Annotated in this window: 104 protein-coding genes (2 of these 104 cut by a window edge); 38 read left to right on the top strand and 66 right to left on the bottom strand. The window is 62.2% G+C overall.

All coding sequences use genetic code 11. From position 1 onward, the window contains the following. Window positions 1-214, top strand: the 3' end of a protein-coding gene (locus Q1A91_RS06555; RefSeq protein WP_299874639.1) for a DNA alkylation repair protein. It extends 482 nt beyond the left edge of the window; 214 of the gene's 696 nt are visible here — the last part of the coding sequence; its start codon lies beyond the left edge, outside the window; the stop codon is at window positions 212-214. Window positions 215-409: 195 nt separating this feature from the next. Here Q1A91_RS06555 and Q1A91_RS06550 read toward each other — a convergent pair whose 3' ends face one another. Then, window positions 410-940, bottom strand: a complete 531-nt coding sequence (locus Q1A91_RS06550; protein WP_299874636.1) for a hypothetical protein — start codon at window positions 938-940, stop codon at window positions 410-412. 86 nt (window positions 941-1026) lie between these two features. Here Q1A91_RS06550 and moaA point away from each other — a divergent pair, with 86 nt between their 5' ends. From moaA to Q1A91_RS06535, 3 genes are read left to right on the top strand one after another with little or no spacing between them, the layout of a single operon-like run. Then, the gene (moaA, locus tag Q1A91_RS06545; protein ID WP_299874633.1) at window positions 1027-2034 is read left to right on the top strand and encodes a GTP 3',8-cyclase MoaA; all 1008 of its coding nucleotides are present in this window, start codon (window positions 1027-1029) and stop codon (window positions 2032-2034) included. 3 nt (window positions 2035-2037) lie between these two features. After that, window positions 2038-3318, top strand: a complete 1281-nt coding sequence (locus Q1A91_RS06540) for a 3-deoxy-D-manno-octulosonic acid transferase (protein ID WP_299874631.1) — start codon at window positions 2038-2040, stop codon at window positions 3316-3318. Next, the gene (locus tag Q1A91_RS06535; protein ID WP_299874628.1) at window positions 3311-4348 is read left to right on the top strand and encodes a glycosyltransferase family 4 protein; all 1038 of its coding nucleotides are present in this window, start codon (window positions 3311-3313) and stop codon (window positions 4346-4348) included. Before Q1A91_RS06540 ends, Q1A91_RS06535 begins: the two co-directional genes overlap by 8 nt. Window positions 4349-4458: 110 nt before the next feature. Here the strand turns inward: Q1A91_RS06535 and Q1A91_RS06530 are convergent, their stop codons facing one another. The 6 genes from Q1A91_RS06530 to Q1A91_RS06505 are packed head-to-tail and all read right to left on the bottom strand — an operon-like array spanning window position 4459 to window position 11596. Continuing rightward, window positions 4459-5625, bottom strand: a complete 1167-nt coding sequence (locus tag Q1A91_RS06530; protein WP_299874625.1) for a M20 aminoacylase family protein — start codon at window positions 5623-5625, stop codon at window positions 4459-4461. A gap of 52 nt (window positions 5626-5677) precedes the next feature. Continuing rightward, window positions 5678-6844 (bottom strand): M20 aminoacylase family protein, encoded by a 1167-nt coding sequence (locus Q1A91_RS06525; protein ID WP_299874622.1) that lies wholly within the window; start codon window positions 6842-6844, stop codon window positions 5678-5680. A gap of 25 nt (window positions 6845-6869) precedes the next feature. After that, the gene (locus tag Q1A91_RS06520) at window positions 6870-8213 is read right to left on the bottom strand and encodes an FAD-binding oxidoreductase (protein ID WP_299874619.1); all 1344 of its coding nucleotides are present in this window, start codon (window positions 8211-8213) and stop codon (window positions 6870-6872) included. Between the two features lie 7 nt (window positions 8214-8220). Beyond that, complete coding sequence (argE, locus tag Q1A91_RS06515) at window positions 8221-9384, bottom strand: acetylornithine deacetylase (protein WP_299874616.1); 1164 nt, start codon at window positions 9382-9384, stop codon at window positions 8221-8223. Continuing rightward, on the bottom strand, window positions 9381-9755 hold the full coding sequence (locus tag Q1A91_RS06510) for a VOC family protein (protein WP_299874614.1): 375 nt from the start codon (window positions 9753-9755) through the stop codon (window positions 9381-9383). The genes argE and Q1A91_RS06510 overlap by 4 nt, the downstream gene beginning before the upstream one ends. A gap of 8 nt (window positions 9756-9763) precedes the next feature. Continuing rightward, a complete protein-coding gene (locus Q1A91_RS06505; protein ID WP_299874611.1) occupies window positions 9764-11596 on the bottom strand; it encodes an ABC transporter ATP-binding protein in 1833 nt (610 codons plus the stop codon). Window positions 11597-11904: 308 nt separating this feature from the next. On the opposite strand from Q1A91_RS06505, the gene Q1A91_RS06500 reads away from it, so the two are divergent. The 3 genes from Q1A91_RS06500 to Q1A91_RS06490 all read left to right on the top strand — a co-directional run bounded on the left by Q1A91_RS06500 (window position 11905) and on the right by Q1A91_RS06490 (window position 15733). Continuing rightward, entirely contained in the window at window positions 11905-13611 is a 1707-nt protein-coding gene (locus Q1A91_RS06500; RefSeq protein WP_299874609.1) for a peptide ABC transporter substrate-binding protein, read from the top strand. 114 nt (window positions 13612-13725) lie between these two features. After that, a complete protein-coding gene (locus tag Q1A91_RS06495; protein WP_299874606.1) occupies window positions 13726-14763 on the top strand; it encodes an ABC transporter permease in 1038 nt (345 codons plus the stop codon). Continuing rightward, on the top strand, window positions 14756-15733 hold the full coding sequence (locus Q1A91_RS06490; protein ID WP_299874604.1) for an ABC transporter permease: 978 nt from the start codon (window positions 14756-14758) through the stop codon (window positions 15731-15733). Before Q1A91_RS06495 ends, Q1A91_RS06490 begins: the two co-directional genes overlap by 8 nt. Window positions 15734-15858: 125 nt before the next feature. Here Q1A91_RS06490 and Q1A91_RS06485 read toward each other — a convergent pair whose 3' ends face one another. The 7 genes from Q1A91_RS06485 to Q1A91_RS06455 form a co-directional block, all read right to left on the bottom strand. Then, complete coding sequence (locus Q1A91_RS06485) at window positions 15859-17142, bottom strand: DUF3422 family protein (RefSeq protein ID WP_299874601.1); 1284 nt, start codon at window positions 17140-17142, stop codon at window positions 15859-15861. Between the two features lie 321 nt (window positions 17143-17463). Continuing rightward, complete coding sequence (locus Q1A91_RS06480; RefSeq protein ID WP_299874598.1) at window positions 17464-17865, bottom strand: carboxymuconolactone decarboxylase family protein; 402 nt, start codon at window positions 17863-17865, stop codon at window positions 17464-17466. Between the two features lies 1 nt (window position 17866). Next, entirely contained in the window at window positions 17867-18235 is a 369-nt protein-coding gene (locus tag Q1A91_RS06475; protein ID WP_299874595.1) for a MerR family transcriptional regulator, read from the bottom strand. A gap of 221 nt (window positions 18236-18456) precedes the next feature. Further along, window positions 18457-19974, bottom strand: a complete 1518-nt coding sequence (locus tag Q1A91_RS06470; RefSeq protein WP_299874592.1) for an NAD(P)(+) transhydrogenase (Re/Si-specific) subunit beta — start codon at window positions 19972-19974, stop codon at window positions 18457-18459. Between the two features lie 13 nt (window positions 19975-19987). After that, window positions 19988-21568 (bottom strand): Re/Si-specific NAD(P)(+) transhydrogenase subunit alpha, encoded by a 1581-nt coding sequence (locus Q1A91_RS06465; protein WP_299874589.1) that lies wholly within the window; start codon window positions 21566-21568, stop codon window positions 19988-19990. Between the two features lie 128 nt (window positions 21569-21696). Beyond that, window positions 21697-22179, bottom strand: a complete 483-nt coding sequence (locus tag Q1A91_RS06460) for an isoprenylcysteine carboxylmethyltransferase family protein (protein ID WP_299874587.1) — start codon at window positions 22177-22179, stop codon at window positions 21697-21699. A gap of 81 nt (window positions 22180-22260) precedes the next feature. Next, on the bottom strand, window positions 22261-22974 hold the full coding sequence (locus Q1A91_RS06455) for a porin (RefSeq protein ID WP_299874584.1): 714 nt from the start codon (window positions 22972-22974) through the stop codon (window positions 22261-22263). A 240-nt stretch (window positions 22975-23214) separates the two neighbouring features. Here Q1A91_RS06455 and Q1A91_RS06450 point away from each other — a divergent pair, with 240 nt between their 5' ends. After that, complete coding sequence (locus tag Q1A91_RS06450) at window positions 23215-23967, top strand: SDR family NAD(P)-dependent oxidoreductase (protein ID WP_299874581.1); 753 nt, start codon at window positions 23215-23217, stop codon at window positions 23965-23967. Window positions 23968-24013: 46 nt separating this feature from the next. Further along, the gene (locus Q1A91_RS06445; RefSeq protein ID WP_299874578.1) at window positions 24014-24553 is read left to right on the top strand and encodes a hypothetical protein; all 540 of its coding nucleotides are present in this window, start codon (window positions 24014-24016) and stop codon (window positions 24551-24553) included. A gap of 15 nt (window positions 24554-24568) precedes the next feature. On the opposite strand, the gene Q1A91_RS06440 is transcribed toward Q1A91_RS06445, so the two are convergent. From Q1A91_RS06440 to Q1A91_RS06430, 3 genes are all read right to left on the bottom strand, one after another. After that, a complete protein-coding gene (locus tag Q1A91_RS06440) occupies window positions 24569-25345 on the bottom strand; it encodes a gamma-glutamyl-gamma-aminobutyrate hydrolase family protein (RefSeq protein ID WP_299874576.1) in 777 nt (258 codons plus the stop codon). Between the two features lie 91 nt (window positions 25346-25436). Beyond that, on the bottom strand, window positions 25437-25862 hold the full coding sequence (locus Q1A91_RS06435) for a heme-binding protein (RefSeq protein WP_299874574.1): 426 nt from the start codon (window positions 25860-25862) through the stop codon (window positions 25437-25439). A gap of 68 nt (window positions 25863-25930) precedes the next feature. Continuing rightward, on the bottom strand, window positions 25931-26080 hold the full coding sequence (locus Q1A91_RS06430; protein ID WP_299876135.1) for a DUF2256 domain-containing protein: 150 nt from the start codon (window positions 26078-26080) through the stop codon (window positions 25931-25933). A gap of 228 nt (window positions 26081-26308) precedes the next feature. Between Q1A91_RS06430 and pepN the strand changes: the two genes are divergently transcribed. From pepN to Q1A91_RS06415, 3 genes are read left to right on the top strand one after another with little or no spacing between them, the layout of a single operon-like run. After that, window positions 26309-28861: an aminopeptidase N gene (gene pepN / locus Q1A91_RS06425; protein ID WP_299874571.1), complete on the top strand. Its 2553-nt coding sequence runs from the start codon at window positions 26309-26311 to the stop codon at window positions 28859-28861. Next, complete coding sequence (locus Q1A91_RS06420; RefSeq protein ID WP_299874568.1) at window positions 28858-29598, top strand: SDR family oxidoreductase; 741 nt, start codon at window positions 28858-28860, stop codon at window positions 29596-29598. The genes pepN and Q1A91_RS06420 overlap by 4 nt, the downstream gene beginning before the upstream one ends. A 9-nt stretch (window positions 29599-29607) precedes the next feature. Further along, complete coding sequence (locus Q1A91_RS06415; protein WP_299874566.1) at window positions 29608-30042, top strand: hypothetical protein; 435 nt, start codon at window positions 29608-29610, stop codon at window positions 30040-30042. A gap of 3 nt (window positions 30043-30045) precedes the next feature. Here Q1A91_RS06415 and Q1A91_RS06410 read toward each other — a convergent pair whose 3' ends face one another. Beyond that, a complete protein-coding gene (locus tag Q1A91_RS06410) occupies window positions 30046-30792 on the bottom strand; it encodes a transglycosylase SLT domain-containing protein (protein WP_299874563.1) in 747 nt (248 codons plus the stop codon). 263 nt (window positions 30793-31055) lie between these two features. Between Q1A91_RS06410 and Q1A91_RS06405 the strand changes: the two genes are divergently transcribed. The 4 genes from Q1A91_RS06405 (at window position 31056) to Q1A91_RS06390 (ending at window position 34944) form a co-directional block, all read left to right on the top strand. Then, a complete protein-coding gene (locus tag Q1A91_RS06405) occupies window positions 31056-32306 on the top strand; it encodes a hypothetical protein (RefSeq protein ID WP_299874560.1) in 1251 nt (416 codons plus the stop codon). 70 nt (window positions 32307-32376) lie between these two features. Beyond that, window positions 32377-33888 (top strand): Asp-tRNA(Asn)/Glu-tRNA(Gln) amidotransferase subunit GatB, encoded by a 1512-nt coding sequence (gene gatB, locus Q1A91_RS06400; RefSeq protein ID WP_299874557.1) that lies wholly within the window; start codon window positions 32377-32379, stop codon window positions 33886-33888. 4 nt (window positions 33889-33892) lie between these two features. After that, complete coding sequence (locus tag Q1A91_RS06395; RefSeq protein WP_299874554.1) at window positions 33893-34354, top strand: thioesterase family protein; 462 nt, start codon at window positions 33893-33895, stop codon at window positions 34352-34354. 62 nt (window positions 34355-34416) lie between these two features. Beyond that, a complete protein-coding gene (locus tag Q1A91_RS06390) occupies window positions 34417-34944 on the top strand; it encodes a DUF4177 domain-containing protein (protein ID WP_299874551.1) in 528 nt (175 codons plus the stop codon). A gap of 22 nt (window positions 34945-34966) precedes the next feature. Here the strand turns inward: Q1A91_RS06390 and Q1A91_RS06385 are convergent, their stop codons facing one another. After that, window positions 34967-35224, bottom strand: a complete 258-nt coding sequence (locus Q1A91_RS06385) for a BolA family transcriptional regulator (RefSeq protein WP_299874548.1) — start codon at window positions 35222-35224, stop codon at window positions 34967-34969. Window positions 35225-35300: 76 nt separating this feature from the next. On the opposite strand from Q1A91_RS06385, the gene Q1A91_RS06380 reads away from it, so the two are divergent. Further along, window positions 35301-35930: a J domain-containing protein gene (locus Q1A91_RS06380; RefSeq protein WP_299874546.1), complete on the top strand. Its 630-nt coding sequence runs from the start codon at window positions 35301-35303 to the stop codon at window positions 35928-35930. On the opposite strand, the gene Q1A91_RS06375 is transcribed toward Q1A91_RS06380, so the two are convergent. Further along, a complete protein-coding gene (locus Q1A91_RS06375; RefSeq protein WP_299874543.1) occupies window positions 35927-36370 on the bottom strand; it encodes a hypothetical protein in 444 nt (147 codons plus the stop codon). The two genes, Q1A91_RS06380 and Q1A91_RS06375, sit on opposite strands and share 4 nt — an antisense overlap. A gap of 172 nt (window positions 36371-36542) precedes the next feature. Between Q1A91_RS06375 and Q1A91_RS06370 the strand changes: the two genes are divergently transcribed. The 6 genes from Q1A91_RS06370 (at window position 36543) to Q1A91_RS06345 (ending at window position 44039) form a co-directional block, all read left to right on the top strand. Next, the gene (locus Q1A91_RS06370) at window positions 36543-38201 is read left to right on the top strand and encodes a hypothetical protein (protein WP_299874541.1); all 1659 of its coding nucleotides are present in this window, start codon (window positions 36543-36545) and stop codon (window positions 38199-38201) included. Between the two features lie 115 nt (window positions 38202-38316). After that, window positions 38317-39303, top strand: coding sequence for a cobaltochelatase subunit CobS (gene cobS / locus Q1A91_RS06365; protein WP_299874538.1), 987 nt, complete (start codon window positions 38317-38319; stop codon window positions 39301-39303). A 148-nt stretch (window positions 39304-39451) separates the two neighbouring features. Further along, window positions 39452-39847: a hypothetical protein gene (locus tag Q1A91_RS06360; RefSeq protein WP_299874535.1), complete on the top strand. Its 396-nt coding sequence runs from the start codon at window positions 39452-39454 to the stop codon at window positions 39845-39847. A gap of 75 nt (window positions 39848-39922) precedes the next feature. Beyond that, window positions 39923-41800 carry a cobaltochelatase subunit CobT gene (gene cobT, locus Q1A91_RS06355; RefSeq protein WP_299874532.1) on the top strand — a complete coding sequence of 626 codons (1878 nt, stop codon included), beginning with the start codon at window positions 39923-39925 and terminating at the stop codon, window positions 41798-41800. Between the two features lie 66 nt (window positions 41801-41866). Continuing rightward, a complete protein-coding gene (locus Q1A91_RS06350) occupies window positions 41867-43660 on the top strand; it encodes an aminopeptidase P family protein (protein WP_299874528.1) in 1794 nt (597 codons plus the stop codon). A gap of 34 nt (window positions 43661-43694) precedes the next feature. Beyond that, on the top strand, window positions 43695-44039 hold the full coding sequence (locus Q1A91_RS06345; protein ID WP_299874525.1) for a DUF427 domain-containing protein: 345 nt from the start codon (window positions 43695-43697) through the stop codon (window positions 44037-44039). Here the strand turns inward: Q1A91_RS06345 and Q1A91_RS06340 are convergent, their stop codons facing one another. The 16 genes from Q1A91_RS06340 to Q1A91_RS06265 form a co-directional block, all read right to left on the bottom strand. Beyond that, entirely contained in the window at window positions 44040-45725 is a 1686-nt protein-coding gene (locus Q1A91_RS06340; RefSeq protein WP_299874522.1) for a chloride channel protein, read from the bottom strand. Between the two features lie 84 nt (window positions 45726-45809). Then, on the bottom strand, window positions 45810-47459 hold the full coding sequence (gene recN / locus Q1A91_RS06335) for a DNA repair protein RecN (RefSeq protein WP_299874519.1): 1650 nt from the start codon (window positions 47457-47459) through the stop codon (window positions 45810-45812). Window positions 47460-47486: 27 nt separating this feature from the next. Continuing rightward, the gene (locus Q1A91_RS06330; protein ID WP_299876133.1) at window positions 47487-48359 is read right to left on the bottom strand and encodes an outer membrane protein assembly factor BamD; all 873 of its coding nucleotides are present in this window, start codon (window positions 48357-48359) and stop codon (window positions 47487-47489) included. Window positions 48360-48589: 230 nt separating this feature from the next. Continuing rightward, window positions 48590-49513 carry a UDP-3-O-acyl-N-acetylglucosamine deacetylase gene (gene lpxC / locus Q1A91_RS06325; protein WP_299874517.1) on the bottom strand — a complete coding sequence of 308 codons (924 nt, stop codon included), beginning with the start codon at window positions 49511-49513 and terminating at the stop codon, window positions 48590-48592. Window positions 49514-49719: 206 nt separating this feature from the next. Beyond that, window positions 49720-51399 carry a cell division protein FtsZ gene (gene ftsZ, locus Q1A91_RS06320; protein WP_299874514.1) on the bottom strand — a complete coding sequence of 560 codons (1680 nt, stop codon included), beginning with the start codon at window positions 51397-51399 and terminating at the stop codon, window positions 49720-49722. Window positions 51400-51575: 176 nt separating this feature from the next. Further along, a complete protein-coding gene (gene ftsA, locus Q1A91_RS06315) occupies window positions 51576-52910 on the bottom strand; it encodes a cell division protein FtsA (RefSeq protein WP_299874512.1) in 1335 nt (444 codons plus the stop codon). A gap of 31 nt (window positions 52911-52941) precedes the next feature. Then, the gene (locus Q1A91_RS06310) at window positions 52942-53826 is read right to left on the bottom strand and encodes a cell division protein FtsQ/DivIB (protein WP_299874509.1); all 885 of its coding nucleotides are present in this window, start codon (window positions 53824-53826) and stop codon (window positions 52942-52944) included. Then, on the bottom strand, window positions 53814-54692 hold the full coding sequence (locus Q1A91_RS06305) for a D-alanine--D-alanine ligase (protein ID WP_299874506.1): 879 nt from the start codon (window positions 54690-54692) through the stop codon (window positions 53814-53816). Before Q1A91_RS06305 ends, Q1A91_RS06310 begins: the two co-directional genes overlap by 13 nt. Window positions 54693-54821: 129 nt before the next feature. After that, window positions 54822-55754, bottom strand: a complete 933-nt coding sequence (gene murB, locus Q1A91_RS06300; RefSeq protein ID WP_299874503.1) for a UDP-N-acetylmuramate dehydrogenase — start codon at window positions 55752-55754, stop codon at window positions 54822-54824. A gap of 41 nt (window positions 55755-55795) precedes the next feature. Then, complete coding sequence (locus Q1A91_RS06295; protein ID WP_299874500.1) at window positions 55796-56077, bottom strand: hypothetical protein; 282 nt, start codon at window positions 56075-56077, stop codon at window positions 55796-55798. Next, complete coding sequence (locus Q1A91_RS06290; RefSeq protein ID WP_299874498.1) at window positions 56074-56340, bottom strand: DUF2484 family protein; 267 nt, start codon at window positions 56338-56340, stop codon at window positions 56074-56076. Before Q1A91_RS06290 ends, Q1A91_RS06295 begins: the two co-directional genes overlap by 4 nt. After that, complete coding sequence (locus Q1A91_RS06285) at window positions 56337-56588, bottom strand: DUF2484 family protein (RefSeq protein ID WP_299874495.1); 252 nt, start codon at window positions 56586-56588, stop codon at window positions 56337-56339. Before Q1A91_RS06285 ends, Q1A91_RS06290 begins: the two co-directional genes overlap by 4 nt. Further along, entirely contained in the window at window positions 56585-58006 is a 1422-nt protein-coding gene (gene murC, locus Q1A91_RS06280; protein WP_299874493.1) for a UDP-N-acetylmuramate--L-alanine ligase, read from the bottom strand. Before murC ends, Q1A91_RS06285 begins: the two co-directional genes overlap by 4 nt. Further along, entirely contained in the window at window positions 58003-59103 is a 1101-nt protein-coding gene (locus Q1A91_RS06275; protein WP_299874491.1) for a glycosyltransferase, read from the bottom strand. The genes murC and Q1A91_RS06275 overlap by 4 nt, the downstream gene beginning before the upstream one ends. A gap of 11 nt (window positions 59104-59114) precedes the next feature. Then, on the bottom strand, window positions 59115-60287 hold the full coding sequence (gene ftsW, locus Q1A91_RS06270; RefSeq protein WP_299874489.1) for a putative lipid II flippase FtsW: 1173 nt from the start codon (window positions 60285-60287) through the stop codon (window positions 59115-59117). Between the two features lie 165 nt (window positions 60288-60452). After that, window positions 60453-60980, bottom strand: a complete 528-nt coding sequence (locus Q1A91_RS06265) for a redoxin domain-containing protein (RefSeq protein ID WP_299874486.1) — start codon at window positions 60978-60980, stop codon at window positions 60453-60455. A gap of 112 nt (window positions 60981-61092) precedes the next feature. Here Q1A91_RS06265 and Q1A91_RS06260 point away from each other — a divergent pair, with 112 nt between their 5' ends. Continuing rightward, a complete protein-coding gene (locus Q1A91_RS06260) occupies window positions 61093-62283 on the top strand; it encodes an NAD(P)/FAD-dependent oxidoreductase (protein ID WP_299874482.1) in 1191 nt (396 codons plus the stop codon). Between the two features lie 26 nt (window positions 62284-62309). Here the strand turns inward: Q1A91_RS06260 and murD are convergent, their stop codons facing one another. The 8 genes from murD to mraZ all read right to left on the bottom strand — a co-directional run bounded on the left by murD (window position 62310) and on the right by mraZ (window position 71490). Then, window positions 62310-63710, bottom strand: coding sequence for a UDP-N-acetylmuramoyl-L-alanine--D-glutamate ligase (gene murD / locus Q1A91_RS06255; protein ID WP_299874479.1), 1401 nt, complete (start codon window positions 63708-63710; stop codon window positions 62310-62312). A 94-nt stretch (window positions 63711-63804) separates the two neighbouring features. Further along, the gene (mraY, locus tag Q1A91_RS06250) at window positions 63805-64887 is read right to left on the bottom strand and encodes a phospho-N-acetylmuramoyl-pentapeptide-transferase (protein WP_299874476.1); all 1083 of its coding nucleotides are present in this window, start codon (window positions 64885-64887) and stop codon (window positions 63805-63807) included. 43 nt (window positions 64888-64930) lie between these two features. Further along, window positions 64931-66358, bottom strand: coding sequence for a UDP-N-acetylmuramoyl-tripeptide--D-alanyl-D-alanine ligase (gene murF, locus Q1A91_RS06245; protein WP_299874473.1), 1428 nt, complete (start codon window positions 66356-66358; stop codon window positions 64931-64933). Continuing rightward, on the bottom strand, window positions 66355-67836 hold the full coding sequence (locus Q1A91_RS06240; protein ID WP_299874470.1) for a UDP-N-acetylmuramoyl-L-alanyl-D-glutamate--2,6-diaminopimelate ligase: 1482 nt from the start codon (window positions 67834-67836) through the stop codon (window positions 66355-66357). Before Q1A91_RS06240 ends, murF begins: the two co-directional genes overlap by 4 nt. 16 nt (window positions 67837-67852) lie before the next feature. Then, on the bottom strand, window positions 67853-69640 hold the full coding sequence (locus tag Q1A91_RS06235; protein ID WP_299874467.1) for a penicillin-binding protein 2: 1788 nt from the start codon (window positions 69638-69640) through the stop codon (window positions 67853-67855). Next, window positions 69637-69990 carry a cell division protein FtsL gene (locus Q1A91_RS06230; RefSeq protein ID WP_299874464.1) on the bottom strand — a complete coding sequence of 118 codons (354 nt, stop codon included), beginning with the start codon at window positions 69988-69990 and terminating at the stop codon, window positions 69637-69639. The genes Q1A91_RS06235 and Q1A91_RS06230 overlap by 4 nt, the downstream gene beginning before the upstream one ends. Before the next feature lies 1 nt (window position 69991). After that, complete coding sequence (gene rsmH, locus Q1A91_RS06225; RefSeq protein WP_299876131.1) at window positions 69992-70981, bottom strand: 16S rRNA (cytosine(1402)-N(4))-methyltransferase RsmH; 990 nt, start codon at window positions 70979-70981, stop codon at window positions 69992-69994. A gap of 5 nt (window positions 70982-70986) precedes the next feature. After that, window positions 70987-71490 (bottom strand): division/cell wall cluster transcriptional repressor MraZ, encoded by a 504-nt coding sequence (mraZ, locus tag Q1A91_RS06220; RefSeq protein WP_299874462.1) that lies wholly within the window; start codon window positions 71488-71490, stop codon window positions 70987-70989. 781 nt (window positions 71491-72271) lie between these two features. On the opposite strand from mraZ, the gene Q1A91_RS06215 reads away from it, so the two are divergent. Beyond that, on the top strand, window positions 72272-73030 hold the full coding sequence (locus Q1A91_RS06215) for a hypothetical protein (protein ID WP_299874459.1): 759 nt from the start codon (window positions 72272-72274) through the stop codon (window positions 73028-73030). 13 nt (window positions 73031-73043) lie between these two features. Here the strand turns inward: Q1A91_RS06215 and Q1A91_RS06210 are convergent, their stop codons facing one another. After that, window positions 73044-74117 carry an Mrp/NBP35 family ATP-binding protein gene (locus tag Q1A91_RS06210; protein WP_299874457.1) on the bottom strand — a complete coding sequence of 358 codons (1074 nt, stop codon included), beginning with the start codon at window positions 74115-74117 and terminating at the stop codon, window positions 73044-73046. 114 nt (window positions 74118-74231) lie between these two features. On the opposite strand from Q1A91_RS06210, the gene Q1A91_RS06205 reads away from it, so the two are divergent. Together Q1A91_RS06205 and Q1A91_RS06200 are read left to right on the top strand one after the other, a co-directional pair. Beyond that, entirely contained in the window at window positions 74232-74453 is a 222-nt protein-coding gene (locus Q1A91_RS06205) for a hypothetical protein (RefSeq protein WP_299874454.1), read from the top strand. Between the two features lie 213 nt (window positions 74454-74666). Then, a complete protein-coding gene (locus tag Q1A91_RS06200; protein ID WP_299874451.1) occupies window positions 74667-74879 on the top strand; it encodes a DUF1127 domain-containing protein in 213 nt (70 codons plus the stop codon). A gap of 185 nt (window positions 74880-75064) precedes the next feature. On the opposite strand, the gene Q1A91_RS06195 is transcribed toward Q1A91_RS06200, so the two are convergent. Both Q1A91_RS06195 and Q1A91_RS06190 read right to left on the bottom strand, forming a co-directional pair. Beyond that, complete coding sequence (locus Q1A91_RS06195) at window positions 75065-75856, bottom strand: endonuclease/exonuclease/phosphatase family protein (RefSeq protein WP_299874448.1); 792 nt, start codon at window positions 75854-75856, stop codon at window positions 75065-75067. A gap of 21 nt (window positions 75857-75877) precedes the next feature. After that, on the bottom strand, window positions 75878-78337 hold the full coding sequence (locus Q1A91_RS06190) for an ATP-dependent helicase (protein WP_299874445.1): 2460 nt from the start codon (window positions 78335-78337) through the stop codon (window positions 75878-75880). A gap of 182 nt (window positions 78338-78519) precedes the next feature. On the opposite strand from Q1A91_RS06190, the gene Q1A91_RS06185 reads away from it, so the two are divergent. From Q1A91_RS06185 to Q1A91_RS06170, 4 genes are all read left to right on the top strand, one after another. After that, entirely contained in the window at window positions 78520-79713 is a 1194-nt protein-coding gene (locus tag Q1A91_RS06185) for an alpha-hydroxy acid oxidase (RefSeq protein ID WP_299874442.1), read from the top strand. A gap of 91 nt (window positions 79714-79804) precedes the next feature. Next, on the top strand, window positions 79805-83242 hold the full coding sequence (locus Q1A91_RS06180) for a pyruvate carboxylase (protein ID WP_299874439.1): 3438 nt from the start codon (window positions 79805-79807) through the stop codon (window positions 83240-83242). A 360-nt stretch (window positions 83243-83602) separates the two neighbouring features. Beyond that, on the top strand, window positions 83603-83986 hold the full coding sequence (locus Q1A91_RS06175; RefSeq protein WP_299874436.1) for a VOC family protein: 384 nt from the start codon (window positions 83603-83605) through the stop codon (window positions 83984-83986). 38 nt (window positions 83987-84024) lie between these two features. Next, window positions 84025-84510 carry a DUF2244 domain-containing protein gene (locus Q1A91_RS06170; RefSeq protein WP_299876129.1) on the top strand — a complete coding sequence of 162 codons (486 nt, stop codon included), beginning with the start codon at window positions 84025-84027 and terminating at the stop codon, window positions 84508-84510. 33 nt (window positions 84511-84543) lie between these two features. Here Q1A91_RS06170 and Q1A91_RS06165 read toward each other — a convergent pair whose 3' ends face one another. Continuing rightward, window positions 84544-85002 carry a GatB/YqeY domain-containing protein gene (locus Q1A91_RS06165; RefSeq protein ID WP_299874432.1) on the bottom strand — a complete coding sequence of 153 codons (459 nt, stop codon included), beginning with the start codon at window positions 85000-85002 and terminating at the stop codon, window positions 84544-84546. 193 nt (window positions 85003-85195) lie between these two features. Between Q1A91_RS06165 and carA the strand changes: the two genes are divergently transcribed. Then, window positions 85196-86365: a glutamine-hydrolyzing carbamoyl-phosphate synthase small subunit gene (gene carA, locus Q1A91_RS06160; RefSeq protein ID WP_299874429.1), complete on the top strand. Its 1170-nt coding sequence runs from the start codon at window positions 85196-85198 to the stop codon at window positions 86363-86365. A 103-nt stretch (window positions 86366-86468) separates the two neighbouring features. Next, window positions 86469-88511, top strand: a complete 2043-nt coding sequence (locus Q1A91_RS06155) for a glycosyltransferase (RefSeq protein WP_299874426.1) — start codon at window positions 86469-86471, stop codon at window positions 88509-88511. Window positions 88512-88663: 152 nt separating this feature from the next. Here Q1A91_RS06155 and Q1A91_RS06150 read toward each other — a convergent pair whose 3' ends face one another. Then, window positions 88664-89323, bottom strand: a complete 660-nt coding sequence (locus Q1A91_RS06150; RefSeq protein ID WP_299874424.1) for a GntR family transcriptional regulator — start codon at window positions 89321-89323, stop codon at window positions 88664-88666. Between the two features lie 101 nt (window positions 89324-89424). On the opposite strand from Q1A91_RS06150, the gene Q1A91_RS06145 reads away from it, so the two are divergent. Together Q1A91_RS06145 and Q1A91_RS06140 are read left to right on the top strand one after the other, a co-directional pair. Further along, window positions 89425-90072, top strand: a complete 648-nt coding sequence (locus tag Q1A91_RS06145) for a pyrimidine 5'-nucleotidase (RefSeq protein WP_299874421.1) — start codon at window positions 89425-89427, stop codon at window positions 90070-90072. A 9-nt stretch (window positions 90073-90081) separates the two neighbouring features. Next, window positions 90082-91278 carry a UbiH/UbiF family hydroxylase gene (locus Q1A91_RS06140; protein ID WP_299874418.1) on the top strand — a complete coding sequence of 399 codons (1197 nt, stop codon included), beginning with the start codon at window positions 90082-90084 and terminating at the stop codon, window positions 91276-91278. Here Q1A91_RS06140 and Q1A91_RS06135 read toward each other — a convergent pair. The 4 genes from Q1A91_RS06135 to Q1A91_RS06120 all read right to left on the bottom strand — a co-directional run bounded on the left by Q1A91_RS06135 (window position 91275) and on the right by Q1A91_RS06120 (window position 93906). Beyond that, complete coding sequence (locus tag Q1A91_RS06135; protein ID WP_299874414.1) at window positions 91275-92399, bottom strand: aminotransferase class V-fold PLP-dependent enzyme; 1125 nt, start codon at window positions 92397-92399, stop codon at window positions 91275-91277. The genes Q1A91_RS06140 and Q1A91_RS06135 overlap by 4 nt on opposite strands. Window positions 92400-92520: 121 nt before the next feature. Continuing rightward, the gene (locus tag Q1A91_RS06130) at window positions 92521-92910 is read right to left on the bottom strand and encodes a hypothetical protein (RefSeq protein ID WP_299874411.1); all 390 of its coding nucleotides are present in this window, start codon (window positions 92908-92910) and stop codon (window positions 92521-92523) included. Window positions 92911-92998: 88 nt separating this feature from the next. Continuing rightward, window positions 92999-93454: an Lrp/AsnC family transcriptional regulator gene (locus Q1A91_RS06125; protein ID WP_299874408.1), complete on the bottom strand. Its 456-nt coding sequence runs from the start codon at window positions 93452-93454 to the stop codon at window positions 92999-93001. Then, the gene (locus Q1A91_RS06120) at window positions 93451-93906 is read right to left on the bottom strand and encodes an Lrp/AsnC family transcriptional regulator (protein ID WP_299874406.1); all 456 of its coding nucleotides are present in this window, start codon (window positions 93904-93906) and stop codon (window positions 93451-93453) included. Before Q1A91_RS06120 ends, Q1A91_RS06125 begins: the two co-directional genes overlap by 4 nt. Before the next feature lie 143 nt (window positions 93907-94049). On the opposite strand from Q1A91_RS06120, the gene ilvC reads away from it, so the two are divergent. Together ilvC and Q1A91_RS06110 are read left to right on the top strand one after the other, a co-directional pair. Then, window positions 94050-95072 (top strand): ketol-acid reductoisomerase, encoded by a 1023-nt coding sequence (gene ilvC / locus Q1A91_RS06115; RefSeq protein ID WP_299874403.1) that lies wholly within the window; start codon window positions 94050-94052, stop codon window positions 95070-95072. A gap of 405 nt (window positions 95073-95477) precedes the next feature. Beyond that, window positions 95478-96401, top strand: a complete 924-nt coding sequence (locus tag Q1A91_RS06110; protein ID WP_299874401.1) for a DMT family transporter — start codon at window positions 95478-95480, stop codon at window positions 96399-96401. Here Q1A91_RS06110 and glmM read toward each other — a convergent pair. The 8 genes from glmM to Q1A91_RS06070 all read right to left on the bottom strand — a co-directional run bounded on the left by glmM (window position 96398) and on the right by Q1A91_RS06070 (window position 107050). After that, entirely contained in the window at window positions 96398-97744 is a 1347-nt protein-coding gene (gene glmM, locus Q1A91_RS06105; protein ID WP_299874398.1) for a phosphoglucosamine mutase, read from the bottom strand. The genes Q1A91_RS06110 and glmM overlap by 4 nt on opposite strands. Continuing rightward, window positions 97741-98766, bottom strand: a complete 1026-nt coding sequence (folP, locus tag Q1A91_RS06100) for a dihydropteroate synthase (RefSeq protein WP_299874394.1) — start codon at window positions 98764-98766, stop codon at window positions 97741-97743. The genes glmM and folP overlap by 4 nt, the downstream gene beginning before the upstream one ends. Then, a complete protein-coding gene (locus tag Q1A91_RS06095) occupies window positions 98763-99689 on the bottom strand; it encodes a dihydroneopterin aldolase (protein ID WP_299874391.1) in 927 nt (308 codons plus the stop codon). Before Q1A91_RS06095 ends, folP begins: the two co-directional genes overlap by 4 nt. A 117-nt stretch (window positions 99690-99806) precedes the next feature. After that, on the bottom strand, window positions 99807-100451 hold the full coding sequence (locus Q1A91_RS06090; RefSeq protein WP_299874388.1) for a cell wall hydrolase: 645 nt from the start codon (window positions 100449-100451) through the stop codon (window positions 99807-99809). A 126-nt stretch (window positions 100452-100577) separates the two neighbouring features. Next, window positions 100578-103145 carry a putative PEP-binding protein gene (locus tag Q1A91_RS06085; protein ID WP_299874385.1) on the bottom strand — a complete coding sequence of 856 codons (2568 nt, stop codon included), beginning with the start codon at window positions 103143-103145 and terminating at the stop codon, window positions 100578-100580. 57 nt (window positions 103146-103202) lie between these two features. Beyond that, entirely contained in the window at window positions 103203-105464 is a 2262-nt protein-coding gene (glyS, locus tag Q1A91_RS06080) for a glycine--tRNA ligase subunit beta (protein ID WP_299874383.1), read from the bottom strand. A gap of 124 nt (window positions 105465-105588) precedes the next feature. After that, window positions 105589-106104 carry a DUF6446 family protein gene (locus Q1A91_RS06075; protein WP_299874380.1) on the bottom strand — a complete coding sequence of 172 codons (516 nt, stop codon included), beginning with the start codon at window positions 106102-106104 and terminating at the stop codon, window positions 105589-105591. 7 nt (window positions 106105-106111) lie between these two features. Continuing rightward, the gene (locus Q1A91_RS06070; RefSeq protein ID WP_299874377.1) at window positions 106112-107050 is read right to left on the bottom strand and encodes a glycine--tRNA ligase subunit alpha; all 939 of its coding nucleotides are present in this window, start codon (window positions 107048-107050) and stop codon (window positions 106112-106114) included. Window positions 107051-107204: 154 nt separating this feature from the next. Between Q1A91_RS06070 and Q1A91_RS06065 the strand changes: the two genes are divergently transcribed. Then, on the top strand, window positions 107205-109004 hold the full coding sequence (locus Q1A91_RS06065) for a serine protease (RefSeq protein WP_299876127.1): 1800 nt from the start codon (window positions 107205-107207) through the stop codon (window positions 109002-109004). Window positions 109005-109058: 54 nt separating this feature from the next. Here Q1A91_RS06065 and Q1A91_RS06060 read toward each other — a convergent pair whose 3' ends face one another. The 5 genes from Q1A91_RS06060 to metZ form a co-directional block, all read right to left on the bottom strand. Further along, complete coding sequence (locus Q1A91_RS06060; protein ID WP_299874375.1) at window positions 109059-110654, bottom strand: 5-guanidino-2-oxopentanoate decarboxylase; 1596 nt, start codon at window positions 110652-110654, stop codon at window positions 109059-109061. Further along, window positions 110654-112102 (bottom strand): TrkH family potassium uptake protein, encoded by a 1449-nt coding sequence (locus Q1A91_RS06055; RefSeq protein ID WP_299874374.1) that lies wholly within the window; start codon window positions 112100-112102, stop codon window positions 110654-110656. Before Q1A91_RS06055 ends, Q1A91_RS06060 begins: the two co-directional genes overlap by 1 nt. A gap of 102 nt (window positions 112103-112204) precedes the next feature. After that, on the bottom strand, window positions 112205-112438 hold the full coding sequence (locus Q1A91_RS06050) for a hypothetical protein (protein ID WP_299874372.1): 234 nt from the start codon (window positions 112436-112438) through the stop codon (window positions 112205-112207). Window positions 112439-112620: 182 nt separating this feature from the next. Next, the gene (gene folE2 / locus Q1A91_RS06045) at window positions 112621-113715 is read right to left on the bottom strand and encodes a GTP cyclohydrolase FolE2 (RefSeq protein ID WP_299874370.1); all 1095 of its coding nucleotides are present in this window, start codon (window positions 113713-113715) and stop codon (window positions 112621-112623) included. Between the two features lie 117 nt (window positions 113716-113832). Beyond that, window positions 113833-113844, bottom strand: partial view of an O-succinylhomoserine sulfhydrylase gene (gene metZ, locus Q1A91_RS06040; protein ID WP_299874369.1) — the end only. It continues 1167 nt past the right edge of the window; the window shows 12 of its 1179 coding nt (coding positions 1168-1179); its start codon lies off the right edge, out of view — the gene reads right to left on this strand; it ends in the stop codon at window positions 113833-113835.

The raw sequence follows: 113844 nt of genomic DNA, 5'->3' as shown, positions 1-113844 counted from the left end.
CGCAGAATTGGCCGCCCGCGACCGGATCCTGGGCTGGGCCGCAACGCTGACCCCCGATCACACATGGTTCATCCAGAAAGCCATCGGCTGGTGGCTGCGGGAACTCTCCAAACACGATGCCGACCGCACGCGCGCTTTCATCGAGACCCATGGCGACAAGATGAAACCCTTCGCCGTCAAAGAAGCCCTGCGCCACCTGAAGAAGACCACCTGACCTTCCCTCTGGGCTGGAGCCGCCTTCGCTTGAGCACAGACAGGACGGAAGGATGGCGGATTGCCAAGAGGAATCGCCGAGGGACCCGCTTGCGGGATACGGCTATTCCTCTTGGGAAGCTGACAGCCTTCTGTCATGGCAGGGATCAAGTGACGGTGGCTCCAGCCCCTCTGGGATGGTGAGCCTGAAGCCCCCTTAACTCTCCAAAGCCACGTCAACTTCCGTCAAATCCGTCAACGACGCCCCGATCAACCGCAAAGCCGCAAGCGACATCCGGCTGCCCCCTGTCGGTGGCCCCTCAAGGGGGAGGAGCGTCACAAGCGACGACTGGCCCGTTGCGGGGTTCGTCACGCGGCCCTGTGCCTCTGCCGTGACCAGCGGGGTTTTCAGCCACAGTCCCGGTTCGGATGCCGCGCCCAAAGACACAACCGTGCGGCCAAGGACCTGCCCGCCCCCGGTTGCGGGTGCCGTTGCGGCCGCGCGTTGTTCGGGCGTTGTCGTGTCAAACGCTTCCACCGTTGCGGCATTTGCTGGTGGGGCTACGGCGGTGGTGGCAGGTGGCAGGGGGCTTTCCCCGACAGGGGGGGCGGTCTGCACAAAGGGGTCGGCGGGGGCGCCCGTTTCCGCGGGTGCCCGGCTCAACCCGATGCGTTCGGACAGGTCCGTTACGGTTGCACAGGCAGAAAGGGCGGCACTGACGGTCAGTAGACAAAGAATGCGTATCATGACCCAAGACTACTCCCGCCGGATCAAAGCGGCAATTGCCGAAATGCGACTTGCTTGGGGGCAAACGGCAGCTTACCTATAGGCCCATGAATGCTCCATTGATTGATCCTTTCGCCCGCGCCATCACCTACCTGCGCGTCTCGGTCACGGACCGCTGCGATTTCCGCTGCGTCTATTGCATGTCGGAGAACATGACGTTCCTGCCCAAGAAGGAACTGCTGACGCTGGAAGAGCTGGACCGCATGTGTTCCACCTTCGTCGATCTGGGCGTGCAAAAGCTGCGCATCACCGGCGGGGAGCCTTTGGTCCGGCGTGACATCATGACGTTCTTCAACGGCATGTCCCGGCATCTTGAGGCAGGCACGCTCAAGGAGTTGACGCTGACCACCAATGGCAGCCAGCTGGAGCGGTTTGCCGATCAGCTTTATGCAGCGGGCGTGCGGCGGGTGAATATCTCCCTCGATACGCTGGACGAACAGAAATTTGCGGACATCACCCGTTGGGGCCGTCTGGCACAGGTGCTGCGCGGCGTGGATGCGGCACAAAAGGCCGGGCTGCGGGTCAAGATCAACGCGGTGGCCCTGAAGGGTTTCAATGAGGCAGAACTGCCCGCCATAACCAGGTGGTGTGCGGAAAGGGACATGGATCTGACCTGGATCGAAGTCATGCCGATGGGCGATCTGGGCAATGAGGACCGGCTGGAGCAATATTGGTCCCTCAAGGACGTCCGCGCCACCTATGCAGAGCATTACACCGTCACCGATCTGGCGGAGCAGACGGGCGGGCCCGCGCGCTATGTCCGGCTGGAGGAAACCGGGCAGAAGATCGGCTTCATCACGCCGCTGAGCCATAATTTCTGCGAAAGCTGCAACCGCGTGCGGATCACCTGCACCGGAGAGATTTACATGTGTCTGGGTCAGGAAGACGTGGCCGATCTGCGCGCCCCCCTGCGCGCGCATCCCGACGATGATGGCCCCTTGCAGGACGCCATCCGCGCCGCGATTGACCGCAAGCCCAAGGGCCATGATTTCGACTATTCCCGCCAGCGTCTTGACGGCCAGATGCCCCGCCATATGAGCCATACAGGCGGCTAAGGCGTGCCCTTGCTCTATCGTGCTTGGGTCGCGGTTTCTGCGCTGCTCTTGCCGTTCATTGCCCGCCGGGAGGTGGGCAAGCTGCGCAAGGCCGGGCTGTCTGTGGACCGCGCCCATGAGAAACTGGGCAATGCAAGTCTGCGCAGGCCCAAAGGTGCCCCGCTGATCTGGTTTCACAGCGCCTCTGTCGGGGAAAGCCTGTCGGTGCTGGCGCTGATCACGCGGATGGGGGTGATCCTGCCAAATGCCCAGTTCTTGATGACCTCCGGCACCGCGACCTCTGCGGCGCTGGTGGGCACGCGGTTGCCGCCGCGCTGCGTGCACCAGTTTGCGCCCCTCGATGCGGGCGGGCCGTTGAAACGGTTTCTAAGACACTGGAAGCCCGACGCGGCGATTTTCGTGGAAAGTGAGCTGTGGCCGCAGATGCTGCGGCGGACCCATGACAGTGGGGCGGCGATGGCGATGGTCAACGCCCGGCTGTCGGAAAAATCGCTGGGGCAGTGGGAAAAGCAGCCTGCGCTGGCGCGCTATCTGTTGGAGGTTTTTGACCTGATCCTCACGCAGAATGACGCGATGGCGGAGAGTATGGTGGCGATTGGCGCGCCTGCGGCACGGGTGGCGCGGGGGGTGAACCTCAAATCCATGGCCGGGCCGCTGCCGGTGGATGAAGATGCGCTTTATGAGGCCCGCGCGGCACTTGGGCATCGGCCCCTGTGGGTCGCGTCCTCCACCCATAAAGGGGAGGAGGAGGTGGTGCTGGCCGCGCACAAGGCGCTGCTGGAGACCTGGCCAGACCTGTGTCTGATCCTTGCCCCGCGCCATCCCGAACGTGGCGATGATGTGGCCGGATTGATCAGCGCTGCGGGATTGGACATGACCCGGCGCAGTGCAGGCGACCCGCCCGGCGCGCAGGTTTATCTGGCCGATACGCTGGGGGAGCTGGGCACGTGGTACGGCTTGAGCGATCTGGTGTTTCTGGGTGGGTCTTTGTTGCCCATCGGCGGGCATAATCCGTTTGAAGTGGCGCAGGCGGGCGGGATCACGATTGCAGGGCCGCATGTCGCCAACTTTGCCGAAACCTATGCGGAGTTGCACCAGACAGGGGCGGCGCTGGAGGCTGGCGACGCGGATGCCATCGTCGCGCAGATGGGGCGGCTCTTGCAGGACGCAGACGCCCGCCAGACCCACCGCGCCGCGGCACGCGCCTTTGCCGATGCCCGCACCGATCAGCTCGACAGTATCGCGCACCGGCTGATCAAGGCGCTGAGGCTGGCCGATGGCTGAGCTTTTTGTCACCAACTACAACCCCAATTTCACTGGCGTTTCGGCAACGGCAGCGAATGTGATCCGTCAGCAGGTGAGCCGATATGATCTGGCGTTGGTCGGGCAGCCGCTGCCCGGTTGCCCTGCTCCCATGTCAAAGGCGCAGGCGCATCAGGCGTCGCGTCATGCTGCGCCGGAGGGCAGGCCCTTCGCCATCTGGCACGTGCGGCGCAATCCCGAAATGCGCAGTGCGCTCTGGCTGCGCGATGTGCGCCGTGCGCCTGTTAAGATCGTCTTTACCTCTGCCGCGCAGCGGTTGCATTCGGCCTATCCACGTTGGCTGATCTCCAAGATGGATGCGGTGATTGCGACCACCGATGAGGCTGCTGGTTACGTCCCGCATGTGCGCGCCGTGGTGCCCCATGGGGTCGATACGGATCTGTTTTGCCCCGCCCCCGACCGCGCAGCGGCTTGGGCGGCTTTGGGCCATGGCGGCGCGCGCGGGATTGCGACCATCGGGCGGGTCCGGCCTGAAAAAGGCACGGATGTCTTTGTTGATGCGATGCTGCGGCTGTTGCCGCAGGTTCGGGACGTCGTGGCGCTGGTGGTGGGGCGGTCAGGCGGCAAGCATCAGGCGTTTGAGGATGGGTTGAAAGCCAAGGTCGCCGCCGCAGGTTTGGCCGACCGGCTGTTGTTTGTGGGGGAGATGCCTGCGGATCAACTGCCCGCACTGATGCGCGCGCTGTCGCTGGTGGTGCAATTGCCGCGCTACGAAGGCTACGGCATGGTGCCTTTGGAGGGGTTGGCCTCGGGCGTGCCGTTTGTGGGCAGCCGGACGGGGTATTTCGAGGCATTCTCGGCGCAGGGCACGGTGGGGCGTGTGGTGGCGTTGGAGGATGCGGCGGGGGCGGCGGAGGCGGCCCTTGGGCTGCTGGATCAGACGGACGCGATTGCCCCAAAAGCGCGCGAAGGGGCACTGGCCCACTTCAGCGCGGCACGGGAGGCAGATGGCATTGATGCGGTGTATCAGGCGTTGTGGGACGCCCCGTAGGGTGCGCATTCATGCGCACCGTGACCCCGCCAATGGTGCGCGCGATGGTGTGGTGGATGGTGCGCAGTGAATGCGCACCCTACGGTGTTTTGCGTTCAGATGAGAGCCCCTTAATGCGTGATCGGCATCCGCTGTTCGGCGAGGCCCGCCCACCAACTGCACCCCATCGGGATCGCATCATCGTTGAAGTTGTAAAGCGGATGATGCACGGCGGCTGAATCGCCGTTGCCCAGCAGGATGTACGCGCCGGGGCGTTCTTCCAGCATGAAGGCGAAATCCTCACCGCCCATCGTCATCTCCGCTTCGGCACAACCGCCGGAGACGTCGCGCGCCACGTGGGCTGCAAATTCGGTCTGTTCGGGGTGGTTGATCATCACAGGATAGTTGCGGATGTAGTCCACAGTGGCCTTCGCACCGAAGGTGGCGGCGATGCCTTCGCAAATCTCCACCACGCGCTTTTCGGCCAGATCGCGCAGGGCGTTGGACAGGGTGCGCACGGTGCCGCGCATGTGGACCTTCTGCGGGATCACGTTGAAGGCTTTGGATTCGGTCTCAAACGAGGTGATGGAGACGACCAATTGCCCAATGGGATCGGCATTGCGGCTGGCGATGGTTTGCAGCGCGGTGATGATATGGGCGCAGACAACGGTGGTGTCGATCGTTTCATTCGGTTTGGCGGCATGACCGCCGAGGCCTTCGACAGAGATTTCCAGCAGGTCCGTCGCGGCAAAGAACGGCCCCGGCCGGATGGCGAATTCACCCAAGGGGATGCCGGGCCAGTTGTGCATGCCGTAGACTTCCTGGATGTTCCAGCGGTCCATCATGCCGTCGTTGCACATCTCACGCCCCCCACCGCCGCCTTCTTCGGCGGGCTGGAAGATCACCACAGTGGTGCCGTCGAAATTGCGCGTCTCACAGAGGTATTGAGCCGCCCCCAGCAGCATCGCGGTATGACCGTCGTGGCCGCAGGCGTGCATGGCACCGGGGGTTTTTGAGGCGTAGGGCAGCCCTGTCGCCTCCAATATCGGCAGCGCGTCCATATCGGCGCGCAGCCCGATCACCTTGCCGCTGTCGGTCTTGCGGCCCTTGATCACGCCCACAACGCCCGTGCGCCCGATGCCCTCGACCACTTCGTCACAGCCAAAGGCGCGCAGTTTTTCGGCCACGGTGGCAGAGGTGCGGTGGGTTTCAAACAGGATCTCGGGGTTTTCGTGCAGGTCACGTCGCCATGCGGTGATGTCGGCGTGGGTTTCGGCAAAGCGGTTCTTGACGGGCATGGGGGCTCCAGAAATTGGCAAGAGGGGGGCGCGGCGCGCGGTTGCGCGGGGTCTATCCTGTTGGCAGGCGTGTCTCAACCATCTCTGCGAACCAGCTACAGCCTGCGGGGATCGCATCATCGTTGAAGTCATACATCGGGTGGTGGACCGTCGGCCCATGGCCATTGCCCAGCATCATATAGGCGCCGGGACGGGTGTTGAGCATGTAGGAAAAGTCTTCGCCCGCCATGATCGGCGGCGTGTCGCGCCAGACGTCAGGGGTGACTTTTTCCGCGATATCAGCTGCATACTCGGTTTCCCGGTCGTGGTTGACGGTGACCGGGTAGCCCCGGTCATAGGTGATGTCAGCGGTGCAGCCATGGGCTTGCGCGGTGAGGCTCACAATCTCGCGCAGGCGCGTCTCCGTCAGGTCCCGCACATCTTCGTCGAGCGTGCGGGTCGTGCCGATCAACTGGACGGTTTGCGGCAGGATGTTATGGCTGACCGTGTCGCTGCGCAGAGTGCAGACGGAGACAACGACCTGTTTCACCGGATCGACGCTGCGGCTGACGATGGATTGCAGGGCAACGACGACATGGGCGGCAGCCAGATTGGTATCGACCGCTTCATGCGGGGCCGCGGCATGGCCGCCCTGCCCTTCAATGGTGATGTCGAACTGATCCGCAGCCGCCAGCAGCGCGCCCGGACGGATGGCGAATTTGCCCACGTCATAGCCGGGCATGTTGTGCATGCCATAGACCTCATCAATGGACCACCGCTCCATCAGGCCTTCCTTGACCATTTCGTTGCCCCCGCCGCCGCCTTCTTCGGCGGGTTGGAAGATCAGCACGCAGCGTCCGTCGAAATTCCGCGTCTCCGCCAGATATTGCGCGGCCCCCAGCAGCATCGCGGTGTGGCCGTCATGGCCGCAGGCGTGCATTTTGCCGGGGATTTGGGAGGCATAGGGCAGCCCGGTGGCTTCCATAATCGGCAGCGCGTCCATGTCGGCGCGCAGCCCGATGGTTCGGCCAGAGGTGTTGGCCTTGCCTTCGATCACCGCCACCACACCGGTCTGGCCGATGCCCGTGGTGATGTCAGTGATGCCGAAGTCACGCAGGCGGTCGACCACATAGGCGGCTGTTGCATGTTCCTCAAACCCCAGTTCGGGGTTCTGGTGGATGTGCTGCCGCCACCCGGCGATTTCGGCATGGGTTTCGGCAAAGCGGTTCTTGATTGGCATCAGGTATCTTTCCGGGTCAGACCCGTCATAGGGGGGGCAGGATGATCGGACTGCCATCATCAAAACGGTCCGCACGAAATCTGGCAAGATCATGCCCTACCGGCACGCTCATGACCAGAGCCGCCAGCACCTGCCCCATTCCCGGCCCGATGCCAAAGCCGTGCCCGGACATGCCTGTGCCGATCACCAGCCCCGGCAGGGCCGCGCAGTGATCCACGACGGGCACGATATCCGGCATGGTGTCGATCATGCCCGCCCATGTCTGGCGGGCCTGCGGTTTAGGCAGCTGCGGAAATGCCGCGGCAAAGGCCTGCAACATGCGCTTGACCCGGCGGGCGCTGGGATTGGGGTTGAGGACGCGCATCCGCTCAAACGGCGTGACGCTGTCACCGGACCAGCGGCGCGGGGTGGTCCAGCCGTCGGGGTATCCATGCGGGGCGAGTGGTTTGTAGCTTTGCGCCCAGGGGGCCGCGCGCAATTGCGGCAAATATTTGGGCAGCGCGCGCACCGCATCCGGGCCGATGTAGAGTTCGGACATGCCGGGCGGGGCCAGCGTATAGCCGCCATCGGCACGCCTTCGAAACGCCACCCGGCCATCGCTGGCGGTGCCCAGGGTCACTTCGGGCAGCGGTTGGGTCGCCAGCACCGTATCGCGCACCGAAAGCTGTGGCAGGCGCACGCCATGGTTGGCCAGAAACAGCGCCGACCATGCGCCGCCCGCCAGCACCACGCTGTCGGCCTTGATCATCCCCGCTTCATGCACCACGCCCGCCACACGCCCCGCTGCAATGTCGAGCCTGCGCACCGCGCAGTTTTCCACGATGGTCACGCCTGCGCGCGCGGCGATGGCGGCCAGCGCGGGCATTGCCAGATGCGGCTCTGCCCGCATGTCAGAGGGGGTGCGCAACGCGCCAATAGCGCTGGTCTGAAAGCCGGGGTAAAGCGTTCTTGTCTCTGCCGCGCTGAGCATTTCGCTGTCCAGATCGTGGGCACGCGCGATGTCCAGCCAGTTCTGGTAGGCGGCCAGCTGCGCCTTTGACCGCGCCATGTAGACGGTGCCGCCCTGATGCAGACCAAAATCCGCATTGGTGCGCCGTGCCAGGTCAATCCAGGCGCGCCGGGCGTCCTGCATGATGGGAATCTCAGCCGGGTCGCGGCCCTGCACGCGGATCCAGCCCCAGTTGCGGGAAGACTGCTCTCCGGCGATGCGGCCCTTTTCCAGCAGGGTCACGCGCTGCCCTGCTTCGGCAAGGGTCAGGGCCGTACAGACGCCAATCACCCCGCCCCCGATGACAACCACATCCGCGCGCGCAGGCGGCGGGCCGGGATAGCTGACAGCGGTGTCCGCCGTGATCGGAAAGCGGGCCATGGCGCCCTCAGGCCGCGAGGCGCGCCAGAAGCGACTTCATGAAATCATGACCTGCGTTGAATTGGCTGACCTCAATGTATTCGTTGGGCTGATGGGCCTGATCGATGCTGCCGGGGCCACAGATGACGGCGGAATATCCGGCATCCTGAAACTGCCCCGCTTCGGTGCCATAGCTGACCTGATGGGTGGCGTTGTCGCCGGTGATTTGGCGGACCAGCGTCTCTGCCGGGCCGCCCTCTTCGGGGCGCAGGGCGGGGACGTCAAAACGCGGGGTGATCTTGATATAGGTCTCTGGCACCACGGCCTGCATCTGGCGTTCGACTTCTGCGGCTTTCTTGAGGTATGCCGCCCCCCATTTGACCATGTCTTCGCCCGGCACCACGCGGAACCCCATATCGAAGGTGCAGCGCTTTGCGGTGATGTTCTGTGCTGTGCCACCTTCGATCATCCCGACATGGACGGTCGTGAAAGGCGGGTCGAACAGGGCGGCAATCTCATCGGGTTTGCGGGCCATGTTTTCCGTGTTCATGTCGTTGGCCCATTCGATCAGCTTGGCCCCTGCCATGATCGCATTGACCCCGGTGTGCATGATCGAGGAATGCACCTCATGGCCCACCACTTCGGTGACAAAGCCATTCCCACCCTTGTGCCCCGTGACGGCCTGCATCGAAGACGGCTCTCCGACCAGCACGATGTCGCCTTTGGGCAGCACAGGCTGCATCGCCTCAATCATCGGAGGGGCGCCGGTGCAGCCGACTTCCTCATCAAAGCTGAACGCGATCTGAAGGGGGCGTTTGATGTCCGCGTATTTTGCCTCAACCAATGCCCAGAGGGCCAGTGCGTCAAACCCTTTCATGTCGCAGGTGCCGCGGCCGAAGTATTTGCCGTCCTTTTCGACAACAGTGAACGGGTCGGTGTCCCAGGGCTGACCGTCGATGGGCACAACATCGGTGTGGCCCGACAGGACAACCGCGCCTTCTTCCCAAGGGCCCACATGGGCAAAGAGCGCATGTTTGGGCTGGTCGGGATCGATGTAGCGGTGGCTTTCGATGCCATGGCTGGACAGGTATTCCGCCACCCAGTCGATCAGCGGGATGTTGGTGTCGCGGCTGACGGTGGGAAAGCTGATGAGTTTGGTCATCAGCTCAAGCGGGGTTAGTCGTTGGGTCATCGCGCGATTGCCTCACCAAAAAATACCAAAGTGCAGTCTTCGTCTGCCACGTGAAACTCGCGCTGGCCATATGGTTGATCAAATGGCGGGCGCACGCGGGCGGGCGGCAGCCGATCCAGCGCAGGCTTCAACGCAAGATAGAGCGCGTCAAGGCCTTGGGTATCAATGTAGAACGACCCTTCCCGGTCGGGAAGGCCAAGATCCACATCAGCGGAAACCTCAACCAACCGCAGTGCGACGGCATCCCGGCGCAGAAATGCGTAGTTTTCAGCCTGAAACCCAAGCGTGAAGCCAAGGACATCGCGGTAAAATCCGATTTGTCGGTCCAGCGACGTACAGGGCACAAAAGGCGTGATCTGTGTCAGTCGCACGGCACTGCTCAATACCCGCTATCGGTCACCAGCACCTTATGCCCCGGTCCGACTTCGCGGTAGACGGACGGCTCGGGCTGATAGCTGGCGGGATGGATGGGCGACGGGATCGGCTTGAAATTCAGGTCTTTTTCGTCCTTGCGCTTGCGCGGATCGGCGATGGGGACCGCTTTCATCAGGGCCTGCGTATAGGGGTGCTGCGGGTTCTCGAAGACCGCCGAGCGGGGGCCAAGTTCGACGATCCGGCCCAGATACATCACGCCGACATCGTGGCTGACACGTTCAACCACCGCCATGTCGTGGGAGATAAAGAGAAAGCTCAGCTCCATCTCCGCCTGAAGCTCCAACATCAGGTTGAGCACCTGCGCCTGCACCGACACATCCAGCGCGGAGACCGCTTCATCCGCGATGATCAGCTTGGGGTTCAGCGCCAGAGCACGGGCAATCGCCACGCGCTGGCGTTGGCCGCCTGACAGTTCGTGCGGGAAACGGCGCATGAAGCTGCGCGGCAGTTCGACCCGGTCAAAGAGCATCTCCACCCGTTCCTGCACCGCATCCCCGGTCAGGGTCGCGTAGTTGTGGATGGGTTCGGCCACCTGATCGGCCAGCTGCATCTGCGGGTTGAGAGAGGCAAACGGGTCCTGAAAGATCATCTGCATGTCCAGCCGCGCGGTGCGCAGGTCTTTCTGGTTCAGGGCCATGATATCGGTGCCTGCAAGGTTCACTTCACCTGACATCGGCTCCACCAGCCGCAGGATGGAGCGCCCGGCCGTGGACTTGCCGCAGCCGGATTCGCCCACAAGGCTCAGCGTCTGGCCCTTGTTGATCTCAAAGCTCAGATCCTCCACCGCGTGGACATTGGCGACCAGACGGCGCATCAGCCCGCCGGTGACCGGAAAGCGCGTGGTCAGATTCTTGACCGTCAACAGGGTTTCATCGGTGCCTTTGATCGGCACGATGTCCTTGTCTTCGCTGCCCAGCAGCTTCATCGGTTCAGGGTATGCCTTGCCGGTCATTTCGCCCAGCTTGGGCACAGCCGCCAGCAGGGCTTTGGTATAGGGGTGTTGCGGGTTCTCGAAAATCTGCTCAACCGGGCCTTCTTCGACCTTGTTGCCGCGGAACATGACCACCACGCGGTCGGCCATTTGCGCCACGACGGCCATGTCGTGGGTGATGAACATCACCGCCGTGCCGGTTTCACGCTTGAGGCGGTCCATCAGGGCGAGGATTTCCGCCTGGATCGTCACATCAAGAGCCGTTGTGGGTTCATCCGCGATCAGCAAGCGCGGCTCACACGCCAGCGCCATCGCGATCACCACCCGCTGGCGCATGCCGCCGGACAGTTCATGCGGGTATTGCTTCATGCGCCGCGCGGGTTCCGGGATGCGGACCTGCTGCAACAGCGCCAAAGCGCGTTCATCGGCCTGCGACTTGCTGAGACCCTTGTGCAGCCGCAACCCTTCGGTCATCTGGCGGCCGACCGTGAACACCGGGTTCAAGGCGGTCATGGGTTCCTGAAAGATCATCCCGATCTCATTGCCGCGGATGTCGCGCATCTGGCCGGGTTCCATCTCGGCCAGGTTGACGTTGCCGCCCTGGACGCGATCAAACAGCAGCTTGCCGCTGGCGATCTCACCGCCGCCGTATTCCACCAGACGCATCAGCGACAGCGAGGATACCGATTTGCCGGACCCGGATTCGCCCACCACGCAGACCGTCTCTCCGGGATGGATGTCGAAACTGACATCCTCCACACCGACAACCGGACCATCCTTCGTTTGAAACTCAACCCTCAGACCCTGGATCTGAGCGATGGGCGCCTTGGCAGTTTGATCAAGCATGAGATCCCCGGTCCTGTGGATATATCGTTAACAGACGCTACGGGCATTCCGCCGGGGGTGTCAAACAATGTGGATCATCAAGGTGCGATTTCATGGCGCTCACCTGAACTCAATGCTTGCATTTGTGGCTAAACCTGTTTCGATAAGGGCATGCGGTTTCGCAGTTATCTGTGAGCGCAGCAACAGGCCTTGGTTACAAAACAAGGCAGTAGCCTGCGTTCTTGATCCTGTTGCGGAACCACAAATGGCGGGACAAACCGCCTGCCAAAGAACAAGCGACACTTCTGGTGTCCAACAAGGAGAGTATTATGAAGCTGAGAACCCTTTTGATGGGTGCTGTTGCCGCGACGGCATTTGCCCCCATGGCCATGGCCGAGGAACGCGGCCGAGATGGTGAAGTCAAGATCATCTACTGGCAAGCCCCTTCCATCCTGAACCCCTATCTGTCCGGTGGTACCAAAGATATCGAATCTGCCTCGCTCGTGCTGGAGCCGCTTGCGCGCTACAACGAGACCGGCGCGCTGGTTGCGTGGCTGGCCGAGGACGTGCCAACGGTCGCCAATGGCGGCGTATCTGCCGATCTGACCTCGATCACATGGAAGCTCAAGCAAGGGCTGGTGTGGTCTGACGGGTCTCCCGTGACTTCCGCTGATGTCGCATTCACTGCCGAGTACTGCATGCACCCCGAAGGCGGCTGTGCATCTGCATCCTTCTTTGACGGTGTATCCAGCGTTGAGGCCGTGGACGATCTGACCATCAAGGTCACTTTCGATGCGCCCAAGCCCAACCCATACGGCCCGCTTGTCGGCGGCCAGTCCCCGATCATTCAGGCCGCACAGTTCGCTGATTGTCTGGGTGCCAAGGCGCCAGAGTGCACCGAGGCCAACTTCAACCCCATCGGCACAGGCCCCTTCACGGTGACGGAATTCCGTCCAAACGACGTGATCAGCTATGCCGCAAATGAAAACTACCGCGAAGAAGGCAAACCTGCCTTTGCTTCCGTGACCTTCAAAGGGGGCGGTGACGCGGTTGCAGCCGGCCGTGCGGTTCTTGAGACCGGTGAATTCGACTACGCCTGGAACCTCCAGCTGGCACCCGACGTGATTGCCAAGATGGAAGAAGGCGGCAAGGGCATGGCCATCGCAGGCTTTGGTCCGCTGGTGGAACGTCTGGAAATGAACCTGACGAACCCCTCCCCCGATCTCCCGCCAGAGACACGCGCAACAGTGGCAGAGCCGCATCCGTTCCTGAGCGACGAACGTGTGCGCCGTGCCCTGTCCATGGCCATCGACCGCGCGCTGCTGACCGAAGTGGGCTACGGCAAGGCGGGCTCGCCCACCTGTGATCTGGTGCCTGCACCTGCGATCTATGCCTCCGGCAACGAAGAGTGCCTGACCCAGGACATCGACGGTGCCAAAGCGCTGCTGGACGAAGCGGGCTGGACTGACAGCGATGGCGACGGTGTGCGTGACAAGGATGGCGTGAAACTGGCGATCCTGTACCAGACCTCCACAAACGCTGTGCGTCAGGACTTCCAGGCGTTGATCAAGGACTGGTGGGGCCAGATCGGTGTCGAAACCGAACTGCGTAACCTCGATGCCTCCGTGTTCTTCGGTGGTGACCCAGGTTCGCCTGACACTTTCCAGAAGTTCTATGCGGATGTGGAAATGTACGCCAACACCTTCTCCGGCACAGATCCGCAGCAGTATCTGGCCGCCTACCGGTGCGGTGGTGAGCCCAAGCCCGACAGCCAGTGGCAGGGTGAGAACATCAACCGCTTCTGCGATCCTGCCTATGACGCGCTGATTGACGAGCTGGCACAGACCGGCGACATCGACAAGCGGGCGGAGCTTGCCAAGAAGATGAACGCAATGCTCACCTCTGAATCGATGACCATCGTGCCGCTGGTGAACCGTGCCCGTGTTTCGGCCCACGCCAACTCTCTGGGTGGTGTGAAGCTGAACGTCTGGGATTCCGAGCTGTGGAACATCGCAGACTGGCACCGCGCCGAGTGATCGTCCTCAGGGGTGCGCAGCTATTGCGCACCCCGCAGAGCATGACACATCAGGTGCGCGCGGCCTGCGCGCACCTCACCCTTCCAGACTTCTGACCAAAGGTGATGGCCCCCGATGCTGACCTTCACAATAAGGCGATTGTTGCTGTCGATCCCGACGCTTTTGTTCATCAGTCTTATCATTTTCATGCTGTTGCAACTCGCCCCCGGCGACCCGATGGCACAGGTCCCCCTGACCGTTCCCCCCGAAGTGAAACAGAAGATGCGCGAGGCGCTTGGCCTCGGCCAGCCGGTCTATGTGCAGTACTGGAAATGGCTGGTGCAGTTCTTCTGGATCGAACCGCAGGTGTTTATTGACTACCTGACCAATCGGTCCTTCCTGTTGGGATGGTTGCCCGACACGGCCCTTTATCAGGGTGAATTGCGCGTGATCTCCTGGCAGACCCGGTCGCCGGTGATGGACATCGTCGCCCAGCGGATGCCACAGACCATGTGGGTTGTCGGGCTGAGCTATGTGGTCGGTATCGTGATCGCCATTCCCATCGGGATCTATTCCGCCTACCGCCATTATTCGATCTTTGATCAGGCCGGTACCTTTGTCACGATGATCGGCTTTTCGATCCCGCCGTTCTTCACCGGTCCGCTGCTGATCGTGATCTTCTCGGTCTATCTGGGCTGGCTGCCCTCCATCTATGACACCACACATGTGGTCAATGACTGGGCCAGCTTCAAAATCCAGCTTCAGCAAATGATCATGCCGGTGATGGTGCTGGCGTTGCAAACCACCGCCCAGATCAGCCGCTACATGCGTGGCGCGATGCTGGACAACCTCAACCAGGACTATGTGCGCACAGCCCGCGCCAAGGGGCTCAGCGAAAGCGTTGTGGTGATGGGCCATGTGCTGCGCAACTCGATGATCCCGGTGGTCACGGTCATTGCGCTGGGGATGCCTGCGGTCTTCGGCGGTGCGATCATCACCGAAAACGTGTTCAAGGTGAACGGCATTGGCCAGTTGCTGCTGACAGCGCTCTTTGCCAACGACCTGCCGATGGTGATGACACTGACGTTCATCTTCGCGATCCTGATCGTGCTCTTCAACCTCATCGCAGACGTGCTTTACGGCCTGCTTGACCCGAGGATCCGCTATGACTGATCAGGCAACCGAGATCGAAACCTTCAGCGCGCTCACCGACAAGGAGCCGCAAAAGCCCCCGCGCAGCCAGTGGCGCGATGTGTGGGACCAGTTTCGCAAACACAAAGGGGCCGTGTTCGGCGGCGGCTTTCTGATCTTTATCACGCTGGGCGTTATCTTTGGCCCGTGGCTGTGGGATGTGGACCCCAAGGGGCTGGACATCCGCAACAAGAATTGGCGCCCCATCTACACGCTGCTGTGGGACAGCAGCGTCACGGCTGGCTGGGCGCATCCCTTTGGCACAGACCAGCTGGGTCGCGATATTCTGGCCCAGATGATTGCAGGCGGGCGTGTATCCATGGCTGTGGGCTGGCTTGCCATGGGTCTGGCGCTGGTGATCGGGACCGCCATCGGCGTGATTGCCGGCTACTTCAAGCGGCTTGATTTCTGGCTGATGCGTTTCACCGATCTGGTGCTGTCGCTGCCGATCCTGCCGCTGGTGCTGCTGGCGGTGACGCTGTTCCGCCAGCCTTTGAATTCGCGCTTCGGACCGGAGGGGGGGATGTTCATCCTGATCGTGGCCGTGATCGGCCTGACCTCATGGATGCAGACCGCCCGTATCGTGCGCGGCGATATTCTGGCCTTGAAGGAACGGGAGTTCATTCTGGCCGCCCGTTCCATCGGGACCACACCGGGCAAGATCATCCGGCGGCACCTGCTGCCCAATGTGATCTCTCCGATCATGGTCTCCGCGACGCTGGGTCTGGCGACCGCGATCATCACTGAATCGGCGCTCAGCTTCCTCGGGGTTGGCTTCCCATCGGATTATCCCACCTGGGGCAAGCTGCTGGCCGATGCGGTGCAACGGATGCAGGACTTCCCTGAGCGGGTGCTGTTGCCGGGCATTGCGATCTCGCTGACTGTGCTGAGCGTCAACTACCTGGGTGACGGTCTGCGCGATGCGCTGGATCCACGCATCAGGGGACGCTGACCCCGGCTGCGCCGTCTGTACGGGGTTCAAGGGCCAGATGAAGACGGGACCTGCCCCTTCATTTGGCCAATAAACTCATATCCGACATGTGCTTCAGATGCAGCATTTGACGGTGCGCGCGCGGGTCAATCCAGATGCTTGCGCAACCGCCGCACCATCATCCAGACGGCTGCGACCACAGGCAGCGTTACCACCGCCAGCAAGACGCCCTTGCTGACGCCCACCATCTCTGCCACCGGATAGAGCAGATACCCCGCAAGCGACACCGCGTAATAACTGATCGCCACCACCGACAGCCCCTCCACCGTGCGCTGGAGGCGCAGTTGCAGGTCTGCGCGCTTGTCCATGCTGGCGAGGATCTTCTGGTTCTGGGCAGAGCGTTCCACATCGACCCGCGTCCGGAGCAGTTCTGACGCGCGGATGGCGCGGGCGGACATGTTCTGCAGGCGGTTCTCGGTGGATTTGACGGTGCGCATCGCGGGTTCATAGCGGCGCATCATGAACTCGTGAAAGCCCTGGCGGCCCATGAATCGCTCTTCGCGCAGGGCGCTGATGCGTTCGCCCACGATCGCCTGATAGGCCCCTGTGGCCCCAAACCGAAAGGCCGTCTTCACGGACAGCGTTTCCAGCTCTACCGAGATGTCGAGCAAACCGTGCAGCGTGTCTTCGGCCAAGGCAGAGGGTCCGCGCATCTGCGCCATCAGATCGGTCAGCTTGCCGTCCAACGCGTTCAGTTTGGGGCCAATCTGGCGCACCATGTCGAAGCCCAGCATGGAGGCGGATTTATACATCTCTATCTCACACAGCCGCTGCACGATGCGGCCCGTGCGCCGCGCGCCGGTTTCCTTGTCGGCAAAGATCGCAACGCGCAGGTGGCCTGCGGGATCAATGCGGAAATCGGTGGCGATCACCGCCGCATCATCCAGCACCGATCCCACCGCGATGCTTTCGGGCACAAACCAGTCGCGCAAATGCGTGGCGATCTCCGCATCCGTCTCAGGCCGGGGCATCAACCGCAACAACGCAGAGGAGATCCGCCCGCCGGGGGCCGCATCCAGCCAATAGTCCGGGAAGACGTCGAATGCGTCGGGGTCAAAGGGCCGCTCGCTCAGCGCCTGACTGAAGACGGTGTAGGTGACCAGTTCGGTATGCTGTTCCCACTTCAGCCAGTATTTGCCCATCTCTCCGTAGTAATGCGTGGCCTCCGCATCCGGGCGCGGCGCGCCGTAGTGATCGAGCAGCGCCAGCAAGTGTTCGCGGTCCTTACTCCGGTCGCGGGCGGCGGCCCCTTCAGGTTGCTTGATCGCAAGAAACACGACTTTGGAGGGTGCCTTGAACGATGGAAAAGGCCGCGCGTGCAGCTCTCCGGTCAGGGCGTAGCGTTGGGGGTAGTCTTTGATCGGGGCCATGGGAAGGGTCCGGTTTGTTCTCTGCTCCCCCCATACATAGGGGTTTCTCCCTGGTTTAACAGATAAAAGTGATGTTTTTCAGCATGTTGGCCGTGTACTTTTGTATACTGAAAGGGGCCAACCCCTCACAATCACTGGTATATTGGGCTGAACAGAGGCCCAGAGACGACCCGTACCTGTAGCAACAATTCTAGAGCAGCCAACCCAAAACCTGAAGCACTCAGCCAAACAGAATTTTCCCAAGACCAAGCGTCGCGGCGCAGCCGGGGCCTTTCTGCGCAACTGAGTGCTTCAGGTTTTGGGTTGGCTGCTCTAGGCACATCAGGGCATTGCCGGGGTGGCCAATGTCGGAAGGGTGTCGAAAACCTCTATCGCCGCGTTCAATCCATTGATGGCAGAGGGCAGCCCGCCGTAGACAGCCATTTGCCAGATCACTTCTGCAATTTCCTGCGGGGTGGCTCCTGCGGCGAGGGTGTGTTCGATGTTTACCTTCAGCTGAGGCGCGGTCCAGCCGCCCATGGCCGTAAGCGCCGCGATGGTGCACAGTTGCCGGGTTTTGCCATCCACGCCCCCACGCGCATAATGGCGCCCATAGGCCCATTCCACCACGCTTTCGGCCATGCCGGGCACCAGCGCGTCATAACGACCTGACAGGATGCTCTCCAACTCAGGGTTCATCGCGGCAACATGGGCGCGGCCTTTTTCCAGTGCAGTGTCTATCATATCAGTTTCCCTTGGCCTTTTTTTCCATGGCGCGGTAGGCGGCGACCTTGCGGTCCATCAGCGCCATCGTGTCTTCCATCAGGGCCAGTCTGGTGGCGACGACTGCGCGGTGGGCTTCCAGCATCTCGCGCCGTTCTGTCAGGGTGCAGTCCCCTTGCTGGCGAAGTTCGGCATAGCGCACGCGGTCGGCCTGTTTCATGCCCGTCGCGTTGAGCTGTTCGAGAAATCCGATCCAGCCCAGCACCTCTGCCCCGTAAATCCGGCGTCCGGCATCATTGCGCAAGGGCGGTGCGATCAGGCCGATCTTTTCGTAGAACCGCAGGGTGTCGGTGCTGAGGCCGGTGCGTGTTGCCACCTCTCCAATCATCATTGTCTCTCTCCTTGGTGAGTCGATGGCAGTGTACGAGTTGGAGTGCACTCCAGCTCAAGCGCAAATGTGGGAGATCGGAATTTTCGAAGATTTCGAAGCGATTTCTTTGAAGACATCGGACACCAACGCAAAGCGCCCCACCGTTTCCAATGGGGCGCTTTGATGTCAGCATGGATCGGAAATTTTCAAAATTTCCGACCGTTTTCTTTAAAAGAAAACGATCAGTCGATCATCGGCAGCAGCTTATCCAGCGAGGCCTTCGCATCGCCATAGAACATCCGCGTGTTGTCCTTGAAGAACAGCGGGTTCTCGATCCCGGAATAACCCGTGCCCTGCCCGCGTTTGGAGACGAACACCTGCTTGGCCTTCCAGCATTCCAGCACCGGCATGCCGGCAATGGGGCTGTTGGGATCGTCTTGTGCGGCGGGGTTCACGATGTCGTTGGAGCCGATCACGATGGCGACGTCCGTATCCGGGAAATCGTCGTTGATCTCATCCATCTCCATCACGATGTCATAGGGCACCTTGGCTTCGGCCAGGAGCACGTTCATGTGCCCCGGCAAACGCCCCGCAACGGGGTGAATCGCGAACCGCACGTTCTTGCCTTTGGCGCGCAGTTTCTTGACCAGCTCGCTGACCGCTTGCTGGGCCTGTGCCACCGCCATGCCGTAGCCGGGGATGATGATGACGCTGTCGGCTTCATTGAGCGCCTGTGCCACACCGTCCGCTTCAATCGCGATCTGTTCGCCTTCCACGGCCATCTGCTCGCCCGCAGGGCCACCAAAGCCGCCGAGGATCACGGACACAAAGCTGCGGTTCATCGCCTTACACATGATGTAGGACAGGATCGCACCCGAGGAGCCCACAAGCGCGCCCACCACGATCAACAGGTCGTTGCCAAGGGAGAAACCAATCGCTGCCGCCGCCCAGCCGGAATAGCTGTTGAGCATCGACACCACGACAGGCATGTCCGCGCCGCCGATGCCCATGATCAGGTGGTAGCCGATGAACAGCCCCGCCAGCGTCAGCAGCACCAGCGCCCATGACCCGCCACCGCTGAGGTAGACGATCAGCAAGAGCACCGACAGCGCCGCGGCGCCTGCGTTCAGGAAATGCCCGCCGGGCAGTTTCTTGGCGCCTGTATCGACGGTGAATGGCAGTTTGGAGGAAGAGCCTGCCAGTTTGGCATAGGCGATGACGGAACCGGTGAAGGTCACCGCACCGATCCAGATGCCCAGCACCAGTTCAACACGCAGAATGCCGATCTCAACACTGGACTTCTTCGCGATCAGCTGACCGAAGGTGGACAACCCGTCATGGACTTCCTTGGGCAGGCCGATGGCCTTCAACCCGTCTTCGCCCACAGTGCCCAGCACGAGGCCCTGTGCCTCATAGACACCTGCAATGTAGTTGATCATCAGATCGGCGTTGAAACCGACAAAGACCGCCGCCAGACCCACGAGGGAGTGCATGATGGCGACAAGTTCCGGCATCTGGGTCATTTCGACCTTGGTGGCAAGCTGATAGCCGACCGCAGCACCGCCGGCGATCAGCACCAGAGACGCCAGCCACAGGCCAGAGCCGGGACCGACAAGCGTCGCCAGCACGGCAATCGCCATGCCGACAATGCCATACCAGACAGCGCGTTTCGCGCTTTCCTGCCCCGAAAGGCCGCCCAGCGACAGGATGAATAGAATGGCAGCGACCACATAGGCCGCGATGGTGAATGCGTTTTCCATTGCCCCTGCCCCTTTAAGATTTCTGGAACATGGCGAGCATCCGCCGTGTCACGAGGAAGCCACCGAAGATGTTCACGGCAGCCATGAAAATACCAAGCCCACCCAGGATGGTGATCAGCACGCTCGACGATCCGATCTGGATCAGCGCCCCCAGAATGATGATCGAGGAGATCGCGTTCGTCACCGCCATCAACGGCGTATGCAGTGAATGCGCCACGTTCCAGATCACCTGGAAGCCGATGAACACCGACAGCACAAACACGATGAAGTGCTGCATGAAGCTGGCTGGCATGCCGGGGATCAGGCCGATGCCCAGCACCAGTGCCGCGCCCACAGCCAGAAGCGTGACCTGATTTTTGGTCTGCGCCTTGAACGCTGCGACCTCGGCCGCGGCTTTTTCTTCGGCGGTCAGTTCCTTGGGCGCTTCTTTCTTGGGTTGTGCGGCGATCGCGGCCACCTTGGGCGGTGGCGGCGGGAAGGTGACTTCCTTGGCGTGGGCAATCGTCGCCCCCCGGATCACGTCGTCTTCCATGTTGTGGTTGATCACACCGTCTTTTTCCGGCGTGAGGTCGGTCATCAGATGGCGAATGTTGGTGGCGTAAAGGCTGGACGCCTGCGCGCCCATCCGGCTGGGGAAATCGGTGTAGCCGATGATGGTCACGCCATTCTCGGTCACGATCTTCTCATCCATGACGGTCAGTTTGCAGTTGCCGCCTTTCTCCGCCGCAAGGTCCACGATGACGGAACCGGGCTTCATCGCCGCAACCATATCTTCGGTCCACAACTCCGGCGCTTCGCGGTTGGGGATCAGTGCGGTGGTGATGACGATGTCGATCTCCGGTGCCAGCTCGCGGAATTTGGCCAGCTGTGCTTCCCGGAATTCAGGTGAGGAAACAGAGGCATAGCCGCCCGTTGCCGCGCCATCGGTCTGCTCTTCCTCGAAATCGAGATAGACAAATTCGGCGCCCATGGATTCGACCTGCTCGGCCACTTCGGGCCGCACGTCGAAGGCATAGGTGATCGCACCCAGCGATGTTGAGGTGCCGATGGCCGCCAGACCCGCAACACCCGCGCCCACAACCAGAACCTTGGCTGGCGGGACTTTGCCCGCCGCGGTGATCTGACCGGTAAAGAAGCGGCCAAAGTTGTTGCCTGCTTCAATGACCGCGCGGTAGCCCGCGATGTTGGCCATGGAGGACAGCGCATCCATCTTTTGGGCGCGGGAGATCCGGGGGATCATCTCCATCGCCACGACGGTCGCGCCCTTTTTGGCGGCCTGACCCATCTCTTTTTCGTTCGCGACCGGGCTGAAGAAGGAGATCAGCGTCTGACCGTCACGCAGCTTCTTCATCTCCGTGTCGTTGGGTGCGCGCACTTTGGCCACCACATCTGCGGCCTTCCACAAGGCGGCGGCGGTTTTGACAACCTCAACGCCTGCCTCTTCATACTTGGCATCATCAAACCCGGCAGCCGCGCCTGCGCCCGCTTCGATCACACAGGTGTGGCCGAGCTTTTGCAACGCGGTGGCTGATTCAGGCGTCATCGCGACGCGCGCCTCATTCGGGTAGAGTTCTTTTGGTGTTCCGATCTTCACTAGGCTTTCCCCTGTCTGAAAGCGCGGCTTGCGCGCGCGCCACAAGTGTGTGCACGTGCAGCACCTAGCGCGCAGCGCCGAGGTCTACAAGCGCTGGAACGGTCTGAAATGGCGCATTAGATGACGTTTTAGGCCCATCTGCGCGTTTTTTGGGCATATTCTTCAAATTCGGGCCCGAAACTTTCTTTCAAACGACCCTCTTCGAGCGCAATAAAGCGTCGCTGGATCACCGCAACGAAGGCGGGAATCAGCGCCAGCGCGGGCCAGTGCCCCCACCACGAGATAGCCCCGGCCAGTATCATCGCATCCCCCAGATAGATCGGGTTGCGGCTGATCGCGAAGGGGCCGGTGGTGATCATATGCCGGGGCATCTGATGCGGGACAACGCTGGTGGCGTGGGTGCGGAACGCGGCGATGGCCCAGATCATCAGCGCAACCCCCGCCCCCGCAAGCCCCGCGCCCAGCACTTTGGCAAGCGCGAAGGGGGCGGTCAGACCGGGAAACAGCCAACCGCTCAGGTATGCAAGACCAAGGAAACCCAGAAGCCAGACAGGCGGGATGTCGCGCGCCTGCGCCTTCGTCATATCGCCTTTGTCCAGCCAGTTCGCCATAAGTGCGCCGCTCCTTGAGGGCAGGATGGCCGGATCGCCTGCGCCCTTCAAGAGCCTGTGGCGCGTTCAGCGACGCCCGGCTCAGCCGCCGGGCAGTATCCGCGATACGTTGCGCGCGTTGAAGGTTGCGCCACGGTCCGCGCCAAAGCGATATGTGCCGCCAAAACCGATGAAGGGTTCCGAACCGCTCACCCCGCCCACGCGCACCCGCGCTGTGCCGACTTCGACAAACAGGTTGGTGCTGTCGTTCAGGTCGCGGTCAACGCTGACGGACAGACGCTCTACATCAATGCCACCGACATCAACGCTTTGATACTCTGCCGCGAAGCCATATCCGTTTTTCAATTCGGTCCGGCCCATCACGCCAAGAATGTTGGCCGATCCCGCACCCGCGCTGTCGGCCTTGCCAAAGAACCCTTCGACGTCCCAATTGCCCAGTTCATGGCCGGCTTCCAGACCGACGATATCAACATCATCGCCGTCGCCATCCTCAATCGTGTAGAACAGCCCGAAGGAAGTCGCGTCATTGAGGTGATAGATCGTATGCACGCCCAAGCTGCGGGTGTCGGCGCCGCTGGAGCCGAACTGGTTGAACGTCAGATCAAGCTGTGATGCCCAGTTTCGGGTCCACCCAAATTCAACCGACCCCTCAAGCGCGAGGCGATTGACATCCAGATCATCGGTGAAGCCGGAAAAGGACAGCCCGACAGAGCCGCCTGTGACTTCAACTGCATGGGCTGTGTGAGAGACGCAAAGTGCAGCGCCAACAAGCGCCAGGACATGGGGTTTCATCATTGTTGTGCTCCAAGAAATCTGCCTGTGGCCTCTGTGGTCGGGCCGTTGATACCAAATGACGCCTTGGAGGGGCGGCGGGCAAGGGAGCGGGGGTATCTCTCTGAAAGATAACATCAAAAGTTGTATTTTGGGCACGCAGACGCCCATCCGACAACCCGCGATGTAACGCACCGTCATGGCACGAACGCCCTTGCGCCGCGCGCTCTGCCGGATCAGCATTGGACCAAAGGGGAGGATATCATGGACCTGAAGGACAAACATGCGCTGATCACGGGCGGCGGTACCGGGATCGGTCTGGCCATCGCACGCGATCTGGCCGCAAAAGGCGCGCGCGTCACCATCACCGGCCGCAGGCAGGAGGTGCTGGAAGAGGTCGCGGGTGATACGCTCACCCCGCTTGCGATGGATGTGCGCGATGAGGCGGATGTACAGGCCAAGATTGCCCAGGCGGTGGCGCAGAACGGCCCGGTGCAGATCTGCATTCCGAATGCCGGCATTGCGGAGGGGCGCGGGCTGCACAAGACCGACATGGCATTCTGGCGCAACATGATGGCGACCAATCTGGACGGCGCGTTTTTGACCATACGTGAGAGCCTGAGCTCCATGCGCCAGACCGATTGGGGCCGCGTCATTGCGATATCCTCGGTCGCGGGGCTGCGCGGGTTGCCGGGGGCTGCGTGTTACTCTGCGTCCAAACACGGCATGATCGGGCTGATCCGCTCCCTGTCGGAGGATTACATGGGCCAGCCCTTCACCTTCAACGCGATCTGTCCGGGCTATGTGGATACCCCCATCATCACCCGCAACACCGAAAGCATCGCCCAGCGCACAGGTATGGATACCGACAAGGCGCGTGAGGTGATGGTGGGCATGAACCGTCACAAACGGCTGGTAGAGGCTGATGAGATTGCCGCTGCGGTGGCCTGGCTGGTTGGCCCCGGATCGCAAAGCGTGAATGGTCAGACGATCGAGATCGCGGGCGGGCAGATGTAAGCAAGCCTTAACCGGTCATTAACCATAGGCGGTATAGCGTCGGGGCATGAGACTTGCCCCCTGCCCGCCTGCCACGTTCTTTGTCACTTTGCGCCTTGCGGATCGGCGGTCGGACCTGTTGGTCCGGCAGATTGATGCGTTTCGGCATGCCATGCGGGGGGCGATGCAGCGGATGCCTTTTGCGATTGATGCGATCACGGTCATGCCTGCGCTGACCCATATGATCCTCGCCCTGCCCCCCGAGGCGGCGACGGATGCAAAGCCCCCCGTGCAGACCCTCAAACGCCGCTTTGTACAGCTTGTTGCCCCCGACGGGCGGGCGGCGGCGGCGTCCGGGGCGGCCAGCGTGTGGCATCGTGACAGCTGGATCTGCCCGCTGACAACCGCCCTGGAGCGCGCGCGGCATCGGACATTGATCTATCATGCGCCTGTCGAAGCGGGTCTTTGCGCCAGACCGCAGGACTGGCTGCACAGTTCCCTGCATCGGGATTTGCGGGTCGATGGGGATGTGACGCGGGACGTGACGCAGCAAGCCCGTGCCACTGATCACAGCGCCCTGCCCGCGAAGGCAGTCGTGTTGACTTAGAAAGGGATGTCCGGCTCAGACAGCCTTCAATGCCGGGGCAGCACCCCGTTCTTTCCAATCCCGCGCCGCGTCCCCAAAGGCACAGAACAACGGGCGTGACACCGGATCACCTGCGGCGTTCCACTCCGGATGCCACTGCACGGACAAGGTGAAACCCGGTGCGCCTTCCACATAGATGGCTTCCGGTGTGCCGTCATCTGCATGGCCATCGACCACAATCCGCGGGCCTGCTGTCTTGATCCCCTGGCCGTGCAGCGTGTTGGTCCGCACCGATGACGCGCCCATCAATTCGTGAAACACGCCCCCATCGCTGAAGGTCACGTCATGACGCAGCTCGAATTTCTCATCGAGCGATCCATCAGGCGGCATCCGGTGGTTCATCCGCCCCGGCAGATCGCGAATCTCGGGATAAAGCGTGCCGCCCATGGCGACGTTCACTTCCTGAAAGCCGCGGCAGATGCCCAGAAACGGCTGGCCCCGCTCCACGCAGGCGCGCACCAGCGGCAAGGCAATCGCATCGCGGGCGCGGTCGAAATCGCCATGCGCCTCGGTCTCCGGCTCTCCGTATTCCTCGGGGTGGACGTTGGGCCGCCCGCCGGTCAGCAAAAAGCCGTCGCAGGTCTCAAGCAGTTCCTCGACGGTAACGTATGCGGGGTCACTCGGCACAATCAGCGGCACGCAGTCAGAGACCTTTGCAATGGCCTCTGAATTCATCGTGCCACCGGCGTGGGTGGGATACTGATCGTTCAGCAGATAATGATTACCGATAATGCCAACAACAGGTCTGGCCATGGATCACCCTTTAAACTTGAAACTCCTCAGGAGATATAGGGAAAACGGGCCGCCGTCTCAACCATAGGGACACGCGGGCGGCCTGTCCTGCTCAGATTTCGCCGCTGAGCCCGGCGGTTTCGATGCCAAAAAGGGCAACTGCCGCGTCATTGTCCGATGTGTCGCCCGTGACGCCCACAGCCCCGACAACGGCCCCCTTGCGATCGCGCACCAGAACGCCGCCCGGCACCGGCACCACGGCCCCGCCATAGACGCCATTCACCGCCGCCATGAAATAGGCCTGATCCTCGGCCCGTTTCATCTGCGCGGTGCCTGCCATGCCCAGCATGACCGCGCCATGCGCCTTGCCATGGGCAATCGCAAACCGTCCCGGTGCCGCGCCATCCTCACGCTCAAAAGCCTGCACATGGCCGCCTGCGTCCAGTACAATCACCGACAGGGGTTTGAGGTCCATCTCCCGGCCCTTCTCAAAGGTCTTGCGGATGATGGTGCGGGCTTTGCGGAGTGAGATGGCCATGGGCTGATCCTTCGATCTGATGAAATGGAGAGGTTGCGCCGTTGTGGTGACACCAAATCTGTCGCCCCTCAAGGCTTCGCGCGCGTCTTTCTGCACCGATCAGAACAATAGCGCACCTCATCCCAGACCTTGGCCCATTTGCGCCGCCAGCTGAACGGCAGCCCGCAAGCGGCACAGGTCTTGGTGGGCAAATCGGCCTTCTTGCGCATCTTCGGCATGGCACATCCCTTGGAGACGGAAACGACCTCCGCCGGGGGGACGGAGGCCGCAGGTGATACGCCCCGATTGTTGGTCAATCAGTGGCGTTGGTGCCGGGCACGCCCGGATGTCAGATCGGTGGTGGCGTGCACATATGTCCCACACGCCGGCGTTCAGACCCCGTTGCAGGGTCTGCGTTACCAACCTAACGTGCGGGAAACGAAATGGTTCCACATTGAGGTGCAGATATGCGCGACGCGGCCCCCACCACGATCTATCTGGCAGATTACACCCCCTTCGGCTTTGAGGTGGACGCCGTGGCGCTGCACTTCACGCTGGATCCGCATCAGACGCGGGTCCGCTCCCGCATTGCCTTTCGCCCCAACCCGAACGCGACCGACCAGACCTTTTTCCTGCATGGGGAGCAGCTCAATCTGATCTGGGCCAGCATCGACGGGGAGACCGTCACGCCCGAGGTCACCGATCAGGGCCTGACCTGCGCCGTGCCCGACGCCCCCTTTGTCTGGGAAGCAGAGGTGGAGATTGATCCCAAAGGCAATACCGCCCTTGAGGGGCTCTATATGTCGAACGGCATGTATTGCACCCAATGCGAGGCCGAGGGGTTCCGCAAGATCACCTACTATCCCGACCGCCCGGATGTGATGAGCGTCTTTACCGTCACCATCGACGGCCCGCATCCCGTTCTGTTGTCCAACGGCAACCCGGTCAACATTGGGGAGCATACGGCTGAGTGGCATGACCCCTGGCCCAAGCCTGCGTATCTTTTTGCGCTGGTTGCGGGCGATCTGGTGGCGCATTCTGATCAATTCACCACGATGAATGGCCGCGACGTGGCGCTGAACCTATACGTGCGCCCCGGCGACGAGGGCAAATGCGCCTTTGGGATGCAGGCGCTCAAGGATTCAATGAAGTGGGATGAGGATGTCTATGGCCGCGAATACGATCTGGACCTGTTCAACATCGTCGCGGTTGATGACTTCAACATGGGCGCGATGGAGAACAAGGGGCTGAACGTCTTCAACTCCTCCGCTGTGCTGGCCTCGCCCGAAACCTCGACAGATATGAACTTTGAACGGATCGAGGCGATTATCGCCCATGAGTATTTCCACAACTGGACCGGCAACCGGATCACCTGCCGGGACTGGTTTCAGCTCTGTCTGAAAGAGGGGCTGACGGTGTTCCGCGACAGCCAGTTCACTTCGGATATGCGTTCTGCCGCCGTGAAACGCATCTCGGACGTGATTGATCTGCGCGGGCGACAGTTTCCGGAGGATCAGGGGCCGCTCGCGCATCCGGTGCGGCCCGAGAGCTTTCAGGAGATCAACAACTTCTACACCGCCACTGTCTACGAAAAGGGCGCTGAGGTCATTGGCATGCTCAAGCGGCTGGTGGGCGATGAGGCTTACGGTCGCGCACTAGATCTGTATTTCGACCGCCATGACGGGCAGGCCTGCACGATTGAGGACTGGCTGGCGGTGTTTGAGGAAACCACGGGCCGCGATCTGAGCCAGTTCAAACGCTGGTACGGACAGGCCGGCACGCCCCATGTGAAGGTGAGCGAGCATTGGGAAGACGGCACGTTGACCCTGACGTTCGAGCAGCACACGCCCCCCTCCACCGCCACGCCCGACCCGCAGCCACAGGTCATCCCGATAGAAATCGGGCTGATCGGCCCCATTGGCGACGAAGTGCGTGCATCGGAAATGCTGGAAATGACGCAAGCCCGACAGAGCGTTGTTTATGAGGGGCTTGGCGCGCGACCCACGGCGTCCGTCTTGCGCGGGTTTTCAGCACCTGTGGTGCTGAGCCATGATCAAAGCGATGGGGAACGTGCCCATTTGCTGGCCCATGACACCGATCCCTTCAACCGGTGGGAGGCAGGCCGGAACCTTGCCCGTGGCGCCCTTCTGGCGATGATCAATGAAGGCGCGGCACCTGATCGTGGGTATCTGGACGGGCTGCGCGCCGTGTTGACCGACCGCACGCTTGATCCGGCCTACCGCGCGCTGATGATGGGCCTGCCCAGCCAGTCTGATCTGGCCTCCACCCTGCACAACGCAGGCCAGACCCCGGATCCGGCCGCTCTCTATGCCGCGACGGATGCGATGCGCGCCGCGCAAGCGGTGCATTTCGGCGATGATCTGGCCGATCTTTATGCAGAGAACCGCGTGACCGAAGCCTACCGCCCCGATGCCGCGCAATCCGGCAAGCGCAGCCTTGCGGGCGGCATTCTGGCTTTGCTCAGCCGGGTGGACGGGGGCAAACAGGCCGCCCGGCAATATGCAGCGGCAGACAACATGACAGAACAGCTGGGCGCGCTGGCCTGCTTGCTGAAGGTCAAGGCAGGCGATGCGGAGCTGGCTGCCTTTGAAGCCCAGTGGAAAGACGACCGGCTGGTGATGGACAAATGGTTCGGCATGCAGGTGACGCAGTCAGAACCACAGGATGTTGCCGCCACGGTGAAAAAGCTGACCGAACATGCGGATTTCAACTGGAAGAACCCAAACCGGTTCCGCGCGGTCATGGGCAGCATGGCAATGCACCACGCGGGCTTCCACCATGCCAGCGGCGCGGGATACAAGCTGTTGGCCGATTGGCTGATCAGGCTTGACCCGGTGAACCCGCAAACCACCGCGCGGCTGTGCTCCGCTTTCCAGACGTGGAAACGGTATGATCCCGGCCGTCAGGCGCTGGTGGCCACGCAGCTTGACCGCATTCTGGCGACCCAAGGCCTCAGCGGCGACACCACGGAAATGCTCACAAGGATACGCACCGCATGACCAACCCTGTTTGTCTGATCACCGGCGCCTCTGCCGGTATTGGTGCCGCTGCGGCACGGCTGGCCGCACAGCGTGGATACGACGTTGCCATCAACTACAACACAGATCGCGCAGGCGCTGACGCCGTCGCACAGGCCGCTAAGGACGCAGGCGTGCGGCATGTGATCGTGCAGGCGGATGTGTCCGATCCCGCGGCCATCACGGCGATGTATGAAACCGTGGACCGCACGCTCGGCCCTGTGGATGCGCTGATCAACAATGCGGGCATCGTCGCCCCGTCGTGCCGGGTCACCGACCTGACCCACGACCGCCTGCGCCAGATGTTCGATGTGAATGTGATCGGTGCCATACTGGTGGCCAAGGAAGCGGTCCTGCGGATGGAGCCCTTGGGGCGCGGGGTGATCGTCAATGTCACCTCTGCCGCAGCGCGGCTGGGATCGGCCAACACTTACGTTGATTACGCCGCCAGCAAAGCCGCGATGGACATCTTCACCAAAGGCCTGTCAGATGAAGTCGCCCCCTCCGGCCTGCGCGTGATGGGCATCGCGCCGGGTCTGATCGAGACGGATATCCACGGCAAGGGCGGTGATCCAGAGCGCGCCGCACGTCTGGCCAGCGGGGTGCCGATGCAGCGCACCGGCTCAGCGCAGGAAGTCGCGCAGGCGATCTTGTGGCTGATGTCGGATGAGGCGTCTTACGTGACCGGGTCCACGCTTGATGTGACCGGTGGGCGGTAAGCGCACCGCATGAGCGCGCCCTTTGTCTTTGAGCAACAGGTGCGACGGCCTGTGACTGCTGTTGTTGTGCTGGCGATCTGGGCGCTTCTGCTGGCGGCATGGCTGTGGATGGAAGCGGCCCTTTGGTTGTTGGCGGTCATTGCCGTCTTCACCCTGCCCGCCCTGCGCGACCTGATCCGCAATCCTGCTGCGGGTCTGACGCTGTCAGACGACAAGATCACCTGGCACACGGGCCGCTATGAAGGCGCGCTTGAGGTGGCCGAGATCGACCACATGCGGCTTGATACGCGGTTGGATTTCTCGGTCCGGGCCACGGCGGTGCTGACAACAGGGCGCAAGATCAGGCTGCCCTTTGAAGCCACCCCGCCCCACCGCGCGTTCGAGGCCGCGCTGCAAGCGCGTGGCATTACCGTCAAACGGTTCCATTTCCAACTGATGCAGTGATTCTTATGGCCTTGGTTTGGGCCGCTTGGTCGACAGGTGCTGGCAATAGTCCTGTGCGCGCAGCCAGCCCGACATGTCACGGCGTTTCTTTGAAGACCGCATCGGCCCCCAATCCGCCGCCACACCGCGCCCGCCGCGCCCATAGATCACCCCGTCGCGTGGCACGGTGACTGCCATGATCCGGATGGCGCAGCTGAGGTTGGCTTCACCTTTCTTCAACGCCCGCCCGGTGCCGACCTTGCACTTATAGCCGCGCGCCGTGCCCGGCAGGATTTGCAACAGCCCATACCAGCGCCCGCCGCCACCCACCGCTGTTTCCCGGTAGGTGCTTTCATGTTTGGCAAGGGCCGACAGGAAGCCGACCCAGAACGCCCGCCGATCCGCATCACTGGCCTGCGGATAGGCCGGGCACCAGTTGCCGATGTCCGCCGGCACAAGCCGCACCAGCGGCGCGCCATGGCCCTTGAGCGCGGAGAGTGCCGCACGGGTCCAACCGGCGTGTCCTTCTTTATGTTCCCATCGGGTACTGGGCAGCACGGTTGTCCGGGCCTTGGGCCTCGGGCTCAGGCTGATCTGTGGTTGCAGGAGATCAGGCGTCCCGATCGCCGCCGCCGCCGATGCAATCTGTGGTTGATTTTCCTGAGTAAGCCCGGCGGGAGACACCGCTGTCGCTTCGGCCTTCACCTGCGCATCCGCACAACCAACGCTGACCGCAAATGTCAGCGCGCACCACCCCAGTACACGTTTCATGCTACCCATTATGCAGCTTTTCAGCCCCTGGGTGCAAGTGGGCCGGCATTCGAGCGCCGACACCATTGTTTCGACCCGGACACCTGACGCCACCAAAACGCCGCAAACCTACACGCAATAGGCGAACAAACACCGCGATATCTCCGCAGCGGTGCCATCCTTCCGCCCCAATGGAGCATCACAAAAGCAGTCCAACCCCTGTGACGGATTTTTGCCTGATGATGCCGCTGACCTCTTTTATTCAAAAGCAGAAAAAAGCCCTGATGGATCGCCTTCAGGGGCCTGAGTGGCCGCAGGCCGATGCGCTGCCGCCGCTTCGCCCGATCCGGCGCCGCGCGCTTGATCCGCACCCCGCTGCGGGACCCGATATGCTGCGCATTGCCTGCCCCGACCCCACCGCCGAGGACGCTCTGCGTGACCAACATCTTGAAGTGGCACAACGGCTTGTGCGTCAGGAGAACTGGGAAACCCTGTCAGAACGTGTGCGCGAGGCGGACAAGACCCGCGCAATGACGCCGGGCTCCATGCCCGTGGCAGAACTGATGGCCTACGGCGCGCGCGCAGATGTGACACTGGCGGCAGAGCATGCACTGCTCGCCGGACGGCCCGACAAGGGTGCGCCCTTGCTGGCGGGCATTGAATCGCTGGAGCATGTGCTGGCAGACCATCCTGACGATTACATCGTTTCGGCCATCGTGGCACAGGCGCATATGGACATCGGCTGGGCCTGGCGCGGCACCGGCTGGGACGCCGAAGTGCCCGAAGGCAACCGCGAGGCATTTGCCGCGCATTTTGACCGCGCGGCTGAAATCCTGAAACCCCACAACGCACGCGACAGTGATTCGCCGCTGCTGGCGGCAACGCATTGCGCCCTGCTTGGGGGCCTGGATGATCACGAACGCAAGGTGGCGGATCGCTATGAGACGCTGATCAATCTCAACCCCCAAAACCCCCGCGCCATGCGCGCCATGGGCAACCACTTGCTGCCCCGCTGGTACGGGTCCTATGCAGAACTTGAGCTTGAAGCGCGCCGCACGGCAGCCAAGGTTCAGGACGCATGGGGCGCAGGGGGCTACACCTGGGTGCAGTTCGACGCGATTTCCTGTGATGATGAGGCCTGCGCAAATCTCGATCTGGGTTTCTTCATCGAAGGCATGCGCGACATCCTCACCCGCCGCTCTGACAGCTATACGGTCAACCTGCTGGCCGCCTATTGCGCCACCGGCATCGGGCAGTCGTTCTCCGGCAACAAAGAGGCCGATCACAACCGCGCCGAGATCGCCAAATGCGCGCGCTGGATTGTGCGCGAGCATATGACCGAACTCCATCCGATGATCTGGGCCCATGCCGCGCGCGGGTTTGACAACAACCTGCGGGTCAAATCCCCCGCCCGCTTTGCCGCCGCTGGCCGCGACGAGGCGATGAAGATCATCACCAACCTGTTCAGCCATGAGATCGCCGATGGGCAGCGCATTGTCTTTACCGATGCCGGGGCCGAAGCCATCGCCAGCTGACCGGCTTTCCCTTGCAGCACTGCGCGCGCTGGCCTAAGACCGGGCGGATAGTGAACGCGCGGAGCCAGACATGCTTGACCTGACCTATGAGACCCCGACCCCCAAGCGCATTGCAGGCGCGAAAGATGACTGGGAACTGGTCATCGGGATGGAAGTGCACGCACAGGTTTCCTCCAACGCCAAGCTATTCTCGGGCGCCTCCACGACCTTTGGGGCGGAGCCGAACAACAACGTCGCCTTCGTGGATGCAGCCATGCCCGGCATGCTGCCCGTGATCAACGAATATTGCGTCGAACAGGCGGTGCGCACGGGGCTGGGCCTGAAGGCTGAGATCAACCTGAAATCCGCCTTTGACCGCAAGAACTATTTTTACCCTGACCTGCCGCAGGGCTATCAGATCAGCCAGCTTTATGAACCCATCGTGGGTGAAGGCGAAGTGTTGGTGGAAATGGGCGATGGCACAGCGCGACTGGTGCGGATTGAACGCATTCACATGGAACAGGACGCGGGCAAATCCATTCACGATATGGACCCGAACATGTCCTTCGTGGACCTGAACCGCACGGGCGTCTGCCTGATGGAAATCGTGTCCCGCCCCGACATTCGCGGCCCGGAAGAGGCCGCCGCCTATCTCGGCAAGCTACGCCAGATCCTGCGCTATCTCGGGACCTGCAACGGCGACATGCAGTCGGGGGCGATGCGCGCGGATGTGAACGTCTCCATCTGCCGTCCCGGTCAGTATGAGAAGTATCAGGAAACGCAGGATTTCTCACACCTCGGCACGCGGTGCGAGATCAAGAACATGAACTCCATGCGCTTCATCCAGCAGGCGATTGAGGTTGAGGCCCGCCGCCAGATTGCCATCGTCGAGGGCGGTGGCGAAGTGGTGCAGGAAACGCGCCTCTTTGATCCCGACAAACAGGAAACCCGCTCCATGCGGTCCAAGGAAGAAGCGCATGATTACCGCTATTTCCCCGATCCTGACCTGCTGCCTCTGGAAATCGAACAGGCCTGGGTCGATCAGATCGCAGCCACCTTGCCCGAACTTCCCGACGCCAAGAAAGCGCGGTTTATCAAAGACTTCGGGCTGAGCGACTATGACGCGTCTGTCCTGACCGCAGACCTCGATTCCTCCGGGTATTTTGAGGAAGTGGCCAAGGGCCGCGACGGCAAGATGGCCGCGAACTGGGTGATCAATGAGCTCTTCGGTCGTCTCAAAAAGGACGACACGGACATCACAGACAGCCCCGTCAGCCCTGCCCAACTTGGCGGTGTGATCGACCTCATCGCCTCTGACGCGATCAGTGGCAAGATCGCCAAGGACCTGTTCGAGATCGTCTACACCGACGGCGGCGACCCCGCGCAGATCGTCGAAGAGCGTGGCATGAAGCAGGTCACCGACACCGGCGCGATTGAAGCGGCAGTGGATGAAATCATCGCCGCCAACCCCGATCAGGTCGCCAAGGCGCAGGAAAACCCGAAACTGGCAGGCTGGTTCGTGGGTCAGGTGATGAAAGCCACGGGCGGCAAGGCAAACCCCAAGGCGGTCAACCAGTTGGTGGCGCAGAAGCTGAAGGGGTAAGGGCGTGGCCCATACCTCCTCCGTCAAGACCGTTCTGCCCGAATGGATCGACTTCAACGGCCACATGAACATGGCCTATTACAACGTGTTGTTCGATACTGCCGTGGATGAGGTCTATGCCGAGATTGGCTTTGGCCCGGCCTATCAAAAGACCGGGTTCACCACCTATGTGGCGGAATTTCACGTCTGTTACCTGCAAGAGCTCAAGCTGGGTGACCGGGTGAAGGTCAGCTTCCAAGTCGTTGATTTTGATGAAAAGCGCATCCACACCTATCAGGAAATCTGGCATGAGGATGGGTGGTGTGCGGCCACTGCCGAAGGCATGGTGCTGCATGTGGATCAATCCGGCCCGCGCGTCGCGCCGATGCCACCGCAGATCCTCGAACAGGTGAAACGCCACAGGGCCGCGCCCGATGATCTGCCTGACACTGCGCGGATCGGGCGGCGTATTGGCTTCAAGCGCTGAGCCGCTTTGCCATTTGCGCGCGACTTGCTATAGAGCGCTCTGAACAACCGAAAGCCCCCATCATGTCCCGTTATGAATATAAAATCGTTCCCGCACCGAACCGTGGCCTGAAGGGGAAAGGCATCAAGGGGCCCGAAGCGCGCTTTGCAAACGCGCTTGAAGGCAAGATGAACGCATTGGCCGCAGAGGGCTGGGAATACCAGCGGGCCGAGACTCTGCCATCGCTCGAGCGGTCGGGTCTGACGTCCACCACAACGGAATGGCGCAACGTTCTGGTGTTCCGCCGCCTGCGTGAGAACGACGCAGAGGCTGCCAAGCCGGAACTCCTGCCCCCGCCAGCGGCAGAGAAAGAGCCGGAAAAGAAGACGGCGGACAAGGCCGACGCGAAGGATGACAAAACACCCGAGGATGCGCAGGATACCGCCGCACCGGATGAAAAGGCCACGGCGGAAAATTCAGGCGATACGCCTGCGGAGACAGCAGATACCACGACCGACAACGGGGTTGAGGACACCGGAGATGTCTCCGTGATCGGGTCCTCTCTGGGGAAATTGGCGAAAGCGCGAAAACTATCTAAATCAGATAGTTAAGCGCGATACTTAAGCCATCACTTCAAGTATCCAGATCAAGCGCCAGCGCGTGAATGCGCGCCATCAGGTCGGACCCAAGCGCATTATGCACAGCCCGGTGGCGGGCGATCCGGCTGAGCCCTTCAAAGGCATCCGAGCGGATTCGGACGTTGAAATGGCTCTCCCCGCCCTCTTGAAATCCGGCGTGGCCGCGATGACTTTCACTGTCATCCACCACCTCAAGCTCGCGCGGGGAAAGGGCGTTTTGCAGCCGATCGGTGATCTCTCGCGTCTTTGACATTTTTTTGGTCGCGCCCCCTTCAATCTCTCCCCACAAGGTCTAAACTCAACCGCCTGAGTCGGAAAGGTCCCTATCCATGTCCAAGCCTGATCCCTTCGGATTCGACATGTCCGTGTCGTCCTCCAAAAAGAAGAACCCGCGGGGCCGCCGCGGCCTGTCCGGCGCGTCCGAGACATCCACGCGGATCTGCGATCACGACGGATGTGAGGAAGCGGGCAAGTACCGCGCGCCCAAGGCACCCGACGTGCTGGATGATTTCTTCTGGTTCTGCCAGCAGCACGTGCGTGAATACAATCTCAAGTGGAATTTCTTTGACGGCACGACCGAGGCGGAGATGAACGCACAGCTGTCCGAGGACAAGGTGTGGGAGCGCAAGACCAAGCCGCTGGGCGATCCGGAGGCGCGGGCCTGGGCGCGGTTGGGCATCGAAGATCCCCATCAGGTGCTGGGCAAGAACGCCACGCAGAACCCCGGCAAAGGTGGCGGGGCCAGCGGGCGGCGTCTGCCCCCAACCGAACGCAGGGCTGTGGAAATTCTTGATATCAAAGACAATATGACCAAGCCGGAAGTGCGTAAGGTCTACAAGTCGCTGATCAAGGTGCTGCATCCCGACATGAACGGCGGCGACCGCAGCCAGGAAGAGCAGTTGCAGCAGGTCGTCTGGGCCTGGGACCAGATCAAGGCCAGCCGCAACTTCAAGGACTAGCGCCCCCAAACCACCTGCCCCTGGGCGGCAATGAACGCTGCCGCCCAAACCGCCCAGACCAGATAATGCTCCCCCAGCATGCCCAGCACGTAGACAGGGCCAAGGACACTCATCCCGGCGAATGACACGACCTGCTCCATCACGGCAGTCCCCATCAACCATTCATCCACCCCCAGCAGCGGCACCGCAATCGCAGCGCCCAGCACGGTACAGGCCGCAAAGGTCAGCCCGGCCCGGAACCAGCCCCACGCCCCGTCGCCGCCAAATCCACGCGCCAGCAGATAGCCCGCGATAAACGCGCCCATGAATGCCGCGCGCACAAAGCCCCAGTCGCCGTAAAACATCCGGTCCGTCAGGACGATCAGCAGGGCCACCATGCCCCCAGACACCCCGACCATCGCGGCACGGCCAAAACGTTGTTCTTGTGTGATGATTTGCATGAACTCTCTCCTCAGCATGATAGGGAGGAACATATCCGCACCCCTGTGCAGCCGCCGCGTGCCAGTTGTGCAGGGGCTGTGCAGCCTGCAAATGGCAACAACCTGCAATTTATGTCTGTGCAAAAGGCCGTGTTTTCGGCATATTTGCGCAAGTACAGAAGGATCACATCACATGGAATACGGCTATGATCTGGGTGCGTTCAAACGCCCGGTGACCGCAAGCTCGGATGCAGCGCAGTGCTGGTTTGACCGGGGCATCAACTGGACCTACGGGTTCAACCATGAAGAGGCGGTTGTTTGCTTCAACCGCGCGATAGACGCTGATCCCGCCTGCGCCATGGCCCATTGGGGCGTGGCCTATGCCACCGGCCCGAACTACAACATGCCGTGGGCGTTGTTTGACGACAAAGGACGCGCCAAGGCGTTGGCCACCGCATATGACGCCACGCAAGCGGCCCTTGCGGGGAGGGATGGCAAAACCCCTGTCGAAAAAGCGCTGATCGAGGCCTTGCAAGCCAGATACCCCCAACGCGATCTGATCGAAGACATGACTCAATGGGACAAGGATTTTGCGACAGCCATGCGCGGCGTTTACGCGCAGTTTCCCGATGACTTCGAAGTGGCCGCCGTCTTTGTCGACGCGCTGATGAACCTCACCCCATGGAAGATGTGGGACATCGCCGCAGGCGAGGTCGGGCCGGGTGCCCACACGGTCGAGGCGCAAGAGGTGCTTGAGGCCGAACTGGCCAAACCCGGCGGGATGGCGCACCCCGGCCTGCTGCACCTCTATGTGCACCTGCTTGAAATGTCGCCCTACCCTGAAAAGGCGCTCAAGGCCGGGGATGTGCTGCGCACCCTGTCGCCAGATGCCGGGCACCTCATTCACATGCCCACCCATATCGACGTGCAATGCGGGCATTACGAAAATGTCGTGCGCTGGAACGAACGCGCGATTGAGGCGGATCTGAAGTATTACGACGCTGAGGGCGCCTTCAACTATTACACCGGCTACCGCCAGCATGATTACCATTTCACCATCTATGGGGCTTTGTTTCTGGGACAGTTTGAACCCGCCATGCGCGCCGTGCGCGGCCTGAGGGAGACAACACCAGACGCGCTGTTGCAGATCACCTCTCCGCCAATGGCCGATTTTCTGGAAACCAAGCTGAGCATGGAGCCGCATGTGCTGATCCGCTTTGGCATGTGGGAGGAAATCCTCAAGCTGCCCGATTTCGAGGACAAGGACCTCTACGTCTATTGCACCGCGCTGCTGGAATATGCCCGCGGTCTGGCGTTGTCTGCTTTGGGCCGCGTGGCTGAGGCGGACGCGCAGTTGCAGGTGTTTGAAGCCGCCCGCGCCCGTGTCCCTGAAAGCCGGATGATGCACAACGTGCGGGGTGTGGACATGCTGGACGTGGCGCAAGCCATGCTGGAGGGGGAGCTGACCTATCGCAAAGGCGACTACGAGACCGCCTTTGCCCATCTGCGCCGTGCCGTCGCACTGGACGATGCGCTGCCCTATGACGAACCCTGGGGCTGGATGCAGCCCACGCGCCATGCCTTGGGCGCGCTGCTCTTTGAGCAGGGGCACCACGCGGAGGCGGAACTGGTCTTCCGTCAGGATCTGGGCCTTGCCCCCGGCCTGCCCCGCGCCTGTGTGCATCCCGACAATGTCTGGGCGTTGCGAGGGCTTTACGATTGCCTCGCGGCTCAGGGCAAAACGGAAGAAGCCGCAGGCCTGAAACTGCGGCTCGATCTGGCCGAGGCACGCGCGGATCGTCCCGTCCGAGCCGCCTGCGGCTGCGCACAGGTTGCCATGGCTGCGGGCTGAGTTATCTGGCCTTACAGTTTCCCCCGCGCAGACCTTGCACGGGGGCCAGATATGTTGCACCACGGGCGGCGTTATGCAGCCCATCCGGGGCAGCACCCCAGCAAGGACGAAAGACATGGCCGACGGCGCGCTCGATATCGACACAAAACCAACTCAGGAGATCAGCGTCCGCGAAGTCTTCGGAATTGACAGCGATATGACGGTGAAGGGGTTTGCCGAGCACTCTGACCGCGTGCCCGATCTGGACAGCACCTACAAGTTCGATCCCGACACCACGCTGGCGATCCTTGCAGGCTTCAACAACAACCGCCGGGTGATGATTCAGGGCTATCACGGCACGGGCAAATCGACGCACATCGAACAGGTGGCAAGCCGTCTGAACTGGCCCTGCGTGCGGGTGAACCTTGACAGCCACATCAGCCGGATCGACCTGATTGGCAAAGACGCGATCAAACTGCGCGATGGCAAGCAGGTCACCGATTTTCAGGAAGGCATCCTGCCCTGGGCCCTGCGCAATCCCACGGCCATCGTGTTTGACGAATACGACGCGGGCCGCGCGGACGTGATGTTCGTGATCCAGCGGGTGCTGGAAGTGGACGGCAAGCTGACGCTGCTGGACCAGAATCAGGTGATCGAACCGCACCCCTATTTCCGCATCTTTGCGACGGCCAACACCGTGGGTCTGGGCGACACAACGGGCCTCTATCACGGCACCCAGCAGATCAACCAGGGCCAGATGGACCGGTGGTCATTGGTGGCGACGCTGAACTATCTCAGCATCGATGCGGAGACCGCGATCGTCCTGTCCAAGAACCCGCATTACAATACCGCTGAGGGCCGCAAGACCGTCAAGCAGATGGTGACCGTGGCGGACCTGACCCGGACGGCCTTCATGAACGGGGAGCTGTCCACCGTGATGTCCCCCCGGACAGTGATCGCATGGGCGCAGAACGCCGAGATTTTCCGCAACGTCGGCTATGCGTTCCGTCTGTCTTTCCTCAACAAATGTGATGAGTTGGAGCGCCAGACGGTTGCCGAGTTCTATCAGCGTTTGTTTGATGAGGAACTGCCAGAAAGTGCGGCGAGCGTCAGCCTCGGCTGACCGCTGCTGCGGCATAATCCGCGCCGAATATCGCTATTGTTGATCACACGCAGGCTTTTCGTGGCCTGCGTGTTTCATTTTGTGCTGAAAACACAGGTTGAAACCCGATTTTAATCAGCGACACAGGTTTCTGTCATAAAATCGTAACATGACTGTTTTTTGTGCGATTCGGCGCTATTTTAGCACATGGGCCCTTCTTGCTGCCGCCAGCAGCGCGTCGGCCCTGCCGTCCTCTCCGTCCCAACAGGCAGAGGCATTTGCGATTTGCGCAGGCCGCTATGCCGCGCAGGCCTCGCAATCTACCGAGTTCACCCAGCCCCGCGCCAACCGCGCCATCTTTGAAGATCTGCTGGACGCCGTCCTGCCCGCGGCCGAAGCCTACGGCATGCCAAAGACCCACGCAGCCAATGCGAAATTCCAGGCGTGGCGCGACCATGCCTATCTGCACAACGACGCCAATTTCGCCACCGATCCCGGCCGTCAGGCCCGCGCGGCAGCGCGGCTGGCCCGTGACATCTCGGAATGTGACGCTTTGGTGCTCTGACACCGCGCCGCTCCCCCTATCTTTTTCGCCGCAAAGGCATGGTCTTCCCTGTCTCAAGCGCTCTATTATGCGGCTATGAGCAAGCCATCCGACAATCCCGCCGACGCCTTCAAAAAGGCCCTCGCCGAAGCCTCCAAGGTGATGGCCAACGATCCTGAGTTGAGCGTCACCTATTCCGTCGACCCATCTGGTCTGTCGGGCGAAAACATGCGTCTGCCGCAGGTCTCCCGGCGCATGACGCGCGAAGAGGTGCTTCTGGCGCGCGGGACGGCGGATGCGCTGGCGCTGAACCGGCGCTATCACAATGGCCAGACCCACGCGAAATACGCGCCGCAGGGAGAGATGGCGCGCGACCTTTATGAAGCGATGGAAACCGCCCGCTGCGAAGCCATGGGCGCGCGCGACATGCCCGGCACGGCGGGCAACATCGACGTGAAGATCAAACATGAGGCCCTGCGCAAGGGCTATGATCAGGCCAAACAGGCCAGCGATGTACCGCTGGCCACGGCTGCGGGATACCTTGTGCGCCATCTGGCCACGGGCCGCGACCTGCCTGCCGGGGCGGAAAACGCCATGGAGTTGTGGCGCGGGTTCATCGAGGATCAGGCCGGCGGCACGCTGGAGAATGTCGACGAGATCCTGCACGATCAGGCCGCGTTCTCAAAATTTGCGCGGCAGATGATCTCTGACCTCGGTTACGGCGATCAATTGGGCGATGACCCGGATCAGATGGACGAGGACAATCAGGACGAAGCCGAAGAAGGCGCAGAAGAGGAACAGGATCCCGACAGCACCGGTCAGGACGACGACGAACAGGAAGACACCGAAGGCAGCGCGGAGCAGTCTCAGGAAGACCAGCAGGACACGTCGGAGGCGCAGGTCTCCATGGACGATATGGCCGATCAGGAACTTGGTGAAGAGGCGGAGATGCCCGAAGGCGACGCGCCGATGGAGCCGCCTGCCCCTGCGCCCGTGTCGGACGCCGACCCGAATTATCTGGTCTATATGGACACCCATGATGAGGTGATCGGCGCAGAGGATCTGGCCGAACCGGTGGAACTGGAACGCCTGCGCGCCTATCTCGATCAGCAGTTGGAGCCGCTCAAGGGCGCCGTGAGCCGTTTGGCGAACAAGCTGCAACGGCGCTTGCAGGCGCAGCAGAACCGGTCCTGGGAGTTTGATCTGGAGGAAGGCACGCTGGACGCGGGCCGTCTGGCGCGGATCGTGGCGAACCCGACCACGCCGTTGAGCTTCAAGCAGGAAAAAGACACCGAATTCCGCGACACCTGTGTGACGCTGCTTTTGGACAATTCCGGCTCCATGCGGGGCCGTCCGATTTCGATTGCGGCAATCTGCGCGGATGTTCTGGCGCGCACGCTGGAGCGGTGCAATGTGAAGGTGGAAATCCTCGGCTTTACCACCCGCGCGTGGAAAGGCGGTCAGGCGCGGGAGGCGTGGCTGAACGATGGCCGCCCGGTGCAGCCGGGGCGTCTGAACGATCTGCGCCACATTATCTACAAATCCGCAGATGCGCCATGGCGGCGGACCCGGCCCAATCTGGGGCTGATGATGAAGGAAGGTCTGCTGAAAGAGAACATCGACGGGGAGGCTCTGGAATGGGCCCACCGCCGGATGTTGGCGCGGCATGAGGCGCGCAAGATCCTGATGGTGATTTCCGACGGTGCGCCGGTGGACGATTCCACCCTGTCGGTGAACCCGGCCAACTATCTGGAAAAACACCTGCGCGATGTGATCGCCATGGTGGAGCGCAAGAAGGCCGTGGAACTGCTGGCCATCGGCATCGGCCATGACGTGACACGGTATTATGACCGGGCGGTGACGATCACGGATGTGGATCAGCTGGCCGGGGCGATTACGGAACAATTGGCGGCGCTGTTTGACAGTGATCCGCGGGCACGGGCGCGTGTGATGGGCATCCGTCGCGCGGGGTGATGGTGAGGGACTGGAGGCCAGCCTCCAGACCTCCGGGTTTTTTTAAACCATTTGGAAGGAGCAGTGATGTTTCAATCATTTGAGGTGGCATCGCGGCCGGAACAGGGGCCGCCCCGGTTGCAGGCGTTGCGTGAAGCCATGGCGGCTGCGGGCGTGGATGGGTTTCTGGTGCCGCGGGCAGATGCGCATCAGGGCGAATATGTCAGCGCGCGGGATGAGCGGTTGAAATGGCTCACGGGCTTTACCGGATCAGCCGGGTTCTGTGTGGCCTTGCAGGCGGGTGCCGGGGTGTTCATCGACGGGCGGTATCGCACGCAGGTGAAGGGGCAAGTGGCGTTGGATCACTTCACGCCCGTGCCCTGGCCCGAGACGTCGATGGCGGATTGGTTGCGGGAACAATTGCCCAATGGCGGTGTCGTGGGTTTTGATCCCTGGTTGCACACGCCGGGGCAGATTGAAGCGGCAGAGAAGGCGCTGGCGGGCACGAGCGTGACGTTTCAGCGGTGCGCCAATCTGGTGGATCAGATCTGGGCGGATCAGCCGGAGGCACCGATGGCACCTGCCAAGGTGCATCCGCTGGAGTTTGCAGGGGAAAGCCACGGCGACAAGCAACGCAGGCTCGGGGCCGCGATTGCCGAAGCGGGCGCGGCCTGTGCGGTGATCACCCTGCCAGACAGCTTGTGCTGGTTGTTGAACATCCGGGGCGCGGATATTGCCCATAACCCGGTGGCGCATGGATTTGCGGTTTTGCATGTCGATGGGCGGGTCGATCTGTTCATGGATGCGCTTAAACTGGCGGAAGTGTCGGACCATCTCGGGCCTGATGTGACACCTCATGCACCCGAACAGGTGCTGGCGGCGCTGGCCGCGCTTGAAGGGCCCGTCTTGCTGGAGAAATCAACGGCCCCCATCGCAATTGCCGATGCCCTGGGCGACAAGGTGCACTGGGGGAGTGACCCTTGCGCGCTGCCCAAGGCCTGCAAGAACGATGCGGAGATTGCGGGTAGCGCGGAGGCGCATCTGCGCGATGGGGCGGCTTTATGTACCTTGCTGGCATGGCTGGACGCGCAGCCCGCGGGCAGCCTGCGGGAGACGCAGGTCGTCAGCCAGCTGGAAGGCATTCGCCGCAAGGACAACGCCCTGAAAGACATCAGCTTTGAGACCATTGCAGGCACCGGGCCGCATGGGGCCATCATGCACTACCGTGTGACCGAGGAGAGCGACAGCACGCTGGAAGGCGGGCATTTGCTGGTGCTCGATTCCGGCGGGCAGTATCTGGATGGAACCACTGACATTACCCGCACCGTGCCGATTGGGACACCGCCAACGGAGGCCGCGCAGGCGTTTACCCGCGTGCTGGCAGGCATGATCGCCATGAGCCGCTTGCGCTGGCCTGCGGGGCTGGCCGGGCAGCATATCGAAGCCGTCGGACGCCTGCCGTTGTGGATGGCGGGGCAGGATTTTGACCACGGGTTGGGCCACGGGGTTGGCGCATATCTCAGCGTGCATGAAGGCCCGCAACGGCTCAGCAAGATCAGCGATGTGCCCCTGCTGCCGGGCATGATCCTGTCGAATGAGCCGGGATACTACCGCGAAGGGGCCTTTGGCATCCGCCTTGAAAACCTGCTGGTGGTGCGCCCTGCGCCCGATCTGCCGGGCGGCGATGCGCATCGGGAGATGCTGTGTTGGCAAACGCTCAGCTTTGCGCCCATTGACCGTCGTCTGATTGTTACAGAGCTGCTGGATAAAGACGCGCGCGACTGGCTCAATGCCTATCACGCTGAGGTTGCGACAAAAATCGGGCCGCGGGTATCGCCGGAGGTGAAACTGTGGTTGGATGCCGCAACAGCGCCTGTGTAAGGCGCGGTAGAGGACTGGTTGAGGGGGAAGAGACATGGCAGATTACATCACCATCAAGAAGGCACCGGGCACCTGGACCGTGCGCGCAGGCGGCGCGGTTCTGGGCGAAAGCAGTGCGGCGCTTGAACTGCGTGAAGGGGAATACCCCGGCGTGATCTATTTTCCGCGGGGCGATATCGCCATGGCCTTTCTGGATGCCACCGACACCACCAGCCATTGCCCGCACAAGGGGGATGCGCGGTACTTTGATGTCGTGACCAAAAGCCGGACGCTGAAAGACGCGGTCTGGTCTTACGAGGCGCCCAAAGATGCGGCGGCGGACATCAAGGATTATCTGGCCTTCTACGGCGTTGAGGAAATCACGGTTGAGCAGATATAGCTACGAATGCTCTTCCGCCGCGGTGGCCGCAAGGGCGCGGTTGTAGGCTTTCAACGCATCCACATGGAAGAGCGCGCCCAGCAATTCGGGCGGCGCGTCGGGGCTGAGCGCCACCACCGGCAAGAACCGCGCGCCTGACTGCTCAAAGACCGGCATCGCGGCTTCAAGGGTGGCCGCGCCATCGATGTAGGTGCCTTCGTTGATCAGCGCCCAGCATTGTTCCTCATCTGCGGCGCGGTCATCATCCGGGCGGCGCATGATCCGGGCCACAAGGAACATCGACAAAAGATAGGCTTGCGGACCTGCCGCGAGATGAATGCCGCGCCGTTCGATCTGGGTCAGGAAGAAACTGCGGTCCACGATCCGGGACGACAGCGCCGTCGACATGCTGACCGCCACCATCACGGCCAGCCCTGTCTGCCAGTCCCCCGTCAACTCAAACACGATCAATGTGGTGGATATCGGCGCGCCCAACACGGCCGCGGCCACCGCCCCCATCCCCGCCAGCGCATAGAGCGAGGAAGAGCCGGAGACATCCGGAAACACGCCCGTGGCAATCAGACCGAACCCGAGGCCCGTCAGCGCGCCGATCATCAGCGACGGGGAAAACACGCCCCCCGCCATGCGCCCACCCAAGGTGATCGCAACAGCAGCCACCTTGAGGATGGTGAAGATGATCACGTCCCACAGCCCCAACTGCCCGGTCAGCGCCAGTGACGTGGTTTCATACCCCACACCGATGATATGCGGGAACCACAGCGCGATCACGCCCAGTATCATCCCAGCCACCGCCGGGCGCAGCCAGCGCGGCCAGCCGGTGCGGTCTTGCACGTAGTTGCCAAAATCCTCGGCCCAGAAAATGCTGCGCATCAGCGCCACCGCGACAATCCCGCAGGTCAGGCCCAACAGCAGGAAGGCCGGCAGTTCGACGTAGAATTGCAGTTCGTTATACGTGGGCAGCGAAAATTCCGTCACCCCGCCAAACTCGATCCGGTTGATCACCGTGCCTGCGGCAGAGGCGATGACGATCGGGGCAAAGGCATGCACAGCGAAGTGGCGCAACACCACTTCCAGCGCGAACAGGGCCCCCGCAATGGGCGCGTTGAAGCTGGCAGAAACGGCGGCGGCCACCGCGCAGCCCAACAGATCCCGCCCGGTGATGCCATCGGCGTGCAACCGGCGGCTGACCCAGGTGGAGATCACCCCGGCCATATGCACCACAGGCCCCTCCCGGCCCGACGAACCGCCCGTGCCCAGCGTGATCAGCGACGCAATGGCGGAGGCGACACCGGCCCGCGTCTCCACCCGGCCGTCGTGCAATGCAGCGCCGAGGATCACGTCAGAAACCGACCGCGCCCGCGCGTCATGGGTGAAATTGTGCAGGATCAGCCCCACGACCAAACCGCCGCAGGTGGGGATCAGCACGATCCAGTACCATGGCAACCCGGTCAGGAAACTGTGCAGGGTATAGACGTCTTCGGTCCCGTAAACAGTGGTTTGCAACCAACTGATCCCCTTGCGGAAAAACAGGGCCGCAAACCCGGCGGCGATCCCGATCAGCAGGGCAATGAACCAGAAGGTGATCTTGCCCGGCCCCCGTTCGCGCATCACGTGCCAGCCTTGTTTGCACGCCGCTTTGGCAGCGCTGATCTGCCCGGCAAGGAAGGAAGGCGGTGGGGTGGTCATGGCACCATAACAGGGTGCGCGGGGTGCAGGGTCAAGCAGATGGGCGATAATTCGACGTGATGCCCCTGTTCGCGTCCCATGGTCCTACCCCGCCAGCAAAGCCTTGGCCGCAGCCCGTGCGGCTTCGGTGATGGTATCGCCGGACAGCATCCGGGCCACCTCATCCACCCGTTCCGGCGCATCCAGCGGCACAACGGTGGACGTCGTCACGCCCTTGTGCACGGCCTTTTCCACCCGCCAGTGATGGGCGCCAAGGGCCGCCACCTGCGGGGAGTGGGTCACAACCAGCACCTGCCCGTCGGCAGACAGGGCCGCCAGCCGCCGCCCGACCGCATCCGCCGTGGCACCGCCGACGCCCCGGTCAATCTCATCAAAAATCAGCGTAAGACCCGTCTGGCCCTTGGTCAGGCACACCTTGAGCGCCAGCAGGAAGCGGCTGAGTTCGCCGCCCGACGCGATCTTGCCCAAGGGTCCGGCAGGCGCGCCGGGGTTGGTGGCCACGGTAAAGGACACGTCGTCCTGCCCTTCCGGGCCCGGATCGCTTCCCGTGATCTGCGTGGCAAAGACCGCGCGTTCCATCTTGAGGGGTGCAAGTTCGCCGCTGACGGCCTTGTCGAGCTTTTGCGCAGCCTTGGTGCGGGCCTTGGTCAGCGCGTCCGCCGCTTCGGCATAGTCCGCTTCGGCCTTGCGCACCGCTGCCTGAAGCGCAACCTGCGCCGCTTCGCCAGCATCAAGCGCGTCCAGTTTTGCCCGCAGCGTTGTAGCGTATCCCGCCAGATCATCCGGAGCGACATCGTGTTTACGGGCCAGCGCGCGGATCGCGAACAGGCGCTCCTCCGCCTCCTCCAGCTCAAGCGGGTTGAAGGTCATCTTGTCGACCGCATCTGCCACACCGCTGAGCGCATCATCCAGTTCGAGCATCGCGCGGTTCAGGGCAGCCATCGGTGCCTCCAACGCGCCTTCGGCCCGTTCCGCCGCCCCATCGAGCCAACGCAGGGCATCGCCCAGATGCCGTTCGGCCCCGGATTGTCCCATGATTTCATAGGCATTGATGACATCGGCGCGGATTTTCTCCGCGCTTTGCATCTGACGGCGTTTGGTGTCCAGCGTGGCTTCTTCCCCCTCTTCGGGGGACAGCTTGTCCAGTTCCGCAACGGCGTGGCGCAGGAAATCTTCCTCTGCCGCGATGGCCGCGCGTTGCGCTTCCGCAGCAGCGGCAGCAGCGCGGGCCGTGCCCATGGCCGACCACGCCTTACGCACTTTTTTCAGCGCCGCGGCGTTGCCTGCAAAGTCATCCAGAATGTTGCGGTGCCCGCGCGGGTTCAGCAAACCGCGATCATCATGCTGGCCGTGCAGTTCAACCAGCGTCTCCGACAAGGCGCGCAGGGCTTCGCCCGAACAGCGGCGGTCATTGACCCATGCGGTCTTGCGCCCTTCTGCCGTGTTGATGCGGCGCAGGATCAACTCATCCCCGCCGGGCAAACCCGCCTCTTCCAAGACCTGATGGGCCGGGTGATCGGGGTCCAGATCGAACCATGCGGTCACTTCGCCCTGCGCGGCCCCTTGACGGACCAGATCGGCCCGGCCCCGCCAGCCCAGCACAAAACCAAGCGAATCCAACAAGATAGACTTGCCCGCGCCAGTCTCACCGGTCAGCACGTTCAAGCCCGGCTGGAATCCAAGCTCCAACCGGTCGATGATCAGCATGTCGGAAATATCAAGTCCGCGCAGCATGGTGGTCCACCCAAGCGGCGGGGCGCGTTACAGCCACTCGCCTTTGATCGTCTGACGATAGATCGAGCCGAGCCAGTTGTCCCTGTAGAACGCAGGCTGAAGGCCCTGCCCGGTCAGCAGTTTGTAGCTGTCCTCATACCACTCGGAGCCGCGATAGTTGTGACCCAGAATGGCGCCTGCGGTCTGCGCTTCCTGCGTCAGGCCAAGTGACAGATAGGATTCGACCAAGCGGTGCAAGGCTTCGGCAGTGTGGGTGGTGGTCTGAAATTCCTCAACCACAACCCGGAAGCGGTTGATCGCAGCCGTATAGTGGTCGCGGCGCAGGTAATAGCGCCCGATTTCCATCTCCTTGCCCGCGAGGTGATCAAAGGCAAGATCGAACTTCAGAATGGAGGATTTGGCGTATTCGCTGTCTGGATAGCGTTCGATGACATCGCGCAGGGATTGCAGCGCCTGAAAGGTCAGGCCCTGATCGCGACCCACTTCGTCAATCTGGTCATAATAGCTGAGCGCGAGCAGATACTGCGCGTATGCCGCATCGTCATCATCGGGGAAAAAGTCGATGTAGCGCTGCGCCGAAGACCGGCTGTTGGGGTAATCCTTGTCCTGATGATAGGAAAACGCCTGCATGATCAGCGCGCGCTTGGCCCAATCAGAATAGGGATACAGACGCTCAATCTCAGAGAAGTAGAAGGCCGCCTGACCGGGTTTCTTGCGGTTCAGCTCATATTCGCCACGCTCGAAAATCTGCTCAGCAGTGTAGGTTTCAAGCGGAATCTCTTGCGGATTGAAGAGGTTAGAGGTCACACGGCCAGCACGGTCCACCGCGCCGCATGCCGCAAGGGCCGACAGCGCAAAAACTGCACCTATCATCCGCTGACGCGACTTTGCACCCGCCATGCCTGCACCCTTCGTCTCAACACTCAATGGGGTCAAAGCCCCTTTTGCAGATTGCTAGCACATTAATCTGGCTAGCAAAACGCCGTTTGCACTTTTCCGCGCGGGCGTCACCAAAATGCGATAGCGCGGTTCTGGCTCCACGTCTGATCGGAATACATTGCTTTGGGAGAGCCTTCAATGGGCGCGTGCGACGATTGCGGACAACTGCCGTGATTGTGCGCGGCGCGGCATCACGCAACTTGTGGAATTTCGTCCCAGACCAGCCCATGCCCCGGCAGGCGGGCGGCGGTTTCGGCATCGCAGGTGATCATGCGAATGGCGCCGGGTGTCGCAAAAACCTTGCGCAGCAAGGTGTTGGTCAGGGCATGCCCTGCCCGTTTGCCGGTGTAATGCCCCAGAAGCGGCACCCCCGCCAGCGCCAGATCACCCAAGGCGTCCAGCATCTTGTGGCGCACAGGCTCATCCGCGTGGCGCAGACCGCCAGGGCTGAGCACTTTGTCACCGTCGAAAACCACCGCGTTCTCACCTGAATCACCACCCAGCGCCAGCCCATTGGCCTGCATCGTGTCCACATCCGCCTGACGGCAGAACGTGCGGCTGTCACATAGCTCGCGCGCGAAAGAGCCGTTGTTCATCACCAGCGACTTCTGCTGATGGCCAATGGCTGGATCGACGAAATCAATTTCAAAATCAATGCGCAGCGTGTCGGAAGGGGCGATCGTGGCCGATGCGTCTCCTTCGGTGACGGTGATCTCCTTGAGCACTTCGAAGGCCATCACGGGGGCCGCCAGCTTGCGAATGCCGCGCTGCATGATGCCGCGCACGAAAGGCGCGGCAGAACCGTCCAGGATCGGCACTTCGGGGCCGTCAATTTCGATCAGTGCGTTATGAATACCGCATCCGGCCAGTGCGGCCATCAGATGCTCTACCGTAGAGACGGACAGACCCGTGGCATTCTCCAGCTTGGTGCACAGCGGGGAGCGGTTGACCGCATCCCAACGCGCAGGGATCAAACGGTCGCCGAGGGCGACATCCGTGCGCGAAAACCATATACCATGATGGGCACCCGCCGGACGGATCGTCAGCGTGGCAGGTGCACCTGAATGCAGGCCTTTGCCACCGAAGCTGATCGGGGATTTGATCGTGTTTTGCACGTGCCTAACCTCAGGTTCATAGATCGCTGTCTAAGTTGAACCCTGAGGTACGCGTTGGGTTGCAAAGCCTCAACTCAATCTTTGCAACGGACTGAAACATGGCTGTAACACTTGGGCCGAATTGCGCTGATCGCATTTCAACTCTTTGAAACAAAAACGAAAAAGGGCTGCCCGAAGGCAGCCCCTGATACACGGTGTTTTTTGACTTAATTCGCCTGACGGCGCAGGAAAGCCGGGATTTCGATCCGTTCCTGATCCGGATCAGCCGCTTCCTGTGGCTGTGGTGCTGCGGCAGCTGCCCGGTTTTGAGGCTGCTGAACAGGTGGCTGCTGGCGCACGGGACGGGCTGCGGGTGCCTCCCCTTCCGCATGGCCGGTCATCCGGTTGATCAGCGAATTGATCCCAAAGCGGGGCTTGTCGCCACCCTGCGCTGCGGGCTGCGCCCCAGCGGCAGGTGATGCCTGCGGTGCCGGAGCAGATGCTGCCGGAGACTGCTGCGGTGCCGCTTTCTGAGCTGCGGCGCGCAAGCGGGCCAGTGCTTCGGGTGACGGTGTGCCGGGTGCAGGTGCGCGTGGGGCGACAAAGCTCTCTGGCTCTGCTTCGATGCTGTCTTCATCGCGGCGCGGCTCAAATGCGGTGACCTGTGGCTGGTATGCAGGGGGTGGCAGATCATCTGCGGTCTGCCGCTGCGCCCGCTCGGCGAACATGTCTTCGACACGCTCTTCCGCCACAGCACGCTGGGTCGCCAGATCTTCGAACAGCGGTGCCTGATCACCCTCGTCTTCATAAACTTCCGCGGCGGCGGCAACAGGGGCGGCCTTTGCAGCAACTGCTGGCGCGCGGTCTTCTTCGGCCTCAACCTGCGGCTGTAGCGGCGCGCTCATGGAGCGGCGCGGCACAGGGATCTCGGTCTTCACGCCGGACGCATCGATGCCCGTTGCCACAACGCTGACGCGCATCGTGCCGCCCATGCCCTGATCCAGCGTGGAGCCCACGATGATGTTGGCATCCGGATCCACTTCCTCGCGGATGCGGTTGGCGGCTTCGTCCAGTTCAAACAGGGTCAGATCATCACCACCGGTGATGTTGATCAGCACGCCCTTGGCACCCAGCAGGGAAATCTCGTCCAGTAGCGGGTTGGCGATGGCTTTCTCAGCCGCCTGAATGGCGCGATCTTCGCCATCGGCCTCGCCTGTGCCCATCATGGCTTTGCCCATCTCATCCATCACGGCGCGCACATCAGCAAAGTCGAGGTTGATCAGGCCCGGACGGACCATCAGGTCCGTGACACCTTTCACACCCTGATACAGCACATCATCCGCAAGGGAGAATGCTTCGGTGAATGTTGTCTTCTCAGTGGCCAGACGGAACAGGTTCTGGTTGGGGATAATGATCAGCGTATCGACAACCTTTTGCAGGGCCTCAACACCCTCCTCGGCCTGACGCATGCGTTTGCCGCCTTCAAACTGGAAAGGCTTGGTCACAACACCAACGGTCAGGACACCCAGCTCCCGCGCGGCCTGCGCGATGATCGGTGCTGCGCCCGTCCCAGTGCCGCCGCCCATGCCAGCAGTGATAAAGCACATGTGCGCGCCCGCCAGATGATCAACGATTTGTTCGATTGATTCTTCAGCAGCAGCCGCCCCGACAGAGGCCCGCGCGCCCGCGCCCAGACCTTCGGTGACCTTGATGCCCAGTTGCACGCGATTATCGGCCTTTGCCTGCTGCAACGCCTGCGCGTCGGTATTCGCAACAACGAATTCAACGCCATCCAGTTGTTTTTCGATCATATTATTGACCGCGTTGCCTCCAGCACCACCGACACCGAAAACGGTGATCCTTGGCTTGAGGTCTTCATGTCCTGGCATCGAAAGGTTGAGTGTCATCTGCTAATCCGCCTGTTTTTTTGGCCCATATCCCGTGGGCGTCTTCATTTCGCAATTCATGCAATCTTAACGATTGACGGCCCCAACGTCACCTAGAAAACACGGAATTACCGCTAAATATGGGCAAAAACTTGCCTCTTTCGTCTCCATCTTGGCAGCACCACCGCATATTGTGGTCACCAGTTGTCCCGAAACCATTTGACCGCACGCTTCAAGCTGCGCGACGGATACCGATCTGCGGGAATGTCGAAGTCCCACCATTCGTCCTGCGGGTGCGCCGCAAACAGTGACAGCCCCACCGCCGAAGAAAACCCCGGCCCGGTTGCGGCTTGTGGCAGACCATGCACGCGCAAAGGCCGCCCCAACCGCACCTGCTGGCCCAAAATCTTGCTCGCCAATCCGTCCAGTCCGGGGATCTGACTGCCGCCGCCTGTCAACACGATCTGCTGGCTGGGCAAATGATCAAACCCTGCCGCATCCAGACGCACGCGCACCTCTTCAAGGATCTCTTCAACGCGCGGGCGCATGATGCCGATCAGTTCCGCGCGGCTGACGGTACGGCGGTCATGTTCATAATCGCCCGTATCGCCGCCAATTTCGATCATCTCACGGTCATCCATGCCGGTGGCGTGCACCCCGCCATAGAATGTCTTGATCCGCTCGGCTGTTGTGGTCGGCACCTGCAGGCCTTTGGAGATGTCGGAGGTCACGTGATCCCCGCCCATCCGCACCGCATCTGCGTAAATCATGTGTTTCTTGATAAAGATCGACACGCCCGTCGACCCGCCGCCCAGATCAATACAGGCCGCGCCGAGTTCCTGCTCATCTTCCACCAGCGATGAAATGCCCGAGACATAGGAGGACGAGGCAATCCCGGCCAATTCCAGATCACAGCGTTTGATGCAATGGGCCAGATGCTGCACAGCGGCGGCATCAACCGTCAGCATGTGCATGTCCACAGACAGCTGGTTGCCCAACTGGCCGCGCGGATCGGCAAGACCCGACCGGTGATCCAGTGCAAAGTTCACGGGCTGGGCATGAAGCACCTCGCGGCCCTCGCCATATTCCGGCACGTCACATTCGGCCAGCACCCGCGCCACGTCCTGCTCACTGACGGATTGGTCCTCAACCTCGATCATTGCGTCCAGACCATAGCTGCGCGGCTCCGCACCTGAGAAACAGGCGATCACGTGATCGACGCGGATGCCCGCCATCTTCTGTGCCGCCTGCAATGCGGTGCGGATCGCGCGCTCCGTCTCGCCCATGGCGCAGATCTCTCCGAACTGAACGCCGCGGGACCGTGTGGTGGCCGCCCCGATCACCCGAAAACCGGACTGCCCGGCCAGCGATCCGATCTCGCCTTCTTCGCCCAAAGACGTGGCCCCGTCAAAGCGCAACACCAGGCAGGCAATCTTGGAGCTGCCCACATCCAAAATCGCAACCACACCACGTTGCATCGCAACCCTGCGCATGTTCCGCATGGAGCGTTGGCTGTCGTAGAGGTCCATCATTCTTGGTCTGCCTTATACAAATCTGTCCCTGTCATTGTCCTGACAGCTCTTTTATCTGCCACCATTTCTCGGTGGCTTCTTCGGTCATGCGGACGGTGGGCCTGTGCCCCAGCCGCATGTCGACCCGTGCAACATCGCGGGTCAGAACCTCTTGCGCGCCTTCCAGCGCGATCACCCGGTCCAGCGCTTGCAGCGCGCCGGTCTCGGGCAGCAAAATGCGCTGGCCGCGGTCCAGCACCACGTCCCAGCGCCGCTCTCCCATCCGCACCAATCCGTGCATCCGGTCGCCCAACGCCGCGCCTGCCTTGATCAGGCTCAACGCCTCCGGCACATGGCGCGCCGCCCCATCGCCCGCGATCAGCGGCAGGTCGGGATGTTCCGCGCGGGTGGAGATATAGCTGACAAGGGCGCCATCGCGGTCGATCAGGCTCAGCCCCTTGGCGTTGCGCCAGATGGCAACCGGAATGCGCGGCGTAATCTGGATGTGCAGAATGCCACCGGGTTTGACCCGCACACCGGCACTGCGCACACCGTTGATCGCGGTTATCTGGGCCTTGAGGTCCGGCAGGTTCAGATCGAACGAGGTCATGGGAAATTCCAGCGGCAGGCTGGCGCGCACTTCTGCGGCCAGTGCCGGGTCCGCGCCATCAATGGCCATCAGCTTGACCATGAACTCCGGGCGTTCCTCGATGCTGGTGCGGGCCTCTGCCAGTTTTTCGACAATCGCGCCGCGCCGCTTTTCATCGGCCAGATAAAGCCCACCGGCAATCAGGGCGAGGCAGAATGGCAGGCCGACACGCAGGGCAAACCGGAAACCCGGCGTCAGCATCAGACGCTGCAACCGCCAGGACCAGCGCGACGGCGCGGGATCGCTGCGTGTGGCGGCGGGGTCGGATCTGCGGATCAACGCGCGCATGAGGCATCCTCCACCATCCAGGCACACAGATCGGGAAAGGAGATGCCGCAATGCTCCGCCTGTTCGGGCGTCAGCGATGTGCCTGTCAGACCCGGCTGCGTGTTTGTCTCCAGCAGGATCAGCCCTGCGGCACCCTTGCTTTCATCCCAACGGAAATCCGTGCGGCTGACGCCTTTGCAGCCCAGCGCGTTGTGCGCACGCAGGGCATAGTCGAGGCAAAGCGCGTATATATCTTCGGGGATATCCGCCGGGACCACATGCGCGGAGCCGCCCTCTTTGTACTTTGCGTCATAATCATACCAGCCCGTTGTCAGAATATCCGTCACGCCCAGCGCCCGGTCGCCCATCACCGTGGTGGTCAATTCACGCCCCGGCACGAACTGCTCCACCATCACCACATCGGGCATGTCACCATCCAGCTGCGGCGGGCTGTTGGCCGCCTCGCGCACCAGATAGACCCCGACGGAGGAGCCTTCATTGTTGGGTTTCACCACATAGGGCGGGGCCATCACATGGGCCGCGCGCACCTCATCGGCAGCGACAAGCAGGCCTTCGACCACCGGCAGCCCCTCGCCGCGATACACATCCTTGCTGCGCTGTTTGTCCATCGCCAGCGCGGATGCCAGCACGCCCGAATGCGAATAGGGAATCCCCATCCATTCCAGCAGGCCCTGCACGCAGCCATCTTCACCCCAGCGGCCATGCAGGCAATTCAGAACAGCATCAGGGGCAATATCCGACAGCACAGCAGGCAGGTCGGGGCCAGCGTCGACCTCTACCACCGTGTAGTCTTTTTCCCTCAGCGCCGCTGCACATGCCTGTCCTGTAGACAATGACACCTCGCGCTCCGCGGAGGGGCCACCCATAAGTACCGCCACTGTGGGGTTTGTCCTGCTCGACATACCCAAAGTATTTGCCTTTTTCCGGGCCCGTTTTCGGGTCCCAATTTTTGCCGCTCTACCGCTTTTGCGGCTTATTGTTTCACGCGTTTGGTGTTACGTCTCCCCAACGCGCATGATTTCCCATTCTAGCCTGATCCCGGCTGAATCGTAAACCTTTTTCCGCACCTCTTCGCCCAATCCTTCAAGGTCCGCAGCGGTCGCGTTTTCGGCGTTCACAAGAAAGTTGGCGTGTTTGAGAGACATCTGTGCCCCGCCTCGTTTCGCGCCCCTCATCCCGGCGTCCTCAATGACCTTCCACGCCTTGAGATCATGCACATCGTCCGCCATGCCCGTGCTGGAAAAACCTGCCGGATTGCGGAAGGTGCTGCCTGCACTCCGGTCTTTAGTGGGTTGGGTTTCATCACGTTTTGCCAGTTGGGCTTCCATCCGGGCGTGCAGGTCGGCGGGCTCCCCTTTGGGCGCTTTGAACGTGGCAGAGACCAGCACCGCACCTGTTGGCAGATCGCTCTGACGGTAGCGGAAATTCAGGTCATCTGCGGTCAGGGTGATCACCTCGCCATCGCGGGTCACCGCCGTGGCAGAGGTGAACACATCCGCCGTATAGCTGCCGTAACATCCTGCATTCATGCGCAAAGCCCCGCCGATGCTGCCGGGAATCGTCCGCAGGAAGGTCAGGTCCAGCCCATGATCCGCCGCTTTGCGCGCCACATGCGCATCCAGCGCGGCGGCCCCGGCGGTGACCAGGTCGCCCTCCACCTCAATTGTATTGAACCCACGGCCCAGCCGGATCACCACCGCGCGCAGGCCGCCGTCGCGCACAATAAGGTTGCTGCCCACGCCGACCGGGAACACCGGCATGTCCTCCGGCAAAGCCTTGAGGAAGGCGCAAAGGTCTTCGACATCCGCTGGCTGAAAAAGGATATCCGCCGGGCCGCCCACGCGCAGCCACGTCAGCTCCGCCATCGGACGGTGAGCGGTCAGTCGGCCCCGCACGGGGGGCATATTCTCAAGGGAGAGCGCGGTCATGGCGCGGAGGTAACGGCAATCGCGTCAGCCGTCAAACGCCTCTACTCAACCCGGCTCGCCTGCAACTGCCGCGCCAGACGCCCGGCAAGCCACCCGATGCCAAAGGCAAACACCGCATAAAGCAGCAGCGATGCCTCCGCCAGCAGCGCATTTGGATCCAGCGGATGGGCTTTCAGCCCCGCCGTGATCCACAACATATTCACCCCCAGCCCCACCAGAACCAGTGCGGCAAAGCGGGCAAAGCGTTTGTGGTATCCGGTCCAGCCAATGGCCAGCATCCAGACAGCCAGAAGGGCGATCATGCTTGTAATGGTCAAACTCATTCAGCTGGTCCTCTCCAGTTTTGCGCCCCCCGCCGCAGCCAGCGGCCCAGATAGATCATCGGCCAGCGCAACACCGAACAGCCGCCCGCCAGCACCAAAAGGCCTACCCAGGGCCCGTGCTGGACCGTGACATAGCCGACAATCGGGATGCCGATGGCGATCAGGATATAGGCGTTGCGCCAATGGTTGTCCTTGCTGGGTGTCATCGCCAGCACATTGGCAATCAGCGCCCAAAGGCAAGCGAGTGTGAGGGAAAGGCTCATCTCGGCAGCTCCGGCTTTTCGCCGCGCAGCCGTGCCCAGAGATAGCGCAGCGGATTGCGGAACATGGACACAAAGGCCAGCACCGCCACCAGCGATGCCAGCCACCCCACGTGGATGCCAATCGCGATGATCAACACAGGCGCGGCAATCAACAAGGCAACACCGGGAATATACTGATGCCGCATCGGCAGCATCGCCACCGCGACGGAGGCAAAAACCCACAACACACACAGCCACAGCAAGGTCACGCCGCCGCTCCCTTCATGGCCTGCAAGCGTTCCGGCAGGTCATTGGCCCAGGTGCTGATCGTGCCGGCCCCCAGACAGACCACCATATCGCCGGGCACCGCCTGTTCGCGCACCAGCCGCGCCAGATCGTCCAACCCCGTCACCGCGCGGGCGTGGCGGTGGCCGTGGCGGATCAATCCGGCCACCAGCCCGTCGCGGTCCGCCCCTTCAATCGGGTCTTCGCCCGCGCCATAGACCTCGGCAATGCCCACGACATCCGCGTCGTTGAAACAGGCACAGAAGTCATCAAACAGGTCGCTCAACCGGCTGTAGCGGTGCGGCTGATGCACGGCAATCACCCGCCCCTCCGTCGCCTGCCGCGCAGCTTTCAGGACGGCGGCAATCTCAACCGGGTGGTGGCCGTAGTCATCAATGATCGTCACGCCGTCAACTTCGCCAACTTTCGTGAAACGGCGGTTAACGCCGCCAAAGGCCGCAAGGGCCGCGCGGATTTCTTCGCGTTTCATGCCCAGATGCCGCGCGACCGCGACAGCAGACAAGGCGTTGAGGATGTTGTGATCCCCCGGCATCGGCAGGGTGCAGCCTTCGATCACCATGTCCTCGGACTGCAAATGAATGTCGAAATGCGCCACGCCGTTCTTGTAGGTCACATCCACCGCGCGCACATCCGCCTGCGCGTTGAACCCATAGGTCATCACCCGGCGGTCACTGATCTTGCCCACCAGCTTCTGCACTTCCTCGTGATCGGTGCAGCAGACGGCCAGCCCGTAGAACGGAATGTTGGAGACGAAATCCAGAAACCCCTGCCGCAGCGTGTCGAAATCGCCCCAATGCTCCATATGCTCGGGGTCGATGTTGGTCACGATGGCGATGGTCGCAGGCAGACGGTTGAAAGTGCCGTCGCTCTCATCGGCTTCCACGACCATCCACTCGCCCTGCCCCATGCGCGCGTTCGAGCCGTATGCATGAATGATCCCGCCGTTCACCACAGTGGGATCAATGCCCCCCGCCACCAGCAATTCCGCCACCAGTGTTGTGGTCGTGGTCTTTCCGTGCGTGCCGGCCACCGCGATGTTGGATTTCAGCCGCATCAGTTCGGCCAGCATCTCCGCCCGGCGCACAATCGGCAGGCCGCGTGCACGTGCCGCGTCCAGTTCCGCGTTACCCGGTTTGATGGCAGAGGAAATGACCACCACTTCCGCGTCCTCAATGTTTTGCGCCTTCTGCCCCTCAAAGATCACAGCCCCCAGATCCGCCAGACGGTCGGTGATCTTGGACGCTTTCAAATCAGACCCCTGCACCCGGTAGCCGTGGTTAAGCAGAACCTCGGCGATGCCGGACATACCGATGCCGCCAATGCCGACGAAATGGATGGGGCCCACATCGGTGGGCAATTTGGTGGCCGCTGCTGCGTTCATGTCTTTTTTCCTTCCGCGGCAAGGTTTTCTACCATGCCTGCCAGTGTTTCCGCCGCTTCCGGTTTGCCCACGGACAATGCCGCGTTCGCCATCTGCAACGCACCTTTCGGGTTGCTCATTACCATTTCAATCTGCTCTGTCAGCGCCTCGGGGGTCAGCGCGCTTTCGGGGACCATGATCGCAGCACCAGCTTCCACCAACCCGCGCGCATTGGCGGTCTGGTGATCGCCCGTGGCGGCAGCATAGGGGATCAGGATCGACGGCCGCCCGATGATGGAGATGTCGGCCACACTCGACGCGCCTGCGCGGCTGATCACAAGCTGCGCCTCCGACATCCGGCGTGGGACATCGTCAAAGAACGGCTGCACATCCGCATCAATGCCCGCTTCCGCATAAAATTCCGCCACCCGCGCGCCGTCTTCATCGCGGGCCTGATGGCTGACACGAATGTTGCGCAGCATATCCATTGGCAAACCGGCAACGGCAGGCGGCACCACGTCGCTGAGGATGCGCGCGCCCTGGCTGCCCCCCATCACCAGCACTTCCATCGGGTAATCGCCGGGCGGGATATAGGCGGCCCCCGCCCGCTCCAACACGGTGGCGCGCACCGGGTTGCCGACATGGGCGCTCAGCGCCTCTTCCGGCAAGACGGTGGGCCAGGTCCCGCAGGCCACACCCGCAACGCGGGTCGCAAAAGCCGCATTCACGCGGCCCAGCACGCCGTTTTGCTCATGGATCATCCGCGGCAGCCGCAAGATCACCGCGGCGCCCAGCGCCGGGATCGACGGATACCCGCCAAAGCCCACAACAACCGCCGGCTTGTCGCGAAACATCCGCCAGGTCGCCTTCAACACGCCCATGGCGATCTTCGGCGCAACCGCAGCCTTGGCCATCAGCCCCCCGCGCGCAAAGGTGGCGGAGTTGACCTGCACGATCTCCACCGCCTGCGGAAACCCGCCCGTATACCGCGCGCCGCGCGCATCCGTGCTCAACCGCACGCGCCAGCCGCGCGCCAGCATCACCTCGGCCAGAGCCTGCGCAGGGAACATATGCCCCCCGGTCCCTCCGGCAGCGATGATAAGCAGCGGCGCAGTCATCATGGTCCCTTTCAGCGCGATCGCGCGGTTCGGCCAAGTATATCAGAAATTTCGCCCTGGGGGCGCGACCGGGTGAAAGCCAGCAACATGCCCAGCGCAATACCGCTCGCGATCACGGATGAGCCGCCATAGCTGACAAACGGCAGCGTCATGCCTTTAGCAGGCAACAGCCGGACTGCAACACCCATATTGATCATCGCCTGCACCGCGAACATACAGGCAAGCCCCGTGCCCGCCAGCCGGATGAAGGGATCGCGCTCCCGCACCAGCCTGAGCAGCGACCGCACCACGATGCTGGTATAAAGTGCGATGATGCACAGCACCAACACCAGCCCGTATTCCTCTGCTGCGACAGCGATGATGAAATCGGTATGGGCATCCGGCAGCGACCATTTCACCTGCCCCTCTCCCACGCCCACACCAAAGAGACCGCCTTCGCGTATGGCATTGGTGGCATAGCCCAGCTGCGTTGTCGGATCGACATCAGGGCTCAGAAACCCGTCAATGCGGCGCGCGAAATGCTCGGAATGCGCGTAGGCTACCGTGCCCGCAATCACCACCATCGCGGCCATGCCCACCAGCAGCACCATCGGCGCACCGGCCACGAAATACATCACGCCCCAGCCAAACAGCACCAGACAGGCCTGCCCGAAATCAGGCTGCATCGCCAGCATCAGCACGATGGAGATGCACAAGGCAAAGGACCACGCCCGCCCCGGCGGGCCGTTGATCTCCAGCGACGCGGCCATCATCCAGGCCGCAACCACCACAAAGCCGGGTTTGAGGAATTCTGACGGCTGGATCGACGCAAAGCCCAGCGAATACCAGCGCATCGCCCCTTTGCCGAAATCCGTGCCAAAAAACGGCAGGAGGGCCAGCGCCACGAATGACACCACAAACCCCAGCACCGCCAGCCGCCGCACAAGCGTCGGGGACATCATCGAGGTCAGCACCATCGCAACCATCGCCAGCGCCCCGAAAAACGCCTGCCGCTGCACGTAATGAAAGGGCTGAAAGCCGTTGCGCTCCGCCAGTGGCACCGATGCCGCAAGACCCAGCAACAGCCCCACCCCAAACAACGCCAACACGCAGGACAAGGTCCACCGGTCCACGGTCCGCCACCATTTGGGGATAATCGGCTCACCGTCCCGCACCGGGACTGCGCCATACACCATCTCAGTCATGGTATTCTGCCTTACACTGCCTCGCTCACCGGATGTGCAACGTGTCCCCGTCGCCTTGTCCGACTGCCCCTTTTTCGGAGCTTTGGCCATGTATAGCTGGTTTTCCGGCCGCAGGCCAGCGTTTGTTCGGCCCCGCCCGAATGCGCAGGGCCCTGCGCTGGGGCCTCAGGCGCTCTGCCGCATGCCGCGGATCGGGTAATCATTGGCGCGCACGAACTTGATGCCGCCCAGCAACCCCTCCAGATCAGGCCGCGCGAAGGGCGCGTTGGAGATGTCGATGATCTGGATCTTGCCCGCACCGTTGATCACAAAGGCGCCGGGCTCGGGGAACGGGCGATCCGTCTCCTGCGGGCTGCGCGGGTCCGAGATGTAAAGGCCAAGCTGCGCCATCTGCTCAAGGCTCAGGTCATAGCCCACCGGTAGGGTGAGCCCCATTTCATCGGCCATCGCCTGCGCTTTGTCCTGTGGATCGCCTGACAGGGTGACCACATCCACGCCTTCGGCATGATAGGCAGGCGTCAATTCTTCCAGCTTGGCCAGATAGGTCTTGCACTTGGGACAATGCAGCCCGCGATAGACCACGACCAATTGCCAGTCCCGCCCCCCTTCCGGCTGTCCGAGGGTGAGCGTCCCACCGCCCAGTTTGGACACAGTGGTCAGGGGAAAGGCAGCGCCTGCGTTCAATCCGGGCATGGGGTGGTCCTTTTCGTGTTAACTCCTGCCCACAGCTACGCCTCTCGGGCGCAGCCACAAGCCCTTTCACGGCAACTTGACTGTCCGCCTGAGGCAAGGCAGAGCCTGCTACATGCAGTTTGACACCACGATCATCGGCGCAGGGGCCGCAGGCATGATGTGCGCGGCCCATGCCGACGGGCGGGTGCTGCTCGTTGATCACGCCAAAGCACCGGGTGAGAAAATCCGCATCTCCGGCGGCGGGCGCTGCAACTTCACCAACATGCACTGCGGCCCCCACGCCTTCCTCAGCCAGAACCCCCATTTCGCCAAATCCGCGCTGGCCCGCTATACCCAGTGGGATTTTGTCGGCCTGGTCGATGCCCATGGCATCGCGTGGCACGAAAAGACCCTCGGCCAGCTTTTCTGCGATGTCTCCGCCAAGGAGATCATCGCGATGCTGCGCGCCATGATGCAGGCGCAGGGGGTCGATCTGCGCCTCAAGACCTCCGTCAGCGGGATCACCAAGATCGAAAGCGGCTTCGACCTTGATCTGGAAACCCCCGAGGGCACGCAGCACATCTCAACCCATACCCTCGTCATCGCCACAGGCGGCAAATCCATCCCCAAGATGGGGGCCACCGGCTTTGCCTATGACGTTGCGCGTCAGTTCAACCTGCCTCTGACCGACACCCGCGCCGCCCTCGTGCCCTTCACCTTCGATCACGGCCGTTTTTCGGAAATCTCCGGCGTCGCCACCCCGGCCCGCGTCACCGCAGGCAGCGGCACATTCGACGAAGCGCTCCTTTTCACCCACCGCGGCCTCTCCGGCCCTGCGGTGTTGCAGGCGTCGTCCTACTGGCAGGAAGGTCAGGACATCACCGTCAACCTCAGCCCGGACGCGGACATGTTCGACACCCTGCGCAACCGCCGCCCCAAAGCCGGCAACCGCAACCTCAGCACTGAACTGGCCACCCTGCTGCCCGCCCGTCTGGTGGAGCATCTGAGCCATGAGATCGATCTGACCGGCAACATCGCCGATTGCCCCGACACCCGCCTACGCGGCATCGCCGATCACCTCAGCACATGGCGCCTGCGCCCCAACGGCACCGAAGGGTATCGTACCGCAGAGGTCACTTTGGGCGGCGTCGACACAACCGCCCTGTCGTCCAAAACCATGGCGGCCAAAGATGTGCCGGGTCTTTACTTCATCGGAGAAGCCGTGGACGTCACAGGCTGGCTCGGCGGGTATAACTTCCAGTGGGCGTGGTCATCCGCCATGGCCTGCGCCGACGCCCTGCAGCAAAGCGTTAACAATAAGTAAACAAATTCAACGGGGTAACCCATGGGTTACGCCGCCGTCACCTGCGCCACCTGCGCGGCAAAATCCTCGCCCCGCCGCTCAAAACTGTCATATTGATCAAAGCTCGCCGCCGCCGGGGCCAGCAGGACCACATCGCCCGCCTCGGCCTCTGCGGCAGCGCGTGCCACAGCCTGCGCCATGGTCCCGCAGACTTCAGCTTCCACGTTCAGCTGCATCGCAAAGGCCGCCGCCTCCCGGCCAATCACATAGGCCTTGCGCACATGGCCCACGGCATCCGCCAACCCGCCAAGCCCGCCTTCTTTCTCCAACCCGCCACAAATCCAGCGGATGTTGTCAAAAGCCGCCAACGCCTTGGCAGCGCTGTCCACATTGGTGGCCTTGCTGTCATTGACATAGCGCACGCCCCCCACTTCCGCGATGGTCTGCGAGCGATGCGGCAAGCCCCCGAAGGAATGAAACGCCTGTTCGATCACCTTCGGTGCCAGCCCCAGCGCGCGCAGTGCCGCAAAAGCCGCGCAGGCATTCTGATGGTTATGCGCCCCCGGCATGCCAGCCACCTTGCGCAGATCAACCGAGGCCACCTGCTTGCCGCGCCGATATTCCGACAAGAACCCCTTGCGCGCAAACACCTGCCAGCCGGGCCCGCTCAATTTCTGCTCTACGCTGATGCGAATGACCCGGTCATCCCCGCGCCCCTCGCTCAACTGCCCGGCCAGAAACCGGCCCTCAATCTCATCCACGCCAATCACCGCCCGGTCCGGCCCGCCTTCTGCAAACAACCGCCGCTTGGCGGCGAAATAGCCGCCCATGCCATGATGCCGGTCCAGATGATCGGGGCTGAGATTGGTGAAGACGGCAATATCCGGCGTCAGGGCGCGGGCCAGTTCGGTCTGATAACTCGACAGCTCCAGCACCACGACCTCACCGTCAATCGCCGGATCCAGATCCAACACCCCGCGGCCAATGTTGCCCGCCAACTGGCAGGGCCTTTGCGCATGTTCCAACACATGATGGATCAAGGCCGATGTGGTGGATTTCCCGTTCGACCCCGTGACCGCAATCACCTTGGGTGCGATATCAAAACTGTCCCACTCCCCTGTCGCGAAACTCTGAAAAAACAGCCCAATGTCATTGTCCACCGGCACGCCTGCCTGCAAAGCCGCCGCCACAATCCTGTTCGGCGCAGGATACAAATGCGGAATGCCGGGCGAGACGATCAACCGCGCCACATCGTCAAAATGATCCGCTGTCTTGAGATCGCGACACAAAAACCCTTCCGCTTCCGCCGTCTCCCGCGCAGCCCGGTTGTCATCCCAACAGACAACCTCCGCCCCACCAGTCACCAAAGCCCTTGCCGCGCTCAACCCAGAGCGCCCCAATCCAAGCACGGCAACCCGCGCGCCACTAAGCCCTTGAACCGGTATCATCTCAAGCCCCCCATCTTTTCTCTACAAATATCCCGGAGGTCTGGAGGCAGAGCCTCCATCAGGGCAAAGCCCTGCTCTGGACCAACACCAGCCCTCACCGCACCTTCAACGTCGCCAACCCAACCATCGCCAAAATCAACGAAATGATCCAAAACCGAATGACAATCTGCGGCTCCGCCCAACCCTTCTTCTCATAGTGATGATGAATGGGCGCCATCAGGAACACCCGCTTGCCCGTGCGCTTGAAATAGATCACCTGAATGATCACACTCAGCGCCTCGACCACAAACAACCCGCCGACAATCGCCAGCACCAACTCGTGCTTGGTCGCCACCGCAATCGCCCCCAGCGCACCGCCCAGCGCCAGCGATCCCGTGTCGCCCATGAACACCGCCGCGGGCGGGGCGTTGTACCACAGGAACCCAAGGCCGCCGCCGAATATCCCGGCGGTAAAGATCAGAATTTCTCCCGTGCCCGGCACATAATGCACATCCAGATATTCGGTGAAATCGACCCGACCCACCGCATAGGCAATCACCCCCAGGGTGCCTGCGGCAATCATCACGGGCATGATCGCCAGACCGTCCAGACCGTCCGTCAGGTTCACCGCATTGGCCGATCCCACAATCACGATCACCGCGAAAGGCACAAACAGATAGCCAAGGTTGATCAGCGTGTCCTTGAACACCGGCATCGCCAGTTGATACTGCAACCCGTCCGGATGGTACTGCGCCGCCCAATACCCCGCAATCGCGGCGATGAGGAACCCGAAGAGCAGCCGCACCTTGCTTGATGTGCCCTTGGTATTCTGCTTGGACACCTTGGCATAATCATCCACAAACCCGATCACCGCAAAGCTCATGGTGACAAACAGCACCAGCCAGACAAAGGGATTGTCCAGCCGCGCCCAGAGCAAGGTTGAGGTCAGCAACGCGCCGACAATCAACAGCCCGCCCATCGTGGGTGTGCCCGCTTTGACAAAATGCCCCTCCGGTCCGTCATCGCGAATGGGCTGACCCTTGCCCTGCTTGCGCCGCAGCACGGCAATCAACGGTTTGCCAAAGATAAATCCGAAAACCAGAGCCGTCAGAAACGCGCCGCCGGCCCGGAAGGTGATGTAGCGAAAGAGGTTATAAAAGTCGCCACCATCCGACAGCAGGGTCAACCAGTAGAGCATCGTGCACGTCCTCACTCATCATCTTGTGGGCTTTGCACCCTTATTATGTTGTCTCAACCGGATGGCCCATTTTGCGGATGGCGTCAACAATGACGCCCAGTTTCATCGACAGCGATCCCTTGGCCAGCACCACGTCACCGGAATCGAGATGGCTGCGCAAACCGCTCAGGGCTTCGGCGGATGTGTCAAACCACAGCCCGCGCTGATGCTCCGGCAAAGCCTCAAAAAGCCCCTTCATCAAGGGGCCGATGCAATGCACCTTGTCCAGCGCCTGAACGGAAGGCAGATCGCCAAGCGCGCGATGCAGCGCTTCGGCCTCCGGTCCCAACTCCTTCATATCACCCAGAAAGGCGATCCGGCGGCCCTTGCTGACCCGGCCAATGTCATGGGTCACAGAGGCCGCGGCCAGCACCTCAAGGGCGGCGGCCATGGACGTGGGGTTGGCGTTATAGCTGTCGTCGATCAGATCCAGCGTCAGGTGCCGCTCCACCGGATCAAGCACGATGGTCTCGCGCTGGCCCCGGCCCTTGTAGGGTTTCCAGCGGCCAAGGGACTGCGCGGCAAGGGCCAGATCCGCCCCCAAAGCCTGCACCACGGCCAGCGCCCCCAGCCCGTTCATGGCAAAATGCCGTCCGGGGCTGGCGATCTTGAAAAGCAGCGGCGTGCCATCGGCATCGGCCTGCACCACGGTGGCTGCGTCCTGCAAACTGACGGATTTCAGTTTGAAATGATGGCCATGTTCGCCAAATTCCACATCGCGCAGGCGGCAATCCACGGCGCGGGCCATCAGGACGGCGGCGTGTTCGATATCCGCGTTGATCACCGCCACCCCGCCGGGTTTGACGCCGTCAAAGATCGAGGCTTTTTCAACGGCGATGCCGGTCACATCCTCAAACGCCTCCAGATGGGCGGCCGCCACGGTGGTGACTATGGCCACATCGGGTTGTGCCATCTTGGCCAGGGGGGCGATCTCTCCGGGGTGGTTCATGCCGATCTCGATCACGGCGTATTCGGTACCCTCTGGCATCCGTGCAAGCGTCAGCGGCACGCCCCAGTGGTTGTTGTAGCTGGCCACGGAGGCATGGGTGCGACCCTGATCGGACAACATCGCCAGTAGCATTTCCTTGGTCGATGTCTTGCCGACGCTGCCGGTAACGGCGGCGACCTTGGCTTGCGTGCGCGCACGCGCGGCTTGGCCCAGAGCCTCCAGCCCCGAGAGTACATCCTCCACGATCAACAGCGGCGCATCCTCAGCCACATCATCCGGCACGTGTGAGACAAGCGCCGCCGCGGCCCCTTTCTCCAAGGCCTGCGCCACAAATTCATGCCCGTCGCGCTGGTCCTTGAGCGCCACGAACAGATCGCCCGGCTCCAGCGTGCGCGTATCAATCGACACGCCCGTGCAGGACCATGTGCCGACCGCCTCTCCGCCCGTCGCCGCTGCCGCTGCCTCAGATGTCCAAAGGGTCATGCCAGCCTCCCGTCCAGCGCGGCCACGGCCACGCTTGCCTGTTCCGCGTCATCAAAGGGCAGCACATCATCGCCCACGGTCTGCCCGGTCTCATGCCCCTTGCCCGCGATCAACAGCGCGTCGCCGGGGCCCAGCGCATCAACGCCGCGCAGGATCGCTTCGGCCCGGTCGCCGACTTCCACCGCGTCCGGCGCGCCGTCCAGCACGGCGGCGCGGATCAGGGCGGGGTCTTCGGAGCGCGGATTGTCATCGGTGACGATCACCTGATCGGCATTGCTGGCCGCCGCTTCGCCCATCAGCGGGCGTTTGCCCGGATCGCGGTCGCCGCCAGCCCCGACGATGGCCACCAACCGGCCCATCACATGCGGGCGCATCGCGGCCAGTGCCGTGGCAACCGCATCAGGCGTATGGGCGTAATCCACAAAGACCGCCGCGCCATTGTCGCGTGTGGCGGCCAATTGCATCCGGCCGCGCACGGTGGTCAGGTGGGGCAGCGTGTCGAAAACATCCGCAGGGTTGCCGCCACAGGCAATGACCAGCCCCGCCGCGAGCAGCACGTTTTCCGCCTGAAAGCCGCCGATGAGGTTCAGCCGTTTCTGAAAGCTCTTGCCGCGCCAGTCAAAGCGCAGGTCCTGCCCCGTCGAATCAAAGCGTTGTGCAATCAGACGCAGATCACCGCCGTCGCGGCCCACGGTGATCACCTCACAGCCGCGCGCCTTGGCGATGGCGGCCATGTCCATGCCACGGGTGTCGTCGATGTTCACCACCGCCGTGCCGTCTTCGGGCAGGACATGGGCAAAGAGCCGGGCCTTGGCGTCAAAGTAGGCCTCAAACGTTTCGTGATAGTCGAGGTGGTCCTGGGTGAAATTGGTGAAGCCTGCGGCTTTCAGCGTCACGCCGTCCAGTCGGCGCTGGTCCAGCCCGTGGCTGGAGGCCTCCATCGCGGCGTGGGTGATGCCAGCGGTTGCGGCCTCTGCCAGGGTGCGGTGCAGGGTGATGGGTTCGGGCGTGGTGTGGGCCAGCGGGGCTGTCCATGCGCCTTCCACGCCGGTGGTGCCCAGATTGACGGCCTCCAGCCCCATCTCGATCCAGATCTGCCGCACGAAGGTTGAGACGGAGGTTTTTCCATTCGTCCCCGTCACCGCAATCATCGTGGCGGGATGGGCGCCGGACCAGAGCGACGCGGTCAGCGACAGCGCTTCGCGCGGGGCGTCGGAGATGATCAGGGCGGCACCGCTCTCTGCAAGCGCGTCGGCGGCAAGGGCGGCCCCTTCGGCATCGGTCAGAATCGCGGCAGCGCCCATGCGCAGGGCGTATTGGATGAATTCCCCGCCGTGCACCCGGCTGCCGGGCATGGCGGCGAAGAGATACCCGTCCTTGACCGCGCGGCTGTCCACGGCAATGCCGGTGATTTCAGGATTTGCCCCGCCCCGTGCTGTCAGGCCCAGAGAGGAGAGTGAAACGGCACGGGCGGTCATGGTGCGAAACGCTTTGTCAGTTGCTGCTGGTCAGCGTTAACACAGCCGTGTCGAGAGGTTCAACTGTGGGCCGCACGCCCAGCAGGGGGGCAATCCGGCGGACCATTTCGGCAGCCACCGGCACGGCTGTCCAGCCCGCTGTGCGGCGTGGTTTTTTACCCGAGGTTTCAACGGGTTCGTCCAGTGTCACGATCAGCACGTACTTGGGATCATGGGCCGGAAACATCGAGGCGAAGGTAGCGATCACCTTGTCCTCATAATAGCCGCCGCGCCGCTTGGGTTTGTCGGCTGTGCCGGTTTTGCCGCCGATGTGGTAGCCTTCGACTTCCCCAAAGCTCGCCGTGCCTTCGGCCACAACCGCGCGCAGCATCTTGCGCGCGTCCGATGCGGCGCGCGCCGACATGACCCGGTCGCCCATTTGCGGGCTGGTCTGTTTGAGCAACGTCGGCTTGACCTTGAAACCACCATTGGCAATCGCGGCATAGCCTGCGGCCAGATGCATGGGGCTGGAGGACAGCCCATGGCCGTAGGAGATGGTTACGGAAGACAGTTCCGTCCACTTCTTGGGCAGAAGGGGTTTGCCGCCGGAGGCTTCGACAATCTCAAAGGGCGTGTGCTCAAAGAAACCGAGGCTGCGCAGGAAATCCTGCTGGCGTTTGGCGCCGATGTCCATGGCCATCCGGCCTGTGCCCCGGTTGGAGGATTTGACGATGATGTCCGACACGGAGATCTTGCCGTAGTTCTTGTTCTGGAATTCACCGATGCGGAAGCCGCCCACTTTCATCGGGCCTTTGGTGTCGATGATCGTGCCTGCATTCACCAGCCCCAGATCAATGGCCTGTGCGGCGGTGAAAATCTTGAAGACGGAACCCAGTTCATACACCCCCTGCACCGCCCGGTTGAACAGCGGGCTGTCAGAGGCGTCCCCTTCGGTCAGCACACGCGGGCGGTCGTTGGGGTCAAAATCCGGCAGGGAAACGACAGAGATCACTTCCCCGGTTTTGACATCCATCAGCACCGATGTGGCGCCTTTGGCGTTCATCAGCTTCATGCCGCCATGAAGCACCCGTTCGGAGGCGTCCTGCACCGTCAGATCCAGCGACAGTTGCAGCGGTTTACCTGCATTGGCCGGGTCGCGCAGGTAGTCGTCGAAATACCGCTCTGCCCCGGCCACACCGATCACTTCGGCGGCATGCACGCCTTCCTTGCCATAGCTTGCCCCGCCCAGCACATGGGCGGCGAGCTTGCCGTTGGGATAAAGACGCATGTCACGCGGCGCAAACAGCAGGCCAGGATCGCCGATGTCATGCACGGCCTGCATCTGCTCTGGGCTGATTTTCTTTTTGATCCACAGGAACTTGCGCTTGCCGGTGAAGTCCTTGACCAGACGTTCTTCTTTCAGGTCAGGGAAGATCGCGACCAGTTCTTTCGCGGCGCGGCTGGGGTCGACCATATGCCGCGGCTGGGCATAGAGCGCATGGGTGTCGAAGTTCGTGGCCAGCAAATGGCCGTTGCGGTCCACGATGTCCGCACGGGCGGCAGAGATGATGGCACCGGGCGCATGGGCGCGCGGCTCCACCGGTTCGTTGGTGGCCAGAAGCCCCATCCGGGCGCCGACCACGGCAAAGGCCGCAAAGAAGAACACGCCCAGCACCAACAGCCGCCCTTCGGCGCGCTGGCGGGAGGTGTCGCGCATCTGCTCATGCCGGATGCGTTTGTTTTCACGTTCAATCGCGTCGGGGTTCTGGCCCTTTTGACGGGCGTCCAGAATGCGGGCCAAGGGGCGCAGGGGGGTGCGGATCATTGGGAAACCTCCTCAGCTGCCATGGAAGACACTTCGACGGAATTGACGATGTCCAGCAGGGGCGGTGCGGGATAGCTGACCTGGTCGATCTGCCCGAATTGGTCGGGGCGCAGTTCCATCAGGCTCAGCCGCTCATAATTGATCATCACCAGATCGCGCAGCCGGTCGGGGCGGTTCTGGTAGGCCCATTCGGCGCGCAGCACCGCCAGCCGGGAATGCGCCGACCGGATGCCATCACGCAGCTTTTCCGTCTCGCTCAGCGCTTGCTGGGTCGCGTAGTTTTCGCGGTAAGCCCAGAAGGCGAGGCCAATCACGGCCAGAGAGGTCAGGATATAGAGAAAAGCGCGCATGTTATCTCTCCTTACGCATCGGCATGCCGATGGTCTTTGGGTCGGTCGTGCCCGCCGGGGCGTCGGTGCGGATGGCCACGCGCAGCTTGGCAGAGCGGCTGCGGGGGTTCTGGGCCAGCTCTTCAGCGTCCGGGCCGATGGCTTTGCGTTTTTCCACGCGGAAGGCGGGGGCCTCCCGTTGGGTTTCGGGCGCAAAGCGGTTGGCGTTGCCGCCGCCGCCGGAGCGCGCGGTGAGGAAACGTTTGACCATGCGGTCCTCGACCGAATGGAAGGTCACCACGGCCAGCTGTCCGCCGGGTTTGAGGGCGCGTTCAGCGGCCATAAGGCCTTGAAACAATTCCTCATATTCCGCGTTCACCGCGATGCGCAGGGCCTGGAAGCTGCGGGTGGCGGGGTGTGACTGGCCGGGTTTGGCGCGGGGCAGGCACCCCTCGACCAGCCTGGCCAGTTCGAGCGTGGTGGTGATGGGCGCGTCTTCGCGGGCGCGCAGGATCGCTTTGGCAATCCGCCTGCTGGCGCGTTCTTCGCCGTAGAGGAACAGGATGTCGGCCAGTTCGGTTTCCTCGGCCGTATTGACCAGATCGGCGGCAGAGGGGCCGTCCTGGCTCATCCGCATGTCCAGCGGGCCATCGCGCATGAAGGAAAAGCCGCGTTCGGCCAGATCAAGCTGCATGGAGGACACGCCAAGGTCGAGCACAACGCCATCAAGATCCTGCGCGTAGCTGTCCATTCTGGAAAAGACGCCACGTTGCGGGGTGATGCGGTCGCCGTAGGTGTCGATCCACCCCGCCGCCATCTCAAACGCCAGCGGGTCGCGATCCACGGCAATGACGCGCTCCGCCCCGGCTTCCAGCAACCCAAGTGTATAGCCGCCCGCGCCGAACGTGCCGTCAAGCCAGACGCCCCGCACAGGGGCGACCGCCGCCAACAGGGGGCGCAGCAGAACGGGGATATGGGGAGCAGAGGGATCAGAAGTGGCCGCAGCAGCCATGGTCATCACTCCTCCCGCGCGCGGTCTAGATAGACCAGCGGGTCAAAATCGTCAGGCAGATCGTCCAGCCACTCTTCTTCCTTGGCGCGCTCGACCGTGTCGTAGGTCTGAGGCTTCCAGATCTGGAAAGTGTCCCCTGCGGCGATGAAAAACGCCTCGCCCTCAAGGTCGATCTTCTGGCGCAATTTGGCAGGCAGCACCAGACGCCCGGTTTCATCGACGGAGGTCGGGAAGGACTGGCCGTGAAACAGCCGTTGCAGCATTTTCCGTTCCATGGAGCCGCGCGGGAGGGCGTCGATCTTGTCGTCGACCTCATCAATGGCGTTCATGGTGTAACATTCAAGATAGGCACGGCGGTGGTCGCCATAGACGATGACAAGTTCAGGCGTTTCGCCGGATTTCCAGTTCGGGTCGCCCGCCTCCAGCACACGCCGAAAAGAGGCTGGTATGGATACCCGCCCCTTGTTGTCGACCTTGTGGTGGCTTTCGCCTCTGAACCTGCGGCTCACTGTGTTGTTCCTGCCTGCGCGTGATGCGCCCGTTGTCTGTTGCGCCCCCGCGCTGAAATGCCTGTCCCCGTCCCGTGTTCGGGTGTTTGAAATGGAAACGGCGGGTTGATCTGCTGCCACTGATCAATCCGCCGTTTCGCCCCGCTTGGCGGGTAAGTCCGACTGCGCGCGCCACCTGGGGGGATGTCTGCTCGCCCGCGCGCCGGATCTCCTGGTCGGTGAAATCTGGGAGCCTGTATGAAACCTGCTCAGGTTTTTATTGGTTGGGGTCGTTTGGTGCCCCGTGTCCCGTTTTCATCCGATGCACTAGGGATGCCATGGGAAAACGTGGGCGTCTACTGTTTTTTTGGGAAAATGAGGGAAAGAGCGTGCTTCCACCATCGAGAAACGATAGCTGAAATGGGAGAATTCATGCTGAAAAACGCTCAAGTTGCGTTTTTGTCTCTTATGCCATCAATATGTGGTAGGAGATGCAGCCAATGAAATTCTTCCCGTGAATTCCCACTTATTTGCCTCCAATACACAGCATTCACCAAGTGTTCTACACTTGTTCTCATTTCATACAAGGAAAACCGCTGCTTCGCTGCCAGAAAACTGATTCGCATGGCCCTGAACCCAGACCCATCACACCATTTCCCATGCACTTCCCATACATTCCCACCCCTCTTCCCATGGTGTCCCATCGGCTGCGCGCGCCCTGACCGGTGCAGCTTCACCCTTTCAATGTCTTGATTTGACCACACAGCCGTCGCACAACCCCTCACGACCAGAGGAGAAACCGATGACCAACGCCCCCGCCCTGTTTTCACACGCGCTGCGGATGTTCTTTCACGATCCCGCCGTTACCCTGCGGGTCTTGATGCCGGGCCTGCTGCTGATTTTCGCCTCTTCCGTGGGGATGGCGTATTTCATGCCGGACCAGATGTGGTCCCCCACCCTCACCCCCGATCAGGTCGAGATGATCGACCCTTCTGCCCTGGGTGGCGTTGCATTAGCAGCCTTTGCGGGACTGGCGGGCTATGTGCTGACCGCGATCTTCTGGCACCGCCATGTGCTGCTGACGGGGGAGGCGCGGGAAACGGCGCTGTTTCCCGGCATCGGCGTGACGATGGGGTATGTCTGGCGTGTGATCCTTGTCGCGATTGTGCAATTTCTGGCAGCCCTGCCCATTCTGGCGGTTGCGGGTGCCGTGGCCACGGCGCTGTCCACCCTGCTGGCGGGGGTGTTGGCGGGAATCGTGTTTTTCTGGATCGCCCTGCGGATCAGCCTGATCCTGCCTGCCGCGGCCATGGGGCGGAAGATGAAGATCGCCGAAAGCTGGAACGCAACAGCGCCAATGTCGAACGATCTGTGGGGCCTTGCGGCAATGCTGGGGCTGTTGTCAGCAGTTGTTGCGCTGGTCGTCGGTGGCATGACCGCACCGGGGACCGGCACCAACGTCTGGCTGCAAACGGCCAGCTATGTTGTGGAAGGGCTGATTTCGATCTCCATCCTCACAACGCTGTATGGCCACCTGATTGAAGGGCGGCCACTGGGTTAGCGTTTATGGCAGTTCAGGCCATGCCGCCCCGGATCAGCCCATCAGCGATCTGCGCATAGGCTTTGGCCATCGGGCTGTCGCCTGCGGCCACCGGCGTGCCCCCGTCCCCGGCAAGACGTGTTTCCAGATCAATCGGCAGGTTCCCCAACAGCGGCACGCCCATCTTCTCAGCCTCCGCCGCGACACCGCCATGGCCGAAGATCTGATGCTCTGACCCGCAATTTGGGCAGACAAAGAGGGACATGTTTTCAATCAGCCCCAGAACCGGGGTTTTCAGCGTGGCGAACATGTCCAGCGCCTTGCGCGCATCAATCAGCGCCACGTCCTGCGGGGTGCTGACGACAATCGCGCCGGTGAGCTCGGATTTGGTGCAGAGCGTCAGTTGCACGTCACCGGTGCCGGGTGGCAGATCCACCAGCAGCACGTCCAGTTCGCCCCATTCCACCTGCCCCAGCATCTGTTGCAAGGCCCCCATCAGCATCGGGCCACGCCAGACGACCGCCTTGCCTTCTTCCATCATGAAGCCGATGGACATCAGCGTGACCCCATGCGCCGTCAGGGGAATGATCGTCCTGCCGTCCGGTGACGCGGGCCGCTTGTTCACGCCCATCATGCGCGGCTGGCTGGGGCCGTAGATGTCGGCATCCAGCAGGCCGACCTTGCGCCCTGCCCGCGCCAGCGCCACCGCAAGGTTGGAACTGACCGTGGATTTGCCCACGCCGCCTTTGCCCGACCCGATGGCGAGTATGCGCTGCACGCCGCTGGGTTTGCTTGGCCCTTCCTGCGGCTTGGGGTGGCCGCCGATTTTCAGCGACGGCGCTGCTGGCGCCTTGGGTGCGGGGCCATGAGCGGTCAGGGCAACAGTCGCCCGCGCCACACCGGGCAGGTCAGCGACGATCTTTTCCGCCGCATCGCGAATGGGGCCCATGGCCTTTGCCGTCTCCGCATTGGGCGCTTCGATGACGAACCGCACCACATCGCCTTCAATCATCAGCGCCCGCACCATGTCGTGCGCCATCAGGCTGCGGCCATCGGGGAGCAGCACCCGTGCCAGTTCGGATTCGACTTGTTCTTTGGTAACGGCCATCTGCGCCCCCTTTACTGATGCCTTTCAAATGGCAGGTTCACGCGGCGGCGCAAGGGGAGCGGGGCGATTTGCCTCAATTTTAGGCCCGATGCCCAGCCGTTGCACAAAGACACCATGTTCTTGCTGCATAGCAGCATTGCAAAACTAATCATTGTGCAACCGCAGCATTTGTCTAAATATGAGGGCACAGGAGCGGACCTTCCTCCCGATTACGCCGCTCCTAAAGAAAGACCAGACGATCTCAACCTCCTCCCGAGATTGTTTGTTTTTGGCGGCGACATCTACCTCCTCCCTGATGTCGCCGCCCTTTTTCTTTCAGCCCCCCCGTTTCTTTGATCCCACCCCCCCGATGGCCAGCTGACGCCTGCTTGGTTTACGTGCGGTTAACGTGTTTCCCGTTTGATAACAAAGTGTTGAACAGATCCACTCCTATGCACGGCCTGCATATCGGGAATGCGCCAACGGATGTTGTTTTGCGATTTTAACGGCGTATATGCCCTTCAGACGATGCGAACAGAAACAAACATTTTATCCGAACGAGGCGCCAAAATGGCATATCTGAACCAAACAACCGCACAGCAGTCTTCTTTCATGGCACGCGTCATGTCCGCTTTCGATGGCATGGTAACCCGCTTCCAGCGGAACCGCCTGTACCGTGAGACTTTCAATGGCCTGAACGCCCTGACAGACCGTGAACTGGCCGATCTGGGCTTGCACCGCTCTGAATTGCCCCGCGTGGCATGGGACGCGGTCAACCGCTAACAGCTTTCAACCCTCTCGGGTCCTCCCTCCCGACGGGTCTGATTGTCCCATGTGCCCCTCTCCTCCCTGAGCCGCACATGAGGACACCGCCCGAAGCAACACCCCCTTCGCTTCGGGTCAATACAAGAACAGCGGCACCTTCCTCCCAAGGTGCCGCTGTTTTTCGTTTCAGGACACAGGCGCGGTCAGAGCGTCAGCACAAGCGGACAGTGGTCAGAAACCTCCGGATCATGGATCACGTCGAACCCTGTGACGGCGTTGGTCTCATTGACCAGCATGTAATCGGCAAACCGGCCCGGTTTCTGGTAATGGGACGTGCGGGTCGTGGTGAACCCGCGCGTGGTGACAAGATCGGTCAAGCCCCCCTGCCCCAAAATCGCCAGCGATTCACTGTCCGGCTCAACATTGAAATCACCGCAAACCACTGTGACGTCACCCGGTTCCGTCACCTGATCCGACAGCGCAAGCAGCCTGCGCGCCTGTGTGGCGCGTTCAGGTGTGTCCATTTTCCCGCGCAGATCCCGCAGCCCATGCATGTGTGTGACGCCGACGGCACGGCCCGCAGTCTCATCATACACCCGGACGCCATGGGCCGAGCGGGAACGCGGGTGATCGCCATAGCCGTTGTGGCTGTATTCCTTGTGCACAAAGCCCTGCGCCTGCCCGATAATAGGGAGCGATTTGTGCACAAAAGTCGCCAGCCCCCATTGCGAGGGCACAGACCTGTCCCCGTCCCAGAGCACACCCTGCGCGGCAGGGCAGAAGGTGGCCGTGTGCGCAGGCAGGGCTTGCGCAACATCGCGAAAGAAATTCGCCCGCTGCGGCAGGACGTGATCCCCGTCGCGGTAGGTCAGCCAGTCCTGTTCCGAGGCGGGCGTGTGCACGACTTCTTGCAGGCACAGGATGTCAGGCGTGGCGGTTTGAAGATAGGCCAGCAGCACCTCATGCAGCTTGCCGCCCCACCCGTTGAGCGACATTATCTGCATGGTGCTGGCTTTCTAGAAGGGGACGTCATCGCAGCCCGTCAGGAAACGTGAGACGACTTTCTTGGTGCCCGCTTTCTCAAATTTTATCTCCAGCTTGTCGCCTTCGATCCCGATCACCGCGCCATAGCCGAACTTCTGGTGGAACACCCGTTCCCCCATGGTGAAGCTGGAGACGGCATTCATATCAATCGTGACGTTGCGGTTTTCCTTGGGCTGGCTCATCCCCCGTTCACCCGACCGCGCCTGCAAGCGCCGCCAGCCGGGGGAATTGTAGACATTCGCCTCCGCCGCCTGTTCGTGCAGGTTGCTTTTCGGCATCGCCGCACCAAAGCCGCCGCCGTAGAGACCGGGAGGGGTGAGCACGTCCACGTGTTCCTCTGGCAGTTCGTCGATGAAACGGGACGGCATGGCGGATTGCCACTGGCCAAAGACCATGCGGTTGGCCACGAAGGAGATGGTGCAGATCTCCTCCGCCCGCGTGATGCCCACGTAGGCGAGGCGGCGTTCCTCCTCCAGCCCCTTCAGCCCGCTTTCATCCATGGAGCGTTGGGAGGGAAACAACCCATCTTCCCAGCCCGGCAGGAAGACCGCCGGAAACTCCAACCCCTTGGCCGCGTGCAGGGTCATGATGGAGACTTTCTCCCCATCGCCTTCCTGCTCGTTGTCCATGATCAGGCTCACATGTTCGAGGAAGCCTTGCAGGTTCTCGAACCCTTCCAGCGCCTTGACCAGTTCCTTGAGGTTCTCCAACCGCCCCGGCGCTTCGGGGGTTTTGTCGTTTTGCCACATGCCGGTGTAGCCGCTCTCATCAAGGATGATCTCGGCCAGTTCGATATGGCTTGTCTCTGGCGGCGCATATTCCATGCGTGTGGCGGGGCCGGTGCCATCATCCAGCACGGTATCGTCCTGTATCTCCCGCAGGGGTCCGCGCAGCATGCCGGACCAGCGTTCGATGCCGTCGATCAAGAGCCGCAACTGCGCAGCACCCTTCCCTGTCAGGCCGTTTTCCGCCAGCAGGATGCGCGCGCCTTCAACAAGGTTCACCCCATTTTGGCGCGCGCAGACCTGTATCTTCTGCTGCGCCTTGTCGCCCAAGCCGCGCTTGGGCGTGTTCACAATCCGCTCAAACGCCAGATCGTCGTCCGGGCTGGTCACGACCCGGAAATAGGCCATGGCATCGCGGATCTCCAACCGTTCATAAAAGCGCGGCCCGCCAATCACCTTGTAAGGCAGGCCGATGGTCAAAAAGCGATCCTCAAAGGCGCGCATCTGATGAGAAGCGCGCACGAGGATCGCCATGTCATCCAATGACATCGGGTCCATGCCCCGCGTCCCGCGCTGTGCCGCTTCGATCTCATCCCCGATCCAACGCGCCTCTTCCTCCCCGTCCCAATGGCCGATCAGGCGAACCTTCTCGCCCTCTGTCTCTTCCGTCCAGAGCGTCTTGCCCAGCCGCCCTTCATTGCCCGCAATCACCCCCGATGCCGCGCCAAGGATATGCGGGGTGGAGCGATAGTTCTGCTCCAGCCGCACCACATGGGCACCGGGAAAGTCGCTTTCAAACTTCAGGATGTTGCCGACTTCCGCGCCGCGCCAGCCATAGATCGACTGGTCATCATCGCCCACGCAACAGATGTTCTTGTGCCCGCTGGCCAGCAGCCGCAGCCACATGTACTGGGCCACGTTGGTGTCCTGGTATTCGTCCACAAGGATGTACTTGAACCAGCGCTGATAGCGTTCCAGCACATCCGGGTGGTTTTGAAAGATCGTCACCATATGCAGCAGCAGATCGCCGAAATCGACAGCGTTCAGTTCGATCAGACGGCGCTGATACTGGGCATAAATCTCAACCCCGCGATGGTTGTACGCGCCTGCATCCCCCGTCGGCACCTTGTCCGGCGTCAGCGCGCGGTTCTTCCAGCCGTCGATGATCCCCGCCAGCATCCGCGCCGGCCAGCGTTTGTCATCAATCCCTTCGGCCGCCACCAATTGCTTCAACAGCCGCAGTTGGTCATCTGTGTCCAAAATCGTGAAATTTGACTTAAGCGTGCGTGCAGGCCCCTCCACAACGGCATCCGCGTCGGTGACGCTGATCAGCTCCGCATGCCGCCGCAGCAGCTTCACACAGATCGCATGGAACGTCCCCAGCCAGCGCATCCCCTCAACCTGCTGGCCCAGCATCCCGCCCACGCGGTTCTTCATCTCCCGCGCGGCCTTGTTGGTGAAAGTAACCGCCAGGATCTCATTCGGCTGCGCGCGCCCGGTGTTCATCAAATGCACGATCCGCGCTGTCAAAGCCTTGGTCTTACCCGTGCCGGCACCCGCCAGCATCAGGACCGGCCCGTCCATCTGCTCCACCGCGGCACGCTGTGCGGGGTTCAGCCCCTCCAGATAAGGCTGCGGCCGCGCCGCCATCGCCCGTGCCGACAGGGAAGCCCCTTCAAAGGCGTCCATTTCATCAAAACCGCTCATGCCATCACCCTGCTCATGGGCCGTAACCTAGAGGGATTCCCGCCAAAGGAAAACCCATGTTCTCATAACGTTCCGCAGCTCTTTTTGGCCAGAAATATCCCTGCACAACGCCTGCCCCAAGCGCATCGACGCGGGTGTGCTGCCGCGCTGGACAATCCGCGCAAGAAACGGGCAAATGCGCCATGGACCTGCACGCCACCTATCCCGCCCTTGCTGACCTGCGCGCCCGCGCGCAAAGACGCATCCCGCCGTTTGTCTGGGAATACCTCGACAGCGGCACCGGGAAGGAAGCCACCAAGGCGCGCAACCGCACCGCCCTTGACCGCATCGGGCTGATGCCCAGCGTGCTGCACGGCGAAGTCACACCAGACCTGTCGACCCCATTCCTCGGAGACACCCTGCCCCTGCCCTTCGGCATCTCGCCCATCGGCATGTCGGGCCTGATCTGGCCCGGTGCCGAAGGCCACCTCGCGCGTGCAGGCCGCGATCACAACATCCCCTACTGCATCTCCACCGTCGCCACCCAAAGCCCCGAGGACATCGCGCCGCATCTCGGCCCCCACGCCTGGTTCCAGATGTACCCGCCCCGCGATCCGGAGATCCGCCGCGACATGCTCGCCCGCGCCAAAGCCGCAGGTTTCACCACCCTGATCCTTACCGTGGATGTGCCCACCGCCTCCCGCCGGGAACGACAGGTCCGCTCGGGCCTGACCAACCCGCCGCGCCTGACCCCGCGCCTGCTGGCACAAATCGCCACCCGCCCCGCCTGGGCGTGGGAGACCGCCAAACGCGGAATGCCCCATATGCGCGGCCTCGACAAATACACCGATGCCGCGAGCGAAGGCCTCTCACCCACCGCCCATGTGGGCTACCTGCTGCGCACGGCACCCGACTGGGACTACGTCAAATGGCTGCGTGACGCCTGGGACGGACCGTTCATCGTCAAAGGCATCCTCAAACCGCAAGACGCTGAAAAACTGGACAAAATGGGCAGTGATGCCATCTGGATCTCCAACCATGCCGGCCGCCAGTTCGATGGCGCGCCCGCCAGCATCGACGCCCTGCCTGCCATCCGCGCCGCCACCAAACGCCCGCTGATCTTCGACAGCGGCATTGAATCCGGCCTCGACATCCTGCGCGCGCTGAGCCTGGGCGCAGACTTCGTCATGCTCGGCCGCGCCTTTCACTTCGCGCTGGGGGCCTTGGGCCGCACCGGTGTCGACCACCTCATCGACATCCTCGCCAAGGACATGGCCGCCAACATGGGCCAACTGGGTGCTGCCACCCTCACGGAGCTGCCCCCCGCATTTGACCTGACCACCAACGCCCCCTTCCAAATGGTTCAAAAACCTCCCCGAAGGGCTGAAATCTCCTAAATCCCCGCGCACCACTTCCGTAGTGCTGGGTATTGCGCTGCAGCGCCGCATGCCTAGACTGCGCTCACTTTAGACCTGCCAAGGAATCCACATGCCCGAATTCAACAAAGTCATGATCGCCAACCGCGGCGAAATCGCCATCCGCATCATGCGGGCTGCCAATGAAATGGGTAAAAAGACCGTGGCCGTCTATGCCGAGGAAGACAAGCTGGGCCTGCACCGGTTCAAGGCCGATGAAGCCTACCGGATTGGCGAAGGGCTGGGGCCGGTGGCGGCCTATCTGTCGATTGATGAGATGATCCGTGTGGCCAAGGCCTCGGGCGCGGATGCGATCCATCCGGGCTATGGGCTTTTGTCGGAAAACCCTGATTTTGTAGATGCTTGCGCACAGAACGGGATCACCTTCATCGGCCCCAGGGCAGAGACGATGCGCGCTTTGGGCGACAAGGCCAGCGCGCGCCGGGTGGCGATGGAAGCGGGCGTGCCGGTGATCCCGGCAACGGAAGTGCTGGGCGATGACATGAAAGCCATCGCCAAGGAGGCCAAGGAGATCGGCTATCCCTTCATGCTCAAGGCCTCCTGGGGCGGCGGCGGACGCGGCATGCGGCCCATTTACGATGAGAGCGAGCTCGAAGAGAAGATCCTCGAAGGGCGGCGCGAGGCCGAAGCGGCATTCGGGAATGGCGAGGGCTATCTGGAGAAGATGATCCTCAAGGCCCGCCATGTGGAAGTGCAGATCCTGGGTGACAAACACGGTGAGATTTACCATCTTTATGAGCGCGATTGCTCCGTCCAGCGGCGCAACCAAAAGGTGGTGGAGCGGGCGCCCGCCCCGTACCTGACTGAGGAACAACGTACTGAAATCTGTGACTTAGGCCGCAAGATCTGTGCCCATGTGAACTACGAATGCGCCGGCACCGTTGAGTTCCTGATGGATATGGCGGACGGGAAATTCTACTTCATCGAAGTGAACCCGCGGGTGCAGGTGGAGCATACTGTGACCGAGGAAGTCACCGGCATCGACATCGTGCAGGCGCAGATCCTGATTGCCGAAGGCAAGACGATTGCCGAAGCCACGGGCAAGGCATCACAGGACGAGGTGCAGTTGCACGGCCATGCGTTGCAGACCCGGATCACCACCGAAGACCCGCAGAACAACTTCATCCCGGACTATGGCCGCATCACGGCCTTCCGCGAGGCCACGGGCATGGGCATCCGGCTGGACGGCGGCACGGCCTATTCGGGGGGGGTGATCACGCGGTATTACGACTCGCTGCTGGTGAAGGTCACGGCCAAGGCGCAGACGCCGGAACTGGCGATTGCGCGCATGGACCGCGCGCTCAGGGAATTCCGCATCCGGGGGGTGTCGACAAACATCGCTTTTGTCGAGAACCTGTTGAAACACCCCACTTTTCTGGACAACACCTATCACACGAAGTTCATTGATGAGACGCCGGAGCTGTTCCAGTTCAAGATGCGCCGCGACCGGGGCACGAAGGTGCTGACTTATATCGCTGACATCACTGTGAACGGCCATCCGGAGACCAAGGATGTGCCCCGCCCTGCTGCGGCGCGCGCGCCCCGGCCACCTGAATGTCTGGAAGAGCCGCGCATGGGCACGCGCAATCTGCTGGAGCAGAAAGGCCCGCAAGCCGTGGCCGACTGGATGAGCCAGCAGCGGCAGTTGCTGATCACCGATACAACCATGCGCGACGGGCACCAATCCTTGCTGGCCACGCGGATGCGCAGCCATGACATGATCAAGGTCGCCCCGGCCTATGCTGCTAATCTTCCACAACTTTTCAGCGTGGAGTGCTGGGGGGGCGCGACTTTTGATGTGGCCTATCGCTTCTTGCAGGAATGCCCCTGGCAGCGCCTGCGCGACCTGCGCGAGGCAATGCCGAATGTGATGACGCAGATGCTGCTGCGGGCCTCGAATGGGGTGGGATATACCAACTACCCCGACAATGTGGTGCAGCATTTCGTGGCCACAGCGGCCAAGACGGGCGTCGATGTGTTCCGCGTGTTCGACAGTCTGAACTGGGTTGAGAACATGCGCGTGGCGATGGACGCGGTGATTGATGCGGGCAAGATCTGTGAGGGGACGATCTGTTATACGGGCGATATCTTTGACCCGGATCGCGCGAAGTACGACCTGCAATATTATGTTTCCATGGGGAAATCCCTCAAGGCGGCCGGTGCACATGTGCTGGGGTTGAAGGACATGGCGGGGCTCTTGAAACCGGCGCAGGCCCGCAAACTGGTGAGCACGCTGAAGGCCGAAGTCGGGCTGCCGATTCACTTCCACACCCATGATACGGCGGGCATTGCCTCGGCCACGATCCTTGCCGCCTCGGAAGCCGGGGTGGATGCGGTGGACTGCGCGATGGATGCCTTCTCTGGCAATACCTCGCAGGCCACTTTGGGGTCGGTTGTGGAGGCGCTGAGGCATACGGATCGGGACACCGGGATCGACATGAAGGTCGTCCGGGAAATGTCTGATTACTGGGAAGAAGTACGGTCCCAATACGCCGCATTTGAAACCGGGATGCAGGCGCCGTCCTCGGAGGTTTATCTGCATGAGATGCCGGGGGGGCAATTCACCAACCTCAAGGCGCAGGCGGCCTCACTGGGGCTGGACGAACGCTGGCCCGAGGTGGCGCGGACCTACCGGGATGTGAACCAGATGTTTGGGGATATTGTGAAGGTGACGCCCTCGTCCAAGGTTGTGGGCGACATGGCACTTATGATGGTTTCCCAAGGGCTTACACGGGAGGATGTGGAAGATCCGGGCACGGATGTCGCCTTCCCTGACAGCGTTGTCGACATGATGCGCGGCAATCTGGGACAGCCGGAGGGGGGCTTCCCGGACGGGATCGTCAAGAAGGTGCTCAAGGGCGAAGAGCCGAACCTTGAACGGCCCGGCAAACATCTCGCCCCGATTGATCTGGAGCAGACGCGCAAGGACCTGTCCGAAGAGCTTGAGGGCAAGGCCATCGACAATGAGGATCTGTGCGGTTACCTGATGTATCCAAAGGTTTTTTTGGATTACATGGGGCGTCACCGGACCTATGGACCCGTGCGCACCCTGCCGACGCCAACGTTCTTTTACGGGATGGAACCGGGGGAGGAAATCTCGGCCGAGATTGATCCCGGCAAGACGCTGGAAATCCGCATGCAGGCCGCCAGCGAGACCACGGAAGACGGTGAAGTTAAAGTGTTTTTTGAGCTCAACGGCCAGCCGCGGGTGATCCGTGTGCCCAACCGTTTGGTCAAATCCACCACAGCGCAGCGGCCCAAGGCGGAAGCCGGGAACGACAACCACATCGGCGCGCCGATGCCGGGGGTTGTGGCCTCTGTCGGGGCGGTTGTGGGGCAGCAGGTGCATGAGGGCGATCTGCTGCTGACGATCGAAGCGATGAAGATGGAGACGGGCATTCACGCGGAGCGGGATGCGGTGGTGAAGGCGGTGCATGTGCAGGCCGGCGGGCAGATTGACGCGAAGGATTTGCTGGTTGAGTTGGAGTGACCGCGCAACGGGTTAACAAAGGTTAACGCGTTGAATGGCGCGAATCGGGGTTAACGGGCTTATTTTGTGGGGCTTGGACGGTGCACGGGGCGTACACAATGCGTGCACAACCTGTACACCGGTTGTGGCACAGAAGGCAGGGTTAACGGCGCGTGCGGTGGTGCGCAGCGGGGTTTGTTAATGTTTGGGCGGCTCGTTTTCTGACGCAGAAAACGGTCAGAATTTTGCGAAAATTCTGGGTGTGCCGCTGTCCTGGTGGAATGACGCGGATGTTGACGCACTACGCCTGCCACTGGACCCGGAAAATGCGCCATTTTCCGACCGTTTTCCGCGCCGGAAAACGTGGCTTTGGAGGACGATATGAAACTCTCTGCCCTGACCCTGATTGTCCCCGACTATGACGCGGCCATTGCGTACTACTGCGAGGTTTTGGGCTTCCACCTGACCGAGGACATCGACCAGGGCCACAAACGCTGGGTCCGGGTCACGCCACCCGGTGGCGGCACCGGGTTCATTCTGGCGCAACCGGGCGATGATGCCCAACGCGCGGCCATTGGCCGCCAAGGGGCGGGACGTGTCTGGCTGTTTCTGGAAACGGACGACTTTGACAGGGATTACAAAGCCCTGTCCGCCAAAGGTGTGGTGTTTGAGGAAACCCCGCGCCATGAGACCTATGGCACCGTTGCCGTTTTCCGCGACACATTCGGCAACCGCTGGGACCTGATCGGCCCTGCACCAACCTGACGCATTGCACGGCCTGCGCCATGCGCTATTTTGGCCCCATGCCCTACGAATGGACCACCGCCCCCGAGGCCCCCCGACAGGAGATGCGCCTTTGGCCGCATCAATCCCTGCCTGCGCGGGGGTTTGCGGCTTTTGTGCTGGCGACCTTCACGATGATCCTGATCCCCACCTTCACACTGCTGGGCACAACCCTGCTTTGGGGGATGCTGCCCTTTGTGCTGGCTGCGGTCGGGGGCATCTATGTCGCCCTGCAAAGCAACCACCGGGCGCGGCAGATCGAAGAGGTGCTGACGCTGGACAGCGACACGGCGCATCTGGTGCACACCACGCCCAAGGGTGAGGTGAAGGAATGGGACTGCAACCGCTATTGGGCGCGGGTGACCAAATACGAAAAGGACGGACCGGTGCCGCACTACGTCACGCTGAGCGGCCACGGGCGCGAAGTGGAGATTGGGGCGTTTCTGAGCGAGGAAGAGCGGATCTCGCTTTATGACGATCTGGCGCGGAGCCTGCGGCGCGCGTGAGCTTTAGGTTCGGCCTGTACTGCGCTGTTTTCCCTAGCTCAAACGGTCTTTGACCATGGGGCCGACTTTGCCGAAATCCATCTGCCCGGTGTATTGTGATTTGAGCGCGCCGATCACCTTGCCCATGTCGCGGATTGATTCTGCGCCGATGTCGGCGATGGCTTTTTCCACGGCGGCGGCGGTTTCATCCTCGGACAGCTGGCGGGGCAGGAATTCCTCGATCACTTCGATCTCTGCCCGTTCGTGTTCGGCCAGATCAAGGCGGCCGCCCTCTTCATAGGCGCGCGCGGATTCGAGGCGTTGTTTGGCCATTTTGCCAAGGATCGCAAGCACTTCGCTTTCGGCCACGCCGTCGTCGTTGCCGGTGGCACGGGCGGCGATGTCCTTGTCCTTGATCGCGGCATTGATCAGCCGCAGGGTGGAAAGCCGATCAGCGGCCTTGTCCTTCATCGCCTGTTTCAGGGCGTCTGTGATGCGGGTGCGCAATGTCATGGCGTTGGATCCTTGGACCGGGTCATTTCAGGCGAGGACCATAGCGGCAGTGCCGCTGTGGTGCAATGGCTGGCGCGGGAGGGTAAGTGCATGTTTTGAAAGAATATCTCATTTGCCGCGCCCCCTTGACCCGCCGCCCCCGCACAAGTAGGTATGCGACCGTTTACCTATACCAGATGTCGGAGGCTGCCCCATGACCGCGCCGGTTCCCACCCACCCCACGGCTTGCCTTGCGCTGGCGGATGGGTCGCTGTTTTACGGGGCCGGTTTTGGCGCCACGGGCCAGACGGTGGCTGAGCTGTGTTTCAACACGGCGATGACCGGCTATCAGGAGATCATGACGGACCCGTCCTATGCCGGTCAGGTGGTGACTTTCACCTTCCCGCATGTGGGCAATGTGGGCACCAACCCCGAAGATGACGAAACTGGCGATCCGGTGGCGGCCGGCATGGTGGTCAAGTGGATGCCCACGGACCCTTCGAACTGGCGCAATGTGCAGCATCTGTCAGAGTGGCTGGCGGCACGGGGACGGATTGCCATTGGCGGCATCGACACGCGGCGTCTGACGCGCGCGATCCGGCAACAGGGTGCGCCGCATGTGGCGCTGGCCCATGATCCGGACGGGAATTTCGATATCGAGGCGCTGATTGCCGCTGCCCGCGGCTTTGCAGGGCTGGAAGGGATGGATCTGGCCAAGGATGTGACCTGCGCGCAGAGCTATCGCTGGGACGAGATGCGGTGGGCCTGGCCGGATGGCTATGCACCACAGGAGGCCCCCCAGCACAAGGTTGTGGCAGTGGATTACGGGGCGAAGCGGAATATTCTGCGCTGTCTGGCCTCGGCGGGGTGTGAAGTGACGGTATTGCCGGCCTCTGCCACCTATGAGGATGTGATGGCGCATGCGCCGGACGGCGTTTTCCTGTCCAACGGACCCGGTGATCCGGCGGCGACGGGTGAATATGCGGTGCCGATGATCAAGGATGTGCTGAACAAGACGGATCTGCCGGTCTTTGGCATTTGTCTGGGCCATCAGATGCTGGCGCTGGCGCTGGGTGGCGACACCATCAAGATGAGCCACGGCCATCATGGTGCCAACCATCCGGTGAAGGACAATGACACGGGCAAGGTTGAGATTACGTCGATGAATCACGGGTTTGCGGTGGATGCGCAGAGCCTGCCGGAGGGTGTGATCGAGACACATGTGTCGCTGTTTGACGGCTCCAATTGCGGCATCCGGCTGGACGGGCGGCCGGTGTGGTCTGTGCAGCACCACCCCGAAGCCTCCCCCGGACCGCAGGACAGTTATTATCTGTTTGAGCGGTTTGCGGCGGCGATGGCGGAGCGCACAAAGGCGCCTGCCTGATTGTCAGGACTGGTTGACAGGGTCGGCGTAAAGTTTCTGTTAACCAACGATTAACCCGACTCGCGGATGTTCACCTTACATTAAGATGTAAGGCACATGTGACATGAGTAACCTCCGGCTGCACCTCTCTGATCCGCAGGCTGCGGTCGTCCCCCCCAGACATGAAGCGCTTGGCCGGTTGCTGGTCGAACATGGGGCGATCTCGGGGCCTGATCTGGTGCATGGGCTGGCGTTGCAACGGCACATCGACGCGCCGGTGGGCGAGATTCTGATCGCGGAGGGGCTGCTGGGGCGGCAGGATATGCTGAGCGCGCTGTCGCGCCAGAACGGGGCGCAGTTTGTGGATCTGTCGCTTGATCCGCCGTCAAAGAGCCTGCGGCGTTTGCTGCCTGCCTCTTTGGCGTTGCAGTTCCGCGTGGTGCCCTGGCGTCTGGTGGGCGGCGCGCTGCTGGTGGCGACGGACAACCCGGCGCAGTTCAAGCGGCTACGGGCCTGTATGGCCAATGCGGATGTGAAAATGCTGCCGGTGATCGCGGATGCGACGCAGATCCGGCATCACATCAGCCGATTGTATGGCGATGAGCTGGCGCGCAAGGCGGCCAAGCGGGTGCCGGCCCATGAAAGCTGTCGGGCCTGGGGCGGTCAGAGTGTGAAGCGGCGGGTCTGGGCGGGGGTTTGTGCGGCGGCGGTGCTGACGGCGCTGGTCCTGAGCCCCTTGTGGACGCTGACGGTGATGATCCTCTGGGCGGTGCTGACGCTGGTGATGAGCACGGGGCTGAAAGCCGCGGCGTTTGTTGCGATGTTTTTTGGGCCCAAACAGCACAGCGGGCCGCGACCGGGCAATGCGCCGGATGCCTTCCGGCTGCCGCGAGTGTCGATGCTGGTGCCGCTGTTGCGGGAAAGGGAGATTGCGGGGGCGCTGATCACCCGGCTGTCGCGGCTGACATACCCGAAATCGCTGCTGGATGTGATGCTGGTGCTGGAAGAAGGCGATACCGTCACGCGGGAGACGCTGGCGCGGACCGACCTGCCCCCCTGGATCACGGTGATTGAAGTGCCGGAGGCGAACCAGCTCACCACCAAGCCGCGCGCGCTGAACTATGCGCTGGATTTCTGTCGGGGGACAATTATCGGGGTTTGGGATGCGGAGGATGCCCCCGAGCCGGATCAGATTGAGCGGGTCGTGAGCCGCTTTCAGCAGGCGCCCGCCAAGGTGGCCTGCCTGCAAGGGGTGCTCGATTACTACAACAGCCGGAGCAACTGGCTGTCACGTTGTTTTACAATCGAATATGCAAGCTGGTGGCGGGTGATCCTGCCGGGCATCGCAAGGCTGGGGCTGGTCATTCCGCTGGGCGGGACGACGCTGTTTTTCCGCGCGGACGTGCTGAAACATCTGGGCGGGTGGGATGCGCATAATGTCACCGAAGACGCCGATCTGGGGGTGCGGCTGGCGCGCCATGGCTATGTGACGGAACTGTTGCCGACGGTGACATTTGAGGAAGCCAACTGTCGGGCGTGGCCCTGGGTGCGGCAACGCTCGCGCTGGCTGAAGGGGTTTCTGATCACCTGGTGCGTGCATATGCGGCGTCCGGGTGTGTTGCTGAAGGATCTGGGGCTGTTGCGGTTTCTGGGGGTGCAGACGATGCTGCTGGCGACGTTTTCGCAGTTTCTCTGCGCGCCCTTGCTGTGGTCGTTCTGGCTGGCGCTGGCGGGACTGCCGCATCCGGTTGCCCTGACGCTGGGGAGCGGCGTTTTGTGGGGGCTGGCGGGGCTGTTCATCCTGTCGGAGGTGCTGAACCTGCTGATCGCCTGCGTGGCGGTTTCCCGCCCCGGCCACCGGCATTTGCTGGGCTGGACGCTGACCCTGCCTGCGTATTTCCCGCTGGGCACGCTGGCGGCATTCAAGGCGGTCTATGAGTTCATCTCCAGCCCGTTTTACTGGGACAAGACCCAGCACGGGATCGCCCAGACGGAAATCCCGGAGGATGTGGCGGCTGCCGGGACGGATGCCCGTCGGGTTGCGGTTGTGCTGCCTGCGCCGGAACCCTCGTGGGTGTCGGTGCGCAGCAATCGGGGGCGGGAAGCGAATGTGAATGGAGTGGAGCCGGGGGCGGGTCGTCGGGCTCGGGCTGCGACACATATGTAGTGTCTGGCTGGACCGGTGTGCAGGGATATTTAAGGCCAAAAAGAGGGGCCAGGGCGGTGGCAAGGCAGCGGGCCGCGTGCAGGTTTGAAGGGTGCAGGCACAGGGCGGTGAAGGGGGGAGCGCCCCTGCCCCGCCTGTACTTTTTGCGACGGTTACGGGTGCGCTTCGGTTTCCAGCCGCGCGGCTTCCTGTTTCAGGCGGGTGACAAAGGCCACGGAGATATGGGCGCGCAGTGCTTCGTCCGCGCCATCCTCGTCACGGGCCTCGATCATGGAGACGATCTTGTCATGCTCGGCCTGTGCGATCTCTCCCCGGCCTTCGGCGGCCAGCGACGTGGTCGCCATCAGCGCCATGGAGCGGTAGACCAGATCAAGCTGCTGGACCAGATAGCGGTTGTGGGAGGCCAGATGCACCTGTTTGTGGAAGCGCCGGTTGGCGCGGGCCAGTGCATTGGAATCGTTGATCAATGCGTCATCGGCGGTGACCATTTCGCGCAGCACGCGGACCTCTTCGGGGGTGGCGTGGCGGGCGGCAAGGCGGGCGGCGAGGCCTTCGAGTTCGCCGCGCACCACATAGAGTTCGGCGGTCTGGTTGTGATCGAGCGAGGCCACGATCAGGCTGCGGCCATCGCGCGCGAGCAGGGATTGGGTTTCCAGCCGTTGCAGCGCTTCGCGCACGGGCGTGCGGGAGACGCCGAAGCGTTCGGCCAGCTCGCTCTCCACCAGACGGTCGCCGGGGCGGTAGGTGCCTTCGTCAATCGCCTCCAGGATCATTGTGTAGGCGTCGGTGGGTCCGGGTTTTGGTGCAGCCATGTCTGAACTTCCTTTGAATGGCGATACCTTAGCGCGGAAGACCTGATGCGCAAGAGTGGTGGCGGTTGCGTCCCTGCCCGCTTGCGCCTACCACGGGCGGCATGCCACGCGATGCTTTTTCACATGTCGAGACCTGGGTCTTTGATCTGGACCACACGCTCTACCCCCCGTCGGCGCGCTTGTTTGACCTCATCGAGGTGCGGATGACGGCCTGGGTGATGGAGGCGTTGGGCGTGGGCCGGGCAGAGGCGGATCATTTGCGCACGAAGTATTGGCGCGAGCATGGCACCACGCTGGCGGGGTTGATGCGGGAGCATGATGTGGATCCGGGGCCTTATCTGGAAGACGTGCATGACATCTCCATGGAGCGGCTGGTGCCCGATCCGGTTTTGGCCGCGCGCATCAAGGCGCTGCCGGGGCGACGGATTGTCTATACCAACGGCTGTGCGCCTTACGCCGAGCGGGTGTTGGAGGCGCGGGGGTTGAGTGGTTTGTTTGATGCGATTTACGGCGTGGAACATGCGGATTTTCATCCCAAGCCGGACAGGGCTGCCTTTGACAGGGTGTTCAGCCGCGATGGGTTGACGCCCACACGGGCGGCGATGTTCGAGGATGATCCGCGCAATCTGGCCGAACCTCATGCGATGGGGATGCGCACGGTGCATGTGGCCCCGGCGCGACTGGATGCCGCGCATATTCACTACCACACGGACGATTTGTCCGGTTTTCTTGATCAGCTGACGGCTTAGGTTAGGGCCATGGCTGAGACATGTGACATTCTGATTTCGGGCGGCGGTATTGCCGGTCTGACGGCGGCGGCGGCCTTTGGCACCGCGGGGTTTGACGTTGTCTGTGTGGACCCTGCCCTGCCAGTGACCGGGCGTGATGAGGCGGGCGCTGACATGCGCTCCACCGCGATGTTGCAGCCGGCGCGCCGGGTGCTGGAAGCGGCGGGTGTCTGGGACGGGCTTGCGGAGCACGCCGCGCCCTTGCAGGTGATGCGGATCATTGATGCGGGTGGCGAGGTGGCGGCGCCGCGGGTGGTCAAGTCGTTTGATGCGGCGGATATTTCCGAGCAGCCTTTTGGCTGGAACTTTCCCAACTGGTTGCTGCGGCGGGTGCTGGTGGCGCGGTTGGACGCGCTGGATTGCGTGGATTTCCGGCCCGGTACGGGGACGACGTCGCTCTTTACGCGGACGGGGTCGGCCAAGGTGGGGTTGACCGAAGGCGGGCCGGTGACGGCGCGGTTGGTGATTGCAGCGGATGGGCGCGGGAGCCCGATGCGGGAGGCGGCGGGGATTGAGGTTTCCACCAGTCGCTATGGGCAGAAGGCGCTGGCTTTTGCGGTCACCCATCCGGTGCCGCATGACAATGTCTCCACCGAGATCCACCGGACGGGGGGGCCGTTTACCCTGGTGCCTCTGCCGGATCGGGACGGGATGCCCTGTTCGGCCGTGGTCTGGATGGACGATGGGCCGAAGACGATGGCGCGGGCAGCGGCCTCCGTTGAGGATTTTGAAGCGGAGATGTCGGAGCGGTCCTGTTATCAGTTTGGGCCGCTGACGTTGGTCACCCCGCGCAATGTTTGGCCGATCATAAGCCAGCAGGCGGAGCGGTTGTCGGGCCAGCGGTTGGCGTTGATTGCGGAAGCGGCGCATGTGTTGCCGCCGATCGGGGCCCAGGGGTTGAACATGTCGCTGGCGGATACGGCGATGCTGCTGGAGCTGGCGGTGGCGCGGCCCGAAGGGCTGGGTGATGCGGCGATGCTGGAGGCCTACCACAAGGCGCGCCATGGGGATGTTGCCCTGCGGGTGCGGGGGATTGATCTGCTCAACCGGGCGTCACAGGCCAGCGCACCGCTCGCGCGGGATGCCCGGGCGGCGGGGTTGAATGCACTTTATGCGATGGCGCCTGTGCGCAAGATGTTGATGCAGATGGGGCTTGGCGTGCGTTAAAGCACTTCGTCCACCACCTTGCGCAAACGGCCCACCGTGGCGTCCACATCATAGAGTTTATCCAGGCCAAAAAGCCCGAGGCGGAAGGTGGAGAATCCTTCGGGTTCATCCACTTGCAGGGGCACACCGGCGGCGATCTGCATGCCTTTGGCGGCGAAGGCCTTGCCGTTCTGGACGTCGGGGTTGTCGGTGTAGCTGACCACCACACCGGGCGCGCCATAGCCGTCGGCAGCCACCGACGCCACGCCTTTGTCGCGCATCATCTGGCGCACGGCCTCGCCCAGTTTCCACTGTGCTTCTTTCAGGCGTTCAAAGCCAAATTCCTGCGTCTCCAGCATGGTGTCGCGGAAGGCGCGCAACCCGTCGGTGGGCATGGTGGCGTGATAGGCATGGCCGCCGTCCTCATAGGCTTTCATGATCGCGCGCCATTTGGCGAGATCGATGGCGAAACTGTCGGATTGGGTCTCGGCCAGGCGTTCCTCAGCGCGGGCGGACATCATCACGAGGCCTGCGCAGGGCGTGCCGGACCAGCCTTTTTGCGGGGCGGAGATCAGGACATCAACGCCCAAGGCGCGCATGTTGACCCAGGCGCAGCCCGAGGCGATACAGTCGAGCACCATCAGCGCGCCGACGTCATGAGCGGCTTCGGCCATTTGCTGGATGTAGTCGTCAGGCAGGATCACGCCCGCAGAGGTTTCGACATGGGGCGCGAAGACCACGGCGGGGCGTTGTTCGCGGATGGTGCTGGTGACTTCGTCAATGGGCGCAGGCGCGAAGGGGCTGGCGGGCGTGTTGCCTTGGGCGCGGGCTTTCATCACGGTGACGTTGTTCGTCAGATCGCCGCTTTCGATGATCTGGGACCAGCGGTAGGAGAACCAGCCGTTGCGCACCACCAGCACATCCCGGTCGCGGGCGAACTGGCGGGCGACGGCTTCCATGCCGTAGGTGCCGCCGCCGGGGATCACGGCGACAGCGTCGGCGGCATAGACGTCCTTGAGCATGTCGGAGATGTCGCGCATGACCTTCTGGAACGTGCCGCTCATGTGGTTGAGGGAGCGGTCGGTGAAGACGACGCTGAATTCATCAAGACCTGTGGGGTCGACGGTGTTGAGCAATGCCATGGGGGTTCCTCCGATATGCGTTGGTTGTGCATAGGAAAATGGGCGGGGGTTGGCAAAGTTTATCTGGGTATACTGTTGGGGGGCGATAAAGCGGTCAAACAGCGAAACCTAATGTTGCAGGTCAGGGGGGTGAGAGCATTACCAGACCCATCGTGGCACCAATGAGAACAATCTGCAGGGCAGCTATGATCCCGATAGACCAGTTACATCGCTTTGGTCTCTCAACCTGTGCGACACATAGCCGATGCAAGATCACGCCGCTCACCAAGGCACCAACCGTGAGAATAACAGACGAGATAATCATCTGCGAAAGCTGGTTTGGATGGTCAAGCTGGAGCGAAAAGCCGCTGATCAGCATCGCAGGAATCACTCCGCACAATAACGCTCCCAGTATCGGCCAAAACACTCTGACAAACTTTATAGGATTAAGAATGATCCCATGTTCGCCAATCTTGATGAACATGAAAACCAGAATGGTCGCATTAACGTAAGCGCCGGGAATGGCGGTCAAAAATAGCAAGAACAACAACGTGACCCCGAGTGTTTCACGTCAACTACCAGTTGCCCCATCGTCCCACAAGCTGGACATATCTGCTCCCTCAAATCGGCCCCGCCAACCGCTCCTCACTCAGCAGCACATTCGCCTCCACCTCCCCTGCCCCCGGCAGTGTCATGATCCGCCGCCGCAAGACCCGTTCGAAATCCGGCAGGTCGCGCGCCACCACCCGCAGGCGGTAGTCGTACAACCCAAGCACGTGCTCAACCGTCTGCACTTCGGGGATGGCGGAGACGGCGCGTTCGAAATCCTCCAGCGATACCCGGCCTTTGGTGGCCAGTTTGATGCCCAGAAAGACGGTCACGCCAAAGCCGAGTTTTTCGGCGTCCAGACGCAGGCGGCGGCCGCGGATCACGCCGGCCTCTTCCAGCCGGCGGATGCGGCGCCATGTGGCGGGTTGCGAGAGGCCAAAGCGGCGGCCCAGGGCGCTGGCGGATTGGCTGGCGTCGCGCGAGAGGGCGCGCAGGATGTCGCGGTCGGTGGTGTCGAGGTCGATCATAGGGGCAGCGCCTCCTGCGCTTTGATGCGCGCAACCTGCATCAGGGCTTCGATGTCAGCGATGTGTGGCAGCGTCAGGATGCCCGCGCGGTAGACCTGCTGGTAATGCGTCATGTCGCGGGCGATGACGTTGAGGCGCACATCGACGCGGCCGAGGAAGGTCTGGATCTCGGTCACTTCGGGAACGGTGCGGGCCTGCGTGAGGAAGTCGTCAAAGGCGCTGCTTTGGGTCTTGTCGAGCGTGATGCGCAGGGAGACCTCCACCGTGTACCCCAATGCCGCCCAGTCGATCACCGCACTGACGCCTTGCAGCACACCGTCCTCCTGCATCCTGGCGATGCGCCGCGCGGCTTTGCCGGGGGTCATGTTGCAGTGGTCGGCCAGCTCTCCGGGCGTGAGGGACGGGTCGGCCTGCCAGTAGCGCAACAAACGGCGGTCCATGTCATCAAGCATGATCTTTCCAATTTTGGCGTGAACAGCGCATGATTAATCTTCATTTGGCCTATAAACTCAAAGAACAGCAATGGCCACAGGCGTTCACATCCCTATGGTGCGGGGCAGACCCTTCAACAGACCTGAACCAAAGAGGACATGAAATGCGCGTTTATTACGACCGTGACTGCGATGTGAACCTGATCAAGGACAAGAAAGTGGCCATTCTGGGCTACGGCTCCCAGGGGCACGCCCATGCGCTGAACCTGCGCGATTCCGGTGCGAAGAACCTTGTTGTGGCGCTGCGGGAGGGGTCTGCCTCTACCGCCAAGGCGGAAGGCGAAGGCCTGAAAGTCATGGGCATTGCCGAAGCGGCGGCCTGGGCCGATGTGATCATGTTCACCATGCCCGATGAGCTTCAGGCCGAGACTTACAAGAAATACGTGCACGACAACATCCGTGAGGGTGCGGCGATTGCCTTTGCCCATGGTCTGAACGTGCACTTCGGCCTGATCGAGCCCAAGGAAGGCATCGACGTGATCATGATGGCCCCCAAGGGCCCCGGTCACACGGTGCGCGGCGAATACACCAAAGGCGGCGGTGTGCCTTGTCTGGTGGCGGTTGATCGCGATGCGTCTGGCAAGGCGCTTGAGATTGGCCTGTCCTATTGCTCCGCCATTGGTGGCGGTCGGTCGGGCATCATCGAGACGAACTTCCGCGAGGAATGTGAGACGGACCTCTTTGGGGAGCAGGCGGTGCTCTGTGGTGGCTTGGTTGAGCTTATCCGCATGGGGTTCGAGACATTGGTCGAAGCAGGCTACGCGCCCGAGATGGCCTATTTCGAGTGTCTGCATGAGGTGAAGCTGATCGTGGATCTGATCTACGAAGGTGGCATCGCGAACATGAATTACTCCATCTCCAACACGGCGGAATATGGTGAATATGTCTCCGGCCCGCGCATCCTGCCCTATGATGAGACCAAGGCGAAGATGAAAGCGGTTCTGACCGACATCCAGACCGGCAAATTCGTGCGTGACTTCATGCAGGAAAACGCCGTGGGTCAGCCGTTCTTCAAGGGCACACGCCGCATGAATGACGAGCATCAGATCGAGCAGGTCGGTGAGAAGCTGCGGGAGATGATGCCGTGGATTTCCGACGGCAAGATGGTCGACAAAGCGAAGAACTGATTTCGTTCTGACAGAATGGGAAAGCCCGGACACAGGATGCTGTGTCCGGGCTTTTTCATGCCTGCCGGGGTGCAGGTGGCTTTGCGAGGGATTGCGTGAGCGTCACCTCACAAGGTCTTGTTTTTTATGACTTTTCGGAACGGTTTCCGTCCATGTTTTTCTTGTCTTTGACCTGCAGGAACCAGATCAGACCAACCAGCACGTTCATCAATCCGATCACCACAATCCAGTTCACGATATCCATGTGCATCTCCCTCATATCATGCGTTTTGACGGCCCGTGGCCCTTTCCAGCGCTTTAGATAAGGCGGCATCCCCGCACCTCAAGCGATCTGACAGGAATGTCAGCGATCAGGGTTAACTTTTTGCGCTTGCCGCCCGCCTGCCCGGCAGCCTAAGTGCGCAGATGCAGAGTGCCCCGGACATCACCCTCAAAAGCTGGATCATGGTCAGCGTGCTGGCCTTTGTCTGGGGCGGCACGTTTCTGGTCACAGAAGTGGCCCTGACCGGGATCACGCCGTTCTGGCTGGCGGCCTCCCGGATCGGGTTTGCGGCGGTGGTGATGACGCTGGTCTGGGCGCTGCGGGGGTTTGCGCTGTTTGACGTGCAGCCCACGCCCGCGCAGAAGGGGATCGTGGTGGCGATTGCCCTTGGCAGTTCGGCCTTGCCGTTTTCGCTGCTGGCCTGGGGGCAGCAATATGTGACGGCGGGGTTTGCGGGGGTGTCGATGGCATCGGTTGCATTGATCGTGCTGCCGCTGGCGCATTTCCTGGTGCCGGGAGAGACGATGCGCCTGCGCAAGGTTGTGGGGTTCGTGATCGGCTTTGTCGGGGTGGTGATCCTGATCGGAACGCAGGCGTTTGACAGCACCGGCGGCGCGCTGGAGACACCGGGGCGGCTGGCCTGTATGGCGGCGGCGGCCTGTTATGCGGTCTGTTCGATCCTGTTGCGCCGCCTGCCTGCGGTGGATCCGATCGGGTTGTCGACGGTGCTGCTGATCATCGGAGCCGCTGCGGTGATCCCGGTGGCCTTTGCGCTGGAAGGGCCCCCGCCCCTGCCCGATCCCTATATCCTTGGGGTGCTGGCGTTTCTGGGGCTGGTGCCGACGGCGGCGGCGAATTTCCTGCGGGTGCTGGTGGTGCGCACCGCCGGTCCCGTGTTCATGTCGACGGTGAATTACATGGTGCCGCTGTGGTCCGTGCTGCTGGGCGCGTGGATCTTGGCAGAGCCGCTGCCGCCCTCACTGATCTGGGCGATGGTGTTGATTCTGGCGGGCGTCGGGCTGAGCCAGTTCGGGGCGTTCAGCCGGTTGTTCGGGGGGCAGCGTTAGGTTTGAACAGCGGCTTCGACAGCGGCCACAACCATATCGACCGATTGGGTCATCCGGCCGGCATCCGCGTGTTCGGCCATCACGCGCACCAGAGGCTCGGTGCCGGATTTGCGGATCAGCAGCCGCCCGCCGCCTGCCAGATCGGCTTCGGCCTGGGCGATGGCGGCTTTGACATGGGCATCGTCCAAAGGTGTCTGTCCCGTTGCGAAACGCACGTTTTTCAGAAGCTGCGGCACCGGGTCGAATTGATGCAGCAGTTCGGATGAGGGTTTGCCCGCCCGCACCATTTCAGCGAGGAATTGCAGTCCCGCCATCAGGCCGTCACCGGTGGTGGCGTGATCGGTCATGACGATGTGACCCGATTGTTCACCGCCAAGGTTGAACCCCCCTGCCCGCATCCGTTCCACCACGTAGCGGTCGCCGACGCCGGTGCGTTCCAGACGCACGCCGTGGTCGGCCAGAAAGTGTTCCAGCCCGAGATTGCTCATCACCGTGGCGACCAGTGCGTCGCCACGCAGGCGTTGTTCGGCGGCCCAGCGGGCGGCCATCAGGGCCATGAACTGATCGCCGTCGCCGACGTTGCCTTGTTCATCAATCAGGATCACCCGGTCCGCGTCACCGTCAAGGCAGATGCCCACATCGGCCTTGTGCTCCAGCACCGCTTCCGCCGCGCGGGCGGGATGGGTTGATCCGCAGCCTTCGTTGATGTTGTGGCCGTTGGGTTCCACCCCCACGGGGATGACCGTGGCACCCAATTCCCACAGCGCCATCGGGGCCACGTGGTAGGCGGCCCCATTGGCGCAGTCGATCACCACCTTCAGCCCATCAAGACGCATCTGCCGGGGGAAGGAGGATTTCACCCGTTCGATATAGCGAAAGCGGCTGTCGTCGATGCGTTTGGCACGGCCGATTTCGGTGGCGTCGGTCGGTTCCACACCGTTGGCGATGAGGGCTTCGATCTCTGCCTCGACCTTGTCGGAGAGTTTGAAGCCATCGGGGCCGAAGAACTTGATGCCGTTGTCATGGGCGGGGTTATGGCTGGCGGAGATCATCACGCCCAGATCCGCGCGCATGGAGCGGGTCAGCAGGCCCACGGCAGGCGTTGGCACCGGGCCCAGAAGCAGCACGTTCATGCCGGTGCTGGTGAGGCCCGCCGTCAGGGCGTTTTCGAACATGTAGCCTGACAGGCGCGTGTCCTTGCCAATCACCACACGGTGCACGCCTGCGGCGTCGCGGCGAAAGTAGCGTCCGACAGCCGCGCCAATGCGCAGGGCCATTTCGGCGGTCATGGGGTGGGTGTTGGCCGTGCCGCGCACGCCGTCGGTTCCAAAGAGCTTTGTCATGGGTGCCTTCCTGCCATGCTTGCGCGCCAGAGTGCAATCGCTTGCCGCGTTTCGGCGACATCATGCACACGCAGCATCTGCATGCCTTGGGCAAGGCCTGCAAGGGCCACGGCAATTGACCCTGCGACACGTTGATCGGCGGTGTCGACACCGCTGATGGTGCCGATGAAGCGCTTGCGGGAGGCCCCCAGCAGAATGGGCACGCCGAGGCTGTGAAAGAGGCTCAGGCGGGAGAGCAGGGTCAGGTTGTGGTCCTGTGTTTTGCCAAAGCCGATGCCGGGGTCGGCGATAATATTGCTGCGGGGGACGCCTGCGGCGGTGAGCGCGGTGATGCGGGTATGCAGGTAGTCGTAGACGTCGAGCAGGACGTTATCATAGCTCGGGTTTTGCTGCATCGTCGCGGGATCGCCAAGCGCGTGCATGACACAGACGGGGGTTTGAGCCGTGGCGGCCAGCGCGGGCATGGCCGGATCATAGGTCAAGCCGGAGACATCGTTGATCAGCCCTGCCCCTGCGGCCACTGCGGCCTGCGCCACGGCTGCTTTGCGCGTGTCGATGGAGATAAGCCCGGTGTAGCCCGCTGCCCGCAGCCCTTCGATGACGGGGACAACGCGGGCGATTTCTTCGGGCACGGGCACGGTTTCCGCACCGGGCCGGGTGGATTCGCCGCCGATGTCGAGCAGATCCGCACCGGCCTGCGCCATCTCCATGCCGGCGGTGATGGCATCGGTTGCGGCGGCGTGGCGTCCGCCGTCGGAAAAGCTGTCCGGGGTGGCGTTCAGGATGCCCATCACGCGGGGAGCGTCAAGAGAGAGTGTTGCGATCTCTGCGCGCGGTGCCGTCAGCGCATCGCGTTCAGTGGCGGACAAGGCGGCGGCAGGCACGACCTCTGCCGGGCCGTCGCGGCGCAAGAGCTCGACATGGGTGAACCACAGGTCGGTTGCGCCCAGCGCAAGCGCGCCATCGGGGCGCGCGGGCCCCTGTTGCAGCAGCGGCCTGACGTAGCGCCGCGCGGTGCTCACAACTGCGCTTGGCTGGCGGGGATGACACGCAGGGGCACGGGGGCCTCTGCGGGCGGTTCCGCGCCGATCACCAGCATTTCGCGCGCTTCAAAGGTGGCGGCAAACCATGCGGCCAGAGCCACCGCGTCGCGGGGCTGGGCGGAGGGGGTTTCAACCGCGTCGAGGACGATCTTGGACGGCGCCCAGACGCAGGTCTGGCCGTTTTTCATCGCCCAGTCGAGTTCGGTGCGGGTTTCGACCACCACACAGCGGTCGTCTCGGGCGGCGAGCACCCATGCGTTTTGCTCTATCGCCAGCAGATCAATCCGGCGTTGCGCCATGCGGTGGGGGATCTGCGGGGCGGGCGTGCCTTCGGCGGCCCCGACGCAGAGGATCAGCGGACGGCCCGTGGCTTCCATCTGATCGAGCCAGCCGGTCAGATGCGGTGAGGCGATGGCGGCTTCGCCGAGGAACACCAGTTCGGGCTGGGGGGCTTCGGCGGCTTCGGCATCGGCTGTGCGGACATCTTCGCGGGCGCGGACGATTTCAACACCCAGCGCCCCCGGCCCCCGGTCGAGCTTTTCGATGCGGACAAAGGCTTTCATCGCCTGGGGTTCCAGCAGAATGCGTTCAGCCACCCGTTCGGCGAGGGTTTCGAGCAGGTTCAGGCGTTCATCCGCCAGTTCGGCCGCAATGGCTTCGGTGACGCGGTCATAGGACAGGATGCGGTCCACGTCGTCGTCAATCGGGCCGGTCAGCGGCTGGACTTCGACCACGACGTTAAAGCAGATGCGCTGGGTGACGCCGCGTTCGGCCTGAAAGGCGCCGATCTCAACCTCGACAATGTGGTCGCGCAGGGAAATGCGGTCCAGCGGGGTATCCCCGGCCATGGCTTCGGCCCGTTCTGACGGATGGGCAAAGGCGAGACGGATTTCGTTGGGCATGGCGGCTGGGTCTTTCTGCACGGTCTGGCGCGAGTTTACGCGCCGCCACCAGCCTTAACAGGCTGCAAAACGGCAAACCAGTGCCGCCATGCGGCCCCATTGCAGATTAGGACAGCGTCAGTTGGACGCGGTGCGCCATGTGTGGCGGTAGAACAGGTGCACCCCGATGCGTGCGGTGCGTGTGTACACACGGGCCCAGCGCGGGCGCACGGCGGTGGTGTGATAGTGGGTTGCGCCATCGGTCAGCGCAGGGGCCTTGCCGGCCATGGCGGCACGGGCGATCTTGCCGACGCGCACAAAGGCACCCGGTTCCGCGATGACGTCCTTGTAGCCGTCACAGGTGTAGGTGAACTGGCATTGGTATTTCTTGCCGGTGCCCTGATGGATCACCGCGCAGAGCGATCCGGGGAACCGCGCGCTTTGGACCCGGTTCAGGATCACTTCGGCCACGGCAAACTGGCCTTTGACCGTCTCCCCGCGCGCCTCAAAATAAAGCGCTTCGGCCAGACAGCGCCATTGCGCATCGCCCGTGGCGCGCGGCTGGGCGTCGACCCAGGCACGCGAGAACTGGACAGGGGTGCTGATGCTGGCCTGCGGTACCGTGACCAGATCGCCCAACCGCTTCTTGCCCACCGACCGGATGCCTTGCGCCTCAATCCGGGCAAGTTCCTCCGCTTTCTCCGATGAGGCGGAAAGCGGTGCAGGTGACAAGGACGCAGCCGTCAAGGCGGCCGCAAACAAAGCGGAGATAGCGAAACGCATGAAATGCCCCAGAGCAGTTACAGACGACCCAAGCGCCTAGCCAGAATGGCCGGGAACTGCAACCCCGGCGGATATGTTACGCGGCGTTCCGAAAATCACGCGGATTTGTAGCGTTATTTCAACGGCTCAGAGCCCAAGTTTGTCCTTGATGGCCAATTGAGCGGCAGCAAGCCGTGCTACCGGGACGCGAAACGGGGAGCAGGAAACGTAGTCAAACCCCACTTCACGGCAGAATGCGATTGATTCGGGGTTGCCCCCGTGTTCCCCGCAGACGGACAAAGTGACCCCCGGTTGGGCCATTCTGCCGCGGGTTGCACCCAGCTTTACCAGCTCTCCCACACCGTCGGTGTCCATGACGTGAAACGGATCTTCGGCGAAGACCCCACGCTGCACGTAAGCCGACATGAACCGGCCTGCGTCATCGCGCGACAGCCCGTAGGTCATCTGCGTGAGGTCATTGGTCCCGAAGCTGAGGAAGCTGCAATAGGGCGCGATTTCAGCGGCGCGCAGGGCGGCGCGCGGGGTTTCGACCATGACCCCGAGGTGGAAGTCAAAATCGGTGTCGGTTTCGGAACTGACGGCGGCGGCGACGGCATCGACGGCGGTTTTGACCAGTTCGACCTCGCGCCGGGTGCTGACCAGCGGGATCATCACTTCGGGCACCACGGGCGCGCCATCGCGGCTGACCTCGACGGTGGCTTCAAAGATCGCGCGGGCCTGCATTTCGTAGATCTCGGGCACGGTCACGCCAAGGCGCACGCCGCGCATGCCCAGCATGGGGTTGTATTCGCTCAGCTCCTCAATGCGGCGGGTCACGGCGGAGAGCGGCAGATCAAGCGCGTCGGCCAGTTCGCGCTGGCCTGCCTTGTCGGTGGGCAGGAATTCATGCAGGGGCGGATCGAACAGGCGGATGGAGACGGGTTTGCCTTCCATGATCCGGAAGAGCTGTTTGAAGTCGTTGCGCTGCATCGGCAGCAGGCGTTCCAGCACCGCGCGGCGATCTTCGCCGGTGTTGGCAAAGATCATCTCCCGCATGACGGTCATGCGGCCGGGTTCGAAGAACATGTGTTCGGTCCGGCACAGGCCGATGCCTTCGGCGCGGAAATGGTGGGCGGTCTGGGCATCCGCAGGGGTGTCCGCGTTGGCACGGATGCCGATGTCGGCGACTTCTTCGGCCCAGATCATGAAACGTTTGAAGGTGTCATCAAGGGCGGCTTCGCGCATGGCGGGCGCGCCGACCAGCACTTCGCCGCTGGTGCCATCGATGGTGATTTCGTCGCCTGCGTTGAACACGCGGCCATCGGCAGAGGTAATCGTGCGGCGTTTGAGGTTGAAGCGCAGGTTGGAGGCGCCGACCACGCAAGGCAGCCCCATGCCCCGGCCAATGACAGCCGCATGGCTGGTGATGCCGCCGCGTTCGGTCAGGACAGCGTGGGCCGCCTGCATGCCGCGGATGTCTTCGGGGCTGGTTTCGCGGCGCACGAGGATACAGGGTTCATTACGCGAGGCGCTGGCCTGAGCGTCGGCGGCGTTGAAGACGATGCGCCCGGTGGCCGCACCGGGGCTGGCGGCGATGCCGCTGCCGATCACGTCGCGTTTGGCCCCCGGCGCAACCTGACGGTGCAGAAGTTCGCTGAGCGTGCGGGGTTCGACGCGCATCAGGGCTTCCTCACGCGGGATGATCCCGTCATCGGCGAGGGCCACCGCGATATGGACGGCCGCCTGAGAGGAGCGCGCCACGCGCACGCCATCAAGGATGTGCAATGTGCCGTCTTCCAGCACGAATTCCACCTGCATCTCGGCCCGCAGTTTCGTGCGCATCAGCTGGGCGTGGCCGATCAGGGTTTCAAAGACCTCCGGTTCGATGTCTTGCAGGCTCGGCCCGCGCGGGTCGCGGGTGAGGTACATCGCGGTTTTCTCTTCCAGACCGTCCCTGCCCTGACTTTGGCTTTTGTAGCGTCCGGTGACCTGCGGCAGCCCGGTGTCGCTGCTGACCAGTTGCAGCACGCCTGTGCCGCTGGTGCCGTGGCCGACGCCGAAGGCCATCTGCTGCACCACCAGCCCCAGTCCCGCATCCGCAGGCGCGCCTTTGGCCTGCCGCAGCAGCCGCGCGGAGGTGCCATGCCAGGCACGCGACATCGACAGCAGGACGGCGGACAATTGGGCGGCGCGGTCCTGGGGAAAGGGTTCTTCCATCTCCGCCTCATAGGCGTGCAGGGATTGGCCGAGCGCGGAGCGCGGATCGCCGCTGACGTCGTCAAAGATGTCCGGATCCAGACGGGCCACATGCACCGCGTAGGATTGCACGAAACGGGTGTAGAGGGCCGATGCGGCGTCTTCTCCCATGGTGTCGCAGAAGGATTCGTATTTGGCGGTGTTGATGCCGATGTTCATCACGGCACCCGGCCCGCCCCAATCGGGGTCCTGGCTGGAGGGGCGCACGCACATCAGCGCGCCTTCGGGAAATTCGGCCACGACTTTTTCCACATCGGGCAGATGCCCCTGCCCGATCCTGTCGACGGCCTGAAACGAGAGCGCCACGGTGCGCGGCACCGGCAGGTCCAGCCGCACCAGCCGTTGCAGGCATTTGGCCCGCCCGCCGTGGGTTTCAGCGGCGATGGGCGCGGTGGGGGTCACCAGCGTGGTATGCGGATTATTCTGCACTGCGGCACCTTTCGTGTGTGGGTGCAGCATAGGCTGTCAATTCAATCTGACAAGTGGTCTGGTTAACGCACCAGAAAGGCGCTCTGGTCAGCCTTCAATTCTGGTCAGATCAGCCACGGAGGTACAGATGCCCCGGATGCGGCTGAGCAGATTCAGACGGTTGCGCCGCACGGTCTGGTTGTCGCTGTTGACCTGCACGGCGTCAAAGAAGGCGTCGATGGGGCTGCGCAGGGTGGCCATGGCGGTCATGGCGGTGGTGAAGTCTTGTTGCTCCATCGCGGGGGTGATTTTGGCTTCCGCCTCATCAAGGGCTTTGAAGAGCGCCCTTTCTTCGTCGGTTTCGGCGTATTTCACGTCCGCGCCGTAGGAGTATTCAACGCCATCGGCTTCCTCGGCCTGGGTGAGGATGTTGTTGGCGCGTTTGAAACCCTGGATGAGGTTTTCGCCATCGTCGGTGGCGAGGGTTTCGGAGAGGGCGCGCGCGCGTTTGACCAGCAGGGTGAGGTCGTCGTTGCCGTCCATGGCGATGCAGGCGTCGATGATGTCGTGGCGGATGCCTTGGTCCTTGAGGTAGGTTTTCAGGCGGTCGTGGAGGAAGGTGAGGAGGTTTGTGCCAATTAAAGCCCGAGGTCCCGCATCCAACAGCTCGGAAAGCTTTTGATCGGCCAACGATGCACGAACGGTCAATGTTTCTGCTGCATCTTCTTTCTTGATACGCCTATCGAACACATCATTCACATCCATGCCAAGATAGTCCGCGATCGCTTCATCACGATCTGCTTGGTCTTCAAGCGCGGACTCGAGCATCGATTCTGGATACTGTGACAGGGAACGCCAAAAAGGCGTCAGAATTGCGACTTGGATGCCGTTCTCGACCAAGATCCGAATAACCCCCAAAGCCGCCCGCCGCAGCGCAAAAGGATCCTTGCTCCCCGTTGGCTTCTCATCAATCGCCCAGAAGCCAGTCAGCTTGTCGATCTTCTCGGCCAGCGCCACGGCGACGGAAACGGGTGCTGTGGGCACGTCGTCGGAGGGGCCGAGGGGGGCGTAATGCTCTTTCGCCGCTGCCGCGACGGCGTCGCTGTGGCCAGCGGATTTGGCATAGTAGCTGCCCATCAAGCCTTGCAGTTCGGGGAATTCGTAGACCATCTCGGAGCTGAGGTCGGCTTTGGCGAGTTTTGCCGCCTGCTCGGCTTCATCCGCATCTGCCTCCACCATGGGGGCGAGTTCGCGGGCGAGGATGGCCATCCGCTCGATCAACTCGGCCTGGGTGCCGAGTTTGTTGTGGAAGGTGACATTGGCGAGGTTGGCGACCCATGTGGCCATGCCTTCGGCGGAGGTGGCGGTGCGCAGGTCGTTTTCCCAGAAGAATTTCGCATCAGCCAGACGGGCCGACAGGACTTTCTCGTTGCCAGCAAGGATCGTGGCACCATCGTCGGCGGTGGTGCGGTTGGCGACGGTGATGAACTTCTCGATTCTGCCGGATTTGGGGTTGCGGACGGAGAAGAATTTCTGGTGCTCGCGCATGGAGGTTTGCAGCACCTCGGGCGGCAATTCCAGAAAATCATCGGCGATGGTGCCCATCAGGGCAACAGGCCATTCGACGAGGCCCGCGACTTCGGCCAGCAGGCCTGCGTCTTCGACCACTTCGAGGCCTGCGGCGAAGGCCATGTTGGTGGCGTCGTTTAGAATCGTTTCCGCGCGCTCTTCGGGGTTCAGAACCACAAAGGCGCGTTTGAGTTTGGCGGCGTAGTCTTCAAACCCCGTGACGGTGATGGCCTCGGGCGCGAGGAAGCGGTGGCCGAAGGTGGTGTTGCCCGACGTGATGCCGTCGATGTCGAGGGGGACGATGTCGGCGCCCTCTTCCGATGAGATCAGGCAGAGGATGGCATGCAGCGGGCGGACCCATTTGAGCGCGCCTGCGCCCCAGCGCATGGATTTGGGCCAGGGGAACGTGCGGATGGTCTGTTCGAGCACCTCGGCCACGATCTCCGCCGCCGGGCGGCCGGGTTTGTGGATTTGGGCAAAGAGGATCTTGCCCTTGGGGGTGTCGCGTTCCTCCAGCTGGTCGCGGGTCAGGCCTGCGCCACGCAGGAAGCCTTCGATCGCCTTTTCGGGCGCGTCGGCCTTGGGGCCTTTGCGTTCTTCGGTCACCGCAGGACTTTCGGCCAGCATGCCTTCCAGCGTCAGCGTCAGGCGGCGCGGGGTGGAGAAGGCGCCCGCAGCGGCATAGGTCAGGCCCGCCTCGACCAGACCGTTGGTGACGAGCTTTTTGAGGTCCTCTGCCGCGCGGCGTTGCATGCGGGCGGGGATTTCTTCGGAAAAGAGTTCGATCAGCAGGTCGGGCACGAGGTGTTCCTTGGGGTTAGGGTGCGTCCGGGATAGTCGGCGCGGCGTTCGGGGTCTAGGGGCGGTCTATACGGGAGGCCTCCGGCGGGGTTTTTTGAACCATTTGGAAGACCATGGCGGGGTTTCAGTTTGTGGGCAGGGCCGGGCATTCTTCGCCGACGATGGTGCCGTCATAGGCTTTTTCGCCGCAGTCGTTAAGTTCATGCCAGACGTAGCCGCGGCCGTCTTCAGTGATGGCGACGATGCGGTCGACGCCGAAGTGGACGTTTTTGCCGCCCAGAAAGGTGAGCGCGGTGCCTGCGTCGATTTCGGCGGCGATGGCTCTGGCGTCGAAGCAGTCGAACCAGCCCGGTGCGTTGCGGGGGGCGTTGGTGTCGATCATCTGGTAGGTTTCGGTGAGCATCGGCAGGCTCAGGTCGGTGGTGAAGCAGGCGCGGAAACGGATGGGGGAGCTGTCGGCGTCGATGGCGTGCAGGGCGTTGGTGAAGATCTCTTCGGGCTGGTCGTCGGTGAGGGAGACCAGCGTGATCACGGGCTGCGGCACCTCGCGGTAGAAGCCGTAGACTTGCAGATAGTAGAGGCCTGCGCCTGCGATCAGGGCGGAGAGCATGATGGTGATCCCTATGATTTTGCCGCTCATGGGTGGGTTACGCCGCGTCTTCGGTGAAGCCGCCCGCGCGGGTCTGCACAAAGGCATCGGCGCACATTTTGGCCAATGCGCGCACCCGGCCGATATAGGCCTGGCGTTCGGTCACGGAGATCACGCCGCGGGCGTCGAGCAGGTTGAACATGTGGCTGGCTTTGATGCATTGGTCATAGGCGGGATGTGCCATGACGATGCGCTTGCCGGTTTTGGGGTCCTCGTGCGGCTGGTCGAGGATGGCTTTGCAGTGGCTTTCCGCTTCTTCGAACTGGCGCAGCAGGACGTCGGTGTTGGCGGTGTCGAAGTTCCAGCGGGCGTATTCCTCTTCGGTTTGTTTGAAGATGTCGCCGTAGGTGAGCGGGATCGGGGCGTCGGGGTCGTTGAAAGGCATGTCCATCACGTGATCGACGCCCAGGACGTACATGGCGAGGCGTTCGAGGCCGTAGGTGAGTTCGCCCGAGACCGGCACGCAGTCGTGGCCGCCCACCTGCTGGAAGTAGGTGAACTGGCTGACTTCCATGCCGTCGCACCAGACTTCCCAGCCGAGGCCCCAGGCGCCGAGGGTCGGGCTTTCCCAGTCGTCTTCGACAAAGCGGATGTCGTGCAGTTCCATGTCGATGCCGATGGCTTGCAGGGAGCCGAGGTAGAGGTCTTGCAGGTTGGGCGGGCTGGGTTTGATCAGCACCTGATACTGGTAGTAATGCTGCAAGCGGTTGGGGTTTTCGCCGTAGCGGCCATCGGTCGGGCGGCGTGAGGGCTGCACATAGGCTGCCGCCCAGGGCTGGGTGCCGAGGCTGCGCAGGGTGGTGGCGGGGTGGAAGGTGCCTGCCCCTACTTCCATGTCGTAGGGTTGCAGCACGGCGCAGCCCTGTTCGGCCCAGTAGGTTTGCAGGGCCAGAATGATGGCCTGAAAGGACCGTGGTGTGGAGGTGGGATGGGACATGGATCTTACCTTTGACTGCGCGCGCCTTTCCTACGGGTGTGGCGTGCTTGGGTCAATTGCAGGTTTGTGACCATTTCAGGGCCGAATCCCATGGCCTTTGCAGCGCTTTCCTGATTATCTGCGCCGGATTTTACGCGATGAGAGTTTCCGCACGATGCACCGTTTCCTTTCAGCCCTCCTTGTTTGTTTTGCAGTGCTTTGCGCACCTGCGCTTGTCCCCTCCCCTGCGCTGGCGCAGAGCGAGGAGGTCGTCTGGGTGCAGATTGAGGCGCAGCCGTCTCTGGCCGCCGCGACAGACCGGGCGCGCGCCTATGCCACACTGCTGGAGGATGTGAACGGGTTTTCGCTGGGCGGGGGCTGGTACGGGATCACGGTGGGGCCCTACACACGGGACGATGCGGAGGAGGTCCTGCGGACCTATGTGCGGCAGGGGCTGGTGCCGCGCGACAGTTTCATTCAGCTTTCCAGCCGATTGCGGCAGCAGTTCTGGCCGGTGGGGGCCAATGTGCTGAACCGCGGGGCGATCACCGTGCCGGACAATGTGACGCCAGCAGCCCCCGCAGAAGAGGCCCCGGTGGAGGACGCGCCTGCCGAGGAGGCGCCGGTGGCAGACCTGCCCGACCCTGAGCCCGCCGATGAAACGCCCGCGCAGGCGCGGCGGAGCGAACGGGCCTTGAATGGCGACGAACGGCGCGCCTTGCAGGTCGCCTTGCAGTGGGCGGGTTTCTACAACGCAGCCATTGACGGGGCCTTTGGCCGGGGCACACGCAATTCCATGGCCGCCTGGCAGGAAGCCAATGGCTATGACGTCACCGGGGTGTTGACCACCGTGCAACGCGCGGCGCTGCTTGGGCAGTATAACGCGGTTCTTGATGGTCTGGGCCTTCAGATCGTGCGCGATGAAGCGGCGGGCATTGAAATGATCATGCCCACAGCGGAAGTGGCCTTTGACACCTATGAGCCGCCCTTTGCCCAGTACAACAGCACCGGCGACATTGGCGCGCGGGTGCTGCTGATCAGTCAGGAAGGGGATCAGGACACGCTCTTTGGTCTCTATGACATCATGCAGACGCTGGAGATTGTGCCGGTGGACGGCCCACGGGAGCGCAAGAATGCCTCCTTCGAGCTGATCGGTCAGGACGCGCGCATCATCAGCCAGACGAAAGTGTCGCTGGAAGGCGGGCAGATCAAGGGGTTCACGCTGATCTGGCCTGCGGGGGATGAGGACCGCCGCCGCCGGGTGATGGCGGAAATGACCAAGAGCTTCACGCGCCTGCCCGCTGTGCTGGATGCTGCCGCAGGCGGGGCAGAGACGCAGTCGATTGATCTGGTGGCAGGGTTGCAGATCCGCCGTCCGAAGATTGCGCGGTCAGGTTTCTTCATTGACCGGTCCGGCGTGGTGGCGACAACGGCAGAAGCGGTCAACACCTGTAGCCGCGTGACCGTGGACGGCGATACCGAAGCGGATGTGGTGGCGACGGATGCAGGCAAGGGGATTGCGATCCTGAAACCACGCAGCCCGCTGGCGCCGCTTGACGTGGCGCGGTTCACGCTGGTCGACCCGAGGCTTCAGTCAGAGGTTTCCGTGGCCGGGTTCTCCTACGAAGGGGTGCTGAGTGCGGCGACGCTGACATTCGGGACCATTGCGGATGTGCGCGGGTTGCAGGGCGAAGAAGATCTTAAGCGTCTGGCGCTGGCCGCCCAACCCGGCGACGCGGGCGGTCCAGTTTTTGACGGGACGGGCAGCGTTGTGGGGATGTTGCTGCCGGAGAGCACCGACGGTCGGCAGTTGCCGCAGGGCGTGAGCTTTGCGCTCAAAAGCACAGCGATCGCGGATGTGGCGTCACAGGCGGGGATCACGCTGGCGGCGAATGGGGCCACGGGCACGATTGCCCCGCGCGACCTGACGCGGGCCGCGCAGGGCATGACGGTGCTGGTGAGCTGCTGGGAGTGAGGTTGGGCGCGGAATTTTCGAAAATTCCGGTGCGATTTTTTCGAAAAATCGATCTCAGGCGGTGAGGTCTGGGGTGAGGTAGATCAGCGTGGGGCCATCTGCGGTGAAGGCGTCTTTGACCGCTGTCTGCATCTGCGCAATCGTTTTGGGGGCTACACCTTTTGCGCCAAACGCCTCCGCCAGTTTCACGAAATCCGGGTTACGGGCGATGACCGCGTTGGGCGCGATCTGGGCGCGGGTCATGCTGTCTTCGATCTCTTTGAGTTTTCCGTTGTCCCAGAGGATGATCGGGATCGGCAGGCCCAGTTCCACCGCCACACCAAGCTCCTGCATGGTGTAGTGAAAGCCGTAATCGCCGATGATCGCCATCGTCGGCTGATCGGGCCGCGCAACGGCACCGCCTATGGCAGCGGGTGTGGCATAGCCCAGCGTACCGAAACCGTAGGGGTGGTGCCAGTGGCCGGGGCGGTCCATGTCCCAGACCTCCTTGGCGACATAGGCGAATTGGGTCATGTCGGAGTAGATCATGGTGTCTGCCGGGACGGCGGCGCGCAGGGCGTCGCAGAGCGGGACAATGCCGGGGCGTTCGGCGTCTGTTTCGGCGCGCCAGCGGGCGCGGGTTTTGGCGACCTCTTCGGGGGTCCAGTCGAACGCATTTGGCAGGTCGACAACCGCTTCAAAAGCGCGAAATACGGTGTGAGCTGCTGCCTTGAAACGCATGGAGTTGCCACGACCGTCCGACAGGACTGATGGATCTATGTCAATACGAACCAGCTTCGCCATGTGTCCAAGTTTGTCTCGCCAAAGGTCAACTTCCGCCAGTTCGGTGCCAACGGCAATGACAAGGTCGGCTTCACCGATCACGGACGCACTGTCCGGCCGGGCAAGCGTGCTGCCAAAGAGAAACGGATACTCAGATGGCACAATTCCACGCCCTGCATACGTTGTGAACACGGGCACGGGACAGCGTTTCAACAAGGTTCGAACCTCTGATGTCGCATCTTTTGCGCCGCCCCCAAAAATGAAAAGCGGTCGCTTTGCCCTTTGCAACAGGTGCGGCAGAACCGGGAACAGATCGCCCATTTCCTCGATGCCATCGCTGAACCCCATATGAGCCGGGTCGTGCTGCGGTGATGGCGCTTCGAGCAACGCTATGGGGACTTGCAGATGTTTCGGGCGCGGCCTTGTCGTATGTAACTCCATAAACGCACGATTGATCAACGCATACGCCGCCTCCGGCGTGCGCGCTTCTTCGGACCAGTCACACACCGTCTCCGCCGCCGCGCGCTGGTCCTTCATCTGGTGCAACTGCCCGCGCGTGGCCGCCGTCTCATCCAGACAGGACGAAATCACCAGCATCGGCACGCTATCCGAATACGCCTGCCCCATCGGCGTCATGATGTTGCACAGCCCCGGCCCGGTGATCACATAAGCCACGCCCACCTTGCCCGTCGCGCGGGCATAGCCGTCGGCCATGAACCCCGCCCCCTGCTCGTGGCGTGCCAGCACATGGGTGATCCCAGCCTCCTCGATCCCCCGGTACATCTCCTGGTTATGCACGCCGGGAATGCCGAAGATCACATCGACGCCACGATCCTTGAGCATGTGGGAGATTTGCGCGCCCAAGGGACGCATCTGCGGATCAGCCATCAGGCCCTCCAGAAGTTGACAGTGAAGAAGACGTAGACCACCAGCAGTTCCAGCCGCCCCAGCAGCATCGCGGTGGTCAGGATCCATTTGGCGGTATCGTTGAGGCTGGCGAAGTTGCCCGAGGGGCCGATGATGTCACCCAGACCGGGGCCGATGTTGGCCAGTGCTGCGGCAGCGCCAGAGACGGAGGTGACGAAATCCAGACCTGTCATGCTGAGCGCCACAGCCACCAGCCCCAGCGTGACCACGAAGAACATGAAGAACGACATCACCGAACTCAGCACGTCATTGCCCACGGGCCTGCCGTCATAGCGCGGCGTGAAGATGCCGTGGGGCGACCGGATGCGGCGCAGTTGCGCGCGGATGGAGGCGAACAGAAGCTGGTAGCGGAAGACCTTGATCGAACAGGTGGTGGAGCCCGCACAGCCGCCGATCAACCCGATGAAAAAGAACAGCGCCACCGCGAAAGACCCCCACTGCATATAGTCCGCCGAAGCATAGCCGGTGCCAGAGATGATCGAGGTGATATTGAACAGCGCCTTGCGGAAGCTCTGCTCCCAACCCGTTCCCTGGGTGTTGTGCAGCAGCACAAAGATCACCAGCACCAGCACGGCAAGGGTCGCCAGAAACCCGCGGATCTGGGTGTCTTTGTGCAGCGCCATGGTGTTGCCATTGATCAGCTGGACGTAGCGCACGAAGGGCAGCGCGGCGAGGATCATGTAGAGTGTGGCCACGTATTCCTTCGGTCCCGAGAACGCGGCGAAAGAGGCGTCATAATTGGCGAACCCCCCCGTAGAGACGGTGGTGAGCGCATGCACGGTGGCGTCAAAGGCGTTCATGCCTAGGGCAAGATAGCTGAGCATGCAGGTGATCGTGAGCCACAGGTAGATGACAGAGATCTGGCTGGCGATCTGACCCGCGCGCGGCAGGATTTTTCCAAAGGTATCAAAGCCTTCGGATTTAAAGATCTGCATGCCACCGACCTTCAGTTCCGGCAGGAACACCATGGCCACAACAATAATGCCGATCCCGCCCAGCCATTGCAGCACGCCGCGCCAGAGCAGCAGGCCCTTGGGCAGTTCATCCAACCCGGACAGCACCGTGGCCCCGGTTGTGGTCAGGCCGGAGGTGGCTTCAAACACGGCGTCGGTGAAACTGGAGCCTGTTTCGCCCAGCATGAAGGGGATCGCGCCAAAGACGGGCAGCAAGGCCCAGACACCCGTGGTCAGCAGGAAGGTCTGCTGGATCGTCAGCCCTTCGCGCACGCCATTGGCGCAGGCCAGCGCAATGAAACCGCCTGCCAGTGTGGTGATCAGCGCGGCTTCGGCGAAGACGGGCCAATGGCCGCGCTGTTCGGCAATATCCACCAGCAGCGGCAGGATCATCGCAATGCCCAGCACGGCCACCAACAGGCCAACCACATATCCAACCGGGCGCAAATCTATCATGGCTCAGCGTTGGCGTGGGGGATTGACGGTGTCAAGCAGGCACAGGTCCGGGCCCGGCCCTGGGTGGTCCGGAACGCGGTGCCTGTGGAGTGTCAGCGGTGCTTAGAACCCGCGGCCGAAGGCATGTTCGATGATGTCTTCGCGTTTGATGTTCAGCGCCGCAAGCTCAGCATCAGATTTTGCCTGCAAAGCCTGTGCGTAGATCAGACGGCGGTTGCCTTCGGAGGATTCCATCAGCGCCTTGCCGACCGCGCGCAGGCCATGCCCGATGCGGTGTGTCAGATGCTGAAGCGTTTCCAGAGCGGTGGAACGGGGTGCGGATGCTTGATAGGCCATTGTAATTCCTTGAGGTTTTGTTGTCTCCCCCTCTGCACTCTAGATAGGGCATCACGGGGGCCAGAAGAACGCACAAATCTGCATACCCGCGACCCGCGTGGTGCAGACCTTGTGCAAACGTACAGACGCAAAAGGCCGGGCATCCCCTGCCCGGCCTTTCACATTTCGCTGAGGAGAGTTTCTTACCCGACGTGGAACAGCGTGCTGAACAGCCGTGGATCGATGCTGGCCATCTCAAACGTCGGCCCTTCGGTCAGGACGGAGATCGCATCATGGCTGTGCAGGCTTTCCTGATGACTGGCGACGACGCGGAAATCCTTGATGCGGGGTTCGGCCTGCAATTGTTCGCAGAACAGACGTGCGGCATCTTCGACGAAGATCGGGTTGGCGGCGTTCAGTTCGGCGAAGGCCTGCTCATCCTCGCGCTTGACCATGACTTGCGTCTCTGTCGGCACGGCGCGGCGGCAGGCTTCGATCAGTTCTTCGAACCACAGGCATTTGTGCTTGTCGTCCATCACCGCCGAAATCCGCGCGACGGAGCGTTGCGAATGGGGCGTGGCGAGCTGTCCGCGGGTGGCGCGGGCATGCTCGGACAGTTCCAGCGAACAGGGGCATGTGCTGGAATAGACGTAGTCGAGGTGGATCATGCGCTGGCGCACACCGTCCTTTTCCACCAGTTCCAGCGCCACATCATAGTATTGATAGCCCTGAAGGCCCGACCGCAGACTTGTTGTCTTCATCGGGAAGGAGAACCGCATCTGGATGCGGGCATCCATGCTTTCGAGATCGGTCTTGTAGTCATCAAGGGCGGCTTCGATCACGTCAAAGCTGAACGTCTGCTCTGCGTGTTTGTAAAAACTGCGCATGATGCGGGACATGTTGATGCCCTTCTTGTCGGCCTCAAGGCTGACAGACCCGGTGATGGAAGTCTCAAGGCTGAGATCGCCATTGTCGCGGGTGTGAAAGCGAATGGGCAGCCGGAAGTTGGAGATGCCAACGTGCTGGATCTGCGTCTTTGCGCCCCTGATCAGGCTCGACGGGCCGTTTTGCAGATCAGGCAATGTCGCTTTGTAATTGTCGCCCACGGCGAAATCGTCCGGGTACGTCCGCTTGAAATCGGGATAGGCCACTTCGTCCGACAGCAGGCGCGCCACGGCGGGATCCAGCCCCTCAATTTCGGAGGCCGAGGCCCCTGCGGCCCATTTTTTCAGCGTCGCAAGTGCTTCCTCTGCCTCTGATCGCTCAGGTGCTTTTTCAACAGAAGTGATTGCATTCATGGACTTGGCCCCCCTCTTCGGTGCGCAGGCTTTAAGTAGGGTGCGCATTCGAGATTACCAATTAAGATATGATATACCTCAATAGGCCAGTCCTAAGCCCATGCAAATGCGACACTTTCAATGCGATAA

Source organism: uncultured Sulfitobacter sp. (genome assembly GCF_947500075.1).
Taxonomy (GTDB): Bacteria; Pseudomonadota; Alphaproteobacteria; order Rhodobacterales; family Rhodobacteraceae; genus Sulfitobacter.
The sequence above is the reverse complement of the archived record's forward strand: the minus strand, read 5'-3'. Positions and strand labels throughout refer to the sequence as shown.

Excerpts from the sequence above, each read along its gene's own strand:
- Q1A91_RS06460 (WP_299874587.1), bottom strand. The coding sequence starts at position 22,179 with ATGGCGAACTGGCTGGACAAAGGCGATATGACGAAGGCGCAGGCGCGC.
- murC (WP_299874493.1), bottom strand. The coding sequence starts at position 58,006 with ATGAACGCAGCAGCGGCCACCAAATTGCCCACCGATGTGGGCCCCATC.
- Q1A91_RS06375 (WP_299874543.1), bottom strand. The coding sequence starts at position 36,370 with ATGCAAATCATCACACAAGAACAACGTTTTGGCCGTGCCGCGATGGTC.
- Q1A91_RS06275 (WP_299874491.1), bottom strand. The coding sequence starts at position 59,103 with ATGACTGCGCCGCTGCTTATCATCGCTGCCGGAGGGACCGGGGGGCAT.
- Q1A91_RS06360 (WP_299874535.1), top strand. The coding sequence starts at position 39,452 with ATGACTGTTTTTTGTGCGATTCGGCGCTATTTTAGCACATGGGCCCTT.
- Q1A91_RS06205 (WP_299874454.1), top strand. The coding sequence starts at position 74,232 with ATGTTCTTGCTGCATAGCAGCATTGCAAAACTAATCATTGTGCAACCG.
- Q1A91_RS06125 (WP_299874408.1), bottom strand. The coding sequence starts at position 93,454 with ATGATCGACCTCGACACCACCGACCGCGACATCCTGCGCGCCCTCTCG.
- Q1A91_RS06455 (WP_299874584.1), bottom strand. The coding sequence starts at position 22,974 with ATGATGAAACCCCATGTCCTGGCGCTTGTTGGCGCTGCACTTTGCGTC.
- Q1A91_RS06505 (WP_299874611.1), bottom strand. The coding sequence starts at position 11,596 with ATGCTTGATCAAACTGCCAAGGCGCCCATCGCTCAGATCCAGGGTCTG.
- Q1A91_RS06085 (WP_299874385.1), bottom strand. The coding sequence starts at position 103,145 with ATGCTGCACCCACACACGAAAGGTGCCGCAGTGCAGAATAATCCGCAT.
- Q1A91_RS06535 (WP_299874628.1), top strand. The coding sequence starts at position 3,311 with ATGGCTGAGCTTTTTGTCACCAACTACAACCCCAATTTCACTGGCGTT.
- Q1A91_RS06190 (WP_299874445.1), bottom strand. The coding sequence starts at position 78,337 with ATGAGCGGTTTTGATGAAATGGACGCCTTTGAAGGGGCTTCCCTGTCG.
- murB (WP_299874503.1), bottom strand. The coding sequence starts at position 55,754 with ATGACCGCGCTCTCCCTTGAGAATATGCCCCCCGTGCGGGGCCGACTG.
- Q1A91_RS06055 (WP_299874374.1), bottom strand. The coding sequence starts at position 112,102 with ATGATAGATTTGCGCCCGGTTGGATATGTGGTTGGCCTGTTGGTGGCC.
- Q1A91_RS06310 (WP_299874509.1), bottom strand. The coding sequence starts at position 53,826 with ATGCGCGCGTTGATCCGCAGATCCGACCCCGCCGCCACACGCAGCGAT.
- Q1A91_RS06340 (WP_299874522.1), bottom strand. The coding sequence starts at position 45,725 with ATGACCACCCCACCGCCTTCCTTCCTTGCCGGGCAGATCAGCGCTGCC.
- Q1A91_RS06415 (WP_299874566.1), top strand. The coding sequence starts at position 29,608 with ATGAGCGCGCCCTTTGTCTTTGAGCAACAGGTGCGACGGCCTGTGACT.
- Q1A91_RS06120 (WP_299874406.1), bottom strand. The coding sequence starts at position 93,906 with ATGCTTGATGACATGGACCGCCGTTTGTTGCGCTACTGGCAGGCCGAC.
- Q1A91_RS06150 (WP_299874424.1), bottom strand. The coding sequence starts at position 89,323 with ATGGCTGCACCAAAACCCGGACCCACCGACGCCTACACAATGATCCTG.
- Q1A91_RS06490 (WP_299874604.1), top strand. The coding sequence starts at position 14,756 with ATGACTGATCAGGCAACCGAGATCGAAACCTTCAGCGCGCTCACCGAC.
- Q1A91_RS06440 (WP_299874576.1), bottom strand. The coding sequence starts at position 25,345 with ATGGCCAGACCTGTTGTTGGCATTATCGGTAATCATTATCTGCTGAAC.
- Q1A91_RS06420 (WP_299874568.1), top strand. The coding sequence starts at position 28,858 with ATGACCAACCCTGTTTGTCTGATCACCGGCGCCTCTGCCGGTATTGGT.
- Q1A91_RS06405 (WP_299874560.1), top strand. The coding sequence starts at position 31,056 with ATGGATCGCCTTCAGGGGCCTGAGTGGCCGCAGGCCGATGCGCTGCCG.
- Q1A91_RS06215 (WP_299874459.1), top strand. The coding sequence starts at position 72,272 with ATGACCAACGCCCCCGCCCTGTTTTCACACGCGCTGCGGATGTTCTTT.
- murF (WP_299874473.1), bottom strand. The coding sequence starts at position 66,358 with ATGACCCTTTGGACATCTGAGGCAGCGGCAGCGGCGACGGGCGGAGAG.
- Q1A91_RS06350 (WP_299874528.1), top strand. The coding sequence starts at position 41,867 with ATGTTTCAATCATTTGAGGTGGCATCGCGGCCGGAACAGGGGCCGCCC.
- Q1A91_RS06145 (WP_299874421.1), top strand. The coding sequence starts at position 89,425 with ATGCCACGCGATGCTTTTTCACATGTCGAGACCTGGGTCTTTGATCTG.
- Q1A91_RS06470 (WP_299874592.1), bottom strand. The coding sequence starts at position 19,974 with ATGGAAAACGCATTCACCATCGCGGCCTATGTGGTCGCTGCCATTCTA.
- Q1A91_RS06410 (WP_299874563.1), bottom strand. The coding sequence starts at position 30,792 with ATGAAACGTGTACTGGGGTGGTGCGCGCTGACATTTGCGGTCAGCGTT.
- Q1A91_RS06520 (WP_299874619.1), bottom strand. The coding sequence starts at position 8,213 with ATGGCCCGCTTTCCGATCACGGCGGACACCGCTGTCAGCTATCCCGGC.
- folE2 (WP_299874370.1), bottom strand. The coding sequence starts at position 113,715 with ATGAATGCAATCACTTCTGTTGAAAAAGCACCTGAGCGATCAGAGGCA.
- Q1A91_RS06175 (WP_299874436.1), top strand. The coding sequence starts at position 83,603 with ATGAAACTCTCTGCCCTGACCCTGATTGTCCCCGACTATGACGCGGCC.
- Q1A91_RS06435 (WP_299874574.1), bottom strand. The coding sequence starts at position 25,862 with ATGGCCATCTCACTCCGCAAAGCCCGCACCATCATCCGCAAGACCTTT.
- ilvC (WP_299874403.1), top strand. The coding sequence starts at position 94,050 with ATGCGCGTTTATTACGACCGTGACTGCGATGTGAACCTGATCAAGGAC.
- glmM (WP_299874398.1), bottom strand. The coding sequence starts at position 97,744 with ATGACAAAGCTCTTTGGAACCGACGGCGTGCGCGGCACGGCCAACACC.
- Q1A91_RS06050 (WP_299874372.1), bottom strand. The coding sequence starts at position 112,438 with ATGGCCTATCAAGCATCCGCACCCCGTTCCACCGCTCTGGAAACGCTT.
- Q1A91_RS06290 (WP_299874498.1), bottom strand. The coding sequence starts at position 56,340 with ATGAGCCTTTCCCTCACACTCGCTTGCCTTTGGGCGCTGATTGCCAAT.
- ftsZ (WP_299874514.1), bottom strand. The coding sequence starts at position 51,399 with ATGACACTCAACCTTTCGATGCCAGGACATGAAGACCTCAAGCCAAGG.
- cobT (WP_299874532.1), top strand. The coding sequence starts at position 39,923 with ATGAGCAAGCCATCCGACAATCCCGCCGACGCCTTCAAAAAGGCCCTC.
- Q1A91_RS06430 (WP_299876135.1), bottom strand. The coding sequence starts at position 26,080 with ATGCCGAAGATGCGCAAGAAGGCCGATTTGCCCACCAAGACCTGTGCC.
- Q1A91_RS06485 (WP_299874601.1), bottom strand. The coding sequence starts at position 17,142 with ATGGCCCCGATCAAAGACTACCCCCAACGCTACGCCCTGACCGGAGAG.
- Q1A91_RS06135 (WP_299874414.1), bottom strand. The coding sequence starts at position 92,399 with ATGGCATTGCTCAACACCGTCGACCCCACAGGTCTTGATGAATTCAGC.
- Q1A91_RS06385 (WP_299874548.1), bottom strand. The coding sequence starts at position 35,224 with ATGTCAAAGACGCGAGAGATCACCGATCGGCTGCAAAACGCCCTTTCC.
- Q1A91_RS06500 (WP_299874609.1), top strand. The coding sequence starts at position 11,905 with ATGAAGCTGAGAACCCTTTTGATGGGTGCTGTTGCCGCGACGGCATTT.
- Q1A91_RS06240 (WP_299874470.1), bottom strand. The coding sequence starts at position 67,836 with ATGACCGCCCGTGCCGTTTCACTCTCCTCTCTGGGCCTGACAGCACGG.
- ftsA (WP_299874512.1), bottom strand. The coding sequence starts at position 52,910 with ATGATGGACCTCTACGACAGCCAACGCTCCATGCGGAACATGCGCAGG.
- Q1A91_RS06530 (WP_299874625.1), bottom strand. The coding sequence starts at position 5,625 with ATGCCCGTCAAGAACCGCTTTGCCGAAACCCACGCCGACATCACCGCA.
- ftsW (WP_299874489.1), bottom strand. The coding sequence starts at position 60,287 with ATGACTGAGATGGTGTATGGCGCAGTCCCGGTGCGGGACGGTGAGCCG.
- Q1A91_RS06090 (WP_299874388.1), bottom strand. The coding sequence starts at position 100,451 with ATGCGTTTCGCTATCTCCGCTTTGTTTGCGGCCGCCTTGACGGCTGCG.
- gatB (WP_299874557.1), top strand. The coding sequence starts at position 32,377 with ATGCTTGACCTGACCTATGAGACCCCGACCCCCAAGCGCATTGCAGGC.
- Q1A91_RS06445 (WP_299874578.1), top strand. The coding sequence starts at position 24,014 with ATGAGACTTGCCCCCTGCCCGCCTGCCACGTTCTTTGTCACTTTGCGC.
- rsmH (WP_299876131.1), bottom strand. The coding sequence starts at position 70,981 with ATGGCTGCTGCGGCCACTTCTGATCCCTCTGCTCCCCATATCCCCGTT.
- Q1A91_RS06345 (WP_299874525.1), top strand. The coding sequence starts at position 43,695 with ATGGCAGATTACATCACCATCAAGAAGGCACCGGGCACCTGGACCGTG.
- cobS (WP_299874538.1), top strand. The coding sequence starts at position 38,317 with ATGGCCGACGGCGCGCTCGATATCGACACAAAACCAACTCAGGAGATC.
- Q1A91_RS06380 (WP_299874546.1), top strand. The coding sequence starts at position 35,301 with ATGTCCAAGCCTGATCCCTTCGGATTCGACATGTCCGTGTCGTCCTCC.
- Q1A91_RS06295 (WP_299874500.1), bottom strand. The coding sequence starts at position 56,077 with ATGAGTTTGACCATTACAAGCATGATCGCCCTTCTGGCTGTCTGGATG.
- Q1A91_RS06070 (WP_299874377.1), bottom strand. The coding sequence starts at position 107,050 with ATGTCCCATCCCACCTCCACACCACGGTCCTTTCAGGCCATCATTCTG.
- Q1A91_RS06525 (WP_299874622.1), bottom strand. The coding sequence starts at position 6,844 with ATGCCAATCAAGAACCGCTTTGCCGAAACCCATGCCGAAATCGCCGGG.
- Q1A91_RS06165 (WP_299874432.1), bottom strand. The coding sequence starts at position 85,002 with ATGACATTGCGCACCCGCATCACAGACGCCCTGAAACAGGCGATGAAG.
- Q1A91_RS06185 (WP_299874442.1), top strand. The coding sequence starts at position 78,520 with ATGGACCTGCACGCCACCTATCCCGCCCTTGCTGACCTGCGCGCCCGC.
- Q1A91_RS06475 (WP_299874595.1), bottom strand. The coding sequence starts at position 18,235 with ATGATGATTGGAGAGGTGGCAACACGCACCGGCCTCAGCACCGACACC.
- Q1A91_RS06170 (WP_299876129.1), top strand. The coding sequence starts at position 84,025 with ATGCCCTACGAATGGACCACCGCCCCCGAGGCCCCCCGACAGGAGATG.
- Q1A91_RS06075 (WP_299874380.1), bottom strand. The coding sequence starts at position 106,104 with ATGAGCGGCAAAATCATAGGGATCACCATCATGCTCTCCGCCCTGATC.
- Q1A91_RS06230 (WP_299874464.1), bottom strand. The coding sequence starts at position 69,990 with ATGCGCGCTTTTCTCTATATCCTGACCTCTCTGGCCGTGATTGGCCTC.
- moaA (WP_299874633.1), top strand. The coding sequence starts at position 1,027 with ATGAATGCTCCATTGATTGATCCTTTCGCCCGCGCCATCACCTACCTG.
- carA (WP_299874429.1), top strand. The coding sequence starts at position 85,196 with ATGACCGCGCCGGTTCCCACCCACCCCACGGCTTGCCTTGCGCTGGCG.
- Q1A91_RS06480 (WP_299874598.1), bottom strand. The coding sequence starts at position 17,865 with ATGATAGACACTGCACTGGAAAAAGGCCGCGCCCATGTTGCCGCGATG.
- Q1A91_RS06450 (WP_299874581.1), top strand. The coding sequence starts at position 23,215 with ATGGACCTGAAGGACAAACATGCGCTGATCACGGGCGGCGGTACCGGG.
- argE (WP_299874616.1), bottom strand. The coding sequence starts at position 9,384 with ATGACCCAACGACTAACCCCGCTTGAGCTGATGACCAAACTCATCAGC.
- Q1A91_RS06065 (WP_299876127.1), top strand. The coding sequence starts at position 107,205 with ATGCACCGTTTCCTTTCAGCCCTCCTTGTTTGTTTTGCAGTGCTTTGC.
- Q1A91_RS06095 (WP_299874391.1), bottom strand. The coding sequence starts at position 99,689 with ATGCCCAACGAAATCCGTCTCGCCTTTGCCCATCCGTCAGAACGGGCC.
- Q1A91_RS06330 (WP_299876133.1), bottom strand. The coding sequence starts at position 48,359 with ATGGCGGGTGCAAAGTCGCGTCAGCGGATGATAGGTGCAGTTTTTGCG.
- Q1A91_RS06200 (WP_299874451.1), top strand. The coding sequence starts at position 74,667 with ATGGCATATCTGAACCAAACAACCGCACAGCAGTCTTCTTTCATGGCA.
- Q1A91_RS06110 (WP_299874401.1), top strand. The coding sequence starts at position 95,478 with ATGCAGAGTGCCCCGGACATCACCCTCAAAAGCTGGATCATGGTCAGC.
- Q1A91_RS06155 (WP_299874426.1), top strand. The coding sequence starts at position 86,469 with ATGAGTAACCTCCGGCTGCACCTCTCTGATCCGCAGGCTGCGGTCGTC.
- Q1A91_RS06305 (WP_299874506.1), bottom strand. The coding sequence starts at position 54,692 with ATGGGTGGCCCCTCCGCGGAGCGCGAGGTGTCATTGTCTACAGGACAG.
- Q1A91_RS06550 (WP_299874636.1), bottom strand. The coding sequence starts at position 940 with ATGATACGCATTCTTTGTCTACTGACCGTCAGTGCCGCCCTTTCTGCC.
- Q1A91_RS06140 (WP_299874418.1), top strand. The coding sequence starts at position 90,082 with ATGGCTGAGACATGTGACATTCTGATTTCGGGCGGCGGTATTGCCGGT.
- Q1A91_RS06495 (WP_299874606.1), top strand. The coding sequence starts at position 13,726 with ATGCTGACCTTCACAATAAGGCGATTGTTGCTGTCGATCCCGACGCTT.
- Q1A91_RS06210 (WP_299874457.1), bottom strand. The coding sequence starts at position 74,117 with ATGGCCGTTACCAAAGAACAAGTCGAATCCGAACTGGCACGGGTGCTG.
- mraY (WP_299874476.1), bottom strand. The coding sequence starts at position 64,887 with ATGCTCTACTGGTTGACCCTGCTGTCGGATGGTGGCGACTTTTATAAC.
- Q1A91_RS06370 (WP_299874541.1), top strand. The coding sequence starts at position 36,543 with ATGGAATACGGCTATGATCTGGGTGCGTTCAAACGCCCGGTGACCGCA.
- Q1A91_RS06060 (WP_299874375.1), bottom strand. The coding sequence starts at position 110,654 with ATGGCTGATCCGCAGATGCGTCCCTTGGGCGCGCAAATCTCCCACATG.
- pepN (WP_299874571.1), top strand. The coding sequence starts at position 26,309 with ATGCGCGACGCGGCCCCCACCACGATCTATCTGGCAGATTACACCCCC.
- murD (WP_299874479.1), bottom strand. The coding sequence starts at position 63,710 with ATGATACCGGTTCAAGGGCTTAGTGGCGCGCGGGTTGCCGTGCTTGGA.
- Q1A91_RS06265 (WP_299874486.1), bottom strand. The coding sequence starts at position 60,980 with ATGCCCGGATTGAACGCAGGCGCTGCCTTTCCCCTGACCACTGTGTCC.
- Q1A91_RS06260 (WP_299874482.1), top strand. The coding sequence starts at position 61,093 with ATGCAGTTTGACACCACGATCATCGGCGCAGGGGCCGCAGGCATGATG.
- Q1A91_RS06390 (WP_299874551.1), top strand. The coding sequence starts at position 34,417 with ATGTCCCGTTATGAATATAAAATCGTTCCCGCACCGAACCGTGGCCTG.
- Q1A91_RS06180 (WP_299874439.1), top strand. The coding sequence starts at position 79,805 with ATGCCCGAATTCAACAAAGTCATGATCGCCAACCGCGGCGAAATCGCC.
- Q1A91_RS06235 (WP_299874467.1), bottom strand. The coding sequence starts at position 69,640 with ATGATCCGCACCCCCCTGCGCCCCTTGGCCCGCATTCTGGACGCCCGT.
- recN (WP_299874519.1), bottom strand. The coding sequence starts at position 47,459 with ATGCTGCGCGGACTTGATATTTCCGACATGCTGATCATCGACCGGTTG.
- Q1A91_RS06195 (WP_299874448.1), bottom strand. The coding sequence starts at position 75,856 with ATGTCGCTCAACGGGTGGGGCGGCAAGCTGCATGAGGTGCTGCTGGCC.